Source organism: Nocardia sp. IFM 10818 (assembly GCF_054655275.1).
Map to the genome: position 1 here is coordinate 6,933,867 of NZ_BAAHJH010000001.1, position 109,564 is coordinate 7,043,430.

The 109,564-nt window shown below is 66.8% G+C and carries 127 protein-coding genes and 5 tRNA genes (2 of these 132 only partly in view); 46 read left to right on the forward strand and 86 right to left on the reverse strand.

All coding sequences use genetic code 11. The features are described 5' to 3' along the window. On the forward strand, window positions 1-1,204 hold the 3' portion of the coding sequence (gene glgC / locus ACYQ5L_RS32085) for a glucose-1-phosphate adenylyltransferase (protein ID WP_379197781.1). It extends 11 nt beyond the left edge of the window; 1,204 of the gene's 1,215 nt are visible here — the last part of the coding sequence; its start codon lies off the left edge, out of view; its stop codon occupies window positions 1,202-1,204. 76 nt (window positions 1,205-1,280) lie between these two features. Continuing rightward, entirely contained in the window at window positions 1,281-2,468 is a 1,188-nt protein-coding gene (locus tag ACYQ5L_RS32090) for a DUF7373 family lipoprotein (RefSeq protein WP_459961932.1), read from the forward strand. Window positions 2,469-2,488: 20 nt separating this feature from the next. Here the strand turns inward: ACYQ5L_RS32090 and ACYQ5L_RS32095 are convergent, their stop codons facing one another. From ACYQ5L_RS32095 to ACYQ5L_RS32120, 6 genes are all read right to left on the reverse strand, one after another. Beyond that, window positions 2,489-2,944: a hypothetical protein gene (locus tag ACYQ5L_RS32095; RefSeq protein ID WP_459961933.1), complete on the reverse strand. Its 456-nt coding sequence runs from the start codon at window positions 2,942-2,944 to the stop codon at window positions 2,489-2,491. 77 nt (window positions 2,945-3,021) lie between these two features. Then, a complete protein-coding gene (locus ACYQ5L_RS32100) occupies window positions 3,022-3,240 on the reverse strand; it encodes a hypothetical protein (RefSeq protein ID WP_459961934.1) in 219 nt (72 codons plus the stop codon). Window positions 3,241-3,470: 230 nt separating this feature from the next. Then, the gene (locus ACYQ5L_RS32105; protein WP_459961935.1) at window positions 3,471-5,117 is read right to left on the reverse strand and encodes an ABC transporter permease; all 1,647 of its coding nucleotides are present in this window, start codon (window positions 5,115-5,117) and stop codon (window positions 3,471-3,473) included. Beyond that, window positions 5,114-6,097 (reverse strand): ABC transporter ATP-binding protein, encoded by a 984-nt coding sequence (locus ACYQ5L_RS32110; protein WP_459961936.1) that lies wholly within the window; start codon window positions 6,095-6,097, stop codon window positions 5,114-5,116. The genes ACYQ5L_RS32105 and ACYQ5L_RS32110 overlap by 4 nt, the downstream gene beginning before the upstream one ends. Window positions 6,098-6,137: 40 nt before the next feature. After that, window positions 6,138-6,770, reverse strand: a complete 633-nt coding sequence (locus ACYQ5L_RS32115) for a TetR/AcrR family transcriptional regulator (RefSeq protein WP_459961937.1) — start codon at window positions 6,768-6,770, stop codon at window positions 6,138-6,140. Window positions 6,771-6,880: 110 nt separating this feature from the next. Next, complete coding sequence (locus ACYQ5L_RS32120; protein ID WP_379197767.1) at window positions 6,881-7,528, reverse strand: O-methyltransferase; 648 nt, start codon at window positions 7,526-7,528, stop codon at window positions 6,881-6,883. A gap of 236 nt (window positions 7,529-7,764) precedes the next feature. Here ACYQ5L_RS32120 and sigE point away from each other — a divergent pair, with 236 nt between their 5' ends. From sigE to ACYQ5L_RS32145, 5 genes are all read left to right on the forward strand, one after another. Next, window positions 7,765-8,436 (forward strand): RNA polymerase sigma factor SigE, encoded by a 672-nt coding sequence (sigE, locus tag ACYQ5L_RS32125; protein ID WP_459961938.1) that lies wholly within the window; start codon window positions 7,765-7,767, stop codon window positions 8,434-8,436. A gap of 71 nt (window positions 8,437-8,507) precedes the next feature. Beyond that, entirely contained in the window at window positions 8,508-8,900 is a 393-nt protein-coding gene (locus ACYQ5L_RS32130; protein WP_379197763.1) for a hypothetical protein, read from the forward strand. A gap of 10 nt (window positions 8,901-8,910) precedes the next feature. Further along, entirely contained in the window at window positions 8,911-10,497 is a 1,587-nt protein-coding gene (locus ACYQ5L_RS32135) for a S1C family serine protease (protein ID WP_459961939.1), read from the forward strand. Between the two features lie 71 nt (window positions 10,498-10,568). Next, window positions 10,569-10,970, forward strand: coding sequence for a Sec-independent protein translocase protein TatB (tatB, locus tag ACYQ5L_RS32140; protein ID WP_379197759.1), 402 nt, complete (start codon window positions 10,569-10,571; stop codon window positions 10,968-10,970). 59 nt (window positions 10,971-11,029) lie between these two features. Beyond that, window positions 11,030-11,866 (forward strand): hypothetical protein, encoded by an 837-nt coding sequence (locus ACYQ5L_RS32145; protein WP_459961940.1) that lies wholly within the window; start codon window positions 11,030-11,032, stop codon window positions 11,864-11,866. Window positions 11,867-11,869: 3 nt separating this feature from the next. Here the strand turns inward: ACYQ5L_RS32145 and ACYQ5L_RS32150 are convergent, their stop codons facing one another. From ACYQ5L_RS32150 to dapE, 7 genes are all read right to left on the reverse strand, one after another. Next, entirely contained in the window at window positions 11,870-12,790 is a 921-nt protein-coding gene (locus ACYQ5L_RS32150; RefSeq protein ID WP_379197755.1) for a glucosyl-3-phosphoglycerate synthase, read from the reverse strand. Beyond that, window positions 12,787-13,659, reverse strand: a complete 873-nt coding sequence (gene folP / locus ACYQ5L_RS32155) for a dihydropteroate synthase (protein ID WP_459961941.1) — start codon at window positions 13,657-13,659, stop codon at window positions 12,787-12,789. The genes ACYQ5L_RS32150 and folP overlap by 4 nt, the downstream gene beginning before the upstream one ends. Window positions 13,660-13,734: 75 nt before the next feature. Continuing rightward, window positions 13,735-14,130, reverse strand: coding sequence for an SRPBCC family protein (locus tag ACYQ5L_RS32160; RefSeq protein WP_459961942.1), 396 nt, complete (start codon window positions 14,128-14,130; stop codon window positions 13,735-13,737). 50 nt (window positions 14,131-14,180) lie between these two features. Beyond that, the gene (locus ACYQ5L_RS32165) at window positions 14,181-15,950 is read right to left on the reverse strand and encodes a long-chain-acyl-CoA synthetase (protein ID WP_459961943.1); all 1,770 of its coding nucleotides are present in this window, start codon (window positions 15,948-15,950) and stop codon (window positions 14,181-14,183) included. A 138-nt stretch (window positions 15,951-16,088) separates the two neighbouring features. After that, window positions 16,089-16,640: an LOG family protein gene (locus tag ACYQ5L_RS32170; RefSeq protein WP_459961944.1), complete on the reverse strand. Its 552-nt coding sequence runs from the start codon at window positions 16,638-16,640 to the stop codon at window positions 16,089-16,091. Then, on the reverse strand, window positions 16,634-17,440 hold the full coding sequence (locus ACYQ5L_RS32175) for an LOG family protein (protein ID WP_459961945.1): 807 nt from the start codon (window positions 17,438-17,440) through the stop codon (window positions 16,634-16,636). The genes ACYQ5L_RS32170 and ACYQ5L_RS32175 overlap by 7 nt, the downstream gene beginning before the upstream one ends. 51 nt (window positions 17,441-17,491) lie before the next feature. Next, complete coding sequence (gene dapE / locus ACYQ5L_RS32180) at window positions 17,492-18,595, reverse strand: succinyl-diaminopimelate desuccinylase (protein WP_459961946.1); 1,104 nt, start codon at window positions 18,593-18,595, stop codon at window positions 17,492-17,494. Window positions 18,596-18,760: 165 nt separating this feature from the next. On the opposite strand from dapE, the gene dapD reads away from it, so the two are divergent. Next, the gene (gene dapD / locus ACYQ5L_RS32185) at window positions 18,761-19,714 is read left to right on the forward strand and encodes a 2,3,4,5-tetrahydropyridine-2,6-dicarboxylate N-succinyltransferase (RefSeq protein WP_459961947.1); all 954 of its coding nucleotides are present in this window, start codon (window positions 18,761-18,763) and stop codon (window positions 19,712-19,714) included. Window positions 19,715-19,883: 169 nt separating this feature from the next. Here dapD and ACYQ5L_RS32190 read toward each other — a convergent pair whose 3' ends face one another. Both ACYQ5L_RS32190 and ACYQ5L_RS32195 read right to left on the reverse strand, forming a co-directional pair. Then, window positions 19,884-20,252 (reverse strand): PPOX class F420-dependent oxidoreductase, encoded by a 369-nt coding sequence (locus tag ACYQ5L_RS32190; RefSeq protein WP_459961948.1) that lies wholly within the window; start codon window positions 20,250-20,252, stop codon window positions 19,884-19,886. Window positions 20,253-20,300: 48 nt separating this feature from the next. After that, window positions 20,301-21,710: an acyl-CoA synthetase gene (locus ACYQ5L_RS32195; protein WP_459963612.1), complete on the reverse strand. Its 1,410-nt coding sequence runs from the start codon at window positions 21,708-21,710 to the stop codon at window positions 20,301-20,303. A gap of 91 nt (window positions 21,711-21,801) precedes the next feature. Between ACYQ5L_RS32195 and ACYQ5L_RS32200 the strand changes: the two genes are divergently transcribed. The 3 genes from ACYQ5L_RS32200 (at window position 21,802) to ACYQ5L_RS32210 (ending at window position 24,614) form a co-directional block, all read left to right on the forward strand. Further along, window positions 21,802-22,374 (forward strand): TetR/AcrR family transcriptional regulator, encoded by a 573-nt coding sequence (locus tag ACYQ5L_RS32200; RefSeq protein ID WP_459961949.1) that lies wholly within the window; start codon window positions 21,802-21,804, stop codon window positions 22,372-22,374. Between the two features lie 77 nt (window positions 22,375-22,451). Then, on the forward strand, window positions 22,452-23,639 hold the full coding sequence (locus ACYQ5L_RS32205) for a Cmx/CmrA family chloramphenicol efflux MFS transporter (protein ID WP_459961950.1): 1,188 nt from the start codon (window positions 22,452-22,454) through the stop codon (window positions 23,637-23,639). A 117-nt stretch (window positions 23,640-23,756) separates the two neighbouring features. After that, complete coding sequence (locus tag ACYQ5L_RS32210; RefSeq protein ID WP_459961951.1) at window positions 23,757-24,614, forward strand: oxygenase MpaB family protein; 858 nt, start codon at window positions 23,757-23,759, stop codon at window positions 24,612-24,614. Between the two features lie 18 nt (window positions 24,615-24,632). On the opposite strand, the gene ACYQ5L_RS32215 is transcribed toward ACYQ5L_RS32210, so the two are convergent. Next, window positions 24,633-25,265 (reverse strand): TetR/AcrR family transcriptional regulator, encoded by a 633-nt coding sequence (locus tag ACYQ5L_RS32215; protein ID WP_459961952.1) that lies wholly within the window; start codon window positions 25,263-25,265, stop codon window positions 24,633-24,635. A gap of 146 nt (window positions 25,266-25,411) precedes the next feature. Between ACYQ5L_RS32215 and ACYQ5L_RS32220 the strand changes: the two genes are divergently transcribed. Continuing rightward, window positions 25,412-26,281, forward strand: coding sequence for an oxygenase MpaB family protein (locus tag ACYQ5L_RS32220; RefSeq protein WP_459961953.1), 870 nt, complete (start codon window positions 25,412-25,414; stop codon window positions 26,279-26,281). Window position 26,282: 1 nt separating this feature from the next. On the opposite strand, the gene ACYQ5L_RS32225 is transcribed toward ACYQ5L_RS32220, so the two are convergent. From ACYQ5L_RS32225 to ACYQ5L_RS32255, 7 genes are all read right to left on the reverse strand, one after another. Continuing rightward, window positions 26,283-27,230: a proline dehydrogenase family protein gene (locus ACYQ5L_RS32225; protein ID WP_459961954.1), complete on the reverse strand. Its 948-nt coding sequence runs from the start codon at window positions 27,228-27,230 to the stop codon at window positions 26,283-26,285. Then, window positions 27,227-28,864: an L-glutamate gamma-semialdehyde dehydrogenase gene (pruA, locus tag ACYQ5L_RS32230; protein ID WP_459961955.1), complete on the reverse strand. Its 1,638-nt coding sequence runs from the start codon at window positions 28,862-28,864 to the stop codon at window positions 27,227-27,229. The genes ACYQ5L_RS32225 and pruA overlap by 4 nt, the downstream gene beginning before the upstream one ends. A 72-nt stretch (window positions 28,865-28,936) precedes the next feature. Beyond that, window positions 28,937-30,484, reverse strand: coding sequence for a GMC oxidoreductase (locus ACYQ5L_RS32235; RefSeq protein WP_459961956.1), 1,548 nt, complete (start codon window positions 30,482-30,484; stop codon window positions 28,937-28,939). 233 nt (window positions 30,485-30,717) lie between these two features. Next, window positions 30,718-30,791, reverse strand: a tRNA-Asp gene (locus ACYQ5L_RS32240). 69 nt (window positions 30,792-30,860) lie between these two features. Next, window positions 30,861-31,967 carry a succinyldiaminopimelate transaminase gene (gene dapC / locus ACYQ5L_RS32245; protein WP_459961957.1) on the reverse strand — a complete coding sequence of 369 codons (1,107 nt, stop codon included), beginning with the start codon at window positions 31,965-31,967 and terminating at the stop codon, window positions 30,861-30,863. Window positions 31,968-31,973: 6 nt separating this feature from the next. Beyond that, complete coding sequence (fdxA, locus tag ACYQ5L_RS32250; RefSeq protein ID WP_029931437.1) at window positions 31,974-32,297, reverse strand: ferredoxin; 324 nt, start codon at window positions 32,295-32,297, stop codon at window positions 31,974-31,976. 154 nt (window positions 32,298-32,451) lie between these two features. After that, window positions 32,452-35,085 carry a bifunctional FO biosynthesis protein CofGH gene (locus tag ACYQ5L_RS32255; RefSeq protein WP_459961958.1) on the reverse strand — a complete coding sequence of 878 codons (2,634 nt, stop codon included), beginning with the start codon at window positions 35,083-35,085 and terminating at the stop codon, window positions 32,452-32,454. Between the two features lie 260 nt (window positions 35,086-35,345). On the opposite strand from ACYQ5L_RS32255, the gene ACYQ5L_RS32260 reads away from it, so the two are divergent. Both ACYQ5L_RS32260 and ACYQ5L_RS32265 read left to right on the forward strand, forming a co-directional pair. Beyond that, window positions 35,346-35,852 (forward strand): PH domain-containing protein, encoded by a 507-nt coding sequence (locus ACYQ5L_RS32260; RefSeq protein WP_459961959.1) that lies wholly within the window; start codon window positions 35,346-35,348, stop codon window positions 35,850-35,852. A gap of 101 nt (window positions 35,853-35,953) precedes the next feature. Beyond that, window positions 35,954-37,528, forward strand: a complete 1,575-nt coding sequence (locus tag ACYQ5L_RS32265; RefSeq protein ID WP_459963613.1) for a PH domain-containing protein — start codon at window positions 35,954-35,956, stop codon at window positions 37,526-37,528. Here the strand turns inward: ACYQ5L_RS32265 and ACYQ5L_RS32270 are convergent. Further along, the gene (locus tag ACYQ5L_RS32270) at window positions 37,523-37,972 is read right to left on the reverse strand and encodes an SRPBCC family protein (protein ID WP_459961960.1); all 450 of its coding nucleotides are present in this window, start codon (window positions 37,970-37,972) and stop codon (window positions 37,523-37,525) included. The genes ACYQ5L_RS32265 and ACYQ5L_RS32270 overlap by 6 nt on opposite strands. A 186-nt stretch (window positions 37,973-38,158) precedes the next feature. Here ACYQ5L_RS32270 and ACYQ5L_RS32275 point away from each other — a divergent pair, with 186 nt between their 5' ends. Beyond that, the gene (locus ACYQ5L_RS32275; protein ID WP_459961961.1) at window positions 38,159-39,715 is read left to right on the forward strand and encodes a serine/threonine-protein kinase; all 1,557 of its coding nucleotides are present in this window, start codon (window positions 38,159-38,161) and stop codon (window positions 39,713-39,715) included. A 13-nt stretch (window positions 39,716-39,728) separates the two neighbouring features. On the opposite strand, the gene ACYQ5L_RS32280 is transcribed toward ACYQ5L_RS32275, so the two are convergent. The 3 genes from ACYQ5L_RS32280 to ACYQ5L_RS32290 form a co-directional block, all read right to left on the reverse strand. Continuing rightward, window positions 39,729-40,163: a DUF4189 domain-containing protein gene (locus tag ACYQ5L_RS32280; protein ID WP_459961962.1), complete on the reverse strand. Its 435-nt coding sequence runs from the start codon at window positions 40,161-40,163 to the stop codon at window positions 39,729-39,731. Window positions 40,164-40,174: 11 nt separating this feature from the next. Then, complete coding sequence (locus tag ACYQ5L_RS32285; RefSeq protein WP_459961963.1) at window positions 40,175-40,633, reverse strand: DUF4189 domain-containing protein; 459 nt, start codon at window positions 40,631-40,633, stop codon at window positions 40,175-40,177. A gap of 97 nt (window positions 40,634-40,730) precedes the next feature. Further along, window positions 40,731-41,525, reverse strand: coding sequence for a helix-turn-helix transcriptional regulator (locus tag ACYQ5L_RS32290; RefSeq protein ID WP_459961964.1), 795 nt, complete (start codon window positions 41,523-41,525; stop codon window positions 40,731-40,733). Window positions 41,526-41,609: 84 nt separating this feature from the next. Here ACYQ5L_RS32290 and ilvD point away from each other — a divergent pair, with 84 nt between their 5' ends. Together ilvD and ACYQ5L_RS32300 are read left to right on the forward strand one after the other, a co-directional pair. After that, window positions 41,610-43,460 carry a dihydroxy-acid dehydratase gene (gene ilvD / locus ACYQ5L_RS32295; RefSeq protein WP_459961965.1) on the forward strand — a complete coding sequence of 617 codons (1,851 nt, stop codon included), beginning with the start codon at window positions 41,610-41,612 and terminating at the stop codon, window positions 43,458-43,460. Between the two features lie 115 nt (window positions 43,461-43,575). Then, a complete protein-coding gene (locus ACYQ5L_RS32300) occupies window positions 43,576-45,531 on the forward strand; it encodes a GMC family oxidoreductase N-terminal domain-containing protein (protein ID WP_459961966.1) in 1,956 nt (651 codons plus the stop codon). A 29-nt stretch (window positions 45,532-45,560) separates the two neighbouring features. Here the strand turns inward: ACYQ5L_RS32300 and ACYQ5L_RS32305 are convergent, their stop codons facing one another. The 9 genes from ACYQ5L_RS32305 to typA form a co-directional block, all read right to left on the reverse strand. Next, entirely contained in the window at window positions 45,561-45,935 is a 375-nt protein-coding gene (locus ACYQ5L_RS32305) for a DUF742 domain-containing protein (RefSeq protein WP_459961967.1), read from the reverse strand. 11 nt (window positions 45,936-45,946) lie between these two features. Further along, a complete protein-coding gene (locus ACYQ5L_RS32310) occupies window positions 45,947-46,366 on the reverse strand; it encodes a roadblock/LC7 domain-containing protein (RefSeq protein ID WP_459961968.1) in 420 nt (139 codons plus the stop codon). 40 nt (window positions 46,367-46,406) lie between these two features. Further along, window positions 46,407-48,821, reverse strand: a complete 2,415-nt coding sequence (locus ACYQ5L_RS32315) for a sensor histidine kinase (protein ID WP_459961969.1) — start codon at window positions 48,819-48,821, stop codon at window positions 46,407-46,409. Between the two features lie 231 nt (window positions 48,822-49,052). Then, entirely contained in the window at window positions 49,053-50,363 is a 1,311-nt protein-coding gene (locus ACYQ5L_RS32320; protein WP_459961970.1) for an FAD-binding oxidoreductase, read from the reverse strand. Window positions 50,364-50,441: 78 nt separating this feature from the next. Beyond that, complete coding sequence (locus ACYQ5L_RS32325) at window positions 50,442-50,945, reverse strand: hypothetical protein (RefSeq protein ID WP_459961971.1); 504 nt, start codon at window positions 50,943-50,945, stop codon at window positions 50,442-50,444. Next, window positions 50,942-51,100, reverse strand: a complete 159-nt coding sequence (locus ACYQ5L_RS32330; RefSeq protein WP_169814747.1) for a hypothetical protein — start codon at window positions 51,098-51,100, stop codon at window positions 50,942-50,944. The genes ACYQ5L_RS32325 and ACYQ5L_RS32330 overlap by 4 nt, the downstream gene beginning before the upstream one ends. A 5-nt stretch (window positions 51,101-51,105) precedes the next feature. Further along, window positions 51,106-52,032, reverse strand: coding sequence for an N-acetyl-1-D-myo-inositol-2-amino-2-deoxy-alpha-D-glucopyranoside deacetylase (gene mshB / locus ACYQ5L_RS32335; protein ID WP_459961972.1), 927 nt, complete (start codon window positions 52,030-52,032; stop codon window positions 51,106-51,108). After that, window positions 52,029-53,753 (reverse strand): ABC transporter family substrate-binding protein, encoded by a 1,725-nt coding sequence (locus ACYQ5L_RS32340; protein ID WP_459963614.1) that lies wholly within the window; start codon window positions 53,751-53,753, stop codon window positions 52,029-52,031. The genes mshB and ACYQ5L_RS32340 overlap by 4 nt, the downstream gene beginning before the upstream one ends. A 357-nt stretch (window positions 53,754-54,110) precedes the next feature. After that, window positions 54,111-56,006 carry a translational GTPase TypA gene (gene typA, locus ACYQ5L_RS32345; protein ID WP_459961973.1) on the reverse strand — a complete coding sequence of 632 codons (1,896 nt, stop codon included), beginning with the start codon at window positions 56,004-56,006 and terminating at the stop codon, window positions 54,111-54,113. 149 nt (window positions 56,007-56,155) lie between these two features. Between typA and ACYQ5L_RS32350 the strand changes: the two genes are divergently transcribed. Next, entirely contained in the window at window positions 56,156-56,335 is a 180-nt protein-coding gene (locus ACYQ5L_RS32350) for a hypothetical protein (protein ID WP_067534471.1), read from the forward strand. Window positions 56,336-56,355: 20 nt separating this feature from the next. After that, a complete protein-coding gene (locus ACYQ5L_RS32355) occupies window positions 56,356-56,649 on the forward strand; it encodes a 4a-hydroxytetrahydrobiopterin dehydratase (protein ID WP_459961974.1) in 294 nt (97 codons plus the stop codon). Here ACYQ5L_RS32355 and ACYQ5L_RS32360 read toward each other — a convergent pair. Beyond that, window positions 56,578-57,816 (reverse strand): mannosyltransferase, encoded by a 1,239-nt coding sequence (locus ACYQ5L_RS32360; RefSeq protein ID WP_459961975.1) that lies wholly within the window; start codon window positions 57,814-57,816, stop codon window positions 56,578-56,580. The genes ACYQ5L_RS32355 and ACYQ5L_RS32360 overlap by 72 nt on opposite strands. Before the next feature lie 346 nt (window positions 57,817-58,162). Here ACYQ5L_RS32360 and ACYQ5L_RS32365 point away from each other — a divergent pair, with 346 nt between their 5' ends. Both ACYQ5L_RS32365 and ACYQ5L_RS32370 read left to right on the forward strand, forming a co-directional pair. Next, a complete protein-coding gene (locus ACYQ5L_RS32365) occupies window positions 58,163-58,948 on the forward strand; it encodes an Rv1157c family protein (protein ID WP_459961976.1) in 786 nt (261 codons plus the stop codon). 124 nt (window positions 58,949-59,072) lie between these two features. Continuing rightward, the gene (locus tag ACYQ5L_RS32370; RefSeq protein WP_459961977.1) at window positions 59,073-59,432 is read left to right on the forward strand and encodes a hypothetical protein; all 360 of its coding nucleotides are present in this window, start codon (window positions 59,073-59,075) and stop codon (window positions 59,430-59,432) included. 144 nt (window positions 59,433-59,576) lie between these two features. Here the strand turns inward: ACYQ5L_RS32370 and ACYQ5L_RS32375 are convergent, their stop codons facing one another. From ACYQ5L_RS32375 to ACYQ5L_RS32390, 4 genes are all read right to left on the reverse strand, one after another. Then, on the reverse strand, window positions 59,577-60,302 hold the full coding sequence (locus tag ACYQ5L_RS32375) for a DUF1906 domain-containing protein (protein ID WP_459961978.1): 726 nt from the start codon (window positions 60,300-60,302) through the stop codon (window positions 59,577-59,579). Between the two features lie 259 nt (window positions 60,303-60,561). Continuing rightward, the gene (locus tag ACYQ5L_RS32380) at window positions 60,562-61,911 is read right to left on the reverse strand and encodes a hypothetical protein (RefSeq protein ID WP_459961979.1); all 1,350 of its coding nucleotides are present in this window, start codon (window positions 61,909-61,911) and stop codon (window positions 60,562-60,564) included. A gap of 121 nt (window positions 61,912-62,032) precedes the next feature. Continuing rightward, on the reverse strand, window positions 62,033-62,470 hold the full coding sequence (locus ACYQ5L_RS32385) for a CHAP domain-containing protein (protein ID WP_459961980.1): 438 nt from the start codon (window positions 62,468-62,470) through the stop codon (window positions 62,033-62,035). Between the two features lie 356 nt (window positions 62,471-62,826). Then, entirely contained in the window at window positions 62,827-67,071 is a 4,245-nt protein-coding gene (locus ACYQ5L_RS32390; protein ID WP_459961981.1) for an ATP-binding protein, read from the reverse strand. A 224-nt stretch (window positions 67,072-67,295) separates the two neighbouring features. Here ACYQ5L_RS32390 and ACYQ5L_RS32395 point away from each other — a divergent pair, with 224 nt between their 5' ends. Then, a complete protein-coding gene (locus tag ACYQ5L_RS32395) occupies window positions 67,296-67,775 on the forward strand; it encodes an MmyB family transcriptional regulator (protein WP_459961982.1) in 480 nt (159 codons plus the stop codon). Window positions 67,776-67,809: 34 nt separating this feature from the next. Here ACYQ5L_RS32395 and ACYQ5L_RS32400 read toward each other — a convergent pair whose 3' ends face one another. Both ACYQ5L_RS32400 and ACYQ5L_RS32405 read right to left on the reverse strand, forming a co-directional pair. Continuing rightward, a complete protein-coding gene (locus ACYQ5L_RS32400) occupies window positions 67,810-68,334 on the reverse strand; it encodes a hypothetical protein (protein ID WP_459961983.1) in 525 nt (174 codons plus the stop codon). Between the two features lie 251 nt (window positions 68,335-68,585). Further along, window positions 68,586-69,287 (reverse strand): GNAT family N-acetyltransferase, encoded by a 702-nt coding sequence (locus ACYQ5L_RS32405; RefSeq protein ID WP_459961984.1) that lies wholly within the window; start codon window positions 69,285-69,287, stop codon window positions 68,586-68,588. A gap of 399 nt (window positions 69,288-69,686) precedes the next feature. Here ACYQ5L_RS32405 and ACYQ5L_RS32410 point away from each other — a divergent pair, with 399 nt between their 5' ends. The 3 genes from ACYQ5L_RS32410 (at window position 69,687) to ACYQ5L_RS32420 (ending at window position 71,672) form a co-directional block, all read left to right on the forward strand. Further along, window positions 69,687-70,226, forward strand: a complete 540-nt coding sequence (locus ACYQ5L_RS32410) for an RNA polymerase sigma factor (protein ID WP_459961985.1) — start codon at window positions 69,687-69,689, stop codon at window positions 70,224-70,226. A gap of 41 nt (window positions 70,227-70,267) precedes the next feature. Further along, window positions 70,268-70,741 carry a peroxiredoxin family protein gene (locus ACYQ5L_RS32415; RefSeq protein ID WP_459961987.1) on the forward strand — a complete coding sequence of 158 codons (474 nt, stop codon included), beginning with the start codon at window positions 70,268-70,270 and terminating at the stop codon, window positions 70,739-70,741. Window positions 70,742-70,865: 124 nt separating this feature from the next. After that, the gene (locus ACYQ5L_RS32420) at window positions 70,866-71,672 is read left to right on the forward strand and encodes an LLM class flavin-dependent oxidoreductase (RefSeq protein ID WP_459961988.1); all 807 of its coding nucleotides are present in this window, start codon (window positions 70,866-70,868) and stop codon (window positions 71,670-71,672) included. Between the two features lie 170 nt (window positions 71,673-71,842). On the opposite strand, the gene ACYQ5L_RS32425 is transcribed toward ACYQ5L_RS32420, so the two are convergent. From ACYQ5L_RS32425 to ACYQ5L_RS32435, 3 genes are read right to left on the reverse strand one after another with little or no spacing between them, the layout of a single operon-like run. Then, on the reverse strand, window positions 71,843-73,063 hold the full coding sequence (locus tag ACYQ5L_RS32425) for a class I SAM-dependent methyltransferase (protein WP_459961989.1): 1,221 nt from the start codon (window positions 73,061-73,063) through the stop codon (window positions 71,843-71,845). A 2-nt stretch (window positions 73,064-73,065) separates the two neighbouring features. Further along, the gene (locus tag ACYQ5L_RS32430) at window positions 73,066-74,280 is read right to left on the reverse strand and encodes a tyrosine-type recombinase/integrase (RefSeq protein WP_459961990.1); all 1,215 of its coding nucleotides are present in this window, start codon (window positions 74,278-74,280) and stop codon (window positions 73,066-73,068) included. 5 nt (window positions 74,281-74,285) lie between these two features. After that, the gene (locus ACYQ5L_RS32435; RefSeq protein ID WP_459961991.1) at window positions 74,286-74,477 is read right to left on the reverse strand and encodes a helix-turn-helix domain-containing protein; all 192 of its coding nucleotides are present in this window, start codon (window positions 74,475-74,477) and stop codon (window positions 74,286-74,288) included. Window positions 74,478-74,621: 144 nt separating this feature from the next. On the opposite strand from ACYQ5L_RS32435, the gene ACYQ5L_RS32440 reads away from it, so the two are divergent. Next, window positions 74,622-75,113 carry a DUF2637 domain-containing protein gene (locus ACYQ5L_RS32440; protein ID WP_459961992.1) on the forward strand — a complete coding sequence of 164 codons (492 nt, stop codon included), beginning with the start codon at window positions 74,622-74,624 and terminating at the stop codon, window positions 75,111-75,113. 157 nt (window positions 75,114-75,270) lie between these two features. On the opposite strand, the gene ACYQ5L_RS32445 is transcribed toward ACYQ5L_RS32440, so the two are convergent. The 28 genes from ACYQ5L_RS32445 to ACYQ5L_RS32580 all read right to left on the reverse strand — a co-directional run bounded on the left by ACYQ5L_RS32445 (window position 75,271) and on the right by ACYQ5L_RS32580 (window position 92,052). Beyond that, complete coding sequence (locus tag ACYQ5L_RS32445; RefSeq protein WP_459961993.1) at window positions 75,271-76,521, reverse strand: RNA ligase family protein; 1,251 nt, start codon at window positions 76,519-76,521, stop codon at window positions 75,271-75,273. Further along, window positions 76,518-77,420 (reverse strand): phosphatase domain-containing protein, encoded by a 903-nt coding sequence (locus tag ACYQ5L_RS32450; RefSeq protein WP_459963615.1) that lies wholly within the window; start codon window positions 77,418-77,420, stop codon window positions 76,518-76,520. Before ACYQ5L_RS32450 ends, ACYQ5L_RS32445 begins: the two co-directional genes overlap by 4 nt. A gap of 1 nt (window position 77,421) precedes the next feature. Continuing rightward, complete coding sequence (locus tag ACYQ5L_RS32455; protein WP_459961994.1) at window positions 77,422-78,138, reverse strand: PE-PPE domain-containing protein; 717 nt, start codon at window positions 78,136-78,138, stop codon at window positions 77,422-77,424. An 82-nt stretch (window positions 78,139-78,220) separates the two neighbouring features. After that, window positions 78,221-78,451 (reverse strand): hypothetical protein, encoded by a 231-nt coding sequence (locus ACYQ5L_RS32460; protein WP_459961995.1) that lies wholly within the window; start codon window positions 78,449-78,451, stop codon window positions 78,221-78,223. Then, window positions 78,444-78,842 (reverse strand): deoxycytidylate deaminase, encoded by a 399-nt coding sequence (locus ACYQ5L_RS32465; RefSeq protein WP_459961996.1) that lies wholly within the window; start codon window positions 78,840-78,842, stop codon window positions 78,444-78,446. Before ACYQ5L_RS32465 ends, ACYQ5L_RS32460 begins: the two co-directional genes overlap by 8 nt. After that, window positions 78,835-79,209 (reverse strand): hypothetical protein, encoded by a 375-nt coding sequence (locus ACYQ5L_RS32470; protein WP_459961998.1) that lies wholly within the window; start codon window positions 79,207-79,209, stop codon window positions 78,835-78,837. The genes ACYQ5L_RS32465 and ACYQ5L_RS32470 overlap by 8 nt, the downstream gene beginning before the upstream one ends. Continuing rightward, window positions 79,199-79,402, reverse strand: a complete 204-nt coding sequence (locus ACYQ5L_RS32475) for a hypothetical protein (RefSeq protein WP_459961999.1) — start codon at window positions 79,400-79,402, stop codon at window positions 79,199-79,201. The genes ACYQ5L_RS32470 and ACYQ5L_RS32475 overlap by 11 nt, the downstream gene beginning before the upstream one ends. Next, entirely contained in the window at window positions 79,402-80,583 is a 1,182-nt protein-coding gene (locus ACYQ5L_RS32480; protein ID WP_459962000.1) for a DNA polymerase, read from the reverse strand. Before ACYQ5L_RS32480 ends, ACYQ5L_RS32475 begins: the two co-directional genes overlap by 1 nt. Further along, window positions 80,468-81,214, reverse strand: coding sequence for a 3'-5' exonuclease family protein (locus tag ACYQ5L_RS32485; RefSeq protein ID WP_459962001.1), 747 nt, complete (start codon window positions 81,212-81,214; stop codon window positions 80,468-80,470). The genes ACYQ5L_RS32480 and ACYQ5L_RS32485 overlap by 116 nt, the downstream gene beginning before the upstream one ends. After that, on the reverse strand, window positions 81,211-81,441 hold the full coding sequence (locus tag ACYQ5L_RS32490) for a hypothetical protein (protein WP_459962002.1): 231 nt from the start codon (window positions 81,439-81,441) through the stop codon (window positions 81,211-81,213). The genes ACYQ5L_RS32485 and ACYQ5L_RS32490 overlap by 4 nt, the downstream gene beginning before the upstream one ends. Continuing rightward, the gene (gene thyX / locus ACYQ5L_RS32495; protein WP_459962003.1) at window positions 81,438-82,127 is read right to left on the reverse strand and encodes an FAD-dependent thymidylate synthase; all 690 of its coding nucleotides are present in this window, start codon (window positions 82,125-82,127) and stop codon (window positions 81,438-81,440) included. The genes ACYQ5L_RS32490 and thyX overlap by 4 nt, the downstream gene beginning before the upstream one ends. A 61-nt stretch (window positions 82,128-82,188) precedes the next feature. After that, complete coding sequence (locus ACYQ5L_RS32500; RefSeq protein WP_459962004.1) at window positions 82,189-82,638, reverse strand: hypothetical protein; 450 nt, start codon at window positions 82,636-82,638, stop codon at window positions 82,189-82,191. A 10-nt stretch (window positions 82,639-82,648) separates the two neighbouring features. Beyond that, window positions 82,649-84,709, reverse strand: coding sequence for a ribonucleoside-triphosphate reductase, adenosylcobalamin-dependent (gene nrdJ / locus ACYQ5L_RS32505; protein ID WP_459962005.1), 2,061 nt, complete (start codon window positions 84,707-84,709; stop codon window positions 82,649-82,651). Continuing rightward, entirely contained in the window at window positions 84,709-84,885 is a 177-nt protein-coding gene (locus ACYQ5L_RS32510) for a hypothetical protein (protein ID WP_459962006.1), read from the reverse strand. Before ACYQ5L_RS32510 ends, nrdJ begins: the two co-directional genes overlap by 1 nt. Further along, window positions 84,879-85,436 carry a hypothetical protein gene (locus ACYQ5L_RS32515; RefSeq protein ID WP_459962007.1) on the reverse strand — a complete coding sequence of 186 codons (558 nt, stop codon included), beginning with the start codon at window positions 85,434-85,436 and terminating at the stop codon, window positions 84,879-84,881. Before ACYQ5L_RS32515 ends, ACYQ5L_RS32510 begins: the two co-directional genes overlap by 7 nt. After that, window positions 85,433-85,699: a hypothetical protein gene (locus ACYQ5L_RS32520; protein WP_459962009.1), complete on the reverse strand. Its 267-nt coding sequence runs from the start codon at window positions 85,697-85,699 to the stop codon at window positions 85,433-85,435. The genes ACYQ5L_RS32515 and ACYQ5L_RS32520 overlap by 4 nt, the downstream gene beginning before the upstream one ends. Before the next feature lie 214 nt (window positions 85,700-85,913). Continuing rightward, window positions 85,914-86,528 (reverse strand): DNA cytosine methyltransferase, encoded by a 615-nt coding sequence (locus ACYQ5L_RS32525; protein ID WP_459963616.1) that lies wholly within the window; start codon window positions 86,526-86,528, stop codon window positions 85,914-85,916. Then, window positions 86,417-87,181: a metallophosphoesterase family protein gene (locus tag ACYQ5L_RS32530; RefSeq protein WP_459962011.1), complete on the reverse strand. Its 765-nt coding sequence runs from the start codon at window positions 87,179-87,181 to the stop codon at window positions 86,417-86,419. Before ACYQ5L_RS32530 ends, ACYQ5L_RS32525 begins: the two co-directional genes overlap by 112 nt. Continuing rightward, a complete protein-coding gene (locus tag ACYQ5L_RS32535; RefSeq protein WP_459962012.1) occupies window positions 87,178-87,369 on the reverse strand; it encodes a hypothetical protein in 192 nt (63 codons plus the stop codon). The genes ACYQ5L_RS32530 and ACYQ5L_RS32535 overlap by 4 nt, the downstream gene beginning before the upstream one ends. Window positions 87,370-87,591: 222 nt before the next feature. Beyond that, on the reverse strand, window positions 87,592-87,840 hold the full coding sequence (locus ACYQ5L_RS32540) for a glutaredoxin family protein (RefSeq protein WP_459962013.1): 249 nt from the start codon (window positions 87,838-87,840) through the stop codon (window positions 87,592-87,594). Then, complete coding sequence (locus ACYQ5L_RS32545; protein WP_459962014.1) at window positions 87,837-88,391, reverse strand: toprim domain-containing protein; 555 nt, start codon at window positions 88,389-88,391, stop codon at window positions 87,837-87,839. The genes ACYQ5L_RS32540 and ACYQ5L_RS32545 overlap by 4 nt, the downstream gene beginning before the upstream one ends. Then, window positions 88,315-88,731 (reverse strand): CHC2 zinc finger domain-containing protein, encoded by a 417-nt coding sequence (locus ACYQ5L_RS32550; RefSeq protein WP_459962015.1) that lies wholly within the window; start codon window positions 88,729-88,731, stop codon window positions 88,315-88,317. Before ACYQ5L_RS32550 ends, ACYQ5L_RS32545 begins: the two co-directional genes overlap by 77 nt. Continuing rightward, window positions 88,686-88,931: a hypothetical protein gene (locus ACYQ5L_RS32555; RefSeq protein ID WP_459962017.1), complete on the reverse strand. Its 246-nt coding sequence runs from the start codon at window positions 88,929-88,931 to the stop codon at window positions 88,686-88,688. The genes ACYQ5L_RS32550 and ACYQ5L_RS32555 overlap by 46 nt, the downstream gene beginning before the upstream one ends. After that, entirely contained in the window at window positions 88,932-89,369 is a 438-nt protein-coding gene (locus ACYQ5L_RS32560; protein ID WP_459962018.1) for an endonuclease VII domain-containing protein, read from the reverse strand. It abuts the gene before it with no gap. Then, the gene (locus tag ACYQ5L_RS32565; RefSeq protein WP_459962020.1) at window positions 89,356-89,526 is read right to left on the reverse strand and encodes a hypothetical protein; all 171 of its coding nucleotides are present in this window, start codon (window positions 89,524-89,526) and stop codon (window positions 89,356-89,358) included. The genes ACYQ5L_RS32560 and ACYQ5L_RS32565 overlap by 14 nt, the downstream gene beginning before the upstream one ends. Before the next feature lie 10 nt (window positions 89,527-89,536). Next, window positions 89,537-90,367 (reverse strand): AAA family ATPase, encoded by an 831-nt coding sequence (locus tag ACYQ5L_RS32570; protein ID WP_459962021.1) that lies wholly within the window; start codon window positions 90,365-90,367, stop codon window positions 89,537-89,539. Window positions 90,368-90,397: 30 nt separating this feature from the next. Beyond that, the gene (locus ACYQ5L_RS32575) at window positions 90,398-91,222 is read right to left on the reverse strand and encodes a RecB family exonuclease (protein ID WP_459962022.1); all 825 of its coding nucleotides are present in this window, start codon (window positions 91,220-91,222) and stop codon (window positions 90,398-90,400) included. A gap of 317 nt (window positions 91,223-91,539) precedes the next feature. After that, on the reverse strand, window positions 91,540-92,052 hold the full coding sequence (locus ACYQ5L_RS32580; RefSeq protein WP_459962023.1) for a helix-turn-helix domain-containing protein: 513 nt from the start codon (window positions 92,050-92,052) through the stop codon (window positions 91,540-91,542). 409 nt (window positions 92,053-92,461) lie between these two features. Between ACYQ5L_RS32580 and ACYQ5L_RS32585 the strand changes: the two genes are divergently transcribed. Next, window positions 92,462-93,229 (forward strand): helix-turn-helix domain-containing protein, encoded by a 768-nt coding sequence (locus tag ACYQ5L_RS32585; protein WP_459962024.1) that lies wholly within the window; start codon window positions 92,462-92,464, stop codon window positions 93,227-93,229. 219 nt (window positions 93,230-93,448) lie between these two features. Here ACYQ5L_RS32585 and ACYQ5L_RS32590 read toward each other — a convergent pair whose 3' ends face one another. The 11 genes from ACYQ5L_RS32590 to ACYQ5L_RS32640 form a co-directional block, all read right to left on the reverse strand. Beyond that, a complete protein-coding gene (locus tag ACYQ5L_RS32590; RefSeq protein ID WP_459962025.1) occupies window positions 93,449-93,946 on the reverse strand; it encodes a hypothetical protein in 498 nt (165 codons plus the stop codon). A 2-nt stretch (window positions 93,947-93,948) separates the two neighbouring features. Continuing rightward, window positions 93,949-94,125, reverse strand: coding sequence for a hypothetical protein (locus tag ACYQ5L_RS32595; protein ID WP_459962026.1), 177 nt, complete (start codon window positions 94,123-94,125; stop codon window positions 93,949-93,951). Window positions 94,126-94,211: 86 nt separating this feature from the next. Further along, complete coding sequence (locus tag ACYQ5L_RS32600) at window positions 94,212-94,382, reverse strand: hypothetical protein (RefSeq protein ID WP_459962027.1); 171 nt, start codon at window positions 94,380-94,382, stop codon at window positions 94,212-94,214. 340 nt (window positions 94,383-94,722) lie between these two features. After that, a complete protein-coding gene (locus ACYQ5L_RS32605; protein WP_459962029.1) occupies window positions 94,723-94,968 on the reverse strand; it encodes a hypothetical protein in 246 nt (81 codons plus the stop codon). Window positions 94,969-95,067: 99 nt separating this feature from the next. Continuing rightward, the gene (locus ACYQ5L_RS32610; protein ID WP_459962030.1) at window positions 95,068-95,385 is read right to left on the reverse strand and encodes a hypothetical protein; all 318 of its coding nucleotides are present in this window, start codon (window positions 95,383-95,385) and stop codon (window positions 95,068-95,070) included. Between the two features lie 956 nt (window positions 95,386-96,341). Beyond that, a complete protein-coding gene (locus ACYQ5L_RS32615) occupies window positions 96,342-96,536 on the reverse strand; it encodes a hypothetical protein (RefSeq protein ID WP_459962031.1) in 195 nt (64 codons plus the stop codon). Then, entirely contained in the window at window positions 96,533-96,790 is a 258-nt protein-coding gene (locus ACYQ5L_RS32620; protein ID WP_459962032.1) for a hypothetical protein, read from the reverse strand. The genes ACYQ5L_RS32615 and ACYQ5L_RS32620 overlap by 4 nt, the downstream gene beginning before the upstream one ends. Next, window positions 96,790-97,194: a hypothetical protein gene (locus ACYQ5L_RS32625; protein WP_459962033.1), complete on the reverse strand. Its 405-nt coding sequence runs from the start codon at window positions 97,192-97,194 to the stop codon at window positions 96,790-96,792. The genes ACYQ5L_RS32620 and ACYQ5L_RS32625 overlap by 1 nt, the downstream gene beginning before the upstream one ends. A gap of 103 nt (window positions 97,195-97,297) precedes the next feature. Then, window positions 97,298-97,498, reverse strand: coding sequence for a hypothetical protein (locus ACYQ5L_RS32630; RefSeq protein WP_459962034.1), 201 nt, complete (start codon window positions 97,496-97,498; stop codon window positions 97,298-97,300). Then, entirely contained in the window at window positions 97,495-97,725 is a 231-nt protein-coding gene (locus ACYQ5L_RS32635) for a hypothetical protein (RefSeq protein WP_459962036.1), read from the reverse strand. The genes ACYQ5L_RS32630 and ACYQ5L_RS32635 overlap by 4 nt, the downstream gene beginning before the upstream one ends. Before the next feature lie 67 nt (window positions 97,726-97,792). Further along, window positions 97,793-97,993, reverse strand: coding sequence for a hypothetical protein (locus ACYQ5L_RS32640; RefSeq protein WP_459962037.1), 201 nt, complete (start codon window positions 97,991-97,993; stop codon window positions 97,793-97,795). A gap of 750 nt (window positions 97,994-98,743) precedes the next feature. Here ACYQ5L_RS32640 and ACYQ5L_RS32645 point away from each other — a divergent pair. The 8 genes from ACYQ5L_RS32645 to ACYQ5L_RS32680 all read left to right on the forward strand — a co-directional run bounded on the left by ACYQ5L_RS32645 (window position 98,744) and on the right by ACYQ5L_RS32680 (window position 100,570). Further along, entirely contained in the window at window positions 98,744-99,007 is a 264-nt protein-coding gene (locus ACYQ5L_RS32645) for an HNH endonuclease (RefSeq protein WP_459963617.1), read from the forward strand. Window positions 99,008-99,044: 37 nt separating this feature from the next. Next, a complete protein-coding gene (locus tag ACYQ5L_RS32650) occupies window positions 99,045-99,470 on the forward strand; it encodes a phage terminase small subunit (RefSeq protein ID WP_459962038.1) in 426 nt (141 codons plus the stop codon). Window positions 99,471-99,549: 79 nt separating this feature from the next. Further along, window positions 99,550-99,622 (forward strand) — tRNA-Asn (locus ACYQ5L_RS32655). An 8-nt stretch (window positions 99,623-99,630) separates the two neighbouring features. After that, window positions 99,631-99,701: transfer RNA gene (locus ACYQ5L_RS32660), tRNA-Gln, on the forward strand. 162 nt (window positions 99,702-99,863) lie between these two features. Beyond that, a tRNA-Pro gene (locus tag ACYQ5L_RS32665) sits at window positions 99,864-99,933 on the forward strand. Window positions 99,934-99,999: 66 nt separating this feature from the next. Next, a complete protein-coding gene (locus tag ACYQ5L_RS32670) occupies window positions 100,000-100,206 on the forward strand; it encodes a hypothetical protein (RefSeq protein ID WP_459962039.1) in 207 nt (68 codons plus the stop codon). A gap of 55 nt (window positions 100,207-100,261) precedes the next feature. Further along, the gene (locus ACYQ5L_RS32675) at window positions 100,262-100,465 is read left to right on the forward strand and encodes a hypothetical protein (RefSeq protein WP_459962040.1); all 204 of its coding nucleotides are present in this window, start codon (window positions 100,262-100,264) and stop codon (window positions 100,463-100,465) included. 32 nt (window positions 100,466-100,497) lie between these two features. Continuing rightward, window positions 100,498-100,570: transfer RNA gene (locus tag ACYQ5L_RS32680), tRNA-Trp, on the forward strand. A 1-nt stretch (window position 100,571) separates the two neighbouring features. Here the strand turns inward: ACYQ5L_RS32680 and ACYQ5L_RS32685 are convergent. Further along, window positions 100,572-100,868, reverse strand: coding sequence for a hypothetical protein (locus ACYQ5L_RS32685; protein ID WP_459962041.1), 297 nt, complete (start codon window positions 100,866-100,868; stop codon window positions 100,572-100,574). 41 nt (window positions 100,869-100,909) lie between these two features. On the opposite strand from ACYQ5L_RS32685, the gene ACYQ5L_RS32690 reads away from it, so the two are divergent. The 11 genes from ACYQ5L_RS32690 to ACYQ5L_RS32740 form a co-directional block, all read left to right on the forward strand. After that, window positions 100,910-101,650, forward strand: a complete 741-nt coding sequence (locus ACYQ5L_RS32690; RefSeq protein ID WP_459962042.1) for a M15 family metallopeptidase — start codon at window positions 100,910-100,912, stop codon at window positions 101,648-101,650. Then, on the forward strand, window positions 101,628-101,957 hold the full coding sequence (locus ACYQ5L_RS32695) for an LtfC-like domain-containing protein (protein WP_459962043.1): 330 nt from the start codon (window positions 101,628-101,630) through the stop codon (window positions 101,955-101,957). The genes ACYQ5L_RS32690 and ACYQ5L_RS32695 overlap by 23 nt, the downstream gene beginning before the upstream one ends. 16 nt (window positions 101,958-101,973) lie before the next feature. Continuing rightward, complete coding sequence (locus ACYQ5L_RS32700) at window positions 101,974-102,339, forward strand: phage tail fiber protein (RefSeq protein ID WP_459962044.1); 366 nt, start codon at window positions 101,974-101,976, stop codon at window positions 102,337-102,339. Next, entirely contained in the window at window positions 102,339-103,469 is a 1,131-nt protein-coding gene (locus ACYQ5L_RS32705; RefSeq protein ID WP_459962045.1) for a hypothetical protein, read from the forward strand. Before ACYQ5L_RS32700 ends, ACYQ5L_RS32705 begins: the two co-directional genes overlap by 1 nt. A gap of 14 nt (window positions 103,470-103,483) precedes the next feature. Beyond that, window positions 103,484-105,166: a hypothetical protein gene (locus ACYQ5L_RS32710; protein WP_459962047.1), complete on the forward strand. Its 1,683-nt coding sequence runs from the start codon at window positions 103,484-103,486 to the stop codon at window positions 105,164-105,166. Between the two features lie 38 nt (window positions 105,167-105,204). Next, complete coding sequence (locus tag ACYQ5L_RS32715; RefSeq protein ID WP_459962048.1) at window positions 105,205-106,614, forward strand: phage portal protein; 1,410 nt, start codon at window positions 105,205-105,207, stop codon at window positions 106,612-106,614. A 2-nt stretch (window positions 106,615-106,616) separates the two neighbouring features. Next, window positions 106,617-107,681: a VG15 protein gene (locus ACYQ5L_RS32720; protein WP_459963618.1), complete on the forward strand. Its 1,065-nt coding sequence runs from the start codon at window positions 106,617-106,619 to the stop codon at window positions 107,679-107,681. A 70-nt stretch (window positions 107,682-107,751) separates the two neighbouring features. After that, window positions 107,752-108,234 (forward strand): hypothetical protein, encoded by a 483-nt coding sequence (locus tag ACYQ5L_RS32725; protein WP_459962049.1) that lies wholly within the window; start codon window positions 107,752-107,754, stop codon window positions 108,232-108,234. A gap of 14 nt (window positions 108,235-108,248) precedes the next feature. Next, window positions 108,249-109,265, forward strand: a complete 1,017-nt coding sequence (locus tag ACYQ5L_RS32730) for a phage major capsid protein (RefSeq protein WP_459962050.1) — start codon at window positions 108,249-108,251, stop codon at window positions 109,263-109,265. 55 nt (window positions 109,266-109,320) lie between these two features. Next, window positions 109,321-109,506, forward strand: coding sequence for a DUF7302 family protein (locus tag ACYQ5L_RS32735; protein ID WP_459962051.1), 186 nt, complete (start codon window positions 109,321-109,323; stop codon window positions 109,504-109,506). Continuing rightward, on the forward strand, window positions 109,421-109,564 hold the 5' end (the start) of the coding sequence (locus tag ACYQ5L_RS32740) for a Gp19/Gp15/Gp42 family protein (protein WP_459963619.1). Its footprint extends 258 nt past the window's final position; only the first 144 of its 402 coding nucleotides appear in the window; the start codon lies at window positions 109,421-109,423; its stop codon lies beyond the right edge, outside the window. Before ACYQ5L_RS32735 ends, ACYQ5L_RS32740 begins: the two co-directional genes overlap by 86 nt.

A 109,564-nucleotide genomic window follows, 5' to 3' on the forward strand; every position in this document is an offset into this window, starting at 1 on the left:
GCCGCACGTACTCGGGATCGTGCTCGCCGGCGGCGAGGGCAAGCGACTCTTTCCGCTCACGAAGGATCGCGCCAAGCCGGCGGTTCCGTTCGGCGGTGCGTACCGGCTCATCGATTTCGTGCTCTCGAATCTCGTGAACGCCGGCTATCTCAAGATCTGCGTGCTGACCCAGTACAAGTCGCATTCCCTGGACCGGCACATCTCGCAGACCTGGCGGCTGTCCGGGTTCGGCGGCGAGTACATCACCCCGGTGCCGGCGCAGCAGCGGCTGGGCCCGCGCTGGTACACCGGCAGCGCGGACGCCATCATGCAGTCGCTGAACCTGATCTACGACGAGGATCCGGAGTACATCGTGGTCTTCGGCGCGGACCACGTGTACCGGATGGATCCGGAGCAGATGGTGACCGCGCACATCGATTCCGGTGCGGGCGTGACGGTGGCGGGCATCCGGGTGCCGCGCAGCGAGGCCAGCGCCTTCGGCTGTATCGATTCCGATGAATCCGGCCGCATCGTCAGCTTTCTGGAGAAGCCGGTGCATCCGCCCGGCACCCCGGACGATCCGAATGTCACCTTCGCCTCCATGGGCAATTACGTGTTCACCACCAAGGTGCTGGTGGACGCCATTCGCGCCGATGCCGAGGACAACGACTCCGACCACGATATGGGCGGGGACATCATTCCGAGCCTGGTGCGCGAGGGCAAGGCCGCCGTCTACGACTTCGGCGCCAACGAGGTGCCCGGCACCACCGACCGCAGCCGCGGCTACTGGCGCGATGTCGGCACCCTGGACGCCTTCTACGAGGCGCACATGGATCTGGTGTCGGTGGACCCGGTCTTCGACCTCTACAACAAGCACTGGCCCATTCGCGGTGCGGCGGAGAATCTCCCGCCCGCCAAGTTCGGCCGCGGCGGCCTGGCGCAGGAATCGATTGTGGGCGCGGGCAGCATTCTGTCGGCGGCGACCGTGCGCAATTCGGTGTTGTTCTCGAATGTGCTGGTCGACGATGGCGCCACGGTCGAGGGCAGTGTGCTCATGCCCGGGGTGCGCATCGGCCGCGGCGCGGTGGTGCGGCACGCGATCCTGGACAAGAACGTGGTGATCACCGAGGGCGAGATCATCGGCGTCGATCTGGACCGCGACCGGGATCGTTTCGCGGTCAGCAATGGCGGCGTGGTGACCGTCGGCAAGGGCATCTGGGTCTGAACGGTGGACAGTCCCTCGTCCCGATGGCGAAAATCGGGATGGAGCGCCGCTGCTGAGCAGTGCGGGAGGGAACACCATGAACCGCGCGATACGCCTGATCACCACCGCGACCTGCCTCGCCCTGACCGCCGTGCTGGCCGGTTGCGGGACCCAGGGCACTCCGGTCGCCGGTGAAATCGATGTCCGCACACTGGATGCGGGCAGTTATCCGGTCGACCGCTACCGCTACGACCAGCCCGCGGGCGACAAGGGTTCGCTGCTGGAGGGCATGCGCATGGCCGAGGCCGTGGTGCCGACGGCCCGGATCGATCAGAGCCTGAGCCACGGCCGCGGCGGCCTGGTGCTGAAGGACGTGCAGGATGTGATCGGCGTCAGCAATCTATCCTCCTCGGCCCGGCCCATTCTGGAGAACCGCGGCTTCCTCACCGGTTTCGCCGCCAGCGGCTCGGACAAGCCGGACAAGGCCGATGACACCGTGGATCCCACCGGCACGGCGGTCACCATCCGGCTGCTGCGCTTCCCGTCCACGGACAATGCCAAGCTGGCCGCACGCGAGATCGCCGACGCCGACTTCAATGTGGCGCTCGAGCAGAACCGCAAGCTGACGCTGCCGGAGTATCCGGACGCCTTCATCCACTGGCGGCCGGGCGTGGCCAATATCGGAGTGTCCATGGCGCGCAAGGAGTTCGTGATCTCGGTGTTCCTCATGCGGCCGCAGGCGCAGGAGGCCGATCTGCTGTCCTGGGTGAAGAAGACCCTGGATGCCGAGGTGGCCGCCGTGGACGCCTTCCAGGCCACGCCCGCGGACGCCATCGACGCGCTGCCGGTGGATCCGGGCGGCATGCTGGCCCGGGTGCTGACCTCCGATCGCGACAAGCACACGCCCGATCCGGATGTGTTCGCGGTGTTCGGCGCGAACATGCTCATCCATCCCGCCGGTGATCAGAATCTGCGCACCCGGCTGGTGCAGGACACCGGCATGGACGCCATGGCGAGCGTGGAGGACAACTTCCTGTTCCGCGCCCGGGATGCCGCGGCGAGCGCGGAGCTGGTGTCGGGGCTCATCGCGAGCCTGGGCGAGACCACCGACAATGGCGCCGCTCCCGACAATGTGCCGGATACCAAGTGCGTGAAACGCAAGTCCGGGGACTATCGCTGCTACGTCGTCTACAAGCGCTATGTGGGCGTGGTGAACGCCGAGACCGAATCGGAGGTCCGCACCATGGCGGCGGCGCAGTATGCCCTGCTCGCCAATAGCCTGTAGGTCAGAAAATAGCCTGTAGGTCAGAAGCGGACGGTGTCGCCGTCCAGATACCGCCAGGCGGCGGGCCGGGCGTCGTCGCCGTCGCGGTGCGTCCCGTCGTGGTCGCAGGGATCACGATGCGCATGGTCGTGGCCGTTGTGCGCCAGCGTATTTCCCGCATGCCAGGCGCTGCCGTGCGCGAATCGCCGTCCGGCGCCGCCGGGCGTGCTGTCGTCCCGGAAGCGATAGTCGCGGAAGCCGAACGGCTGCAACAGCGCCCGCAGGAATTCCGCGCCGTCGGCGGGCAGCACCGTGCGCTCCTCGCCGAGTATGCCGACGCCCTGGTGATACCAGACCCGCGCGACCAAGCCCTCCACCGGATCCACCGCGCGGAAGGTGACGTGACCGTCTGCGGCCAGCCGGAATTCGGCGATCCGCCGCCACTGCCCGGATTCGTGGAAGTACAGACCTACCACGGCGGGAACACGCTGACTCATGAAAACCTCGATCGCCGAACTGTTCCCTTGGAGTATCCGTCCCGCCGGAGCGGAAACCTCCCGCGCCGGACGGTGGTTCAGCGATAGCCGGGCGCGGGCGTGCTGTCGGTGTAGCAGAACGGCGCGCACGGACCGGGCGTGGCCGGTACGACGTGTGACATATCGTCGAACCGCGCACCGCTGACCAGCAGCAGGACCGCGAGCGCCCCGAAGAGTATGAGACCCATCAAGATCAACGCCGGCCACAGCCATCCCGCCGGCAGATGCGCGCCCAGTACCAGACCCTCGTAATGCATCCCCCACCTCCTCCGAATCGAAGCTCTCTCATTCGTCTACCACCCCTCCCCCACCCGAATCCAGCCCCCGGCCCTGCCTTTGCGCTGCCTTGGCCTCCGGACCGAAACCAATTGCGCCCCTTGGTCATCAGCCGCCCCACGACCGTTCCCCCGCCACAGTCGCCACCCGAAGAGTGAAGGGGCCGTGACTCGGTTTCCCGGATCACGGCCCAGCCTGCGTGCCGAATGAATCAACGCAGGTCGCGGCGGCGGAAGCCGATGAGGCCCACCATGATCAGCGCCGCGTCGACGAGCAGCAGGATCACCAGCGGCGTGGCGGTGAACTCCGCGCCCGGCAGCTTCGGCGCGTGCTCGAACGGATCCAGATCGCGGAACCATTGCGGCGCTCCGGAGATGGCCCCGAGCAGGAAGATCGCAATGGCCGTCACGTACACGCCCCAGGCGACCGGCGTCCAGCGCGGTACGAGACCGAACAGCAGCACCGCCACGCCCACGAAGAACCAGATGGCCGGCACCTGCACCAGGGCCGCGCCCAGCACATCGCCGAGCTTGCCGCCCACATCCCCGGCGGCGCGGCCGTACACCAGCCCGCCGATGGTCGCGGCGACGGTCAGCGCCACCACCGGGCCCACCAGCGCGAACACCAGATGCGATGCGGCCCACCGGATTCTGGACACCGCGACGGTGAGCACCGATTCGGCGTGCTGGGTGCTCTCCTCGCCGAACAGGCGCAGCGCCGCCGAGATGGCGTAGGCGGTGGCGGCCACGCCCAGCATGGTGAAGCCGTAGGTGATCATCGAGTTCTCCAGCGACTGCGAGCCGCCCATGCGCGTGATGAGATCGCGCATGGTGTCGCTGTTGCCGAGTTCGTCGCTGATGCCGTGCACGACACTGCCGAAGACCAGCCCGTAGAGCCCGAGTCCGACGGTCCATGCCGCCAACGTGCCGCGCTGCAACCGCCACGCCAGTCCGAACGGGCCCGACAGCGCGGGTCCGGCGGTGGGCGCGCCGGGGCGCTCGGCGATCAGTCCGCCGCCCAGATCGCGATTGGCCAGCAGCGCGTAGGCGATGGCGATGAGCACCAGCACGGCGATCAGATGCAGCAGCAGCACCGCGAAATGATCACCGGCATAGGGCCTCACCTGCAGCGACCAGCCCTGCGGCGACAGCCAGGTGAGCGCGCTGGTCGGTCCGGCGCCGGATTTGGCGTCGCCGATGGCCCGCAGCGTGTAGGTGGCGGCCAGCACCGCGAAGGCAATGCCGCGCGCCGTGCGGGCGCTGGTCGACACCTGCGCGGCCACGGCCGCCACGGCGGCGAAGACCGCGCCGGATCCGGCCAGCGCCAGCCCGAAGGCCAGCGATCCGGACCTCGGCACATCGGTGCCGAGCAGGCTCAGGGTGCCGAGCAGCCCGGTGGCCAGCGCCCCGCCCAGGCCCATGACGAGCGCCGCGGTGAGCCCGGCGAAGCGCCCGATCCGGGTGGCCGCCACCAGTTCCCCGCGCCCGGTCTCCTCTTCGGCCCGGGTGTGCCGGATGACGGTCAGGATGGTGGCGACGGCGATGAGCGTGTAGAACATGCCCGCCTTCCAGATACCGGTCGCGCCGATACCGGTGTTGTAGATCGGGCCGTACATGGCCAGCTGGGCCGGGCTGGCGAGAATGGATTCCGCGAAGCTCGCCCGGTCGGCCTCGTTCGGGTAGACCGATTCGATGCTGCCGACGTACACGCTGCCCAGCGGCAGCGACAGCAGCAGCACCCACAGCGGCATGACGATCCGGTCCCGCCGCAGGTACAGCCGCAGCAGTTGCCCGGTGCCGGTGAAATCGGATGAGCGTAACGGTGTTTCGAGTGGACGGGGTGCGGCGATGGTGGTCATTTCGCGACCTTCCGCGAGTCGGCGGCCGCCCGCTCCGGCGCGGCCTCGGACCGCGATTCGTCGTCGCCATTGGGTTCGTCGTCGCCATTGAGCGAGTAATGCCGCAGGAACAGCTCTTCCAGCGTCGGCGGCTGGCTGATCAGGCTGCGCACGCCGGCGTCGCCGAGCACCCGGATGAGCTCCCCGAGGTGCTCGCTGTCGACCTGGCAGCGCAGCGTGTGGTCTTCGATGCTGAGGTCCGCCACACCGGGAATGCGGGTGAGATCGCCCGGGTCCCCGGTCAATTCGGCGGTGATGGAGGTGCGGCTCAGATGCCGCAGCTGCTTCAGCGTGCCCGACTCCACGGTCTTGCCGGCGCGGATGATCGTCACCCGCTGGCACAGCTTCTCGACCTCGGAGAGGATGTGGCTGGACAGCAGCACGGTGCAGCCGCGCGCCGCCGCCTCGGCCACGCATTCGTTGAACACCTGCTCCATGAGCGGATCCAGCCCGGAGGTGGGCTCGTCCAGCATGAGCAGCCGGGCATTGGACGAGAATGCCGATACCAGCGCGACTTTCTGCCGGTTGCCCTTGGAGTAGGTGCGCGCCTTCTTCTTCGGATCGAGTTCGAAGCGCTCGATCAGCTCGGCCCGGCGCTCGGAGTCGATGCCGCCGCGCATGCGCCCGAGCAGGTCGATGGTCTCACCGCCGGACAGCGAGGGCCACAGCGTGACATCGCCCGGGACATAGGCGATGTCGTGATGCAGCGCGACCGCGTCGGTCCACGGGTCCCGCCCGAACACCTCGGCTTCCCCGGAGGTGCGGGCGAGAATGCCGAGCAGGATGCGGATGGTGGTGGACTTCCCGGCCCCGTTGGGGCCCAGGAACCCGTGCACCTCACCCTCGGCGACCTGCAGATCCAGGCCGTCCAGAGCTCGCACCTGCCCGAAATGCTTGTGCAAATCACGGACGGTGATCGCGGGGTTGGCAGGAACGTTCATCGAATCTCCTTGTGGGAAACGATATTTGTGAAACAGCGCGTTATTGCTGCTGTTGTTCGAGAGCGTCCAGCATCGACGAATCGGTGAGCAGGCCGTGGGTGTAGAGCTCGAGCGCCGGCATCATCAGCTGATCGGCGTATTCGCGCAGCGCCTTCCGGAAATCCACGGGGCCTTCGTTTCTGGCCGCGTACAGCTGCAGGAACATCATCATTCCGCCGCCGTTGATGGTGGCCAGATATTTGGCGGTGGCCTCCAGATCCTTTGGCTTGCGCAGTGTTCCGGAGGCGATTCCGACGGTCAGATAGCTCTTGATGTCCTCGATGAGGTGATCGAAGAGGCTGACCATCAGGCCGCCGCCGTGCTGGAAACTGCGGACCAGATAGGCGATGTACGGCGCGAATTCCTCGATCTCGGCCAATTGCTGGATCGTCCTGCTGGGCGAAGGATTCTCCACCGCCGACATTTTCGCGGTCCGCACCACCTCCCGGACGCGGTCGTCACAGGCCTCGCGCAGCCCATCCTTGGATCCGAAGTGATGAATGACGAGCCCGGGCGAGACTCCCGCCGCGGCGGCGATGGCGCGGACGCCCACCCCGAAGCCCTGCTCCCCGAAGACGGCGATGGCCGCTTCGCGGATGCGCGCCCGGGTCGTCAGATCGTCGGCTGAACGCATGTTCAATACATTAAACACTCGTTCAATCGGCGGACAAGACCCCGGGGCGTAAATGTTCCGTAAATGCGCAGAACCGGGTGTTAGCCCAGGTCAGACGAACAGGACAGGGTTCATCCGCGCGACGCGCAGAGCAGCCCGTCGCCCACCGGAATCAGGACGCTGGTCAATTGCGGATCCTCGGCGATGGCCCGGGTCGCCGCCCGCACCGCCTGGGTCTGCGGATCGCGCTGCGCCGGATCGGGCACCCGCCCGCCGAGCAGGGCATTGTGCAGCAGGATCGCCCCGCCCTCGCGCAGCAGCCGCACCGCCTGTGCGACATATTGCGGATGCTCCAACGGCGCGGCATCGATGAAGACGAGGTCGTAGGCCCCATCGGCCAAGCGCGGCAACACATCCAGGGCCCGCCCGTTGATGAGCCGGGTCCGCGCCGGCGCGATCTCCGCGGACCGGAACGCCTCCCGCGCCGCCCGCTGATGCTCGGGCTCGGAGTCGATGGTGGTGAGGGTGCCGTCCTCGCGCATGCCGTCCAGCAGCCACAGCCCGCTCACGCCGGCCCCGGTGCCCACCTCCACCACCGCCCGCGCGCCCAGCAGCTGCGCGTACATGCTGAGCAGGGCTCCGACCGCGGGCGGGACGGGCGCGGCGCCGAGCTCGAGAGCGCGCTCACGCGCGGCGACGAGGATCTCGTCCTCGGCGACGGATTCCTCCACATAGGCGAGGTTGCGCTGCAGGTTCGATGCCGCAGGGGTTTGACTCACGGATTAGAGGCTAATGGCGATAAGGCGGTAAGGGGCGGCGGCGACCGGCCGGTGTGGCGATTTTTCTCAGGTGTCGCTCAGCCTCCACATACGGCGGCCACATCAGGACCGGGAAGAGTAAGCGCTACGCCAGGCCAGCGACCGGCGGTCCGGTTACCGGGAACAACGAGACCCACCAGGTCGGTTGTACCGGGCAACTGGGACCACGGTCCCGAGTAGGAGGTAACCCCATCCACATGGTCGACGCGGCGCGTGAACCCGCCATCCTGCCCACGCAGGACCTTTCGCTCGACAGCGACACCACGCTGGACGGCGATCTCGACGCTGGTCCCCTGACCGGGACCGCGGCTTTCGATGCCACCGGTGACCGTGCGGTCATGCCCACCTGGGACGAACTGGTCCGGGAGCATGCCGACCGGGTGTACCGGCTGGCCTACCGTCTGACCGGCGATCCGCAGGACGCCGAGGATCTGACACAGGAGACCTTCATCCGGGTGTTCCGGTCGCTGTCGAACTATCAGCCCGGCACCTTCGAGGGCTGGCTGCACCGCATCACCACGAACCTGTTCCTGGACATGGTGCGCCGCCGCAACCGCATTCGCATGGAGGCGCTGCCGGAGGACTACGACCGGGTGCCCTCCGAGGGCCCGAATCCGGAGCAGGCCTATCACGACGCCAATCTGGACCCCGACCTGCAGGCCGCCCTGGATTCGCTGGCGCCGGAATTCCGCGCCGCGGTGGTGCTCTGTGACATCGAGGGTCTGTCGTACGAGGAGATCGGCGCCACCCTCGGCGTGAAGCTGGGCACCGTCCGCAGCCGCATCCACCGTGGACGTCAGGCACTGCGCGAGCACCTCGAGCATAATGGGGTGGAGCGGCGCTCTGCCGCCGCCGAAAAGGTCGGGTGACGGCGCGGGCGTGAGCCCGCGCATCGGTCCCACCCGATGCAGCTCGAATCGTCCGGAAGGGTGTGCACCGTATGAGTGGCGAGGACAGAACGCCGCGTCGTCCACCTCGTTTCGCCCCGACCGAGCATTTGGCCAGCGAGGCCATCGCCGCCTATGTGGACGGCGAATTGCGGATGAACGCGTATCTGCGCGCCGCCGATCATCTCTCCGTCTGCCTGGAATGCGCGGCGGAGGTCGAAGCCCAGCAGCAGGCCCGCATCGCGCTGCGGCAGTCCAATGATCAGATCACCGCGCCGCTGCGGCTGCACGACACCCTGAGCCGGATCCCGCTGTCCGAGCTGCCGGGCGCCGGGCATTCGCTGCCCGCCGAGCGCGAGGGCATGCCCGCGCGCGGCGCGAGTTCCTTCGGGCTGCGCCAAGATTCGTTCGACAGCAGGCGGTGGACCTCGTGGTGGCGCAAGTAGAGTTCAACGCGTGACCACCGAATCGCAGAACACGGGCCCGGTTCCGGGTGAGGGGCCCGCGGACAATAACCTGCCGCGCACCGCGCAGGCCTCCGATTCGGCGGCCGATCGGGGGAACCTGCGGCCGTCGGACGCACCGGTATTGGGACCGCGGCCGGTCTATCGGCCGCATGTCGACACGCATACCGCGCGCGCCTTCCGCCGCCCGAATGGTCAGCACGGCTCATTCGCGCCGCGCGCCGCCGGCGCCGCCGCCCCGAGCAAGCCCGAGGATGCTCCCGAGGTCCAGAATCGGCCTCCCGACGCGGTTTTGGCCGAGGCGTTCGGGCGGCCGGCGGGTTCCACCGAGATTCTGCAGCGCGATCCGGATGCCAAGACCGACGACGCCGCGCCCGCCGCGCCCGCCGATCCGTGGCGCGATCCCCATTCCGCCGCCCGGCTGGGTTCCCCCGCCGTCGCGGTGCCGCGGCCGGAGCCGCTGGCCCCGGGCCGGCAGCTGACTGCGCGCGAGGTGCTCTTCGGCGGCAAGGTGTCGCCGAAGGCGCTCGCCGTGCTGGCCGCCATCGCCTTGGTCATCGGCCTGGTGGGCGGTCTGGTGGGCACGTTCACCGGGGAGAACGCCTCCGCGCTCACCTCCCGCAAGGTGGAGTTGCAGACCGCCGGCGGGTCGGATGAGCCGCACGGCCAGATCACCAAGGTGGTCGACGCGGTCATGCCGGCCATGGTCACGGTGCGGGCCTGGGTCGGCGATACCGGCTCCTCGGGCTCGGGCGTGGTGATCGACGGGGCGGGCTACATCGTCACCAATAATCACGTGATCTCGCTGGCCGCCAATGACAAGAGCGGCAAGGCGCAGCTGCAGGTGGTGTTCTCCGACGGCACCCGGGTGCCGACCCGGATCGTCGGCCGTGACACCAAATCCGATCTGGCCGTGCTCAAGGTGGATGTGAAGAACCTGTCGGTCATCCAGCTGGGCAGCTCGCAGGATGTGCAGGTCGGCGATGACGTGCTGGCCATCGGCTCGCCGCTGGGCCTGGAGAAGACCGTCACCTCCGGCATCGTGTCGGCGCTGCACCGGCCGGTGAAGGTGGGCGGCGAGGGCACCGACACCAATGCGGTGCTCGACGCCGTGCAGACCGATGCCGCCATCAATCACGGCAACTCCGGTGGCGCGCTGGTGGATATGGAAGGCCGGCTGGTCGGCATCAATACCGCCATCAAGACCGAGAGCGGCGGTTCGGTGGGCCTGGGCTTCGCCATTCCGGTCGATCACGTGAAGAAGATTTCGCAGGCGCTCATTCGCGACGGCAAGGTGGCGCATCCCAAGCTGGGCGTGAGCGCCAAGACCAAGATCGTCGCCAATGATGTGATGAGCGGTGCGGCCGTCGCCGATGTGCAGCCCGAGTCCGCGGCCGCCCGGGCCGGCATCGTGGAGGGCGATGTGATCGTGAAGGTCGGCGATCGCGATGTCTCCGGCCCGGAGGAGCTGACGGTGGCCGTGCAGGCGCACGAGATCGGCCAGACGGTGAACGTCCGGTTGATTCGCGACGGCCGTGAGGTCGACGTGCCGGTAACGCTGCAGTCGGACGAAGAGTAGGTCTCCGAGAAGTGGTTCAGCGCACGTACGGTGGGCAAAACTCCGGAACCGGGCACAGGTAGCCTGGTTCCGTGTTCAGCAATATCAGCTGGGGCGAGCTGTTGATCCTCTTGGTCGCCGCCCTCGTCATTCTCGGCCCGGAGCGATTGCCCGGCGCCGTGCGCTGGACCACGCAATCGCTCAAGCAGGTCCGCGATTACGCGACGGGGGCCACCTCGCAGCTGAAGCAGGAGCTGGGTCCGGAATTCGACGAGATCCGCAAGCCGCTCGAGCAGCTGAACGAACTGCGCAGTATGAATCCAAAATCCATGCTGACCAAACATCTTCTGGACGGCGACGATTCACTTCTGACTGGTAATTTCGACAAACCGATTACCGCCGGGAGCAGCGCTTTCGAGGACTATGGCAGGCCCAAACAGCAGAAACCGCTGGAACGCAACGAACGTCCGCCGGTCGATCCGGACGCCACCTGAGCCGTATTTCGTCAAGCGGACTAGACACTCCGGGCTGTTCAGGTATCTAGACTGCGGACATGTCGGCCGATGAGGTGGCCCGGGTATTCGCGATCGAGGACAAGGTCGAACGCCTGAAAGCCGCCACCGAAGGCGTGGCGGCAGCGCAGCAGACCATCAACGAGCTCACGCGCATCCGCCGCGCCGTCATTCGCGAACTGCACGCCGAGGGCTGGACATTTGCCAGAATCGGTGCGGCGGCTGGACTTTCGCGGGCCCGGATCCATCAGGTGAGCACCCAGGGGCCGGTGCCGGAGGGCTTGTTCTTCGGGCACGGCCCGCTGACCATCCTCACCCCGGACGTGCGCAGCACCACGCGCTCCATCGCGCTGGTGGGCGCGCCGGACGCCGCGGCGCCGCACCGGCTGGTCGAACTGCTACGGGAACTGGGCTTTACCGCCACCGTGCAGCGCTTCCTGCCGGGGCGGCCGCTGGATCTGGACCGCGACGGTCTCATCGTGCTCGGCGGCCCGGAGCTCTCCCCCAGCCTGCGCTATCTGGTGGCCGCCGATCCCCGGCTGCGCCGCACGGTGGCCCGCGCCGGGCGGGTGCGCCGCGGTATCGAGGACCGGGCCGCGCGCCGGGTCTACCGGCCCGGCGGCACCGAGCCCTATGACATCGCCTATCTGGCGCGCCTGCCCCGGCCGGACGGCAAGGGCACGGTGCTCGTCATCGACGGGCTGCACCCGCCGGCCTCGCTGGGCGCCATCCGGCTGCTGGCCACCCGCCTGGCGACCCTGCACGAGCGGGCGGGCACGCATCCGTTCTCGGCGGTGGTGGGCGTGCGCTACGACCGGTCCACCGGTGAGCCCATCGAGGCCGATCTGCTCACCCCCATCTACCGGCACGACCGGTAGGGGTCAGGCGGCCGCCTCTTCGGGGCGCAGGGTGTTCATGGGCGGGCGGTCGGCCAGCGAGACCTCGGTGGCCTGGGCGGTGAATTCGCCGCCGACGAGCGGGAACTGGGTCAGGGCGGCGCCGGAGTCAGCGACGCCCGCGCGGCCCAGCACGGTGCCCAGGATCTGGCGGCTCATGACGCCCAGTTCGGACAGCGGGCGGTTGCGGTGCTGGCGCACACCGAGATTCACCTGGCCGATGGCGGACAGGCCCAGCATGTCGTGGGTGTCCAGGAGCAGGCCGATCTCGACGCCGTAGCCCGGCGCGAAGGGCACCGAGGTGAGCAGTTCGCGGGTGCCCGCGTACTCGCCGCCCAAGGGCTGCAGCACCTTCGACAGTTCCGGGCGCAGCGCCGCGAGCAGCGGGCGGGCCACCAGTTCGGTGACGCGACCGCCGCCATTGTCGTCGATGGTCGCGCCCTGGCGCAGCGGGCGGCGGTAGTACGCCTTCACCAGGTGCATGCCGTCCACCGTGAGCAGCGGGCCGAGCAGTTTGGGGACGAACATCGGATCGGGATCGATGAGATCGGAATCGACGAAGGCCACCAGATCGCCGCTGGTGACGGCCAGCGACCGCCACAGCACCTCGCCCTTGCCCGGGACGGGCTCGAGTTCGGGCACGGCCTGTTCGCGGGTCACCACGCGGGCTCCGGCGGCGTGCGCGCGCTCGGCGGTGGCGTCGGTGGAGCCGGAGTCCAGCACCACGAGCTCGTCGACCAGGGTGCCGAGCAGCGGGCGGATGCTCGCCACCACGGCGGCCACGGTGGCCTCTTCGTTCAGGGCGGGCAGGACGACGGAGACCGTGCGGTCGCCCTTGGCGGAAACGAGTTCTTCGACCGTCCAGTCCGGACGGTCCCAGCTATTGGAATTCACCCAATCGGTCATGCCAGACCTCGCAATGTTCGTGCGGGAGGGCGCAAGCCCTGGATGGCGGCGATCATGTCGACCACCCGACGCGTGGCGGCCACCTCGTGCACTCGGAAAACGCGGGCGCCCGCAGCGGCAGACCAAGCGGTCGCTGCCAATGTGCCCTCCAATCGCTCGGACAGCTCGACACCAAGAGTCTCTCCGATGAAATCCTTATTGCTCAGCGCCATCAAGACGGGCCATCCGGTTTTCACAAGAACGTCTATCGCACGCAACAATTCGAGCCCGTGGTAGGTGTTCTTGCCAAAATCGTGCGTCGGATCGATCAGGATCGAATCTTTTGCCACTCCGGCCGCCGCCGCGCTCTCCGCCGCCGCCACGACGGTATCGGTCACCTCGGCCACGACATCGGCGTAGCGCACGCGATGCGGGCGGGTGCGCGGAACCGCGCCGCCGGTGTGGCTGCACACGATGCCGACGCCCAATTCGGCCGCCACCCCGACCAGATCCGGGTCCGCCCCCGCCCAGGTGTCATTGATCAGATCCGCGCCCTCGGCCACCGCCGCCCGCGCCACCCCGGCCCGCCAGGTGTCGATGCTGATGAGCAGCTCGGGAAACCGCTCCCGGATGGCCGCCACGAACGGCACCACCCGCCGCGCCTCCTCGGCGGCATCCACCTCGCTGCCCGGCCCCGCCTTCACCCCGCCGATATCGACCAGATCCGCGCCCTCGGCCACCGCCCGGGCGACGGCGGCCATGGCGGCCTCATCGGTGAAGGTCGCACCTTTGTCATAGAACGAGTCCGGCGTCCGGTTCACGATCGCCATCACCAGCGCCCGATCCGTCGCCACCGGCTTCCCGCACAATGTCGGCAACGGCGCACACATGATCCCGACTGTACCGAGCGCTGTCGCCCACCCGCTGGGCGGGCGACCGGAACCCGGCCCTGACCGGCGGATCTCCTACCGCAGCGTGCGACGCATGGTCTGCGCGCCCAATTCCATCAGCTCGGCCACCCGCGGCCCCAGCTCATCAGGGAGAACATCGGTGATCCACACGAACCGGGTGCCACCCGCACCATCGGTCAGCACCTCCATGGACGCATTGTGGTGAATGGCCCCCGGCAGTCCGTCGAACACCGAGTAGGCGAACCGCCGCGTCTGCTCGTCCATACCGACCACCCGTTCACGGGCGACCATCCCATTGGCGAACGTCACCACCCGGCCATCGCCCTCCAGATAGGCATCGGTCAGCACACCCGGAACAAGGCGGCGATGCACCTCCCCGATATCCCGCACCACCTCCCAGACCTTGTCCGGATCGGCATCGAGGGTGAATTCCTTGCGGATCGTCGTCATGGGGAAACCCTCGGCTCTCCCCCGAGAGGAGAGTCAAGGGTCGTGCGCGCTCAGAGGCGGGGCGCCCGGCCCGCGGCTACCTCGGCGGGGTAGTCGTCGTGGAACGGGACGTAGCCTTCGGCGCGGCCGGACAGGGCGTAGAGGGTGCCTTCGGTGTCGGGGGCGAAGCCTTGTTTGCGGAGTTCCACCTTGCGGCTCTTGAAGGTCGAGGTCTGCTCGAGTTCGGCGACGACGCGGACGAAGAGGGGGACGGCGTAGGCGGGGAGGCGGTCGAAGAGGGCCTTGGCCGTGGCCTGGCCGTCGAAAGTCGTGTCCTCGCGCAGGGTTACGGCGGCCATGCCCGCCTTGCCGTCGGCGCCGGGGATGTCCACGCCGTAGACGACGGCCTGGGTGATGGCGTCGATGCCGTCGAAGGCGCCTTCCACTTCGGTGGTGGCGACGTTCTCGCCCTTCCAGCGGAAGGTGTCGCCGAGGCGGTCCACGAAGGCGATGTGGCCCCAGCCCTGGTTGCGCACCAGATCGCCGGTGTCGAACCAGCAGTCGCCCTTCTTGAAACCGTCGCGGACGAGTTTGGCCTCGGTGGCGGCCTGGTCGGTGTAGCCGTCGAAGGGTGAGCGCGTGGTGACCTTGGACAGCAGCAGCCCCACGCCGCCGGTGCGGACGCCGCGCAGTTTGCCGTCGGGACCGCGCTTGGCCTTGCCGGTGGCGTCGTCGTATTCGACGACCGCGTAGGGCAGCGGGGTGAACCCGGCGGTCTTGTCGATGCTGAAGGCATTGATGAAGGCGACGTTTCCCTCACTGGCGCCGTAGAACTCGACGATCCGGGTGATGCCGAATCGATCCCGGAACTCATCCCACAGTTCCGGGCGCAGGCCGTTGCCGACCGCCAGGCGCACGGTGTGCAGCCGGTCGGTGCGCTTGGGCGGCTGATTGATCAGATAGCGGCACAGTTCACCGATGTAGACGAAGGCGGTGGCCCGGTTGGCGATGGCCTCGTCCCAGAAGCGGGAGGCCGAGAACTTGGCTCCCAGTGCGAAAGTCGAGCCGCCGGCGATCACCGAGGCCAGCGCCACGGTGAGGGCGTTGTTGTGATAGAGCGGCAGGCAGCAGTACAGCGTGTCGTCGCCGCGCAGCCGCACGCCGAGGCCGCCGATGCCGGCCATGGCCTTGACCCAGCGCAGGTGGGTCATGACGCTGGCCTTGGGCAGGCCGGTGGTGCCGGAGGTGAAGATGAGATAGGCGCGCTCGCGGGCCGTGATCTCTTCCGTGACAGCGGGATCGCGATCGTCGGCGGTGTGCGCCGCCGCCTCCAGCTCCCGCGACCACAGCAGGTTGGGGCGCGCCTCGGTGAGCGTCTCCAAGGCGTCGGCGCATTCCTCGCCGATCACGTCGACCACCGAGTCCAGCAGCCCGAAACTGTGCTGCAGCACGGTATCCCGCTGATTGTGGTTGAGCAGCCCGGCGGTGGCGCCGAGCTTCACCGCGGCCAGCACGGTCAGCAGTGCCTCGGGCCGGTTGACCATGAGGATGCCGACCACGTCCCCGCGCTGCACCCCGCGCGCGGCCAGCACGTGCGCGTACCGGTTGACCATGGAATTGGCTTCGCCCCAGGAGTATTCGCGGCCTTCGAAGCGCAGGAAGGGCCGGTCCGGATGCTTGGCGGCGGCGCGCTGGAAGTACAGCCCGATGGAGGCCTTGTCGCCGGATTTCACCAGCATGTGCACGGCATTGCGGAGCATGCCCGGCAGCTGCGTGGCCATCCCGGGCAGACTGCGGGCCAGGTCCGCCGGACTCACTGTCGTATGGGCGTCGGTATTCACTGCGTCGTGCTCCTCACCGGGTCGTGCTTATTCGTCACACTTGTCGATGATGTCCGGATTGTCGAGTGAAACTAGTTAGTTTCGCTTGAAATCGGCACACGCGGTCACGGGATGGCGCGATCGGTCAAGCGGCGCGGTTCAGAGCTCCGGATAGAGCGCGGCGAACGCCTCGTCGAACTCGGCGGTCACGATGACCTTGGCCCGCGCCTCACGCCCCAGATAGCCGGTGCCGCGCAGGCCCTCGATCCACTCGAACAGGCCGCGGTAGTGTCCCTCGGGATCGAGCACCACCACCGGCTTGTCGTGCACGCCCAGATAGGCCCCGGTCCAGGTTTCGAAGAGCTCCTCGAGGGTGCCGACGCCGCCGGGCAGGGTGAGGAAGGCGTCGGCGCGATCGTCCATGATCTGCTTGCGCTCGCGCATGGTGTCGGTGACGATCAGCTCGTCGGCGTCGGTGTCGGCGACCTCCAGATGCACCAGCTTCTTCGGGATGACGCCGACGGTGGTCGCGCCCGCCGCCCGCGCCGCCGTGGCCACCGCGCCCATCATGGATACGCAGCCGCCGCCGGAGACCAATTGCCAACCGCGGCGGCCGATTTCGGTACCGACCTGCTCTGCCAGCGCCAGCGCCGCCGGATCGGCGGTGCTGGCCGAGCAGTACACGCACACCGAATAGGGATCGCTCACCACTCGTCCTTCACAATGGGGGCATCCTGCATCTCGGCGCGCGCCTGCGCGGCCTGCAGCACGATCTGCACGACTTCGTCCACGCTGTCGGTGACATGCAGCAGGCTCATGTCACCCGGTGCGATCTTGGCGGAGCCGAGCAGCGAATCGCGCAGCCAATCCACCAGGCCCGCCCAGTATTTGCTGCCGAACAGGATGATCGGGAAGCGGGTGATCTTGCGGGTCTGCACCAGCGTCAGCGCCTCGAACAGCTCGTCGAGGGTGCCGAATCCGCCCGGGAGGCAGATGAATGCCTCGGAGTACTTGACGAACATGGTCTTGCGGGCGAAGAAGTACCGGAAGTTGATGCCGAGGTCGACCCACTCGTTGAGGTGCTGTTCGAACGGCAGCTCGATGCCCAGGCCGATCGAATAGCCGCCCGCCTCCGAGGCGCCGCGGTTGGCGGCCTCCATGGCGCCCGGGCCGCCGCCGGTGATGACAGCGAATCCGGCGCGCGCCAGTGCGCCGCCGATGGCCAGGCCCGCCTGATACTCCGGATGCTCCGGGGTGGTGCGCGCCGAGCCGAAGACCGCCACCGCGCGCGGCACCTCCGCCAAAGCGCCGAAGCCCTCGACGAATTCGGCCTGAATGCGCAGCACCCGCCACGGATCGGTGTGCACCCAGTCGGCGGCGTCCCGCGAATCGAGCAGATGCTGATCGGTGGTCCCGATGTTCTTCTTCCGATCCCGCCGCAGCATTATCGGGCCGCGGAAGCGTGGTGATTTCGAGGTACCCGCGCTGGGAAATTCAGCCTCAGCAGACATGTAGCCAACCTACCCGTGCCGGGTTGCGTCCAGGAGAATGTGCCGAATCGATCAGTTCTTGTCGCCCGTCAGATAGCTGCGCAGCATGGATGTGACCTGGGTGATCTGCCGGACCGGCAGGTGCTCGTCGCGCTTGTGGGCGAGATTGGGGTCGCCCGGGCCGAAGTTGATGGCCGGAATGCCGCGCGCGGCGAACCGGGAGACATCGGTCCAGCCGTACTTGGCGCGCACGCCGCCGCTGCCGTGCGCGTGCACGATCTCGATCAGATCCTTGGCGGCCGGGGCCGACAGGCCCGGCAGCGCGCCCGGTGCGCCGTCGGTGCGCTCGAAGCCCAGCTCCAGCCCGGCGAAGACCTCGCGCACATGCTCGGTGGCCTGCTCGAGGGTGCGGTCGGGGGCGAAGCGGAAGTTCACGTCCACCTCGGCGGCGTCCGGGACCACATTGCCCGCCACGCCGCCGGAGACGCGAACCGCGGACAGGCCCTCGCGGTACACGCAGCCGTCGATGTCCACCTCGCGCGCCCGATAGTTCGCGAGCCGCTCCAGAATGGGCGCGAGCCGGTGAATGGCATTGTCGCCCAGCCAGGCTCGCGCACTGTGCGCGCGCACGCCGGTGGTGGTGAGGCGCACCCGCAGAGTGCCCTGGCAGCCGGCCTCGACCCAGCCGCCGGAGGGCTCGCCGAGTACGGCCAGATCGCCGTCCAGCCATTCGGGGAGTTCGCGTTCGATGCGCCCGAGGCCGTTGAACTCCGAGGCGATCTCCTCGCAGTCGTAGAAGATGAGCGTCAGATCGTGCACCGGATCGGCGACCGTGGCGGCCAGGTGCAGGAAGACCGCGTCACCGGATTTCATGTCCACGGTGCCGCAGCCCCACAGCTCGCGCTCGCCGTCGGCCCCGACCTCGAAGCGGCTGGGGACGTTGTCGGCAATGGGCACGGTGTCCAGATGCCCGGCGAGGATGACCCGGGTCGGCAGCCCGCGGTTGGTACGGGCCAGCACCGTATTGCCGTGCCGCGCGATCTCGAACCCGCTGGTCTGCTCGCGCAGCGTCAGCTCCACGACATCGGCGATGAGCGCCTCGTCCTTGGACACGCTGGGAATGTCCACCAGAGCGGCGGCAAGGTCGATGGGATCGGCGCTCAGATCGATGGTCACCTATTCCACCCTAATTGAGGAACCATCTCCGTTCTCAGCGTCCCACCTGCGATGGCACAAAACGGTGGCTGTTCGCGCAGGGTGTCAGTCCCCTGCCGGGCGCGTCGGGTGTGCGGTCGAGGGAGGAACCCACTTCGATTCCGCGGCCCGGTAACCTCTGAGGACGTGAGCACTCAGGGAGCAGTAGCAGTCGGTCTCGCCACCATTACCGAGAACGGGACGGTGCTCGACACCTGGTACCCGTATCCGGAGCTGGGCGACTTCGCCGAGACCGGCACGCAGCGGCTGGATGCCTCGGATGTCGAGTACGCCAAGTTCGCCGAGCTGGCCGGCGCCGACAAGGAACGCCGCGTCGAGCTGGTCGTCGTGCGCACCACCATCGCGGATCTGTCGGCCGCGCCGGTCGACACCCATGACGCCTATCTGCGCCTGCAGCTGCTCTCGCACCGCCTGGTCCGCCCGCACGGCGCGAATCTGGACGGCGTGTTCGGCCTGCTCGCCAATGTGGCGTGGACCAACTTCGGCCCGTGCTCGCTGGAGGAGTTCGAGCTGACCCGCCTGCGGCTGCGCGCCCGCGGCCCGGTCACCGTGTACGGCGTGGACAAGTTCCCGCGCATGGTCGACTACGTGGTCCCCTCCGGCGTGCGCATCGCCGACGCCGATCGCGTGCGCCTGGGCGCGCACCTGGCCTCGGGCACCACGGTCATGCACGAGGGCTTCGTGAACTTCAATGCCGGCACGCTCGGCAGCTCCATGGTCGAGGGCCGCATCTCGGCCGGTGTGGTGGTCGGCGACGGCTCCGATATCGGCGGCGGCGCGTCCATCATGGGCACCCTGTCCGGCGGCGGCAAGCAGGTCATCGCGCTGGGCGAGCGCTGCCTGCTGGGCGCCAACGCCGGCATCGGCATCTCGCTCGGCGACGACTGCGTGGTCGAGGCGGGCCTGTACGTCACCGCGGGCACCAAGGTCACCCTGCCGGACGGCGCGGTCGTCAAGGCCGCCGAACTGAGCGGCAAGTCCAACCTGCTGTTCCGCCGCAACTCGGTCTCGGGTGCGGTGGAAGTGGTGGCGCACAAGGGCACCGGCATCGAGCTCAACGCCGACCTGCACGCCAACTGACATCGGGCGCGGTGTCGCCCCTCGGATCCCACCAAAGGCGACAACTGATTTCGTGCGGCCCGGGTAACTCCTGGGGTACCCCCAGAATGGTCGGGCATCCGAACCGCCGGCACGCGTGCACGACAGTTCACGGCACCCGAGCCGTGCGCTGAAGTTCCGGGGAGGCGGATCAGATGCCGAAGGCGAGGACGCGTTCGGGGGTCAGGCGGATGAGTTCGCGCGACATGCCCTCGGCGTAGGGGCCCACATCCTTCAAGGCCTGTGCGGTGCCGCGGATTTCGAGGCAGCGCACGGTCCACGGGCTGGTCGAGACCACATCGTCGACGACGAGGGAGACCCGCTCCTCCTTGGCCAGGTTGCGGAACTTCTGGGTGGCGCCCATGCGGTAGCCGCCGATGTCGATGGTGCCGAGCGGGGCGTTGTACCGGAAGCCGACCGGGTTGTTCTGCGGCGAGCCGTCTGGGCGGACGGTGGCCAGGCGGCCGAGCAGCTGGCTCTCGAGATAGTCGATCTGGGCGGGCGTCAGTCGTGCGATCATGCCTGCGACGGTAGGACCTCGAGTGCACTCGAGGTCAAGTCGCGCCGGTCAGAGCAGCAGTTTCTTCTGCACCTTGCCCATGGCATTGCGCGGCAGGGCATCCACCACGCGCACCTCGCGCGGGCGCTTGTGCACCGAGAGTTCGCCCGCCACATGGTCGATCAGGCGCTGTTCGATGGAATCGCCCGCGCCGTCCCGCAATACGACGAAGGCGACGATGCGCTGCCCCAGATCCGCGTCGGGCACACCGATGACCGCGGTCTCGGCCACCTCGGGGTGACCCAGCAGCGAGGTCTCGATCTCGCCCGCGCCGATGCGGTACCCGCCGGACTTGATGAGGTCCACCGATTCCCGGCCCACGATGCGGTGGAAGCCCTCGGGGTCGATGACCGCCACGTCGCCGGTCTTGAACCAGCCGTCGTCGGTGAAGTTCTCGGCGGTGACCTCGGGCTTGTTCAGGTAGCCGTCGAACAGCATGGGACCGCGCACCTGGAGTCCGCCGACGCTTTCCCCGTCGTGCGCAACGGGATTGCCCGCCTCGTCGCGCAGCCGGGTCTCGACACCGGCGACCGGGGTGCCGACCCAGCCGGGGCGGCGTTCGCCATCGGGCCGGGTGGAGATGGTGATCATGGTTTCGCTCATGCCGTAGCGCTCGAGCGGGGCCTGGCCGGTGAGTTCGCGCAGCCGCTCGAAGACCGGCACCGGCAGCGGTGCGCTCCCGGAGATGAGGAGGCGCGCCTTGGCCAATTCCCGTGCCGCATCCGGTTCTTCGGCCACGCGGGACCAGACGGTGGGCACACCGAAGTACATGGTGCCGTGCGCCTCGGCATACGCCTGCGGAGTGGGCTTGCCGGTGTGGACGAGCGGGCTGCCGACGCGCAGCGGGCCCAGTACGCCGAGGATGAGGCCGTGTACGTGGAACAGCGGAAGCCCGTGCACCAGCGTGTCTTTCGCCGTCCATTGCCAGGCCCCGGCGAGGGCGTCCAGCCCCGCGGCGATGGCGCGGCGGCTGAGCGCCACGCCCTTGGGCGCTCCGGTGGTGCCGGAGGTGTAGAGGATGAAAGCCGTTGCGCCCGGATCTGGTTCGGCATAGACGTGCCAGGACCGCGCGTGCTTGCGCACCGGCACCACCGGCAGCGTCGAGCCCTCCGGGGCCTTGCCCAGCCAAGCCTGCGCGCCCGAATCGTTCAGGATGTGCGCGAGTTCCGCGCTCCCGGCGTCCGGCGGCACCGGCACCACGGTGACGCCCGCGATGAGGCAGCCGACCACCGCCAGCACGGTGATGACGGTCGGCTCGGCCAGCACCGCCACCCGCTGCGCCCGCGCCACGCGCTCGGCGACCGAGGTGGCGGCGCCCAGCAGATCGCTGCGTGACAGCGTGACGCCCTCGATGGTGACGGCGTCCGGAATATCGAGCCCGGCGGCGACAGCGGCCGGATTCAGCGAACTCAACAACAGCGGCGACCCGTACGACACGCGTTCACGCTACCGGCTCGCCCGCCGAGGCCAGTTTTGCACTGATCTGTCCAAAATGTGTTAGCGTGAGCCCATGGCACGACCGAGGCGATTCGACGAGGACCGGGCGGTGGACGCCGCCATGCGCGCGTTCTGGGCCACCGGTTACGAGGGCACCTCGACCCAGGCGCTGTGCGAGGCCACCGGTCTGGGCCGCAGCAGCATCTACAACACCTTCGCCGGCAAGCACGAGCTGTTCGAGCGGGCGCTGCGGCACTACATGACGACCAAGAACGACAGCATCTTCGCACTGCTGGACAGTGACGCACCGGCCCGCGAGCGGATCCGCGCCCTGCTCCGACAGCCGGTGGACGCACCCGAGGACGATCCGCTGGGCTGCCTGGTGATCAATTCCCTCGTCGAGCTCGCGCCGCGCGATCCGGAGGTCGCCGCGATACTGAGCGCGGACGAGGATCGCCGCCTGGACGCCATCGCCGATGTCATTCGCAGCGGCCAGCGCGACGGCGATTTCGACAAGACCAGGGACGCACGGGAACTCGCGCAGTTCGTCACCGCCATTATCGGCGGCATGCGGGTGTCGGCGCGCGGTGGAGCCACCCGCGACACCTTGGCCGCTATCGCGAAGACGGCACTGAACGCCCTGTAAACCAACGACTTTCCGACCGGGGGCCGCTTTCGCCGCCCTCATTTTGAACAGATCAGTCCAAAACCTGAGAGGTACCGATGCCGTTCGCCGTCTACATCCTGGGCTTGTCGATCTTCGCCCAGGGCACGTCGGAAATCATGCTTTCCGGCCTGCTTCCCGAGGTGTCCGCCGACCTCGGCGTCTCCATTCCGCAAGCGGGACTGCTGATTTCGGCCTTCGCGGTCGGCATGCTGGTCGGCGCGCCGGTACTGGCGGTGATCACGCTGCGCTGGCCGCGCCGCACCGCACTGCTGGCCTTTCTGGCGGTGTTCATCGCCGCGCAGGTGGTGGCCGCGCTGACACCCGGCTACTGGGTGCTGTTCGGCACCAGGGTGATCGGCGCCTTCGTCTACGCCGGATTCTGGGCGGTCGCCGCGACCACGGCGCTGAGCCTGGTGGCGGAGAACGCGCGCGGCAAGGCCATGAGCATTGTCGCGGGCGGGCTCACCATCGCCAATATCGTCGGGCTGCCCGCGGGCACCGCGATCGGCCAGCACCTGGGCTGGCGGGCCGCGTTCTGGGCGGTGGCCATCCTCTCGGCGCTGTCCATGGTGGGTGTGGCGGCCAAGATTCCGGGCGGGCGGCCCGCGACGGTGCCCGACCTGCGCAGCGAGGTGCGCACCATGCGCAACCCGCGACTGTGGTTGTCCTACGGCACGACCGCGCTCAGCACGGGCGCGCAACTGGTCATCTTCGCCTACCTGGGCACCCTGCTCATCGAGACGACGGGACTGGCCGCGGGCTGGATTCCGATCGTGCTGGCCATCTACGGCATCGGCGCGCTGATCGGCATCACGATCGGCGGGCGCACCTCGGACGCGCATCCCTATCGGACGTTGATCGTCGGCGTGCTCGGCATCGCGCTCATCGCCGCGGCGCTGGCGCTCACCGCGACCTCCGCCGTCTCGGTCGTGGTGCTGGCATTCCTGCTGGGGGCCTTCGGATTCGCCACCAATCCGGCCCTCAACACACGGGTGTTCGCGCTGGCGGGCGCGGCGCCGACCCTGGCCACGGCGGTGAACTTCTCCTCGTTCAATGTCGGCATCACCGTCGGCCCGTGGCTGGGCGGGATCGCGATCGGCGCCGGGTTCGGCTATCCGTCGGTGGCGTGGATCGGGGCGGGGCTGGGCGTGCTCGCCCTGGGCACCATCGCCTGGTCCATGGCCTGGCAGCGCAGGACCGCCGCCACCCCGGCCGAGCAGCCCGCCTTGCAGCCCGCACACTAGCCGGTACCGGCCGGTAGGACACGAAGCGAGCACGAAGCGGCCAAGTCGATTGACAGGCGAATCGAGTGGGTAAGAAAGTTTGTATATAACCTTCTCACTCCGAGGATGTGGTCAACGATGACCAGGCCGCTTCGTGCAACACCCGAATACGCAGCAGGCGATACGCCGCCCATCGATATCCGGCAGTTCCTCGATGGCGCGGTCGGCCTGCTCGGCGGCGCCGCGAATGTCATCATGCAGCTCTCCAATCGGCCGGTGGGCTACGGCGTGGTGGAATCGCCGGTGGAGAGCGGCAATGTGATGATCCATCCGATCAAGCGGCTGCGCACCACCGTCACCTATCTGGCGGTCGCCATGCTCGGCAGCGACGAGGAGCGCGAGGCCTACCGCGAGGCCGTCGACACCTCGCACAAGCAGGTGCGCTCCCGCGCCGGAAGTACGGTGAAGTACAACGCTTTCGACCCGAACCTCCAGTTGTGGGTGGCGGCCTGCCTGTACTGGGGCGCGCGCGATCTGTACGAGCGCATGCACGGCCCCATGACCGACACCGATGCCGACGCCTTCTACCACTACGCCGCCCGGCTGGGCACCACCCTGCAGATGCGCCCGGAGATGTGGCCCGCGAATCGTGTTGCCTTCGACCGGTATTGGGAGGAGAACCTCGCCAAGACCGTCATCGATCCCAAGATCCGCGCCTACTTCGACGATCTCATCGACCTGAAGATGCTGCCCCGCCCGTTCCAGCTGGCCTTCGGCGGCGTGCACCGCTTCTTCGTGATCGGCCTGCTGCCACCGCATCTGCGCGATGAGATGGGCGCGACCTGGTCGCCGCGGCAGGACCGGCTGCTCGCAACGACTTTGAAGGCCATCGGCGCGGCCGAATCGGTCCTGCCGACGCCCGTGCGCAGCTTCCCGCTCAACTTCTATCTCATGGACATGCGCGTGCGCCGCCGTCTCGGCCTGCGCCTGGTCTGAAGCGAAACCGGTTCCGGCTCAGCCGATCCGGAACCCGGGCACCACGTGGTCGCGGGCGAACCGGCGCAATGCCGCCGGATCGTCGAGCGGGATCACGGTCTGCGGTGTGAGCGCCAGCGACAGCGCCGCCCGGGCGATCATCTCGGCCAGCGGCAGCGGATCGTATTCGGGCAGTTTGCCTTCCGCCTGCAGGCGGGCGATGAACTCGGCGAGATAGTCGCGCCCCAGCTCGATGACGGGCGCGCCCTGCACCGTGAGGTAGGGCAGCACGATCTCCGGTTCGGTCTTCAGCAGGCGATCCAGCAGCGCATTGCCGCGCAAGCCCTCGGTGAAGGCGATGAACAGGGCGACGATCTGGTCCTGGGCGCTGGCATCGCGCTCGACCTCGGCCTGGATGGCGGCATCGGCCTCGGCGATGAACTGCCGCGCCTGGCGCAGCCCGACCGCCTGGATCAGATCGTTCTTGCCGGCGTAGCGCCGATACAGCGTCGCCAGCGAGAGACCGCCGCGCCGGGCCACCTCGACCATGCTGGTGCGCTTGATGCCGAAGTCGAGAAAGGCCATGAGCGCGGCATCGAGCACCTTCGCCTGATTGCGGTCCTCCGGACCGGATCCGCGCACGAGCGGGAGCAGTTTGGCCAGTTTGGCCATGGTCCGAGCCCTTTCCGGTCGCGAAGATACGATGAGGCACCAATCATCGCACATTGACACGCACCCACCTCGATGAGAGGGTGAGAGGCGAATATTCTCACACTCTCCTCACAGGCGAGGAGTGACGACGAGGAGTCGAGTCAACGATGACCGCCGCCCTGCGTAACTCTGATGAATACCGTCCGGTTGGCACTTATGAGCCCATTACCCCGGAGAGCGCCCGCGAATACCTCGACGGCATCGCCGCCTTCCTGGGCGGCGCCGCCAATGTGATCATGCAGCTCTCGCACAAGCCGGTCGGCTACGGCGTCATGGAGAGCGACGTGGACAGCGGCAAGGTCACGCTGCATCCGATCAAGCGGCTGCGCACCACCCTCACCTACCTCGCCGTCGCCTGGCTGGGCGACGAGGACGATCGCCGCGACTACCGCGAGGCCGTCAACCGCTCGCATCGGACCATTCGCACCAAGCCCGGCAGCCCGGTCAAGTACAACGCCTTCGACCCGAACCTGCAGCTGTGGGTGGCGGCCTGCCTGTACTGGGGCGTGGACGATCTGCTGCTGCGCATGCGCGGACCCATGGATCCGGAGGCGGCGGAAGCCTTCTACCAGTACAGCTCCCGGCTCGGCACCACCTTGCAGATGCGCGAGGAGATGTGGCCGGTCAGCCGCGACGCGTTCTACGCGTACTGGGAGGAGAACCTCGTCACCCGCGAGATCGACGCCGCGACCCGCCAGTACTTCAACGATCTGGCGGATCTGAAGATGCTGCCGCTGCCGCTGCAACTCCTGCTCGGCGGCCTGCACCGTTTCATCGTCACCGCGCTGTTGCCCCAGCATCTCCGGGATCAGATGAACATGTCCTGGTCCGCCCGCGACGAGCGCGCCTTCACCGTCCTGCTGCGCCTGATCTCCGCGGTCTGGACCCGCATGCCCACGACCATCCGCCTGTTCCCGTTCAACTTCTACCTGGCCGATATGCGCCTGCGCCGCCGCCTGGGCCGCCCGCTGGTCTGAGTCAGCTCCGGTCGGCCAGGGCGCGCAGGAAGAAGCCGAGGTTGGCCGGGCGTTCGGCGAGCCGGCGCATGAGGTAGCCGTACCATTGACCGCCGTAGGGGACGTAGACGCGCAGGCCGTGGCCCTCGCTCACCAGGCGCCGCTGTTCGGCGTCGCGAATGCCGAACAGCATCTGGAACTCGAAATCGGCCGGGGTGCGGTGCTGTTCGGCGGCGAGGGTGAGGGCGGCGTCGATCATGGCCGGATCGTGCGAGGCGATCATGGGATAGCCCTTGCCGCGCATGAGGACGTCCAGGCAGCGCAGATAGGAGGCGTCGACCTCGGCGGCGCGCTGGAAGGCGACGGTCTCCGGTTCCTGATACGCGCCCTTGCACAAGCGGATTCGGGTGCCCGCCGCCGCGAGCTCGCGCAGGCGATCCTCGCAGGCGCGCAGATAGGTCTGCACGGCCACGGCCAGCCAGGGGAATTCGGTGCGCAGCTGGCGGACCGCTTCGAGGGTCTCCTCGGTGGTGGTGTGGTCCTCGGCGTCGACGGTCACCCAGACGCGGGACTCGTCGGCTTTGGAGCACAGTTTGTGCAGGTTCTCCACGGCAATGGCCGGGCCGTCCTGGCCGAGGGATTGACCCAGGGCGGAGAGCTTCACCGAGACCTCGACGCATGGCACCGCGGTATCGGGGGCCTCCAGGGCGGCCAGCTCGTCGATGAGCGAAACGTATTCCGCGACAGCGGCATCGGCCATGGACCGCTCGGTGGTGTACTCGCCGAGGAAGTCCACGCTGATCATCCGGCCGCTCGCCAGTAGTTCCCGCGCCACCGGCGCCAGCTCGGCGCGCGTCTCCCCCGCCACGAAGCGGCGCACCACCGCGGCGGTGAGCGGGGTGCGAGTGACCGCCCGCTTCAGCCGCGGCGAGTTCGCCGCGGCCAGAATGACCGGCCGCAGCGGATTCATCGCGTCTCCATGTGCGGGTAGCGGTAATCGGTCGGCGGGACGAAGGTTTCCTTGAGGGTGCGCGGGGCGACCCAGCGCAGCAGGTTGAGCGGGGAGCCCGCCTTGTCGTCGGTGCCGGAGGCGCGGGCCCCGCCGAAGGGCTGCTGCCCGACGACCGCGCCCGTGGGCTTGTCGTTGATGTAGAAGTTGCCGGCCGCGAAACGCAATGCGGTGGCGGCGTGTTCGACGGCGTGCCGGTCGCGGGCGAAGATCGCGCCGGTGAGCCCGTACGGGGAGGTGGCCTCCACGGTGGCGAGCATGGTGGCGAAGCTGTCGGGGCTGCTGTCGTCGTAGACGTGCACCGACAGCACCGGCCCGAAATACTCGGTGGCGAAGGACTCGTCGCCGGGATCATCGCTGAGCAGCACGGTGGGCCGGATGAACCAGCCTTCCGCGTCGTCGTAGACGCCGCCCGCCGGAATGGTCAGGCCGCGGCTGCGGGCATTGGCGATGGCCGCCACATTCTTGTCGTAGGCCCGCTTGTCGATCACCGCCCCGCCGAAGTTCGACAGATCGGCGACATCGCCGTAGGTGAGCTCCTCGACCTGCGCTAGGAACTCCTCCCCCATACTGCGCCACACGGATTCGGCGATATAGGCGCGGGAGGCGGCCGAGCACTTCTGGCCCTGATACTCGTAGGCTCCGCGAATCAGGGCCGTGCGCAGCGCATCCGGGTCGGCCGAGGGGTGGGCGACAATGAAATCCTTGCCGCCGGTCTCGCCGACCAGTCGCGGATAGCCGTGGTAGCGGCCGATATTCGCGCCGACCGTCTGCCAGAGGAACTGGAAGGTGCGGGTGGATCCGGTGAAGTGGATGCCCGCCAGCCGCGGATCGGCCAGCGCGATCTCCGACAACTGGGCCCCGTCACCGGTCACCATATTGATCACGCCGGGCGGCAGGCCCGCCGCCTCCAGCAGCCGCATGGTGTAGTACGCCGAAAGCGTCTGTGTCGGCGAGGGTTTCCACACCACCGTATTGCCCATCAGGGCCGGCGCGGTGGGCAGGTTCCCGGCGATGGCGGTGAAATTGAACGGCGTGATGGCGTACACGAACCCTTCCAGGGGCCGGTAGTCCATCCGATTCCACACTCCCGCCGAGGATTCCGGCTGCTGCGCCAGGATCTCCCGGGCGAAGGCCACATTGAAGCGCCAGAAGTCCACCAGTTCGCAGGGTGCGTCGATCTCGGCCTGCTGCGCGGTCTTGGACTGGCCGAGCATGGTTGCGGCGGCGATGGTTTCCCGCCACGGCCCGGCCAGCAGATCCGCCGCCCGGAGCAGGACGGCGGCGCGCTCCTCGAAGGGCAGCGCGCGCCAGCCGGGCGCGGCGGCCGTGGCGGCCTCGATGGCCGCCCGGCCCTCGTCGTGTGTGGTGTTCGTATACGTCCCCAGCACCTGCCGATGCCGATGCGGCATGGTGATGTCGAACCGCTCGCCGGTGCCGGGCTGATGTTTGCCGCCGATCACCAGCGGCACGTCCACCGAGGCGGCGGAGAGTTCAGCGAGCTTGGCCGACAGCAGCTCTCGTTCCCGGCTGCCCGGTGCGTAGGTGTGCACCGGTTCATTGGTCGGGGCGGGGACAACCGTGACAGCGTCCATAACCCAGGCTATCGCGAACTTTGCCGCCCAGGAGGGACGAACGCGCCAGCTCCTTCCGGCGCTTCCGGGGGCCTACCGTAAATCCGTAGCGACGATGTGCTCGACATTGCGTTCGGCCAGCGCGGTGATGGTGACGAACGGGTTCACCGTGGTGCTGCCCGGTATGAGGGACCCGTCGATGACGTACAGACCCGGGTAGGAGGTCAGCCGCCCGTAGTTGTCGGTGGATTGGTTGAGCACGCAACCGCCGAGCGGGTGATAGGTGAAGTCGTCGCCCCAGGTCTTGTAGAGACCGAAGAGATCGGTCCGGTAGATGGTCCCCTCCTTTTTGTTGATCTTGTCGAAGACGCGTTTGGCGGCATCGATACTGGGCTGCGCCCAGCCTGTCTGCCAGTTCAGGTCCACGCCGCCGGTCCCGGAGTTGAAGGTGAACTTGCCGCGGTTCGGATTCTTGGTAATGGCCAGGTACAGGCTGATGAAGGTCTCCAGCCCGGCCGGAATGGGCGAGACCTCCGCGAAGACCGGACCGGCGGTATCGGCCCAGTTGTCGATGCCCAGGCAGGGGATGCAGGATTGCAGGCTGCCGGTGTCGTCCCACATGTGATTGGCGCGCCCGACCATCACATTGCCGTTGTTACCCCAATTGGAGCCGACCGTGTCCGGCAGATCGGGCAGCTTGCCCTGCGCCTTCATCGACACCAGCAGCTTGCTGGTGCCCACGCTGCCCGCGGCGAAGAAGACGCGCTGCGCCACAACCGCTTTGGTGGCCACGGTCGCGCCGCTGGTGTCGAGCTGCTTCATCTCGACCTTGTACCCACCCTCGGTCGGCGAGACGGCCGTGACCTGGTGCATGGGCGTGATGCCCACCTTGCCGGTCGCCACCGCGTCGGCGAGGTAGGTCTTGTCGACAGAGTTCTTGCCGTAGTTGTTGCCGTAGATGACCTCCGACGCCAGCGCCGACCGGGTGGCTTGATTCGCCTGCTCCTGCTTCATGTAGCCGAAGTCGTACACATTCGGCACGAAGGTCCAGGCGAAGCCGGAGCGCTCGGCATGCTTGCGGCCGACGCGCGCGTAGTTGTAGCACTCGGCGGTCTCGAACCAGCTCTGGTCGAGGTTGTTGACCCCGAGGGCGGCATTGGCGCGCGGGTAGTAGGTGGAGTACATCTCGCCGGCGTCGACCGAGGGCAGGATGCCCGCGAAGTACTCCTGCTTCGGCGTGACGGCCATGCCGCCGTTCACCAGCGATCCGCCGCCCACGCCGCGGCCCTGGTAGACGCGGATGCCGCTGAACTTCTCGGAATCCAGTACGCCCGTGTACTTCTGGATGTCCTTGTTGTAGTCGCCGCCCGCGAAGTTGGAGATGGGCTGGTCGGTCCGGTTGCGCAGCCAGAAGGAGCGGCCATCCGGTTTGAGCATGCCGCAGAAGATCTTTCCGTCGGAGCCGGGCGCGGTCCAGGACATGCCCATTTCGACGACGGCGACGTCGACTCCGGCCTGGGCCAGCCGCAGCGCGGCCACCGCGCCGCCGTAGCCGCTGCCGATGACCAGGGCGGGCACCCGGTCGCCGTCGGCGAGCTGCTTGGTCGGCAGCGCCCGCGCCGCCGTCCCGCGACCTAGCACGGCAGCCCCCAGAATGACACTCGTTGCAGCTAGGAACCCCCGGCGGCTGACACTATGGCCATAACGGCTCTTACCAGAGTTTTCGTAAACGAATCCACGCACTGAAAGGCTCCTCATCGAGTGTGCAATGAGAACCTGTTATAGATGTTGTGAAGCGCGCGTGCGTCAGTTTTGCCGAACAATGAAAAAAGTCCGGCCGCAGCAGCGACCGGACTTCGTTATCTTCTGGTGTGCGACCCTGACGGGACTCGAACCCGCGACCTCCGCCGTGACAGGGCGGCGCGCTAACCAACTGCGCCACAGGGCCTTGAAGTATTCAGGCCACCGGGCCTTGCAACGTCGAAGACAGTAGCACGGACCCGGTGGCTACCGAAAATCAGCTGGTCAGACGCTCAGCAGCAGTCGCGATGCGCTCATCGGTGGCCGTCAGCGCAATGCGCACGTGCTCCGCGCCCCGGGGCCCGTAGAACTCGCCGGGGGCCGCGAGAATGCCGCGCTCGGCCAGCCAGTCCAGCGTGGTGCGGCAGGGCTCGCCGCGGGTGGACCACAGGTACAAGCCCGCCTCGGAGTCGTCGATGCGGAAACCGGCCGCCAGCAAGGCCTTCCACAGCACCTCGCGGCGGGCGCGGTAGCGCTCGCGCTGCTGGGCCTCGTGGGTGTCGTCGCCGAGGGCCGCGGTCATGGCGGCCTGGATCGGGAAGGGCAGCATCATGCCGGAGTGTTTGCGCACCTCGAGCAGTTCGGCGATGAGCGCCGGGTCGCCGGTGACGAAGCCGGCGCGGTAGCTGGCCAGATTCGAGGTCTTGGACAGCGAGTGAATGGCCAGCAGGCCGGTGTGATCGCCGTCGCAGACCTCGGGATCGAGGATGGAGACCGCGCGGCCCTCCCAGGGCAGGCCCAGGTAGCACTCGTCGGAGGCCAGGACCGCGCCGCGCTCGCGGGCGAATTCCACCACCTTGCGCAGATGTTCGACGCCCAGCACCTTGCCGGTGGGATTGGACGGCGAGTTCAGGAAGATGAGCGCCGGCTTCTCCGGGCCGAGCTGGGTCACGCCGTCGGCGCGCACATAGCGGGAGCCGGACAGCAGCGCGCCCACCTCGTAGGTGGGGTACGCCACTTCCGGGATCACGACCAGATCGTCCGGGCCCAGCCCGAGCAGTCGCGGCAGTCCGGCGATGAGTTCCTTGGTGCCGATGGCCGGCAGCACGGCAGCCGGGTCGATGCCGGTGATGCCGAAGCGCCGCTTCAGCGATTCCACCACGGCGGCACGCAATTCGGGCGTACCGTGCGTGGTCGGGTAGCCGGGCACCTCCGCCACCGAGGCCAGGGCGGCGCGGATCAGCGGGTCCACCGGATCGACCGGGGTGCCGACGGACAGATCCACCAGACCGCCGGGATGCGAGGCGGCCTTCGCCTTCACGGAAGCGATGGTGTCCCAGGGGAAATCGGGCAGCAGCGAACTGACCCGGCCACGCGCGCTCAAATCCGCTTACTCCGACGCCATCGGCGGTAGCGCGGCGATGAACGGCGGGTCGTAGTCGACCTTGCCGACCTTGGTGGCGCCGCCGGGCGAGCCGAGATCGTCGAAGAACTCGACATTGGCGTTGACGTAACCGCTCCACTGATCCGGGGTGTCGTCCTCGTAGAAGATCGCCTCCACCGGGCAGACCGGTTCACATGCACCACAGTCCACGCACTCGTCCGGTTGGATGTACAGCATGCGGCCGCCCTCGTAGATGCAGTCCACGGGGCATTCCTCGATGCACGCCTTGTCCTTCACGTCAACGCACGGTTCAGCGATGATGTACGGCACTGCCGCTCTCCTAGTCTGTCCTCACATGTGGGGTCGCTCCGCGTGGCGGAACAAGTATCCCGGCCCGGCGAAACAGTATCCCGACACCCCAACATTACTACTGGTCAGCCTGCCCTAACTTGGGTGGATTCCGTCTATCCAACCACCAGCGAAACTATCCAACCACCAGCGAAACCGGTGGCCGGTGCGGCGGCACACCATAGGTGGTGGTGCGTTGCCGGACCGGACGGCCGATTCCGGTGGCGATCTCGGTCAGTTCCTCGACGGTCTTCGCTGATCCGTGTTCGGAGCCGGCCATGCGGGAGATGGTTTCCTCCATCAAGGTGCCGCCCAGATCGTTGGCGCCGCCATTGAGCATCAACTGGGTGCCCTTGATTCCGAGTTTCACCCAGCTGGTCTGAATGTTCTCGATGCGCCCGTGCAGCATGATCCGCGCGAGCGCGTGTGCCGCTCGATTATCACGGATGGTGGGGCCCGGGCGCGAGGCTCCCGCCAGATACAGCGGTGCGCTCTGGTGCACGAAGGGGAGCAGCACGAACTCGGTGAAACCACCTGTCTCGTCCTGGATTCCGCGCAGCACCCGCAGGTGCCCGACCCAGTGCTTGGGATTGTCCACGTGACCGTACATCATGGTCGAGCTGGAGCGAATGCCCAGCTTGTGCGCGGTGGTGATGACATCGATCCAGGCCGAGGTGGGCAGTTTGCCCTTGGTCAGCACCCAGCGGACCTCATCGTCGAGGATCTCGGCGGCGGTGCCCGGAATGGTGTCGAGCCCGGCCTCTTTCAGCGCCGAGAGCCAGTCGTGCACGGATTGGCCGCCGCGGGAAGCGCCATTGACGACCTCCATCGGGCTGAAGGCGTGCACGTGCATGTCCGGGACGCGCGCCTTGATGGCGCGCACCAGGTCGGCGTAGCCGGTGACCGGCAGTTCCGGGTCGATGCCGCCCTGCATGCAGATCTCGGTCGCGCCCTCGACATGCGCCTCCCAGGCGCGGTCGGCGACCTCCTGGGCGCTCAGGCTGAAGGCGTCGGCATCGCCCTTGCGCTGGGCGAAGGCGCAGAAGCGGCAGCCGGTGTAGCAGATATTGGTGAAGTTGATATTCCGGTTGACGATGTAGGTGACGTCATCGCCCACGGTGTCGCGGCGCAGCTGATCGGCCAGGGCGGCCACGGCCTCCAGGGCCGGGCCGTCGGCGGTGGCCAGGGCCAGGTACTGGTCGTCGGTGAGCCCGGCCGGATCGCGCTCGGCGGCGCGCAGCGCGGACATGACATCGGCGTCGAAGCGTTCGGGGGCGGCGGCGGCCAGTTCGTGCACCTGCTCGCGAATGCTCTCCCAGTCGCCGAAGGCGCCCAGGCCATCGGTCTCGAGCGCGGAATCGCTGCGGGACTCGGTGTTCCGGCCCTCGCTGTCGATGGCGGTATTGAGATCGATGCGGCCGACCGACTCCCAGTCGTGGTCGGGCTCCTGCCAGGGCAGGCCGGCAGGCTTCACCTCGCGAGCCAGGCCGGTCGTCGGGTCGGCCAGGGCGGCCACATGCTTGGACACCCGCGGGTCGATCCAAGGATGGCCCGCCAGAACGTATTTCGGATGCGCGGTGAGGCGCTCGGTGAGCACGTAGCCGGCGTCGGCGGTGACCTGCGCCAGCACCTCCAGATTCGGCCAGGGCCGTTCCGGGTTCACATGATCGGGGGTGAGCGGCGAAACCCCGCCCCAGTCGTCGATTCCGGCGGCGATGAGCGCGCGGCATTCGTCCAGGGAAACCAGATTGGGCGGCGCCTGGATGCGCATCTTCGGGCCGAGCAGCAGCCGGGCCACAGCAATGGTGGCACGGAATTCCTCGAGATCGGCATCGGGGGTATTGCGCATGGCGGTGTCGTGCTTGGCCAGGAAGTTCTGCACGATCACCTCCTGCACGTGACCGAAGGCCTTGTGCGCCTTGCGGATCGCCATGATGGACTCGGCGCGCTCGGTGAGGTTCTCGCCGATGCCGACCAGAATGCCGGTGGTGAACGGCACCGAGAGCCGACCCGCGTCGGTGAGCGCGCGCAGCCGGACCGCCGGATCCTTGTCCGGGCTGCCGTAGTGCGCCTGGCCGGGTTCGGTGAACAGGCGGGTGGAGGTGGTCTCCAGCATCATGCCCATGGACGGGGCCACCGGCTTGAGGCGGGACAGCTCCTCCCAGGTCATCACGCCCGGATTCAGGTGCGGCAGCAGGCCCGTCTCCTCGAGCACCCGGATGGACATGGCGCGCACGTAGTCGAGGGTGGAGTCGTAGCCGCGCTCGTCCAGCCACTGCCTGGCCTCGGGCCAGCGTTCCTCGGGGCGGTCGCCAAGGGTGAAAAGCGCTTCCTTGCAACCTAGTTCGGCGCCCTTGCGGGCGATGTCGAGCACCTCGTCGGGTTCCAGGTACATGCCCTTGCCCTGGGCGCGTAGTTTGCCCGGCACCGTGACGAACGTGCAGTAGTGACACTTGTCCCGGCACAGATGCGTGAGCGGGATGAACACCTTGCGCGAGTAGGTGATCGGCAGCGTCTCCCCGGCGTAGCCGGCCTCCCGCAGTCCGGCGTCGCGCACCCGCGCCGCCGACGCGCTCAGATCCTCCAGATCGGCGCCGCGCGCCTGCAGCAGCACCACCGCCTCGTCGAGGTTGAGCGTGGCCCCGTCGCGCGCCCGGCGCAGCGCCCGGCGCATACCGGCGGGGCTGGGTGCGTGCTCTGTTCCCGCAGACGCACCGCGCGCGGCCGGGGGCAGCTTCGGGTTCGGTAGATCCGTCACGTCCTCGATCATGCGCCATCCATCCGACTGATCCGACTCGGGTGCCATAAGAGCAGGCAACCGGGCACACCGGAGGAGTATTCCGCCGCGGGCGCCCGAATAATGGTCCCGCACACGGGGCGGGGATGCGCGGCTACGCGCCGCCCGGCCGCGGGCGCCGCCGCCGGGTCATGCGCACGGGACGCGAGATGTGGCCGGTCCCACCGGCCGGTCCGTACGCTGCGCTCCGTATGTGCCGCGCACCGGCCCGGAATCGTGCAAGCATGGCAGGCATGTCCCAGCCAACCGCACCCGGCGGCATCATGGTGGATCCGGCCCTGCGGCCCAGCCCGCGTGCGAAGCTGCTGTGGGCGATCAGCGCCGCACTGTCCTGGGCGTTTCCCCTGGCAGGGCTGGCGGTGTGGGCGGTGCTGGACTCGAATCGGCGCGCGGTGCAGGCGTGGGTGTTCGGAATCGCGCTGGTGCTGGCCGTTTTCAGCATTGCGGTGGTGCCGCTGTGGCGGTACGCGGTGCATCGGTGGGAGATCACCGATGAGGCGGTGTATACCCGTACCGGGTGGTTGACGCAGGAGTCCCGGGTGGCTCCCATTACCCGGGTGCAGACCGTCGACACCTATCGCGGTCCGCTGGAGCGGCTGCTCGGGCTGGCGACGGTCACCGTGACCACGGCGTCCTCGGCCGGGGCCGTGCACATCAGCGCACTCGAGCTCGCGGATGCGCGCAGCACGGTCACCCGGCTCACCGCGATCGCCGCCCGGCATCGGGGTGATGCGACGTGACCGAACCGCTACGCCCGAATCCCACCGATCCGGCACCGCTGCGACCGGCCGCGGGCCCGCCGGCCGAGCAGTCGAGCGCCTGGCAGCGCCTGGATCACCGAATGCTGTTGGTGCACCCCGTCAACGAGCTGATCCGCTTCATTCCGGTCCTGCTCGCCTCGGTGATCGCCGGCACCCAGAGCGGCAATCACCTGTGGAGCCTCGCGGCGGTGGCCGTCATCGTCGCGCTGGCGCTGACCCGCTGGTTCACCACCACGTACCGCATCACCGGCGACAATGTCGAGCTCCGGACCGGCCTGATCCAGCGCAAGAAGCTGTCCATCCCCCGCAACCGGGTGCGCTCGGTGGATGTCGAGGCGGATCTGCTGCACCGGGCGCTGGGGCTGGCGGTGCTGTCCATCGGCACCGGGCAGCAGGCCGACCGCGGCGATCAGTTCAAACTCGATTCGCTGGACGCCGGACTTGTCCCGGAGCTGCGCAGGGCCCTGCTGGCGCACACTCGCGAGACGGAATCGCTTGCCGTACAAGGACTTACGGAGCAAGCAACCGAGGAGAGAGCGCCGGGCGACGGTGGTCCGAGTCTGGTGAAGCCCGCCGGCCCGCCCGAGCCCGCTCCCCGTCCGCCGGTGGAAATCGCGCACTGGCAACCGAATTGGGTTCGCTACGCCCCGCTCTCGTTGACCGGCTTCGCCATTATCGCGCCCATTGTGGGCCTGGCCTTCCAGTACGGCATCGCCCAGGTCGTGTTCGACTCGAATGCCGTTCAGGCCGTGGGTCATCGCGGTGCGGTCGCCATTGCCGCGTTCGTGGCCGTGCTCGTCGTGGCCCTGGTGGTGTTCGTCAGCCTGGCGGCCTGCGCCCGCTATCTGGCCACCTACCACCGGCTGCAGGTGGTGGACGACGGCAAGACGCTGCACATCCGCCACGGCCTGTTCACCACCCGCCAGGTCACCCTCGACCTGGCTCGCCTGCGCGGTGCGACCGTGAACGAGCCACTGCTGCTGCGGTTGGCCGGTGCGGCCGAATTGGAAGCCATCATGACCGGCACCGATCCGCGGCAGAAGATCCTGCCCCAGGCGCCGCGCTCCGCCGTGGATCACACGCTCGCGCATCTGCTCGACGAGCGATCCGGCATCGACGACGCCGGTCTGTCGGCTCCCCCGCCGGCCACCGCCGAGCTGATCGCCCACGGTCCGGCCGCCAAGCGCCGCCGCTACACCCGCGCCGTCGGCCCGGTCGCCGTCGCGGCCGCGATCCTGCTCGTGCTATCCCTTGCCGGAGTTCATATTCCGGCGTGGATCTGGACTCTGGCGGGCATCGCGATTCCCGTCGCCGTCGCGCTCGCCTGGGATCGCTACCGCGGCCTGGGCCACGCGGTGATCCCCGCCGTCGACGGCAACCCCGCCTGGCTGGTCACCCGCAGCGGATCCTTGGACCGCGACCGCGACTGCCTGGAGGCGCCCGGCATTATCGGCTGGACCGTGCGCCAGACCTTCTGGCAGCGCCGCGCCGGGGTGGCCACGCTCGTGGCCGCCTCCGCGGCGGGCAAGAAGCGCTACCACCTCATCGATCTGCCCCTGGATCAGGCGTGGCCGCTGATCGAGTCCGTGACCCCCGGTCTGCTCGGCCGCCGCTCCGCGCCCGCCATCACCGGATCCGGCCCCGCGCCCTCATGACGTGCGCTCCGCGAGCACATCGCGGAGCCGGGACAGGGCGGTCTTCCAGCCGCGTTCCATGGCATTGCGGGCCATCTTCTGGCGGCGGTTCTCGATATCGAAACCGGTCTGGGTCAACAACAGCCGGGTGCCGCGGCCCTGGGGCTGCAGCACCCAGTCGACGATCCAGCGGGCGGGATAGCGGGGCCGCAGGTCGACCCAGGCGAGGGTCAGCTGTTCGGCGGGGCGGGCGGTGAGGACCTCGCAGGCGATCTCGCCGGCCGGCTGGGTGGGCACGGCGAAGATGAAGTGCGTGCCGACCTCGGGGCTCAAACCGGTTGAGCGCATGAGCCATTGCTCGACCAGAGCCGGATCGGTCAGGGCCGTCCAGACGATGTCCGGGGAGTGTGGGAAGAAGCTGCCGATCTCGACTGCGGCGGGGTCCAACTCTGCGTCAGAGGTCACCGGCGCACCACCCTCAACGAACGAACCATGCCACCACCATTCCATGACAGATCGCGAATCCAGGGTCGTCACCGCGGATGCGGCGAAAAACAGCGGAGTCGCCGGTTTCCGGTTGCGTTACATTCTCTCAGGGCCGCAGCGCGATTCGGGTGTACGGCCCGCGGTGCACGCCGGGGAGGAAATCGAGTGAGTCTGCAGCCGGGGACGGAGTTCGCCGGATTCGTCATCGAGCGGCTACTCGGCGCGGGCGGAATGGGCACGGTCTACCTGGCCGCGCACCCGCGACTACCGCGCCGGGTGGCGCTGAAGGTGCTCGCCGATACCTTCACCGTGGATGGGAAGGCGCGCGCCGCCTTCGAACGGGAGGCGACGCTCGCCGCCGGGCTGGATCACCCGAATATCGTTCCGGTATACGACCGCAGCGCGGTCGACGATCCGGCATTGTGGCTGGCCATGCGCTATATCGACGGCGGTGACGCGGCCGGTTTGCTGCATGCGAATCCGGGCGGTCTGGAACCGGCGCGGGCCATGCGACTACTCGCCGACGCCGCCCACGCCCTCGACTACGCGCACGACCGGGGCGTGCTGCACCGGGACGTGAAACCCGCGAATCTCCTCATCTCCACCGACCATCGCGACGGCGAACGCGCGGTGCTCACCGATTTCGGCATCGCCCGCACCCTCGACGACACCGTCACCCTCTCCGGCATCGCCGCCACCTTCGCCTACGCCGCCCCCGAACGCTTCGCCGACGCCCCCGCCGACCACCGCGCCGACATCTACTCCCTGGGCTGCACCCTGTTTCAACTGCTGACCGGCCAGCAGCCGTTCGCCCGCAAGGATCAGGCCGCTGTCATCGCCGCCCACTTGACCGCACCCCCGCCCTCCCCCCGCACCCTGCGACCGGACCTGCCCGCCGAACTGGACGCCGTGATCGCCACCGCGCTCGCCAAATCGCCGCAGGACCGGTTCCCAACCTGCACCGCCCTCGCCGAGGCGGCCGCACGCACCTTGCACGCCGCCGCGGTGACGGTGCGCTCGGAACCGGCACGGCCGGTACCGGTTTCAAGCGGACCGCTACCGGATTCGAGCGCGCCGGTGCCGAGCGCGCCAGTGCCGAATTCGAACGAGCCGGCGGCGAATTCGAGAGAGCTGGCGTCGAGCACTCCGGCGCGGGACGAGGCCGCGATACCGACCGTCGTTCGCCATCCGGAGCCGCCCCGCGAGTCGCCGCTGCTGGTGAAGCGCGACCCGATACTGGTGAAGCGTGACCCACCGCCCCTACCGGTCGACGTCGAGGAACGGATCGACGCGCGTCTCCCCCACCCGCCCGCACCCGCGGAATCGAAGGCGGCCGCCGGTGTTCCGGCCCGCCGTCGGCGGGTCGCAGTGGTGTCGGGTCTGCTCCTGACCGGAATCGGCGTGGTGGTCGCCGCGACGTTCGCGGTGCGCGGCAACTCCGAATCACCCGCCACGACCTCGCCGACGACGGTGTCATCGCCAACCACGGCATCGTCCGCGGTTGTGTCACAACCGGTTACGTCGACCACCGCCCCGGCCCCGAGCATCGCCCCGGTGACTTCGGCGCCGCCGATAGACATTCCACCCGACACCGCGCCGACCGAGGAGTACACCGCACCCGTCGAACAACCGCAACAGCCGGTCTACACCCAGCCCTACACCCCGCCGGCCCAGGCGCCGGCGGTGGTGCCGCAGACACGGGTCCACCAGTTCCCCGGGTGAACCCGCTGAGATATCAGCCGGCGTTGGCGGTGCAGATGGTGTCCAGGACGAAGGCCGGTTTGGTGATTTCGACGAACAGCATGCCGGTGGGCTCCGGACCGGCGATGCGCATGGCGTTGGCCTCTGCTTCGGCGGCCGTCGCGCCGGTTCCGGTGAAGTAGAACGGCATTGGGCTGCCCAGGCTGCGGGCGTCGCGCTCGACCACCGAGCCGCATTCGTTGTGAATGCGCACCGGGATGTAGCAGGTGCTCTCCCCGCACGCGGCGAGGGCGGCCTGGTCGGCTTCGTGCTGGGTGGGATAGTCCGCCGCCGCGCCGACGCGGAAGAGCGAGACGGCGATCGAACCGTAGAGATCGCCCGCCGCGTGCGCGGTGCCGGATCCGGCGGTCAGGAGGGCCGCAGCCGCCGGAATCACCATGGCCGGCGCGAATCTGCTGAACAGTGACATGTTTTCGATCCTCATCCGGCGTTCGAGGTGCAGACCGTGGTCCGGATGAACGGCTCCATCCGCATGGAGCTGCCATAGGACAGGCTCAGCGCCTGGGCCCACGGCGTAATGGCGGGAACCTGCCGAAACGCCATCTCCTCGGCTTCGGCGGCCGTCGCACCGGTTCCGTATTTGAAGGTCGGGAAGGAGAACCACAATCCGCGCGTATCGGACTGGACCGCGGCCCCGCAGCTGTTCCTGATCTGCAGTTCCACCTTGCACACATTACTTCCGCAGGCCGCGAGGGCCGCCGCGTCCGCGGCCGCCTGCGTCGAATGGTCGGCGGCCGTACCGACCTGGAACGTTCCCGGCGCAACAGCGATGGCGCCGTACAGATTTCCGGCCGCCTGTGCGGTCCCGGCCCCGGCGGCCAATAGCGCCCCGGCCGCCGGAATCACCATGGCCAGCGCACACTTTCCCAATAACGACATGTGAATCCACCCCGAGCTCGAACAGCGATACCGGGCGATCATTGCGGCAATCGCGCCGACTGTCCACCCGCATTTCCGGTGCCGCGCCTGATTCCGGCTACTCCGCGATCGGGGTGTAGATGACGAGGTGGAGATCGGGGTGGTCGGCGGGGGCCAGGCGGTGGTGTTCGTAGTGGAGTTCGCCGCGCACCGGGTGGTGGAACACGCGCTCGCGGGAGGCGAAGCCCTCGATATCGTGGCTGCGCCAGCCCGCGCGGAAGGGTTCGCTGGTTTCCAGGAGGCGCTGGATGGCGGGGGTGTGGGCCAGGTCGCCCAGGCGGGGCCCGGCTTCGGCGCGGAATTCGGCCAGGAAGCGGCGGCTGGTGACCTCCCAGTCCGGGAGGAGGTCGCGGACGTAGGGGTCGGTGAAGACCAGCCACAGCAGGTTGCGGTCGGCGGGGGCGACGGTGGCGACATTGGGGTACAGGTCGGCGTAGGCGCGGTTCCAGCCGGTGATCTGCCAGTCGGGGGCGATGGCGTAGGCGGGGAAGTCGAGGGCGTCGAGCAGGCGCTGGACGTGCGCGGGCGCGGAATCGGTTGTGCCGTCGGCGGATTCCGGCAGCGGCGTGTATCCGGCGAGGGACAGGATGTAGCCGTGCTCGGTGGGGGTGAGCCGCAGGGTGCGGGCCAGGGCATCGAGCACCTGGCGGGAGGGCTGGATATCGCGGCCCTGTTCGAGCCAGGTGTACCAGGTGGCGCTCACGCCGGAGAGGGTGGCGACCTCCTCGCGGCGCAGGCCGCCGCGGCGGCGCGGGCCGGCCGGCGGCAGCCCGACGGCGGTCGGGTCCAGCTGGGCGCGGCGGGCCCGCAGGAAGCCCGCGAGTTCCGCGCGGCGCTGGGCGGTGGTGTTCACGGGTTCGAGCGTAACTACTGGTAGTTCTACTACCAGCACAAAGGGCGTCTTCGCGGGCGCGCGGCGCGGGCGCAGGATTTCACCATGCCTCACCTGAGATCGCGGACGGTCACCCACGGACGGAATATGGCGGGAGCCCGCGCGCTCATGCGCGCCTCCGGTGTTCCCAGCGCCGATATCGGCGTGAAACCCGTTGTGGCGGTGGCCAACAGCTTCACCGAGTTCGTGCCCGGGCATACCCATCTGCAGCCGGTGGGGCGCATTGTGAGCGCGGCGATCCGGGAGGCGGGCGGCATTCCGCGGGAGTTCAATACGATCGCCATCGACGACGGCATCGCCATGGGCCACGGCGGCATGCTCTACTCGCTGCCCTCGCGGGATCTGATCGCCGATTCCATCGAGTACATGGTCCAGGCGCACTGCGCGGACGCGCTGGTGTGCATCTCCAACTGCGACAAGATCACTCCGGGCATGTTGATGGCGGCCATGCGACTGAACATCCCCACGGTGTTCGTCTCCGGCGGACCCATGGAGGGCGGCCGGACCGTGCTCACCGACGGCACGGTGCGGCGGCTGGATCTCATCACCACCATGAGCGAGGCGGTCAATGACGCCGTCTCGGACGAGGACATGACCCGCATCGAGGAGAACGCCTGCCCGACCTGCGGATCCTGTGCGGGCATGTTCACCGCCAACTCGATGAACTGCCTGGTGGAGGCGCTGGGGCTGGCGCTGCCGGGCAATGGCTCGACGCTGGCCACCCACACTGCCCGCCGCGACCTGTACGAGCGGGCCGGGCGCACGGTCATGGACATCACCCGCCGCTACTACGAGAAGGACGACGACGCGGTGCTGCCGCGGGCCATCGCCTCGCGGGCGGCGTTCGACAATGCGATGGCCCTGGATCTGGCCATGGGCGGGTCCACCAATACCGTCCTGCATCTGCTGGCCGCCGCGCGCGAGGCCGAACTCGACTACACGCTGCGCGAAATCGAGGCGCGCTCGCACACCGTGCCGTGCCTGTGCAAGGTCGCGCCGAACGGCAGCGCCCTGATGGAGGACGTGCACCGCGCGGGCGGGATACCGGCCATCCTCGGCGAACTGCACCGGGGCGGACTGCTGAATACGGAAGTCCGTTCGGTGCACACGGATTCGCTGCGGCAGTGGCTGGCCGACTGGGATGTGCGCGGACCGAATCCCGCGCCCGAGGCGATCGAGCTGTTCCACGCCGCCCCCGGCGGGAGGCGCTCCGCGACCGCGTTCTCGCAGTCGGAGCGCTGGGAGTCCCTCGACACCGATGCCGAGGGCGGTGTCATTCGCGATGTGGCGCACGCGTTCTCGGCCGATGGCGGGCTCGCGGTGCTGCGCGGCGATCTGGCGATCGACGGCGCCGTGGTGAAGTCCGCGGGCGTGGCCGCGGGCATGCACCGCTTCGCCGGGCCGGCGGTGGTGGCCGACTCGCAGGAGGCCGCGGTCGAGGCCATCCTGACCGGGCGCGTGCGGGCCGGGGATGTGCTGGTGATCCGCTACGAGGGTCCGCGCGGCGGGCCGGGCATGCAGGAAATGCTGTACCCCACCGCGTATTTGAAGGGCCGTGGATTGGCCGATTCCGTCGCGGTGGTGACCGACGGCCGCTTCTCCGGCGGCAGTTCCGGACTGTCCATCGGGCACGTGTCCCCGGAGGCGGCGGCGGGCGGGGTGATCGCCCTGGTCGAGGACGGCGATCGCATCAGCATCGACATCCCGGCGCGGACCCTCCGGCTGGAGGTGGCCGACGCCGAGCTCGCCGAGCGCCGCACTCGCCGGGCCGCCGCCGGGTTCCGCCCGAAGGACCGGAACCGGCCGGTGTCCAAGGCGCTGCGGGCCTACGCGCTGCTCGCGCAGTCCGCCGACCGCGGCGGGGTGCGGGAACTGCCCGAGGCCATCACCATGTAATTACGAATTCACTCCTGATTCAGTCACTTTCACCAGTTGAACTCGCTTTGAAGTGAGCACGGATTCATGGCTGTGTGGTAGAAATCACCCGAGCTTTACGAAGGGTGGATTCGTCATGGAACCTACGGCCGAACAGCGGGCCGCACTGGGCATGATCTGCGATACGTTCCTGCCGGGTGACGGGCTGACGCTGCCGGCGGCGAGCGACCTCGGGACCGTCGACACCATCTTCTCCATCCTGGGGCGCAATCCGCGGGAGGCCGAGAAGAAGCAGCTGGCCATGTTGCTGGGCCTGTGGGATTCGCGGCTCGTGGGGTTGCTCACCGGCAATGGGTTGCGGAAGTTCTCGATGCTGCCGCAGGAGCGGCGGGAGGCGGCGCTGCTGCGGCTGGGCGATTCGGGGCTGGCGCCGGTGCGGGCGATCTTCCAGGCGCTCAAGGGCGCGGCCCTGCTCGCCTACAACGTGACGCCCGGACCGTCCGGCACGAATCCGCTGTGGGAGCGGATCGGGTATCCGGCCCCGGCCGGGGCGCTGCCGACCGCGCCGCAACCGCCGCTGGAACCGCTGCGGTTCACCGAATCCACCACGCTCACTTGCGATGTCGTGGTCGTCGGCTCCGGTGCGGGCGGCGGCGCGGCCGCGGCGGTACTCGCCGGGGCCGGCCTGGACGTGGTGGTGCTGGAGCGCGGAAACTATTACGACGACCGGGATTTCGGCAAGGGCGAGCTCGCCGCCCTGACCACCCTGTACGCGGCGGGTCCGGCCGCGTCGGCGGAAGGACAGATCAACCTGGTCGCGGGCAGCTGTCTGGGCGGCGGCACCGTCGTGAACTGGAGCACCTCGCTCCCCACTCCCGATCGAGTCCGCCAGGAGTGGGCCGAGCTGGGCGTGCCGCAGTTCGCCGAGGCCGAATTCGGCGACGCCCTGGAGGCGGTGTCGAAGCGGATCGGCGTGAACGAGCAGCGCTCGCCGCTGTCGGCGCGCGACGCCGTCCTGGAACGAGGCGCCCGCGCACTCGGCTGGGACGTGGACACCCTGCCCCGCAATGTCTCCGACGCCTGCGACGCCGGTGTGGAATGCGGTCGCTGCGGTTACGGCTGCCGCCTGGGCGCCAAGCAGTCGGTCACCAAGACCTGGCTCTCCGATGCCGCCGCGCACGGCGCGCGGCTGGTCGTCGACGCCGATGTCCGGCGCATCGAGGTGAAGAACGGCCGAGCCGAAGCGGTTTCGGCGCGCACGTCCGGCGGGGCCGAGATCACCGTCACGGCGCGCGCGGTGGTCGTCGCCGCGGGCGCGATCCAGACGCCCGCGCTGCTGCGGCGTTCCGGATTGCGCAACAAGAACATCGGGCGGCACCTGCGCCTGCATCCCGCCGCCGCGGTCTTCGGCGTCTTCGACGAGGAGATCCGGCCCTGGGAGGGCGGCCTGCAGACCCGCATCAGCCGCCAGCACGCCGATCTGGACGGCAACGGCTACGGCGTCATCTACGAAACCGGTCCGACCCATCCCGGTCTCGGCACCGGTTTCATGAGCTGGCGCGGCGCGGCCGAATTCCGTTCCACCATGCTGGATTTCGCGCGCTCGAATGCCGTCGGCGTCATCACCCGCGATCGCGATTCGGGCACCGTCGAGGTGGACAAGACCGGCGAGGCGATCGTGAAGTACAAGCTGTCGGACTACGACGCGGCGCACCTGCACCGCGGAATCGTCGGCGCGGCGGCGATTCTCGAGGCCGCGGGGGCGCGGCGCATATTCTCCGGGCATCAGGCCGGGGTGTCCTTCGAACCGGGGACGCGCGGCTCGCTCGCCGAGTTCGACGCCGCCTGCAAGACGGCGGGATACGGTCCGGGCCAGTGCGCCATGGGCGCACTGCACATCATGGGCTCGGCCCGCATGGGCGGGTCCCCGGAGCTGTCGGCCACCAATCCCGACGGCGCCACCTGGGATGTCGCCAATATCGTCGTCGCCGACGGCTCCAGCTTCCCCACCGCCCCCGGCGTCAACCCCATGGTGTCCATCGAGGCCATCGCCTATATGAACGCCAAACGTCTTGCGGCCCAGCTGAGCTGACACACCCTGCGGAACCGGCGGGAAATGCCTCAGAGCGATCGGATGCCTTCCAGCACGGCGTGCAGCAGCCCCATATCGGCGCTGCTGCCCGTCGGGGTGGGCGGGGCCCGGAAGATGACCACGCCGTCGTCGATGAGATCGCCGATGAGCACCTTGGTCATGGCCAGCGGCAGATGCAGGTGCGCCGACACCTCCGCCACCGACAGCGGTGCGCGGCACAGCTTCTCGATGGCGGCGTACTCCGGTTCGGTCCGCCGCAGCCGGGGCCCGCGGTCGGCGACCACCACCAGCGTGGACATGGTCAGCTCCGGTCGCTCGGTGCGGCCTCGACCACGGGTCACGGCGTAGAGGCGGACCAGCGGGCCCGCCTCGTCCTCGTACCAGTGCTCGCGCTGATCGCTCATGGCCGCGCCGTTCAGGACCCGGCTGGCGAACCGCCCGCACTGCTGCGCGGGTCGACCGACAGATGGGTGCCCACGCGCTGCACCGTCTGATTCATCTCGAAGGCCACCAGCCCCATATCGGCGGTGTCCGCGGCCAGCAGCGCCAGGCAGGCGTTCTCCCCCGCCGCGGTGATGAACAGCACCGCCTGATCGAGTTCCACGACCGTCTGCACCACCCCGCCCGCCTTGAAGTGGTGACCGGCGCTGCGCGCCAGGCTGTGCAGAGCCGAGGCCATGGCGCCGAAGCGTTCGGCCTCCGAACGGTCCTGTCCCGCGGAGGCGCCGAGCAGCAGGCCGTCGGTGGAGAGCAGCACCGCCGACTGCGCGTCGGTCAGGCCGTTGACCAGTTCGTCGAGCAGCCAGCCGAGGTCGATGCGCTGGGAAGTGGTCATGATCGCCTTCTCGTCGATGGAGTTATTCGGTGAATCTGGTCTAGTCGGCGTCGGGCCGTACTTGTCTGCCCTGGCGGGTGCCCTTCGAGATCGCGCTCATGAGATTGCGCGCCTCCTCGGCGGTGCGCGGCCGCGGCGCGGTGGCAGACGCGGGCGGGGCGGCGGCCGGCGCGTCCGTACTCGGCTGTTCGGGCGTCTTCCGGCTGCGGCGCGGCAGTTCCGGCCGGGCGCCGTTCACCGGCGCCGGACGGGGAGCCGCAGCCTGCGGGGCCGCGGGCAGCGCGGGCGCGATCCGGGGCACGGGATCGACCCGCTCGATCACGGCCGGGGCATCGCTCACCAGGGTCGACACCGGCGCCGGATGCGATTGCCGCACCGGCTCATCCGCCACCGGCACCACCGGGAACCGATCCGATCGCAGCGCGCTCGGCCACGCGGGCGCGAGATTCTGCAGGGTATCCGGGCCGCCGCTGAGCGTTTCGGCGCCACGGCCGCCCCGCAACCGGGCATGCGCGCCGACATCCTCCAGCAGCGCCGACGGAATCAGCACCACCGCCCGCACACCGCTGTACACGGACTCGCCCAGGCGCACCGAGATACCGTGCCGCGCGGCCAGCTTCGCGACCACGAAGAGGCCGAGCCGGGTATTGCCGGACAGCGTCGCCACGCTGAAGTCCGGCGGATCGGCCAGCACCGCATTGCGTTCGGCGAACTCGGTCTCGGTCATGCCGAGTCCCTGATCGGTGATCTCCACCGCCACGCCCCGGCCGACCACCACGGCCGACACCGTCACCTCCGACTCCGGCGGCGAACAGGCGGTGGCATTGTCCAGCAGCTCGGCCAGCAGGTGGATGACGTCGGCGACGGCCCGGCTGGCGATCCACACCTCCGGCATCCGGCCGGCCTGAATCCTGGTGTAGTCCAGGCTTTCCGCCACCGCACCGCGCACCAGGTCCAGCAGCGCCACCGGATTCCGCCAGCGCCGGCCCGGCTGCTCGCCGCCCAGGATGATGAGGTTCTCAGCATTGCGCCGGGCCCGGGTCGCGAGATGGTCCAGCTGGAACAGCAATTCGAGCTGGTCGGCGTTCTTCTCCTCGCGCTCGGCCCGGTCCAGCAGTGACAGCTGCCGATGCACCACCACCTGGCTGCGATGGGCGATATTGAGGAATACGGCATTGATGCCGGCGCGGGTGCGGGCCTCGGCGGCCGCCGCCGACACCGCCACCACATGGGCGCGGTTGAAGGCATCGGCCACATGCCCCAGCTCGTCGGTGCCGAAGTCCAGCCGCGACACCTCCGCCGAGGCGTCGACCTCCTCGCCCGCGCCCAGCTTCCGGATCAGCTCGGGCATCCGCTCATCGGCCAATTGCAGTGTGTCCCGCCGCAATCGGCGCATGCGCCCGATGAACCGGTTGGCGAGCACCAGCGCCAGCACGAAGGCCACGGTGGCCACCAGCAGCACGGCGGCACCGCCGAGCAGCGAATTGCGGGTGGCCGCCGCACCCTGCTCGCGGGCGATGAGGTGCGCGTCGCGGCTCTGGTCCTCCCACAGCGTCTGCAGGGCGACATTGACCTGCCGGGAGGCGTGCTGCCAGGCCTCCAGGCTGGTCGGCAGCTCCGCGGCGGCGTCCTCGGATTCCACGGATACCGTTGTGCCGCTGGTCGTCTCGCTGTCCGCGGGCGTCACCGGCCCGCGCAGCAGCAGCGCATCCTGCATGGCGGTGACCTGCTGCCAGGCCGTGCTGCCGGTAATGGCGTTCAGCTGGTCGAGCCGCACGCCCTTCAGCACCGCGGCCGAATAGGCGACCTCACCGCGGAATTCGCCCACCCGGCGGCCGAATTCGAGCAGGGTCGCGGCGGACATCTCCCCCGTGGTCAGCGCCACCGCGCCCATGGTGTCGGCCTGCGACAGCGCCTCGGCCGCCCGCAGCGGCTCGACGCCGTAGCCCAGTTCGATGCCGATCGCGGCATCGGGCGCGACCCGCGCCGCCAGCATGGAGGCGGAGATGATGGTCCCGATCACCGCGGTGAAGAACCCGAACACCTGATCCGCGGGCATCTGCCCCGAATCCACCCCGGCGCGCAGCGTCGGCACCATGGCGAAAAGCTTGTTGTAGCCCTCGATATCGGCGGCCGACCCATCCGGATTCAGCTCCCGGGCCGCATCGCCCTTGGCCATGACCGCGGCCAGCGCCGCGTCCGAGCGCTGCCGCGCGCCGGTCAGCTCGCTCACCGCGGTGAGGTCACCGGCCAGCCGCAGCACCGACAGCCGGCGTTCCTCCTCGAAGGCCGACACCATGAGGATCGCGGGTGTGGTTGTGCTGCTGGCCAATTCGGCCCACTGCTTGGCCTCGCGCGCGTCCTGCACCAGGTACACCGCCGCGCCACCGCCGATGGCCAGCAGGGTCACACTGGAAATGAGCACGATGGCCAGCAGGCGCACCCGGACGCTCACCCAGCCGCGGACTCCGCGCCCACTCGAATCGGATATCCTGCCAACCGATTTGCGCAGGTTCTGCCAGCTGCCCACTGAAATCTTCCGCTCCCGAACGCGTTCTGCGTCCCACCTGCGTGTCGAACCGCTCGAATTGAGCGATTCGTCACGCTTCCTCGCGGTGAGAGTAACGGAAAGATCCCGAAGTGACTACGGATTCACATCTTCCAGCCGAGACGGTTCCCGGGCAACTCAGTCGAGGACCGGGTAGTTCGCGCGAATCACGTTCTGCGGGTCGCGAGCACGCTTGATGGCACGCAGCCGCGCGATAGTCTCCGCATCGAAGGCCGCCGCGGCGGACTCGCCCGGAATCAGGAAGGTGTAGGGCTTCGCACCGGAGATGTGCGCGCCCAGCGCGTCCGCGATCTCGCGCCGCTTGGTCGCCACGCCCTCCCGCAACTGGGGCAGGCCGAGGCCGAGCAGGTACAGCAGGTACGGCTCGGTCACCGGCCCGCGCGCGCCCGCACCCGGATCGGTCCGCGACAGCGCACCGCCGAGATGCCGCACCTGCATATTGATCAGCGGCGCGATCGGCTCGCCCAGCAGGACTTTCACCGTCTCGTCGTCCAGATCGGTGAGCAGCTCGGCGCGCGACATGGACGGGCTCGGCGCGGTCGGCTCGGCGCAGATGTCGCCGAGATCGGCCACCGACAGCGCGCCGCGCCTATCGGCCATGGCCCCGCCGATCCGATCGATGGCGGCGGTCAGCACCCGCCCCTGCTCCGGATCGCCCAGATAGGCCACGTCCAGGGCCACCATTTCCGGCGCCTGCGGCGGCTGCAGCCGGTGGAACCACACCGAGAGCTCATCGGGCGCGGACGCGGTCAGCTCCCGGAACGCCTCCCACACCCGCTGCGACTGCACCGCCGGCCACAGCACCCGGCCGCCGTACAGCCCGGGCGCGGGGAACAGCTCGAATTCGATCGCGGTCACCACGGCGAAATCACCGCCGCCGCCGCACAGCGCCCAGAACAGCTCGGCATCGCTGTCGGCGGTCACCCGGCCCGCACGGCCCTCGGCATCCACGATCTCGAAGGCGCGCACCGCATCCGAGGCCCAGCCGTGCTTGCGCCCGAACCAGCCCTGACCGCCGCCGAGGGTATAGCCGGTCACGCCGACCACCGGATTGCTGCCCGCGAGCCCGGTCAGCCCGTGCACGGCGGCCGCCGCCTGCACCCGACCCCAGTTCGCGCCGGAGCCCACCCGCGCCAGCCGCGCCGGACCGTCCACCTCGACGGTGTTCAGCGCGCCCGTGCGCAGCAGGATGGCGGATTCGATCTCGCCGGTCGCACCGTGCCCGGTCGGCTGGGTCACCACCGGCCGCCCGCTCGCCCGCGCGAACCGCACCACCGCGGCCACGTCCTCGGCGTGCGCCGCCTCCACCACCGCGGCCGGGCGCTGCGTGACGGCGGTGTTCCAAGCCGCGGCCGCCGCCTCGTAGCCGGCGTCGCCGGACACCAGCACGCGACCCTGGACAGCCTTGCGGAGCTCTTCGAAAGCCATTGTCTTTCCCTCGTTCGTCGATAGCGTGATCAGTTCGTCGCTACGTTGACGAAGCAGGGATCGAAAGTGTGACCGCGGTCAGCGAACAGGTGCGCGGAAGCTCGAATTAAGCTTCCAATAGAGGTAGAACCCGGCGGGGAACAGGCCGCACAGGAGCAGCAGCAGGCTGGGCCAATCCTGGATGAGCACCACGTCATTGCCGGGCCCGGCGAACATGGCCAGGTAGAGATAGCCCAGCGTCCACACCGTCAGCGGCGTGACGATGAGGCCGAGATTATTGCTGACACTGGCCATCCCGGCCACCAGCAGCACATTCACCACCGCCGCGGCCAGGGCCGTGAGCGGTACCGGGATCGCCCCGGCGGTGAGGTTCGCGGCCAGCGGCGCCGCCTCCGCCAGGAGCGGTTGCGCCTGCGGCACATTCGCGTGTCCGGCGTAGATGGGCAGGAACAGCACCTCGAGCACCAGCGTGACGAGGGCGTCGAGCACCAGCAGTCCGGCGATCACGCCATTGAGCCAATTGCGCCGCGGCGCGGCGGCTGCCCCGGAATCGCCCGGCCGGGCGCCCACGGCGGCGGTCACGGCACCGGCGGGAAGCCGAGGAGGGTCAGCAGGTGGCTCTGCATATCGACGAACCCGTACAGCACGTGCAGGTACAGGTCGTGCTGCGCCTGGAAGTGCGGGCGCTGGCTCTCGACGAACGCCGCGATGGCATTCTGCAGATCCCAGTTGTACATGCCGGTCAGTGTGTCACGTCGGCCGCGCGGGACCCGAGCGTGTCGGGCAATCCGGCGAAGAGATCGTGCTCACGGCCGTCCGGGCCCACCGGGCCGCGCTCGCCGCGCACCAGGATGTAGTGCTCCTCCGGCAGCACCGGCTGGGCGATGTCATTGGACAGCGCGAACTCGCGGCCGGACGGCGCCACCGTCACCTGGGTGGCGTGCGCGCGCAGGGCGGCGCGCTTGGCCGAGAGCGCATCCGAGACGTCCACCGTCGTGGTGACGGATTCGGTGGGCACACAGGCCAATTCGCCGTCGTGCGGCAACCGCCAGCCGCGCGGCAGCGCGCCCGGCAGCTGATCGACGGTGCGGCGCTTGAGCGCATCGGTGTGCATGGCCAGCACGGCGCCGTCGGTGACGGTCCAGTAGACCTTCGGCACCGCCCAGCCCCACTCGGCCGCCGCGTCCACCGCCGCCATGGTGATCTCGTGGGCGCGAATATGATCCGGGTGCCCGTAGCCGCCGCGCGGGTCGTAGCCGACCACCACGCGCGGGCGCAGTTCCAGGATCACCTGGACCAGCGCGTCCACCGCCGCCTCCCCGGAATTGACGAAGGCGCGCGGATTCCGGGCCGACGGCGTGCCCGCCATCCCGGAGTCGCGCCAGCGGCCCGCTCCGCCCAGGAAGCGCGGCGGCGCCGCGTCCAATGCGGCCAGGGCCCCGGTCAATTCGTGAATCCGGTACCCGCCGAGCTGATCGGCCCGATCGGCGACGAGGTGCGCGAACTCCTCGCCGATGACCTCGCCCTCCTCACCGAGGGTGCAGGTCACCACGGTCACCGGGATGCCGAGCCGGCGATAGTGCGCGATGGTGCCGCCGGTGGTGATGGATTCGTCGTCGGGATGCGCGTGCACCAGCAGCAGCCCGCCCGTCGCGGTCGCGGCGCTCACGGCAGCCGCCGCCAGTTCGCGGCATCGGCGTAGATGCCGGCCTGGATGGCGCCCTGCAGCGACGCCCCGTCCACATTCGGCCCGGCGGCGGCGACCTGGGTGTCCTGCACAATGGGCAGCACGGTGGCCAGCTCCCACAGTTTCGGCTCGGCCTCCGCGATCACCTTGGGCACGTCGATACCGCGCAGCGCGGCGTCGATGGCCGGTTGCAGCGTCGGATCGCATACGCCGGACAGGTTCGAGGGCGCCTTCTTGGCATCGTCGACGGCGGTCGAATCACCGTTGCCCCCGGGGGGTTCCACCGGAGGGCAGCCGTACCGGGAGGCCAGCACGGTGGCCGGATCGTCCCCGGCGCGCTCCCAGCCCACAATGGCGTCGATCCCGGCGTCGGTCAGATCCTTGCCGTAGAGCTGTTCGGCGCCGACGCTGCTGACGATGACATCGATTCCGGCGCTGCGCAATTGGTCGGCGGCGGAATTGGCCACCGCCAGCGTCGAGTCGTCGCCGTCGACCGCGCCGATCCGCACGGTCAGCGATTTGCCGTTCTTGGCGATCGGACGCGGTTGCGGCGCGGGCGATGTCGGGGAATCGCTGACCGGCTGTTCGGGCGCGCGCCCGAATCCGGCCTCGGCCAGCAGCGCGAAGGACTCCTCCAGGCTCAGCCGCGGCGGCGCGGTCGGCACATAGCCCGGATCCGAGGGCGCGAGCACCTGCGCGCGCACCGGCTCCATCCAGCTGCCGGTCTGCGCGCCCACGGTGGCCAGCAACACCGGATCCAGCAACCCGAGCACCGCCCGGCGCACCCGCACATCGGCCAGATCGCCGCTGCGGCCATTGAGCACCAGCTGCATTTCCCGCGACTGCGCCTGCACCGCGGTCCGCACCGACGGGATGGCGGCCAGCTGCGCCTGCAGGGCGACCCCGCCGCGCACCAGCGCCATCTGCGCATCGCCGACCCGCAGCGATTCGGCCACCTGCGCGGCCGTGCCGCCGCGCCGCATCAGAATCTGGTCCGGCACAGCGGGTTTGCCCCAGTACCGGTCATTGCGCTCGAGCAGGATCTCCTCGCGGCCGCGATCGGTCTGCTTGATGCGGAACTGCCCGCCCGAGATGCGGATGGTGTCCACCAGGCCCTGCTCGAATCCGGAGTCCTTCACCAGATGCGAGGGCAGCAGATCGGCGAACAGCTGCCGCCACGCCGGATACTCCGCGGCCATGGTGACGGTCACCGTCTTACCGCCGGCCGAGGAGCTCACATCCGAAATGAGCCGGTACCCAGCGGGATCCACCGCACCCGGCTGCGAGATCATCTGCTGCCACAGGTAGCGGAAGTCCTCGGCCGCGATGGGTGCGCCATCGGACCAGGACGCCTCGTTCTTGAGCTGATAGGTAATGGTGAACGGCTCCTGCGCGGTCACATCCGCGGACACCATGAGCGCCGGGTCCAGCACCCAGTCGGTGCCGCCCGGCACCGCCGGACTCGGCGCCGCCCGGAACGGGCTGGGCAGCACCATGGAGGCCACTGCGGCGGTCGCGGGCGAGAGCTGCGAGCGCAGATGCGGATTGAACCCGATGCCGATGTCGTCCACCGCCACCACCACCGAACTCTTGGTCGGCTTGGCCGGGGTCGTCTTGGGGCTGTCGGTGCTCTCGATCGGCGGCGGCGGATTCGCGGTGCATCCGGTGGCGGCGACCGCTACCACCGTCGCCGCCATCACCATCACCGCACGCCACGATGCGCGCACCCGAACCCCCGTTCCGTGTCCAATTTGCCTCCGCTTCGCTCCGGCGGGTTCGCGGCCCTGCAAGCTCGGTCTTCCCTCCTCCGCTCCTCCGCTTCGCTCCCCCGCTCCGTCGGTCCGGACCGAGCCGGGCCGCGAACCAGCAGGTTGACCTCGGTAACAGCAATCTCCGGAGCGGACTCTCGAACCTGGTCGGCGGCACGTGGAGCGAACCGAAATCCGATCCTACTGGGCAGTCCGCCCGCGCACGTCGTGGCGCGAGGGTGGACGGCGGCATTCAGCCGTCCGCCCACCGCAGCGCGGACGCTGGGTGGGCGGAAACGGAGGGCGAGTTCCTTACTGCGCGGCCTTGTCGCGCGCCTTGCGGCGGGAGATCTCACGCTGGCGTTCGTTGGCGTTCAGGATGACCTTGCGCACGCGCACGATCTCCGGGGTGACCTCGACGCACTCGTCGGCGGCGCAGAACTCCATGGCGCCTTCGAGATCCAGCTGCAGCGGCTTGGCCAGGGTCTCGAGCACATCACCGGTGGCGGACCGCATATTGGTCAGCTTCTTCTCGCGGGTGACGTTGATGTCGAGATCCTCGGCGCGCGGGTTGATGCCCACCACATGACCCTCGTAGGTGTCGGCGCCCGGCTCCACGAAGAACTGGCCGCGGTCGGCCAGCTGGATCATGGCGAACGGGGTGACCGAACCGGCGCGGTCGGAGACCAGCGAACCGGTGTGGCGGGCGCGGATCTCACCGGCCCACGGGGCGTAGCCGTTGAACACCGCATTGGCGATACCGGTGCCGCGGGTCTCGGTGAGGAAGTCGGTGCGGAAGCCGATCAGGCCGCGCGAGGGGACGATGAACTCCATGCGCACCCACCCGGCGGAGTGGTTGCTCATCTGCACCATCTTGCCCTTGCGGGCGGCCAGCAGCTGGGTGACCGCGCCCAGGTACTCGTCGGGGCAGTCGATGGTCAGCTCTTCGAAGGGCTCGTGCACCTTGCCGTCGACGGTCCGGGTGACCACCTGCGGCTTGCCGACGGTCAGCTCGAAGCCCTCGCGGCGCATCTGCTCGACCAGGATGGCGAGGGCGAGCTCACCGCGGCCCTGGACCTCCCAGGCGTCCGGGCGGCCGATGTCGAGCACGCGCAGCGACACATTGCCGACCAGTTCCTGATCCAGCCGCGACTTCACCATGCGGGCGGTGAGTTTGTGGCCCTGCACCCGGCCGACCAGCGGCGAGGTATTGGTGCCGATGGTCACCGAGATGGCCGGCTCGTCGACCGTGATGCGCGGCAGGGCGACCGGATTCTCGACGTCGGCGAGAGTGTCGCCGATCATGATCTCCGGGATGCCCGCGACGGCGACGATGTCACCGGCCACGGCCTCCTCACCGGGCGAGCGCTCGACGCCGACGGTCTTGAGCAGCTCGGTGATCTTGACGGTCTTGGTGCCCTCGGCGCTCATCCAGGCCACGTTCTGGCCCTTGCGCAGCGTGCCGTTGTGAATGCGCACCAGGCCGATGCGGCCGAGGAACGGCGAGGCGTCGAGGTTGGTGACATGGGCCTGCAACGGCTTGGCGGCATCGCCCTTGGGGCCGGGCACGTACTTCATGAGCACCTCGAAGAGCTCGTCGAGGTTCTCCGCGTCGGGCGCGCTGCCGTTCTCGGGGCGGGTGGTGGAGGCCTTGCCCTCACGGCCGGAGGCGTACAGCACCGGCAGGTCCAGGGCCAGCTCCGCGGCCTCGGAGGCCTCGTCGTCCAGATCGGAGGCGAGGTCCAGCAGCAGGTCGTGGCTCTCCTCGACGACCTCTTCGATGCGCGCGTCCGGACGGTCGGTCTTGTTGACCACCAGGATCACCGGCAGCGAGGCGGCGAGCGCCTTGCGCAGCACGAAGCGGGTCTGCGGCAGCGGGCCCTCGGAGGCGTCGACCAGCAGCACGACGCCGTCGACCATGGACAGGCCGCGCTCGACCTCACCGCCGAAGTCGGCGTGGCCGGGAGTGTCGATGACATTGATGACCGTCACCGAACCGTCGGCATTGTGCCGGTGCACTGCCGTATTCTTCGCGAGAATGGTGATGCCCTTCTCGCGCTCCAGGTCACCGGAGTCCATCACTCGGTCGACGAGCTCGGCACGTTCGGCGAACGCCCCGGACTGACGCAGCATGGCGTCGACCAGTGTTGTCTTGCCGTGGTCGACGTGCGCCACGATGGCGACGTTACGGAACTCGACAGACGACACGATTGATTCCTCCTGGTGCAAAGTTTTGGTGCCGACCCGGGTCATGCTCGAGCAAAATGCGAAACTCCACGGGCATGCGGCGAGCTACACACTACCGTTCGAGGTAACTCACACGTTTAGCGCGTGCGAGTTAGGTTAAGCTAACCAACATGGGCAAGGTGAAGGCGAAGGACGTTTCCAGTCTGAAGCCGAAGAAGAAGTGCTGCCGCAAGAAGACGCGGTGCTACAAGTGCCCTGTCGTGATCATGCGCATGAAGAAGCTGGAAGCTTCGGGCTGCTGTAGCAAGAAGGAACTGAAGAAGGGCCTCAAAGCCGCCCGCGCCGCCTGATCCCGGAGTACACCGGAGACATGACACCCGCGCTGCTCTCCGCCGACGACATCGGCAAGGCCCTGCTCGACCTGCCCGAGTGGATCCACACCGGCGACAGCATCGCCCGCACCGTCGAGGCGCCCTCATTCCTGGCCGGCATCGAGCTGGTACGCCGCACGGCCGTCGCGGCCGAGGCCGCCAATCATCATCCGGATATCGACATCCGCTGGCGGCGAGTAACTTTCACGCTATCGACGCACTCAGCGGGCGGACTGACCGCCCTGGACTTCGCCCTGGCGCACGAGATCGACCGGCTGGTCACCCAGAGCTGAGGCGCCGCGGCCGGCCCGGGCCACCCACACATAGAAGATGAGCACGCCGAGCACGTCGACCGTGCCCAGCCAGGACAGGATGCCCGGCCGGGAGATGGTCCAGATGTCGGGCTGCGCGTACAACAGCACCCACGGCACCCCGACGGCCGTGGTCACCAGCCAGTACCCGGCCAGCAGGCGCGCGCCCGCGGCCGCGCGCAGCGGGCCGTAGAGCAGCCACAGCATGACCGGGATGAGCCAGATCCAATGGTGCGACCAGGAGATCGGCGAAGCCAGCAGGCCGAACAGCTGCACGATGAGCAGCGTGCCGAGCCGGTCGTCGGCCGCCAGCGCCCGCCAGGCCAGCACCGCGAGCACGGCCGTCACCAGCACCGCCGCGATCCACAGCGCGCCGGTTCCGACGTCGTGGCCCAGTAGTCGGCTCAGCGCGCCGCGCAGCGACTGATTGGTCGCCGAACCCACCGGCCCGATCCGGGTGGCGTCACCCAGGAGTTCGCCGAAGTACCTGCGGGTCTCGTCCGGCGTGATCAGATAGGTCAGCCCGATGGTCGCCGCGAAGACCACCGCCGACCACATCGCGGTGACCCAGCGCCGCCGCGCCACGAAGTACAGGCCGGTAATGGCGGGCGTCAGCTTCACCCCGGCGGCCGCGCCGACCAGCGTCCCGGAGACCCACCACTTGGCGCTGCGCACCGCGAGCATGGCGATGAGCACCAGGAACACATTGACCTGGCCGTAGTCCAGGGTGGTCCGCATCGGCTCCAGCCAGGTGCCGACGGCGGTCCACCAGACCGCCACCGTGCGCCATTTCGGCTCGCGCAGCGCCTCTTTGCCGAGCATCAGCTCCAGGGCCAGCCACACCACGCCGAACAGCGCGGCCACCGTCAGCAACAGCCAGGCGATCGCCACCAGCGAGAACGGCAGGAAGTGCAGCGGATAGAAGACCAGCGCCGCGAAGGGCGGATAGGTGAACGGCAGCGGGAAGTCCGGCGTCTTGCTCGCATCGGTGTAGTCGTAGAGGTGGCCGGTGCCCAGATTCGCCGCGCCGTCCACATAGACGTGCAGGTCGACGAAGTTCATGCCATTGGGTAGCAGCAGCACCCAGGCGAGGCGGGCCAGCACCGCCAGACCGAGCGCCGCGACGGCCAGTCGGAAGTGTCGATTCACGGCGCGGCACTTTCAGCTCGGGCGACATGGGGCTGCGGGCAATCCGGCCCGGGTTCGGACCACGAACAAGAGTAGTCATAGGCCAAATGCCGGCTCATCCTCCACCAGTCTTGGTCGCGGACTCTCGACTGCGGAAATGCATTCGGACTCGCCTGATGGGCAGTAACATTTGCATCAACGACCACACTGGTAACAGCACAATTTGGTCGGTTGTTCGATAGCCTGAGTCGATCGAGGACAGCAAGATCACACCGCGGCTGTACAAGACGGCGGCCCGGTCCCTAGAGTGGCGCGGAGCGATGTCTCCATCGCCGCAGATGTACCCGAGGTAAGGACGGCTACACCAGTGCTTCGCACCCGAGGATCGCGGTTCGCATTGACCGCAGTGGCCCTGGCGGCCTGCGCCACCGTTGTCGTGCCGACCGCCGCGCATGCGGCGCCCGAACCCACGCAGGCCATCGTCAGCATTCCGGCAATTCCGGAGGGTGTCCCGGTGGACGCGCTCGCCTCGCTGGTACCCGCCATCATCGGCGCGGCCGCGGGTCCCGCGGATATCGCCTCCCCCGGCCCGCAGCAGGCCATCCTCGACCAGGCGAAGCGGATCCTGGAGTCCGCTCCGCTGCCGCAGTCGATCAAGGACACGCTGAACCGCATCATCAAGTTCCTCGACGGCAGCGGTGGCGGCGGTCCGGACATCCCGCAGGACGGCCCGGTCATCTCGCAGTTCCTGTGGCCGACCATCGGCAAGGGCTGCATCAGCGCCAGCGCCGACTCGGTGGGCACCGCGCTCGCCGTGGCCGGCCCGGCCACCCTGCCCCCGCCCGGACCGGGCGCCGGCCAGACCGGTTTCGTCTTCACCGCGCTGGGCACCAAGCGGCCCACCGCGGTGCAGAACCCGCCGATGACCGTGCAGTGGCTGAACCTGGACACCCGCGCCACCGGCGTCATGAACCTGACCGATGAGGCCAAGATCAACCCGGACGGCCCGGCCACCCTGTCGGCCATTGCCGACACCGGCTCCGGCCGGGTGGTCGCGCTGGTCTCGGGCTCGCTGACCACCCAGGCCGATGAGTCCGCGCAGCCGATCACCTGCTCGTTCCTGCCGACCGTCGGATTCTTCACCGTCGCCTAGGCGCACAGCCGAATATCGCACGAAGGCCGGGCCCGGAACGGGCCCGGCCTTCGGCGTTCTCCGAAACGCAACGCCGCGCCCGGGAATCGCGCGCACGGCCGGTTCCTGTGGTAGACCGCTAGATATGGCCGCTGTGAAGAACTCCGCCCGGGGACTGCATTCGCGCCGATCGATCCTGTCGATCCGTTCGGAAGGCTCGATCCTGTCGATCGGCTCGGCCTATTCGGTCCTGTCCATCGGCAGCGTCGGCTCGGTGCTGTCCATCGGCTCGGTCGGCTCCTTCGGGTCGATCATCTCCTCGGCCTCGTTCGGCAGCCTCGGCTCCGCCTTCTCCGGACTGTCGCGCTGGTCCATGTTCTCGTGGCAGGGCGACCGGCAGGCCTTCAGCGAGGGCGGCGACGAGCACGAACCCCGGCCGCTGCTGCGCGTGGTCGCCGACGAACCGGACCTACGCGCCGACCCAACCTGCCACTGCCAGACCTAGGCTCCCCCGCCTCCCCGAATATTCAGCGCCCGGCATAGAGCCGTCGGCCGCTGAGCACGCGTGCCGCCGGTTCAGCCCGCACACCGATTTTGGACGTACCCGGTGAGTTACCCGGCCCTTACGAAATCAGTTGTCACCTTGGAATTACCACCACTGGCCGTACTGCGGGGCCAGGATCGAGTTGACGTCCACGCCGATGCCATCGACCGCGCGCTTGTCGATCTCGAACTGGTGCAGGTGGGCTTCGGGGTGCACATAGCCCTTGGGGGTGCCCCAATTGTGTTGCCAGAAGAAGGAACACAGGCCCGCGTCGCGAATGAAGTCGATGGTGGGGGTGTTGGCGTAGACGCCGACTCGAGCGCGGCCGAGCACGGTCTCCCAGCCGCGCAGGTACGGCGCGATCTGCGATTCCCATTCCGCCGCACCGGGATTGTCGTCGATGGAGGCGTAGATGGGCGCGTGGTCCGGGCCGCCCGCCTGCTTGTGCAGGATCAGGCCCCGGGCCGCGTGCTTCAGCCCGGCCTCGTAGCCGCCGCGCCAGTCGGCGGTGGGGCCCTTGCCGAACTGGTAGCAGGACACGACGGTGAGCCCGGCGGCGGCGAGGGCTTCGACTTCGCGCGCCAGCAAGGGCTTTCCCTCCATCCACTCGGCCCCGGGCCGGCGATCGGAGACGTAGCGGATGACGCCCATATGCCCTTCGGCGCTGATCACCTCGGCCGCGGGCACGCCGCCCGCGTAGTCGAGGAGGGTGCCCAGCTGTTGCCGTGCGTTCGCGGCGGGGGCGGGGAGGATCGATCCCGCCGCCAGGCCGGTGGTGAGGGCGGCGGCGCCGGTGAGAAAGGACCGGCGGCTGACATGGCTGAGACGCATTGCGGAACTCCTTCGCACACTCGCTGGTCGAACGTGCCGACCGCGGCGAAGAAGAGGGAGATCCGCCGACGATCGGTGGAACAAGAAGCGGCGTGCCCGGCGCACCTTCCCCGATGACGACTAGCAGGTCATCTGTGCGCCGGGAGCCCTGAACGTGGCTTCATTCCACCACATTCACATGGGAATCGCCAGGCTCACGGGACCCATACGCATCACATGTCCCACAGGTGCGCAAACGGACACATCTGGGAAACCGGGCTCAGACCCGCGTGCCCGCGAGGCGGGCCGCCACATCGATGGTGCGGCGCGAGACATCCGACACCTCGGCGCGGACGACCCGCGCCACCTGGGCCGCGATCTGTTTGCGGATGCCCGCCACCTTGCCCAGCGCGGCGGCGCGCCAGCCCTCGGCGGTGAGTTCCAGATCGATGTCCTCCGCCCGGGGCGCGGCGGCCTCGATGACGATGAGCAGCGGGTCCGCGGCGCGCGCGGTGAGCGCCACCGGCACCTGGACCTCGGCGCGATACCGGTTGGACTGCAGGACGTCCACGGTGATGTCGAGGCTCACCGGAATGGTCAGGTCGAAGGTCACCAGCTTGGTACGGGCATCGGTGTGCCAGCCGCCATTGGCCGCGGCCGAACCGACGGCGGGGCCGGTCGCAGCGGCCGGTGCGATATCGCCGGCGGGCGCGGTGGTAGCCGCCGCGCTGTCCGCTGCCGGGGCGGCGGCAGCCGCGGAGGTGGCGGGGTCGGCGGGCCGGATCTCGGCGATGCGCGGGGGCGTGGCGGGCTGCGCCGCCGTCGGCCCGGTCCCCGATGTCGCCGCGGCCCTACCGGGTTCGGCGACCCGGGGTAGTCGCACGGTGCCCTGCACCGCGACCTGCGCCTTGTTGCCGGGGCCGACGCGCATGGGGCCGACCTCGATGGGCTTGCCGGCCATCGATTCGACGACCTCCTGCACCCGTTCGGCGGTCACGATGCGCTCGAAGAAACGGTGGCCGAATTCGTCGTAGCCGATCCAGTCATGGGTCAGCGATCCGCGATACGGCGATTTGCCGCCGTTCAGGATGGCTTCCACATCGAAGATGCGGCCGCGCCGGGCATCGGGATCGGCGAGAATCGCATTGATGCGGTTGGCGACCTCGTTCTGCACCAGCTTGGCAATGGGATCCAGCAGCAGTTCGAATGCCGTGCCGACTGCCGCCGCCCGCATGACGAAACTGACATCGCGCCCGGTGACCGGTGGAATATCAATGACGACCAGCAGTGGATCGGCGGTGCGCGCGTGCATCTGCAGGTCGATTTCCACGACCGCTTCCAGGCGTAGTCGCTGTCCGCCCAAAGTCACGTCGACGCGGAGTTTGACCGGTAGCCCGACATCGAAGTGCACATGCGGGCCGCGCCGAATGACAGTGGGTTTGCCGACACTGCCCTTGGCGACGAATCGCGCCAATCCGGCCGGTCCGATGGAGAAGGGGCCGATGGTCATTCCGCGTCCGGCCATACCGGACACCGCCGCCTCGATCCGGGATTCCGTTACCGCCGCCGCCACGAAACGTTCGCCGAATTCGGCGTAATCGATCCAAGCAGGTTCCGGGGACGGCGTCATCCAGCTACTTTCGTCGGGCGGAGACCCCTGTCCTGCCGATGAGGGGGCAGCAGGACAGGGATCGATCGGCGATGCTGCCGGGCACCGCCGCCACCATCGTAGGCGGAAGTCGCGCCGAGTCCTACCCTCCGGTTCCGGTGTTTCCAGAATGTGGAACCTGCGAAGCATCTGCATTCGAGAGTCCGGGTCCGATACCGGTGGAGATCGAGCCGGCATAGCGGCCGTAGCCGACCAGGCCGGAAACCGTGTCCGGACGGTACTCGTGGATGGTGATTTTCCCGAATTCATTGCCGCCCACGGTAATGATCGTTCCCGCATCCGAGCCGATCACGATATTCGTGTGCTGATTGAACGGGCTGGCATCGGTGTACATCACCACATCGCCGACCTTGGGCCGATATCCGGAGTCCCACGCCTCGAATCGGCCTTCGCCGCGGTAGTACTCCTCGAGCGTGTACACGCCCGGAATCCGCCAGGCGCCGGAATGCGGATTGGCCAGCGGCCGTCCGGCCTCCCGCATCACCCAGCTCACGAAGTCCGCGCACCACGGCTCGTCCACGCCTTCGGAATACTTCGTGCCCGAGTTCTGCGCCCCGGAATTCCTGCCGCAGCACATCCACGATCCGCGCCTGGGTTTCATCCAGCCCGGTCCGATCCACCTCCGGGAACTCCCGCAGCCGCTCCCCCGCGAGCACCGGCCAATCGCGATCGGACCACCAGCGCACGCCGACGATTCCGGCGGTCGCGAGCAGCGCGATTCCCAGCGCCACCGCGATCCAGCCGAGCACTCCGCCCCGCCGCCGCGTCTCCCGCTCGATGGTCATGCGTCCCTCCCGAATGCGGCCGCCCGCCGGCCGCGTCTTGATCTTCATCTCCGCGCCGCGGCGAAACGCAACCGGTCGGCGTCCGTCGAACCTACCGGGCGGGGCGATGGGCCGGATTCGCCAGCACCCGCCGCTGTGCGGCCTTCTCGGTCAGAACGGCCAGGTCGGCGTGCAACCGCTGCTGCAGCCGGTCTCCGTCGGCGCGGTGGGCGGCGGCGCGCTCCGGATGGCCGAGCGCGGCGGCGAGATCGGCGAGGACATGATCCATGGGGCCCAGCACCGTGGCGCCGGTCTCCAGGCCGCCCACCGAGCCGGCATAGGGTAGCAGTTGGTCGTAGATCTCACGGGCCGCGGACAGATCGCCCAGGGCGAGGCAGACGCGGGCGCGGGTCGCGGTGAAGCTGGACCAGAATTGCCGGGCCATGGGCGGGTCGGCGGCGAGCACCCGCCGGGCGGCCTCCTCGCGACCGGCGTGCACCAGGGCGAGGGCGTGGCCGTAGGCGAACAGTTCGGGTTTGATGGCCATGCGCCGGCCGAGGTCCTCCGCCAGACCGGACAGGTCGTTGGTCAGCCACCCGATGGAGATGGCGATGCCGATGTGCAGGGCATTGGGATCGCGGGTGTATTCGCCCGCCCCCTCCTCGGAATGCGCGACGATCTCCTCCGCCGCCGATGTCCCGTCCTGGAGCATGCGCAGGGCCTCGTCGACATTGCCGCGCAATAGTTCCAGCACCATGTCGAAGGGCGTGATGGCGTCGAGCAGATGGCGCAGCTGCCCGTCGGTGGAGTAGGCGGCCGCGCTGCGCGCGTGCGCGTCGGCCGCCACCAGATCGGCGTCGGCGAGATCGGCTCGGAAGAGCAGATAGTGCGCCAGCGCCCGGAATTCGGTGAGCCGCGCCTCCGTGGCGATCCGAAGCAGCTGTGCGGCATGGTTTTTCACCTCGTGGGCACGGAGAAACCCGCCCCGGGCGAAGGCCGCGAACGCCTGCGCGTTCACCACGGTGCACACCAGCTCCGGATCACCGAGCTCCTCGGCAAGCGTGAGCGCCGCCGCGGCCGTCTCGCGGGCGGCATCCGGATCATCCAGCGCCCGGTCGAATACGGTGGTGACCAGCGCCCGAATCCGCCTCCGCACCGGCAGTTCCGGATCCCCCAGCGCGATCCGCAAGGGCTCCCTGATCCGTGGATCCGGTGTATGCCAGTCGTGCACCGACCAGATGAGCGGCGTCGGCCAGCACGTCGCCGCCCGCGCGAGCAGGGCCGTCTCCCCGAGCGCTTCGGCCAGTTCGATGGCCTGTTCCCGCACCGCCCGGGCGGCCATGTGCTGCCCGTCGTAGGCCAGCGCCGTCACCAGCTCGCACCGCGCCTCCAGTAGCGCCTGTCGATCCTCCCGCGCCGCACCGGCTTCCGCATGCCCCGCCAGCTCGTGCAATGCCAGCACCGACCGCCACCGCCGCACCGCATCCGCCCGCATGCGCCGCTCGACGCACCGCCGCGCCGCTGCTCGCACGAATTCCAGTGCCTGGACCGCGGTTTCCGGACTGGCCCCGAGCGCGGCGTGGTGCGCCAGCGCATCGATATCCCGCCCCCGCCCGGCAATCGACGCCTCGCGCGCACCGGCTGTGGCCGCATCCCGTGCCGCGGCCTCGGGGGACAGCACCCGCAGCTCCAGCTCGCCACCCCACCTGGCCACCCGGATCTCGTGCGGCTCGATCCCGGTGTCGCGCCGGGTCGATACCCCTTCACGGTTCCTTCCGGCATCGTCCGGCGAAATCGCTTCGCGGACAACGCCCCCGGCGCCATGCCGCGCCGAGGTGTCATCGTCAGGGCCGAGTACCGGCACATCGGCGGCGCGACCGCCCGCAACCGCGGCACCTGACTCCGGCAGGTCGGCCTCGAGACCCTGCCGGTCGGGCGCGGACGGCGCACCGTCGGTCGCGGACAGTACGGCGTCGATCGCGGACAACGCCCCGTCGGTGGCGGGCAGCGCAGCGCCGGTGGAAGACAACGCAGCGTCGGTCGCGGACGGCGCACCGTCAGTCGCGGACAGTGCGGCGTCGATCGCGGACAACGCCCCGTCGGTCGCGGGCAGCGCAGCGCCGGTGGAAGACAGCGCAGCGTCGGTCGCGGGCAACGCAGCGTCGGTCGCGGGCAACGCAGCGTCGGTCGCAGAGAGCGCGGCGTCGGTCGCAGAGAGCGCGGCGTCGGTCGCAGAGAGCGCGGCGTCGGTCACGGAGAGCGCTGGCGCTCGACCGCTGACGGAACGCGGTGACGCGTCGTCATCGGGAGCATCGGCAGAGGCCCCCTGCGCCGGCCCGGCATGTTCTCGGCCAGGATCTCCGGCGGTGCTGCCTGCGACAGCCGAAGCTCCCTCGATCGCCGAGAAGGCAAGAGCCGCAGCGCTTGCCGAGGCCGCGGGGGTATCACGACCGTGCGGCAGTCCCAGGGCGGCGCTGCTCGCGGAGAGGGCAAGGGCGGCGCCGCTTGCGGACTGTCCCCGTGTCGTACCGGCGGCGGGCGGAGTCGTCCTACCGGTGTCCGGACGGTGGTCGCCTGTGCCCAGACGTTGGTCGCGTAGCAATTCGAAAGCGGCCCAGTGCATTCGGGAGCGGCGCAGCAGGGGGATGCCGTAGTAGACGGTTTCGCGGATCAGGGCGTGGTCGAAGGCGAGGCGGCCGGTGCGGTCGGTGCGCAGCAGGCGGGCGGATTCGGCCGTGGCGAGGAGGTCGATCACGGCGTCGCTGGACCGGGCGGTCGCGGCGGAGAGGGTGGCGATATCGCAGTCCTCGCCCCAGATGGACATGTGCTGGAGGAGTTCGGTGACATCGGCGGGCAGTTGGGCGACGCGGCGGCCGAGCAGGGCGCGCACGGTGTCGGGGAGTCCGATGGTGGTGCCCTGGGTGGCAACCAGTTTGGCCAGTTCACGAATGAACAGCGGATTGCCGCCCGTGCGACGGCGCAGCAATGCCACCGTGCGGTCGTCGAGGGCGGTGAGACCGGCTGCGACCGCGGCCCGGCGGGTGCCCGCCAGGTCGAGGCCGTCCAGCTCGACGCGGTCGCCGGCGAACAGCGCCAGCGCGGCGGCGGTGTCGCGGACGCCGGGACCGGCTTCGGTGCCGCGCAGGGTGGCGACAATGAGGATGGGGCGGTCGCGCAGCCAGTTCACGACCTGGCGCAGCACTTGCAGGGTGGCGGTATCCGCACCGTGCACGTCCTCGAGGACGATGGCGACGGGCGTGCGGGCCGCGCGTTCCCGGCAGGAGCGGACCACGCGGCGGGCCAGGGTGAAAGCGTCGGCGGCCGTATAGGTTTCCGGGTCGGCGTCATCGAGGCCGGTGAGGACCTCGGCCCAGGCCCAGGCCGGTGGCGCGCCCTCGACCTCCGGGCACCGGCCGAACACCGTGGTCCAGGACCGGTCGGCCAGCTGGGCCGTAATGGCCTTGGCCAGTGTGGTTTTCCCGGCTCCGGCTTCACCGAACAACCACACCAGGCGCACGTGCCCGGCGGCCGCGATCTCCGCGGCCGCCAGGATGGCCGCCCGCTGTTCGGCATATCCGCTGTCCGGCACGGGGTCCGGTGCGGGCGCGGACTCCGGTTCGGGCGCGCGCACCACGAGCGGCGCCGGTGGCGGGTCGGTGTTCACCGAATGCGTCAGGATGGCGGTCTCCAGGTCCCGCAGTCCCGGGCCGGGATCGACCCCGAACTCCAGGGTGAGGAACTCGCGGCTGCGCCGGACGGTGGCCAGCGCGTCCAGGGATTGCCCCAGCCGGTATTGGGCGAGGGCGAGCAGTCGCGCGCATTCCTCCCGGCCCGGATGTTCCTCGAGGATGGGCCGCAGGGCGAGCACGACCTCCGCGGGACGGTTCATCTCCAGGGCGGCCTGGGCGCGCAGTTCGGCCGCGGTCAGCCGGAGCGCCGCCAGGCGTGCGGTTTCCTGTGCGGCCCAGGGCATTCCGGCGAAGGATTCGAAGGCCGTGCCGTGCCAGCAGGCCAGCGCCTCGTCCAGCACCCGGCACTGCTCCAGGGGATCGGGCCGTCCTGCGGGGTCGCGCATGGCGGATTCGTGCCCGTGCAGCAGCTGCTCGAAATGCCACGAATCCACCTGGGCGGGTTCCAGATTGAGGGCGTAGCCGTGCGATTCGGAGACGATGACGCGTGAGCGCGCCCGCCGCGGCCGGTCGGGTTCGAAGACCCGGCGCAGATTGTGGATGTAGACCTGCAGGGCGGCAACGGCCTTGGTCGGCGGATCTCCGTTCCACAGGTCGTCGATGAGCCGGTCGGTGGGCACCACGCGCCCGCCCGCCGCGACCAATCGGCCCAGTACGGCGCACTGCATGGGCGCTCCCGGCGGCACCCGTTGTCCGTCGATGCTGATGTGCAGTGGGCCGAGGACCCCGATTCGCGTTACCGCTGTCGCACCGAACAACCCCGTACCCATCCCGGACCAGACCAAACTTTGAGTTTCAATATGGCAGAAATTCTGCGGCAATACCCAGTCTTGTGATCTGGCTTAACCCGATACGAAGTGGATACGAAGAGTTGTGCCGCACACTGCCAAGAATGTCCGCCCCCTCCGGAACGCCGGCCGCCGATCTCGCCGTGCTGCACAGCTTTCCGCATCCGGCCTGCCTGCACGACGGCGCGTTCGACGTGCTCGAGGCCAATACCGCGTTCCGCGAGCTGTTTCCCGGCACCGCGCCGGGGGTGAATCTGCTGACCTCGCACATGCTCGAGCCGATGGCCCGCTATGTGCTGCGGGACTGGGAGGCGGAGGCGCAGCTGATGGCGACCGCCTTCCGGCGGTTCGCCCCGGAGTCGGTGCCCGCGAGCCGGATCGAGGAGGTGCTGAACCTGTGCCGGCGCGCGCCGGAGTGGGATCAGTTGTGGCGCAAGGCCGATACCGCCGAGATTCCGCAGCAGCGCACGGCGGTGGTGCTGTCGCCGCAGACGCACACCGAACGGAAGCTGTACGTGCAGACTTTCCGGTTCGCCTATCCGGACCGGCCGTGGTGGCTGATGACCCTGGTGCCGTTCGACTGATCGCGCTCGTCACGCCTGGGCGGCGGGTCGCTTGCTATGCCTCCGCGGCGGGCACCTCGAACCAGCCGTCCTCCGGTTCGGCGTAGCCGTGGTACATGAGCGGAATGCGCCGGTCCACGCCGAAGTGCCGGTAGACGGCGAGCATGGCCTCGCGCACGGCCCGATCGTGGAAGTCGTCGATGCGCCGCGCGCCGAGCCGGTGTTCGGGTAGCAGCTCGAGCCGCGTGATCTCCTCCGGATCGCCGACGTCCAGGCCCATCGGGGCCGGATCGGGGATGAAGTGATCGTGCAGGACGGCGCGCACCCGGGGCGGATCGGGCAGGCCGGGGCGGAAGGCCCGGAAGCGGGTGCGGACGGCGGGTGAGGTGTGCACCTGCAGCCAATCGACCAGGATGGGATTGGGGCGAGGCGCCGACCGGCCGGTGAGGGGCGTCTGTTCCAGCAGGTGCAGCATGCAGCCACCGGGGACGCGGGGTTCGGGGACGAGGAACAGGCTGAGAGCGGGGGATCCGGACACTCTGTCCGAGAGGTAGACCTTCGTGCTCATGGGATCGGGCATACGCCGTCTCCTTCGAGAATGCGGGGCCGCTGGTGCGGCCCCGCGCCCGGTTGCTGGCTTCTGATCCGAGGAATGCCGGCCGCCGAGTCACCCGACTCGGACAATCTCCTCGACGCCCGACCTGTTCGACAACGGGAATTATAGTCCCCGAACATGAATCGGACCGAGGAGATTCCGTGCGCCCGACGCGCCCGGCAACCACCCGGCACATGCTCGGGCAACCACCCGGCACTCCCCCGCCGGATGCCGTCCTAGGCGTCCACCAGCCCGCCGGCGCCCATGGCGTCGACGAACGGCGCCGGTGTGGCGCGCGGGGCCAGCTGCCCCGCGATGGTGGCCCGCACCGAGGGCCATTCCTCGTCCAGGATGGAGTAGAAGGCCGTACTGCGCACCTCGCCGTCCAGCCCGCGCGAATGCGCCCGCCGCACCCCGTCGCTGGTGGCGCCCAGTCGCTCGATTGCCATGCGGGAGCGCAGATTTCGCACATCGGCCCGCATGGCGATGCGCCGCACCCGCCAGTTGTCGAAGGCGTGCTGCAACAGCAGCAGCTTGGACTCCAGATTGATCCCCGCACCGCGCGCCTGCGGCGATAGCCAGGTATTCCCGATCTCCGCCGCATCCGGCACCGCGAGCAGCGGATCCCCCGGGGGGAGCCCGTGCACCAGCGGCCACACCAGCGGCCCCTGCCAGTAGTCGAACCGCGTGAATCGCGTCGATCCGAGCACCCGCCCGCCGGCTACCGCCACGATCGCGAAGGCCAGCGAGGTCCCCGCCGCATGCCCCGCCAGCGCCTGCGCCACATACTCCAGCGCCTCGTCCACCCCGTGCGGGACGGGTGTGTACGCGTAATCGTCCCGATTCCCCTCGGCAGCCTCCGCCAGCCCCGAAGCATGCTGTGGCGCAAGGGGTTCCAGCCGCACCAGGCGGCCGGTCAGAGTAATGGGTACGGGCACGTTCCCTCGAACTTTCACGAAACGGTCGTGGCCCGCATCAGGCAGATCCGCCCCGGTCACCCACTCCGGAATCGACGAACCAGCCCTGGCGCGCCAGTAGGAGCATCCGATAGTGGGATGAACGATAGCGGAACACCAGCGCACAGCAATGCAGGCTGCGCGCAAATTTCCCGCGCTACGACAGCGTGTCGCCCCGCCCGCCCGCCGCGTCGCCGAACCGGGCCCTGCAGCCGTGCGGCGCACCGCCTCCGGCCACGGTGAACCGCCGAGATCTCCCGGCTGGTCCGCGAAAAGTTTTCCGAAGTTCGAATCCTTTCCCGGATGCGCGGCCTCTTATGGTGGTGACAGTCCGAACGAGAGAATCGACCACGGCATCCGACCGCCGAGGAGGTGGGCGGAATGGCAGGCGGGTGGGCCGGTGAGCGGCTCGTCGAGGCCGCTCAGCGGGGTGATCGGGAAGCGATCGCGGCGGTTGTGCACAATGCGCACCCGCATGTGCGGCGGTTCGCGCACCATTTGTGTGCGTCTGCCGACGATGCCGAGGATGCCGCGCAGGAAGCGCTGATCATTCTGTATCGGAAGATCGGGACCTTGCGCGCCACCTCCGCCATCGCCTCGTGGATGTTCCGCATCGTCCGCAATGAATGCCTGCGGCGCGCGCGGGCCATGCTCGACAGCGCGGCCCGGCTCGAACCGGCCGACTTCGATATCGCCGTCTCCGCCGAGGACGAGGTGCTGCGGCGCCTGGACACGGACCAGCTCACCCGAGCGATCGCGGAGTTGCCCGTCGTACAACGGCGAGTCCTGATCATGCGCGATGTGCTCGGCTACTCCGGCCGCGCCACCGCCGACGCACTCGGATTGAGCACCGCGGCAATGAAATCCCAGCTGCACCGGGCCCGCGCCGCGATCCGCCAGAGTCTCGTCCCCACCAACTGATTCAGTCCCCTCCCACTCCCGCACCGAAGGGAAGCCTCGTCATGCTCACATCCGGATCTCCCGCGCCGACAATGGAACTCGAGGACACCACCGGCCGCCCGTGGCGTCTGTCCGACCACCGCGGCGCCCACAGCGTCCTGCTGTACTTCATGCGCTCGACGTCGTGCCCCATGTGCAATCGCCATGTCCGAGATCTCGCCGCGCACCGAAACGAATTCGAGGACAAGAACATCCGGGTATTCGTCGCGATCCCCGAGGACCGCGCCACCGGATCGGCCTGGAAGTCCCGCCACGACATCCCGTTCCCCGTCCTGGTCGGCGCCTCCGGGACCCCGCACGACTCGGTCGGCCTGACCCGCAAGGTCTTCGGCGCCATGCAGCAGTCCGGCACCGTTCTCGTCGACCCGAACGGCGTCATCCGCCACACCCACGGCGCCACCCTGCCCACCGGCAGCTACGACCGCAAGGGCATCCTGGCGGCCATCGACGCCCTGCCCGGCCGCACCAGCGCGTAACGGTCCCAGCGGCCAGATTCACCCGCGCCGCCCTCGCCCCCAGGGCGGTGGCTCCCGCACCGATGAATTTCGGGAGGATCTGTCGTCGAATCCTCTGGATGGTTCGAAAGACAGGAGTCCAGGTATGACGAGGCCGTTCCGATTCGGGGTAGTCGCTCCCCTCAGGTCCGATCTGCCGACGTGGCGGGATCGGGCGCGCCGCATTGCCGACAGCGGGTATTCGACACTATTGATGCCCGACTTCCCGCAGATGCAGCCGGCGCCCGGCCCCATGCTGGCCACCGTGGCGGCGCTGACCGACCTCCGGGTGGGCACCTGGGTCTACGCCTCGCCACTCCGTCCGCCCTGGCTGACAGCCTGGGAAGCGCACTCGTTGTCGCTGGTGACCGTGGGACGCTTCGAGATGGGCATCGGCGTCGGCAGACCGGGAATCGAAGACGAGCTGCGCGACAAGGGAATCCCCGGCGTACCGCCACCGAACGAACGGCTCACGCAGATCCGCGAAACCGTCGAAACCCTGCGCGAACTCGACGGCCCCGACCGCCACACACCGGTGGCCATGGCCGTCTACGGCCCGAAGGCCCGTGCACTGGCAGCCGAGCTCGCCGACACGGTCACCTTCGCCCTCGGAGATCAGCCCCGAAGCGAAGTCGAGCGCCTGACCCGCGACTTCCGCACCAACGAAAACATCGAACTCGCCCTCGCCGTCCCGGTCATCGGCGACACCGTCGCACCCCACATGGCCCACCCGAGCACCAACCCCGCCGCCCTCCGCGCGGCCGACGCAGTGACCGTCCTCCCCGACGACCCCGCGGCCGCCACCGAGGAAATCCAGCGCCGCCGCGAGGAACTCGGCTTCTCCTACTTCGTCTTCGGCGCCGCCCACGCCGAGCGGTTCGCCCCGCTCGTCGCGAAGCTCGCGGGTCAGTAGGCGACCACTCGCATGCCGCATACCGCGCTGACTTGGCCTGCCACAGTTGGAACCTTCCGCACCTCTGGTTCGGACTGCGCCGCAGGGCGGTTGCTGCTCGGCTTGGCAGCCGATGATGGTGGCCTGGGAGGTTGGTTCGTGGTGCCGCGGGTGTTCGCGGACGCCACAACTCAGGTGACCCGCGCGGCCATCAGGGTCTCGAAGGTGTAGGGCCGCAGGCCATCGGTGCGGCCGGCGAAGTACCGCTGCTGGAGGTCTGCACGTGCGGGGTGGTCCACGACCTTCAGCCCGCACCTGCCGACCAGCCTCTCGATCTCGGACACCGGCCAGCCAGGCTGAAGAGGCTCGCCGACAGCAGCCGCGATCGGTGTGTAAATGCGGGCGTATTCCGTCCCTGCGTCGTCGAGCGCAGCGTCCTCGGCCAGGTAGGACAACACCACCTCGGACCCGGGAGCAGCCGCTGCGATCGTGTGCAACGTCGACTCGATCGCCTGTGCCGTCAGATAGGGGGCGACGCCCGTCCAGCAGAACATCGCCGGCCGCGCCCAGTCGAATCCGGCCGCGCCCAGCGCATCCTGAACCGGTCCGGCCTCGAAATCGACCGGCACCAATACCTGCGAGGCGTTGAGCGGCAGGCCGAGATCTCTGATCCGCTCGAGCTTCCAGGCCTGGGAGGCAGGGTGATCAACCTCGAATACCGTCAGCGAGCCGAGCAGATCGGGCCGCCGCCACGCGAACGAGTCGAGCCCCGCGCCGAGAATCACATACTGCGTGAAGGCACCGGCAGCCAGCCGGTCCTCGGCGTACCGGCTGCGAGTGCAGACAGCCGCGCGGGCCTCGCGACGAACCGGGTCGGGGAACAGCGGATCGAACTGGTCTCGCAACTGCTGCCATACCGGGCCGACAAGGACCAGGGCCAGCACATCGTCCAGCACCCAAGGCGACGCCGTCTCCAAGCGAAACAATCCTCGCGACACCGCCGCAAACATCGCCGTCCTGCTCGGCGCGCCTTCCATGCCTTCCTCCTGCCGGCCAGAACCCGGCATGCCGGCCACACCCACCCACTCCGCGCACCTCACAGGATGCCCCTGAATCGCCTCGACGGCCATAGCCAGATCGCCCGGCAGCCACACCGAACGCACCGAAATGCCGAGTTGAGTGCAATGGCCGGGTGATGCCGCGCTGGCTATGCCGCATAGCGCGCTGACCGAAGCGGCCAGCGGGCGGCGCCGGCGGAACGACTGAGCCCCATCCGGAATCCGGATGGGGCTCAATAGAATTCGACGAATCAGACGTTGAAGCGGAACTCTTACCACATAGCTCTCACCTGCGGGTATCCGCCCGAGCGGCTGAAAATCCAGCACCAAACCAGCACGGTGTTCCAGATCCATCACTAGGCCGCCTGGGAAAGCTCCGCAGGCGGCTTCATCGCCTCCTGCATCACCGAGCGGCAGCGGTCCCACGCACCGGGCACGAGGTGTCCGTAGATGTCGGCTGTCGTCTTGATCGACTTGTGCCCGAGCCACGCTGAGACCTCGTGAATCGGTATCCCGTTGGCGAGGGCAGTGGAGGCGAAGAAATGCCGTAGTGAGTGCGGGTGATACTTCCAATGCCCGTCCGGCAGGACTAGGCCGGACTTTCGTTGCGCCTTCTGGAAATGATACCCGTACGTATTCGCAGAAGGCATGGTTCCCTTCGCCCTCTCTCGAGGTGCGAAGAAGGCGCGGATATTCTTCCCGTCCTCCCCGAGAGGAATGGTTCCCCATTCGTTTAGATGCAACTCGATCGCATCTCCCAAGAATGGTGCGATCGGGATATCCCGGTACTCGCCTTCCACACGGTGTTTCAAAGCCTTGATCCGCGTCTTGCAGCTTCCAACATGGGCCTTCGAACTAACTTGCCAGCGAATACGAATAAAGTCCCCGCGATAGCAGTCCGGATCGAATGCTAGGGCTTCGCTGATACGTAGCCCAGCGCCTGCCATGAGGTCGATCGTCAGCCGGTACTGCGGCGAGATCGTCTCGCGCATCATGTCGACTTCGCCGAGGCTGGGGATCTCGTCCTCGTCCACCTTGGCCGAGGCCACGCGGGGAGCTTTGACCCCCTTCGCGGGGTTGTCGGGGATGTACTTCTTGGCTACAGCGTCCTGGATCATGCCGGTGACGAACCGCATCCGATCGTTGATCGTGGACGCCATCATGCCGCCCTTGATCAGGTGGGCGATGAACTGCTCGAAGTGGATTCGTTCCAGCTGAGCAAGGGTTTTCGGGTCCATGAACGGGTACAGGTGGTTCTCTAGGAACCCGTTGTAGTTGCGCCAGGTGCTCTCGTCGATGATCTGTCGCGCAAGCCACTCCTTGCCCCACACCCGCAGGGGCGTCTGTCCAAGCTTGGGATCGACGTAGAGCCCGGTCCGCTTGTCGTTCTCCATCTTGACGCCGAAGTCCTCGGCGTCCTTTTTGAGCGGAAACGACTTCTCGCGCTGGCCGCCTGCCCGGCCGCCCGGCTCGCGGTAGCGGACGGTCCACGGATGTCCGCACCGCGCCTTGCTGCACGGGTAGTACTGGTTCTTTTCATCGGTCTTACACCGCTGGAAAACAGACGCCATTTGCCTTATCCGTAGTTCTGGTCCAGGTACGTGACTACATCGCGCACACGGAATCGGAGGAGACGCCCGACCTTTTGGGGTTTGATCCCCCACTGTCGATAGCTATTGCGAACCGTATCGGGTTCGACCTTCAGCCAAGCCGCTACTTCTTCGGGCGTGAGTAGCTCATTAGAGCCCCCAGCTGCCAAAATACACACCTCCAATGACTTGGAAAACTGGAAAATTTGACGGGCGAGGTCAACTCACTTAGCCTCGAGCCCACAATAGAAAAACGCGAACCCCCTTCGGCCTGGTCCGCCTCCGGGGGTTCGACTACACCAAATGAAGGTTGGTGCGCCTCGATGCTATCTCGAGTCCGTGAGATCTCCGCTGTCCAAGCTGCGACGGCCGGCACGGTCGCTGTAGGCGGCTTCTCGTTCCTCGTCTCCTACTCGGCGCTGTCTCAGCTCGCCGAGCACTACAACACCCCCCACGCCTGGTCTTTCCCGCTGATCGTTGACGGCCTGGTGATCGTGTCCACGATCGCGGCTACCGCGATGCGCCGCCACGGGTGGTACGCGTGGCTGTTGCTGACTTTCGGTGCGGCCCTGTCGATCGCGGGCAACGGGTTGCACGCGTGGCTGAACACCGGCTCGTGGGTCGCGGTCGGCATCTCTGCCGTGCCGCCGCTGGTGCTGTTGCTGATCACCCACCTGACGATGATGCTGCGGGATCAGGCCGAGGCCGAAGCCCCGGCCGTGGAGGAAATCCCCGCCATCGTGGAAACCGCTGTCGCCGATCCGTTCTCGATCGCGCTGGAGAAGCTCGCCACCGGCTCCCCCGCTACCGCTTAGATTCGCCCGGCCGGTAACCCCCAGGACACACCAGCCCCCCGAGCTGCTGCTCAGGGGGTTACCGGTCGTTCTGGCGTGGTAGTTTCCGGCCGCAGTGCAAAACGGACAGCGACCCGTTCGAACGCCGGGGGACGCACGCCCCCGGCGGCTCGGGCGCCTAGGCGGCGCTCTCCAGATCCACAGTCCCGGAGTCGAGTTGCTTCGTCTCGTGCTCCAAGAAATCCGGTGCCTTTGCCTTCAGCAGGCGAGGCGTTAGGGCGTCTGCCCGCACGATCACACCCTCGTCCACGGTCTTGCCTGGATCGAGCGGAACCGCGTGGCGGTAGCCCTCCTCGTTGTATCGCCGGTTCATCCACACATCTACGTCGAAGTCCTCGTGGAAGCCCGCCCACAACAGCGGTACCGGCTTCAAGCCGGTGTTCCGGCAGAACTCTTCGAGTTGCGTCCAACCCAGGTCCACGGTCACCCCCTCGGGGTTCACCTGCGTGACCCGGTAGACGTACAGCTCGGCCGTGCCCTTCGGCAGGCCGTACGTGTATCCCTTCTGAATCGGCTCGTTGTGAGCCCACCCGATCAGTTCGCCATAGACCACATACCCCGCTGGAATCAGGCCATCGAGGCGCTTGCCCTCAATGGTCCAAATGTCCGTGTCGTAAAAGTTCTGCTGGTCAGGGTCGCGGGCGTCCTTGATGGATCGACGCGAGCCGTAGACCGGCGAGTACTGGGTTTCCTGCACCTTCGCGCCCAGCTTCCGCGCGAGGCGTTCCACCCAGCTCAGCTTGCGCTGAACGATGGTGTGCCCGACACGGATCGACGTCCCGTGAAGCTTCTGCGTCACCCAGACATACGTGTCTGGGCTGATGACGTGCTGGAACCGCCAGTAGTTCGACGTGTCGATGTGCTCGGGGAAATGCTTCTTATCGACCCGGCGCGGCTTCGGCGCCTGGTTGCCGGCCGTACTGGCTGCCCGCGGCTTACGAACCTCGTACTTCCGGAGGATCTCGTACCCGCCGATGTGGTCGAACGTGTCGCCCTCACGGAACTGCGAGACGTCCACGCCGGTATAGGCGAGCGACGACAGCGGCAGGAACATGGCATTCGAGCGATGTCCGCCGAGGCGGATCGCCTTCACTCTGGCGTTGTCTTCGAGATAGCCCTTCACGCCTGGGTCGCTGTTCAGCTCCGAGTGCCTGAACATGTTGTTCGCGCTGGCGAATTCGCTGCTGAGCTGGCACTCGGCGGGGATGAACACGCCGAGGTCGCCCGGCTGCCAGCCTTTCGACACAATCGCCTGGTGCCCGTAGAGCGGCAGGCCGACGATGCGGTCTCGGCCTTCGAGGGGCACTACGGCCGGAACCTTCGTGATGACGGCCGCGTAGTTCGGATTGATGGGTGTGTCGAGCTTCAAAAGTCTCCCTCTGCTACCTGAAATGTCTTGAGGCCCAGGCGTCGCCACATGGCGACGACGCTGTTCCGATCGTCAAAAACACCGCGCACGTTGAACCGGTCACGGATGTGATCGTTGAAAAGTTCGAGCTTGACCAGCGAGTCTTTCCGGTTGTCGCCGGGCGCCCGCATGAGCAACAGATCCGGTGTCGCGTGGTGGCGCTGTAGCCACCGGATCGTGTCCGCGAGGCTGGAGCCGTCGCGGCCGGACACGGCGATGATCTTCACGCCGGGGTTGGAATGCCGAAGCGACCAGAGCACCCGCAGCACCGACAGGTCCGGCGCGTCTTCACTTACCCGCTTCCAGTCGTACGGGGAGCGGTCCCGCATGTGGGCGAGCGTGCCGTCGATATCGAAAATCCAAGCCGGGGTGAGCGTCTCGCGCGGCTGGTAGGGCTGAATGTTGAGCTTCGCTCGGGGCTCTACCGGCTTCCATCCTTGGATGGGGTACTTCTGCGCCATCCGGTGAATGACGCTGGCGCCGACTGTCCGGCCGCCGAGGCGGCCTCGCTCGTAGTCGTTCGCGATGCATTCCGCGAGCGAGGTCCGGAAGTCCAGGCAGGAGAAGCTGACGCCGAGTTCCTCGGCGAGATCGGCCCAGTCCCTCGCAACTTTCAACAGCAGGTTGGTGTCATCCACGATCACCGAGACGCCCAGGGACAGTAGCGCCCGGACGGCCGCGCGCTGGGCGGCCGTCACCATTCCTTCTTGGTCCGCTGGAAGGATGCCTTCCCCGCCAACGAGCATCTTGCGGTAGTCGTCGCGGGAGACTCGCGCTCGGCTGGCACCGGTCGCCCACCGCTTCGCGTGGGTTGTCTTGCCGGAGCCTGGATAGCCTCGGGTGATTACAAGCTCGGTCAGGTCAGAACTCCTCGTTCAGGGTTTGGGCGAGCTGCCAGCAATGGCCCTCGCGCACATAGGCTTCGGTGTGGCGACCGTCGAACAGGTAGCCGCGCGCCTCGCGGGCGGCGATAGTCCAATCCCATAGGTGCGCCGGATTCCACCAGCGCTGAAGGCGTCCGGCCACAACGGCGTTGAAGGTCTCTTGCCCCCAGCGGAGGAAGCCCTCCGGGTTGGAGATGTTCCAGTACGCGGACAGGTCCGCGACGGTACGGAGCGGGGAACCAGGAGACAGTGAGGTGATGGGGTCGTTCCACGCGGCGACGTGGAACGCGGGAATTCCGGGGATGTGGCGCTGTCCGGAGATGCCGAACCCGCCGGGGTCCGGCGTGATCGAAACACCTTCCGGCCGAGCTGGGTCCGCGATTAGAGCAGCGGCGCGGACGTCGAGCTGGGGGTGCTGTCCTCGGCCGATTTCGGCGGCGAAATCGCCAGCGATGCCAGCGCCTTGGGAGTATCCGGCCACGATGACCGGGTACGGGCTGTCGTCAATCGCGCGCAGCAGCGCGGCTTTGCCCGCGGCAACCGAATCGGCGTAGGTGGTGCGCTGACCGTAGTCAGCCGGGTAGGGGACGTACGAGGCCCGGAACTTGCCGGGGTCGAGTGCTCGGGCGAACGCCTCGGTTACCCCGTCTCCATTGGGGTTCCAGGTGCCGCCCATGATCAGGACGTCGATCAACGTCGCGGTCCTCCAATCACGAAGGGGGACAAAAGAAGAAAGCCGGTGAGGGCACCGGCCGAGAACCAGAATTGAGACGACATCAGAAGCCGCCGGAGTCGCAGCCTCCGCTGTACGAGCTGCCCGAGTCGTACGAGCTGCTGGAGCTGTACGAGCTGGAGGACGAGTCACACGAGCTGGGAGTCACTTCGGTGTAGGTGATGCCGCTCGGGGCGTCGTAGTAGGTCGTCAGGTTCGGATAGGTGGCATAGGCCGGGGCGGTCACGTTGTAGCCGCTGCGGGTTTCGCGCTTCTTCTTGTCGCGGTTAGTCATTGATGGTTCCTTCCGAGCCCGGATACACGATCCGGGCCACGCCAGAGGCTTGGATGAGCTTGAGGCAGCCGTCGCACGGCGGCCGGGTGATATAGAGGGTTGCGCCGATCAGGTCGTCACGATTGGCATCGAGCAGGGCGTTCGCTTCGGCGTGGCAGGCCACGCACGCGCCCGCTCCGGTGTCGTACGAGCTGCCCGGCTCGACGCCGGACAGGCGCCGAGGGCACGCTTCACAGCCAGGCATACCGGGCGGGGCATCGTTGTACCCCGACCCCCGTAGCCGGTTGTTCTTCGCGATAACAGCTCCGACTTTCGAACGGACACAAGATGAACGGGTCTTCGCGTGCTCGGCGAAGCCCATGAAGTACTCATCGAACGAGGGCTTAGCCACGCAGTACCTCAAGGTCTCGCCGAAGGCGCTGGATCTCTAGGCCCGCTTCGAACAGCTCCGAGGCGATCTGGTCTCGTTCTTGGTCCAGGCGCTCGTTCTCGTCCAGCGTCTCGTGAATCTCGCGGACGAGATCCGGGATCGCGGCATGGATGGAGGCAATGAATCGGGCGTCAGCCTCGGTGACGAAATCCGCGATCGGGATCTTGCCGTCCGGCGCGGTCTTTCGGGCGCTGCCCTCGGCAGGAACGCACCGAACTTCCCATCCGCCGATCTCGTTGTTCGGCTCGTAGGCCCAGAGTCCGGCCTCGGCCTCACTGGTCTGTGCCCAGACCTTGTACAGCTCGTCTACGAATTCCCTAGCGTCCACGTCCCTCCCAGTCGCAGGAGACGGCTACGCCATCCTCGTTCTGGAGGTCGACCACGACACAGGTCACCGGCTTCTGGCCGGGGACCGGGACGTTCTTCACCTGAACGTTGGTGATGTCCTTCGCCGCCGGGGAACAGGCGGACAGAGTGAACACACCGAGGGCCAGAATGCCAACGGCCACAGTCTTTTTCACTAGGCAGCTTCTTTCATGTATCCATGGCCCCAGCTCTCGCCGTAGACCTCGGCGTCGGTGTCGATCACCACGCCGTTGAGTTCCATCCGCAGGTGACGGGCGATCTCTCGGGCGCCCCACTCCGCGTGTTCGGCCGGCACTTCGGCAATCACCTCGTCATGCACGGGCAGGAGCAAGTACGGGGTGAACCCCGCCTCGTCCAGCGCGAGCAACCCGCGGCAAGTCACATCGCGACTGGTGCTCTGCACCATGTAGTTGAGGGCGCTGTACCCACGGTCGCGGTCGACGGGAAGCCGTCGGCCGGTTCGGGTGGTGATGTAGCCCTGGTCCTTGGCGATCTTCTGGAGCCGCTTCGAGAAGGTTGCGACCTGGGGGTAGGTCCGGGCGAAGCCTGCGAAGACCCGCTTCGCGGTGCCTACGTCGATGTCCGCCTTTCCCGCCAGGGTCGGCGGGCCGCCGCCGTAGACCTGCAAGAAGTTCGTCATCTTGCCTACCGCTCGGCCAACGCCCGCCGCGTCGGCGGTGATCTGGTGCAGATCCTTGCCCTCGGCGAACGCCGCCATCATCGTTCGGTCACCGGACAATGCCGCCAGAACCCGAAGCTCTTGTGCCGCATAGTCAATCGAGACGATCGAGTGACCGGGCTTGGCGATGAACGCTCGGCGAATCGTCCAGTCGCCAGACGGAAGCGTCTGTGCCGGAATGCCGCTGATCGACATTCGCGCCGTTCGGGCGCGGAGGGGGTTGATCGACGGGTGCACCCGGTCGGCCGCGTCGCGGCCGTCGAGGAACGCCTCCAACCAGGTCTTTCGCCACTTCCGAGCCTTCTTTGCCTCGGTGACAGCAGCCACCAGATGCCCGACACTTCCCAGTGCCGGGGAGTCCTCGGCGAGCTTCTCCAAGAGAACCTTGTCGACCTTGCGTTTCCCGGTCGGGGTCCGTTCCCCGATCCGAACGCCGAGTTCTTCGAGCACCTCGGCAACTTCCTCGGTGCTGTTGACCGATTCGACTCCGAAGAACGCGAGCGCATGGAGCGTCGCCTCCTCCTCTTGAGCCAGCAGCTCATCAGAGAGGGTCTCGGTGTATGGCACGTCCAGGAGGAATCCGGTGCGTTCCATCGCGGCGCACACGCGGGCTACGTCGTGCTCGTAGGCGATGAGATGCCGTGATTCCTTCGGCACCAGGGGGTCCTAGCCGGTGGTACAGGCGACACGCCAGAAGAGTGTCCACTCCGGCGTACAGCTCGTATTCCGGGTGATCCAGGTCTATCCGCGCCCAGATCTGGTCTTTACTGACCTTGTGAGCTTTGGCGAGCTTGGACATGAGCCCTTTGACCTCTTCGGCGGCAACGGGGTCGATGTAGGCGCGGGTGAGGGCTTCGAGGCCGTGGCCGATACCGCCTTCCTCTTGTCCCCGTGGGTCAATCAGGTGTGCCAATATCCGGGTGTCGATCACTCTCGGCCACAGGGATTCCGCCCGTATACCGAGATGCCGCTCGAAGACCTGGATGTCGAAGCTGGCGTTGTGGATAATCGGCCGTTCGATGATTTTCAGCGCATCCCGCGCCGCGTCGCGGAGGCCGGCACGGGCTTCGACGGGGAGAACCCAGGCTTCGCGGGTGTCTCCGAATTGGACTGTGCGGAGGGCGAATCCGTCTGAGTAGATGTCGAGTCCAGTGGTTTCGGAGTCGACGCCGAGCGGGCGGCTGACGTTGGCCTTGAGCCATTGCCAGAACCGATCCACGTCGGCATGAGTCTCCACTACCCGCACCGTGACCCGTTCACCTTCCAGCCGGTACGGGTGGATCTTCACGCGTGGTAGACCCCCCGGACAGTCCGGCTGATGGTGGGGCCGCTGACCTTGTACATGTCGGCTAGCTCGGCCTGAGTCGCGCGGGCGCTCTTGTACAGCCGTCGAATCCAGCGCACGTCATCGGGGCTGAGCTTCTTGCGGTTGTCGAACTTGGCCTTCAGCGCGGCGTTCTCGGCCTCTAGTTCTTCGATGCGGTGGTACAGGTAGGAGGTTTCGGCGGTGGTCAAGGTGCAATGCTCCCGTGCTTGATGAAGGACTCGAAGGTGATAGGTGCGGCGCTCGCAGGGTGAACCGCGAGCTGTTCGGCAACGCGGGCAATCTCGAATTGCGGGTGCGAGCCCGCGGCTTCGGTTCGAAGCTGAAGGAAGTGCATTAGTGATCGGGCGTTGAAGGTCAGGATGCCGGTGCTCATCGTGTTGAGCGGCAGCACCATTCGGGCGACCTCCCGAGCGATGCCCATCTTGAGCTGGTTCTCGTAGAGGTACCAGCAGAACGAGCCCGCGCTCGCCTGAGCGGCGCACGCGGTCATGAACTGGTTGTCGTCGCCCTGCTCGAACTGGTAGGCCATGGGCTTTCCGGTCTGGGAGACTGGCCGACTGGGCGGCAGAACGTAGAACTCGGGTTCAAGCTCTCGGTAGCGGCCTGATTCCTCCGAGAGGCTCACGCCCGCACGATGTTTCACTATCTGGCGCCAAACGAAGATCGGTGTAGTCACCCGGTAGCTGATGTGCATGTGCTCGAACGGCACTCCATGCCGCTCACGGATCAGGCAGTCGATCAGGCCCTCTCGTTCCTCGGGCGTCGACTTCGCTCCGAGCGTGGATGTCCGGGCGGCCAGTACCGGCCATTCGTCGGCGAAATCGGTCTTGATGAGTTCGACCGTGGAACGGTCGGTGAACTGGATCGCGGTCAAGGGTTCCTAGAGATGCGGCGAGGGCCGCCCATATGGACGGCCCTCGAAGGTGGTCAGTGGATCAGAAGAACATCGGCTTTTCGTCCGAGCCGCGCGGAGGGAAGTACCCCTTCCAAGCCTTGCCGCTGGTCTTGTTCACGCCGGACTTGAATTCCCAGCCCGGAGGGCATTCCGGCGCGTTGGCCGGTGCCTGCTGATAGGCAGGCTTGGCGGCCGGTGCCGGCCGAGCCGCCGGGCCGGCCTTAGCCGGTGCCAGCGACTTGAAATGCTCTGCGGCCTTGGCGGTGTCCTCCATGAGCTTGTACAGCTCCTTGCCGATCTGAGCGGCTGCGTCCGCGATCGAATCGGCGTGGATCACGATCCACGGGGCATCGAAGCCCGCACCGGCCTTGAAGGTCACCACGATCTTGCCGTCACTGTCCACGACCGGACGGGCAGCAGGCTTGGTCTCGGTCACGGGGGCGTCCTCCTGGGTATCGGCGGCCGGGGCGTTGTCGAACGGGTTGTTCAAACGGGTTCCTTTACTTGATTGGGCAAGCGCCAGAGGCGCATTCCTCGTCCACGCCATCAGCGATCTGTGTCGCCGTGGCCTGTTCGAACTGCTCTTTGGTGATCCGCTCGTAAGGGCTGAGCGGCATGGAAGCCTCGGGGAAGATGGTGCTTCCCTTGAGCTTTCCGCCATACCGGCGGATCGTGGCTGCGATGTCCTGGGCGGTGTACTTCTCGGGGGAGAAATTCGCCGTGAAGCTGACTGCGTTGTCGGCCCAGAGTTCCTGGTAGAGACGCTGGAACGCCAAGAGCTGATCGAGGGTCAGCTCATCGGCGGATTCCACCAGCACATCAGCGGCTTCGCCATACGGCCGGAGCGGATCGGCGTGGATACGCTCCACCTGTTCAACCAGGGTGTCTTGAGTCGGGATCTCCACGACGACCGTGTTCGCCGCGTAGATATCGTCCACGACGTTGTACCCCTGCTCGCGGTACTGCTGGACCTTCTCCATCTGGTCGGGATCGACTGTGCTGAAACGGATTCGACGGATGAAGTACCTCGAAAAGATGGGGTGAATCCCCTCCGACACACCACACAACTTCGACACTGTTCCGGTCGGTGCAACGGTCCTCTTCTTAACGGGTACAGGGATTCTCAGCTCGTGGGCGTACGCGATGGCGGCTTCGTCCACCAACTCGGCCCAATCCTGGAGGAACGCCCGGAAACGCCGATCGGTCGGCGCTGCGGAGTACGGGACTCCGATCATCGCGAGGTAGCTCGCGACGCCGAGGTGTCCAACGCCGATCCTGCGATTCCTGTCGAGCACCTCGCGGGACTTCGGGTCCGAAACCTGGGTGAACGTCGCCCTGATCAGAAACCGCGTCATCAGCACGTGCGCGAGGAACAAATCCTCATGGTCGACCGAGCCGTCTTCACGCACGAACGCGGCTAGGTTCACATGGCCGAGATTGCAAGGCTCACTGGCCTGGAGCGTGATTTCCCCGCACGGGTTCGTTGCCAGGATCGGAGTCGGTTCGCCCTCGTTGGACAGCGAACTATCCCAGATTCCTGGCTCACCGTTGAGGAGAGCCCCCTCGGCGAGCAATTCGAGCACCTCTAGGGCATGGTCGCGCCGCTTCGCGCTGACCGTTAGGCCGCCTTCGAGGTGGCGCCAGAACTCCGCGTCCACCTCTACAGAGATGTTGGTCGTCCAATGCGGCATCTCGCCTTCGGGCGTACTACCTGTCTTGCTCCGGATGAACTCCAAAATCTGCGGGTCATCCCAATGCATGATCGACATGCGCGCCGAGCGCCGAACACCGCCAGCGACAACGCATTTCGCGATGGCGTGGTCAATCTCCATGGCGCTTATTCCGTCGAGCTGCTGGCGATCCTGCTGAGACATGACCCCGGCCACCGCGTGCAGCATTTTCGCCAACGGCAGCGGCCCGGAGGCTCGGCCGCCGAAGGTCAGCAGCCGCGCACCGGCCGGACGAACCCTGCTGACGTCGTAGACGCGGTTCTGGTTCTTCACGCCTTCGCGGTAATGGGTGTCGATCAGGTCGACCAGGGCATCGGCCCAGCCTTCTCGGCTGTCCTCGATCTGGAACGCGCCCGGCCAGTCCGAGGTGTATTCCTCGGATAGGACTTCCGCCGCCTTCATCTCGTCGTAGTCCTGGTGGCCTGGGTCGCAGACGATATGCACCCGGAGTTCGTTCTCAACTTCGGGGTAGTGCTCAAGGTGTCGGTTACTGTAGTTCGCACCGACTCCGCCGCCTTCCATCAGCCTCATGAAGGTGAAATGGAAGTGGTCAGACGGCTTTTCGTACCAGCCGCTCACCCAGCAGTTCATAAGGTGCTGAGCGTTTTTCACGCCCGAAGCCCACAGGTGCCGACCTGCTGGCAACAGCTTGAACTCGCTGATCATGCGAATCAGGTGTTCGCGTTCGCCCGGCTGGTGGTACCGCTCATCGACCAACGCGAGGTTGCCGGCCACTACCCGCTCAGCGGTTTGGCCCCACACTTCTTTGGTCCCGTCCGGCAGGGTCCGCGCGTACGTGCGCTCGTAGACCGTCTTGCCGGTTTCGGTCATCAGCAATGAGTGTTCAACTCCCTTGTTCCGCAATACATTTCGATGTCCTGATTCGGCCAGTTCTCAAGGCGGGCCGGTTTCTCGTTCGGGTGAAGGTCCGGGAACACCCACGAGCGGTACTGTTCGATTCCGCCGGTTCCGTTGAACTCGGCCTCGAAGATGTCTCGGATCACCACTCACCGCCGGTAACGGCCTGAGCGGTGGCATTGGAGAGCACCGGCCGGGTTCCCGGCCCTTCCTCGTGCTCGGCGCGACGGGCGCGAGCAACTCGGTTCATTTCCTCGGTCAGCGCGAGCACGGCTCGGTAGACGTCGTGCTTGTCTACGCCCTTCTCCCGCTCGCCGAACCGGCGGCGCAACGCATCGGCGTATCGCGGGTTTGTTGCCTTGAGCGTCTCCATCGCGGGCTCGAGGTCGTCTATCAGGTCGTGAGACAACGCGTTGCCCTTGAGCGCCTGGCGGACTTCCTCGGACCCGTAGAACACGGTGCCCGCGAACCGGTGACGGTTCGATGCGGCCTCGGAGGCGATAGCGTTGCCGTGCCGGGTCAGAAGCCGGTAGATCAGGTAGTCGTTCGACTCGGCGAACTTCTTTTGCACCGAGGGGCGTTCGAGAATCCAAACCCAGAGTTCCTGGGCGAGGTCTTCGGCGTCGATGACGCCGGGCCATTCACGTTCGACTGCGCCCGCGGCGCGGTCGATCAGCTTCTTTAGGTGTTCGACGGTCAAATATCCTTGTCTTCCAACAGAATTCGGAGCGCGTACTCGGCCTGTAGCGGCATCACCGCGTTGCCGAGCAGCTTGATTTGTGGCTTGTACGCCAGCCTGAGACCGGTCACATATCCCGCCGGGAAGCCCATCATCCACTCAACGAAAAGTGTTGTAACCCTGGGTCTTCCGTTTTTGTTGGGCTCCGCTGGCGAGGGCGCCGGTCGCGTGATCCGCTCCCAGCGGGCAATCACCTCGGCGTACTTGCCCCAATCGGGGTCCATGACATCGCGGCACAGCGACTTCAGGTTGTACGTGGCGCTCGGTAAGCCCTTACCGTCCCGCGACTGCGGCGTTGCCAGGTATGCGGCCTCGGATCTGAGATCTGTGCCGCCGCCGCGTGAGGTGGACCCTCCGGTGCTTTCGCTCGCGGTAGGTGTCGGCAGGTATGCCTGAATGCAGGTGATCGGAGGGGACTTCCGCTTTTCCTGGGACGGGTTACTCCCGGTCCGGCCGTCCCGAGCGAGAGGCGTCGGTAGCAAGGATGAAGAGCCGCTCTCGTCTGTGCGGCGCTCCGACGTCGGCAGCGGGTACACACGCCCACCGCGCATCAAACCCGATTTCGGCAAGGTCTCCGAGGACTTCGGAGAAGCCTCGGCGCACGTGCCCCGGAACATTTTCCAGGACCGCATACCTCGGTCGTAGATGAGCGATGGCCGTCCGGACGTAGGGCCACAGGTGGCGTGGGTCATTCTCTCCTTTGTGCAAGCCAGCGACGCTGAACGGCTGGCACGGGTAGCCCGCGGTCAAAATGTCGACGGGCGCAACCTGAGACCAATCAATCTGGGTGATATCGCCAAGGTTCGGGATCTCCGGGTGATACCGATACAGCAGCTTGGAGGCGTGGGGATCGTTGTCGGCTACCCACGTGAGCCGACCAGCGAACACCCGCTCAACTGCCGCGTCCAGCCCGAGAATCCCGGAGCAAAGGCTTCCGATTCTCAGAGCTTCCAGGTAACACCGTCCACGGTGAACCGCTTGTTCGTGATCGGAACAAGCTGGGGGTGGACGTGATTGCCGTCCACGGTCAGGAGGGCGAAGCCGAGTTGCCAGTTTGCCGTAGCCCCCTTGAGATACTGCGCCTTGGACATGTCCATCAGATGCCCGACCTCCACGCCGTAGCGGGTGGTGGTCTTTGCACCGAACCCGGTCGTCTGCGGCACCAAGCCCTGTCGGTGGGTGTGCCCCATGATCACGCTCGTGTTGAAGCGGGCTACCGCGTTCGCGGCGGTGCTGCCAGCCTTTTGGGTGAGGCGAATTCCGCCACGGTGGCCGTGAGTCGAAATCCAGCCCGGCGCAACGGGATAGAAGTCGGGCAGCAGCTCGACACCGTAGTTCTCGAAGTCGAGCAGCGTCGGCAGGTCGAACGCTCCGCTCTCGGCGAGCGCTGGCGCGTACTTCGAGAGGTACTCGCGCGGGCGGGAATCGTGATTGCCCTCGTGGCATCCGATCGGGCCGTCGTAGACTTCGCGCAGCGGTTCGAGCAGGCGCTTCTTGGTGACCTCGGCGTCCTCGAAAACGCTGCCCTCGAACTCGGCCGCAGTGCCTTTCGACCACCGCGACGGCTGCGGGAAGTCGACCACATCACCGATATGGATCACTTCGTCCGGCTGAGTGTCGCCGATGTACTGGATCACGGCCCGTACGGCTTTCCAGTCTGTGTAAGGGATCTGGGTATCGGAGATGATGACGATTCGACGGGTCAACGAGTCACCGCCGGATCTCGCTTCGATAGTTCGGTGATCCGGCCCAGTTCGCGGCGGATGAACCACAGCGCTTTGTTCAGGTCTTCGAGGGTGTCACCTTTGTTGTTGCCGTCGAGACGGCACGAACGGCCGATGTACTGCACGGCCTGAGCAGCGTTCGGCGTCAGGTTCTCGCTGATGTCGATCATCTGCGCGCCGTTCGAAAAGCCTTGGTAGTGAGAGGGATTGATTGCGTCGCTCAGGTGAGCACTCCTATCAGGATGTTGAGCAGTAGCAGGAACCACAAGAACGGAGGCATCGCTAGATCTCCTCGTCAGGGTCGTAGTCGTAGACGCCTTCGTAGAGCATGTCTTCGAGGTGGCAGTCGCATCCGGAGTCCGAGCAGAACAAGAACTCGTCATCGAATTCGATTAGCGCCATGCGGCTTTCAGCTCCTTGAGCTTCTCGGGCCGGAATCCGATCCAGTGGTCTTCGCGGTCGAGCACTTCGACAACCGGGGCGCTCTGGGCGCCGAGGCGGAACTTCAGGTAGTCGGCCGCCGCTGGGTGGTCGGCGGCGATCTCGGTGTACTCGATGCCCTCGCGGTCGAGCCAGGCTTTCGTGAGCTTGCAGGGCTGGCAGTCGGGCAGGGTGTACACGCGAACGTGCTTGCGGTTCAAGAGATCCTTTCCAGCAAGGCGTCTGCGCCGTGCTCTTGGACGAACGAATTCGTGTCGTGGCCCTTCGGGTATTGCACGATCCGAGCGTTCGGCAGTTGCTTGGCGATCGAGCCCGCGAACTTCCGGCCGGGGTCGTCGCCGTCGGCGAGGATGTAGACCACCTCGTAGCCGAGGAACGGCTCCCGGAACCACGATTGCCACGATGTAGAGCCAGGGACGCCCACGGCCGGCACTCCGGCCTCATGGGCTGCGATGGCGTCGAATTCGCCTTCTGTGATGGCGATCCGCTTCGCGGGAACGAGCAGATCCGGGGTGTTGTAAAGCCTCGGCCTGTCGCCTGGCTCGGTCATGTATTTGCCGTGGCCTTTGTGCTCGCATTCCGCGGCAGCACACCTGAATCGGATTGAGACCACGGTGAGCCTGCCGCCGGGAAGGCGGCGCAGATACGGGATGGAGATCATCCCGGCGAAGTGGTCATGCCCAGGGAGAGGCGCCTCCACGTAGCCGAGCAGCTGGGGATTGTCGGGGTCGAGTAGTCCCCTGCTGTCCAAATACTCGGCGGCCGGGGTTCCCGGCAGGCTTTTGGCGTACTGGAGGGTCGCCTCCTCCAGTGATTTCCGCTGTACGGCGCTTAGCCTCTGCGAAGCTGACTCCCTCCTCATGTCGAACGATGTCGATCGCGTCGCCTTTCACGCCGCACGCGAAACAGTGGAATCGACCGTCATCGAAGTTGACGGTTGCCGAGGGGCGACTCTCGCCGTGGAACGGGCAGCACGTCTTGTTGAAGGTGCTGCGGTCCTCGGGCGGCTCCCACTCGGGGTAGTAGTGCTGAATGACTTTGCTGATCACGACCAGTGGATTGCGTGGCGCCGGGCGATGGTCTCCTCGCACTTCCGTTCGGCCTCAGCCTGCGTCGGCTCCCAGCTCTTGCCGAGGATCACCGTGTTTGCGCCGTCCTTGACGGTCACGGTCCAATCGAAGCCATTCCGGACTTCGTAGTTGTATTTCGTTTCCGCCGTGTAGATTTCGGCGAGGTAGAGCTTCGATTGATCGCCCTGACGAAGCCAGTCGCGGGTGTAGGTCAGCTGCATTTAGGTTCCTTCGTGGATGGGTGCGACCCGGCGGCCGATGACTCGGTACGCCGGTGGATGGGTTAGGTAGTCGATCGCCCGCCGGAACGCGGCGGGGTCATCTCGCAAGTGCCCCAGCACATTTCGGTTACAGGGCTTGCAGAGCGCCCCGCGTACGGTTCCGTCAGCGTGCGAGTGGTCGACCGCGAGACGTCGCCGAGCGCCGGTTGCTCGCTGGCAGATGGCGCACTTACCACCCTGGTGGGCAAGGATCGCCTGATACTCGGCCTTGGTGATTCCGTACGTGGTTTCCAAGTGCCGACCATGGGCCGTCTCGCGGGTTGCGGCGCGGCGCTGGCGATGGTGTGAAGCACAGCGCGGGCCGGGGTAGTTGGCCGGGCGTCGGGTGGTGACACCCTCGGCCTCACAGTCTTTGCAGCGCTTCTTACTCGGCGGCAACCAGCTTGCCTACCTGGGCTTCGAGCTTGCCGACACGGGCGGCAAGGTCATCGTGCGCCCGCATCTGGATCTTCGCAGCCAGCGCCATGAGCTTCAGGCGGGTGAGCATGTCTTCGTACAGCTCGGCAACCGTCGAAGGCACGGTGACGTTGAACATGTGGGGTCTCCTATCGGTGGATGTCGCGGATAGTCGCGGTGTCGCCGAGCCATTCCAGCTCAGCGAAATCGAGGCCCGAGGCATCGGCTTTGCCGCCTCGGTTCTTCACGGTGGATACACACAATCTGTCCGGGTCGCCGAACTCGTTGGTCGGCTTGAACATGGTGAGGATCATCTCGGGCGTGCGTCCGATCTGGCCTTTCACACCGGACAGGGGGATGGGTTTGTTCGCGTCGTTGTACGGGCCGGTGACGTGATGCAACGCGGAGACATGTGCGCCCGACTCGCGGGCCATGGTGTGCAGATAGCTGGCGAGCGCCTCAAGACCGGTGTGCGCGTCGTCCGCGCTGCCCTCTACAGAGCAGTCGGAAATGTTGTCGACAATCACAAGATCCGGGAAATCCCCGTAGGTCTCCTCGTACGCGAGCATGTTGCGGTCGATGACCTCAAGCGTGGGAGAACCGTCGTAGACGAACCGGATCGGTGACTGGGCGAGCTGTTCAGTCACGCCGTCAAGCCCGTCCGAGAGGACCAGTCGCGCTGAATCCTCAAGCGGCCAACCGGTGTTGATCGACACCGCACGGGAAAGCTGGGTGAATGCGTCGCTGTCCGCGCTGATATACAGCGTCGGCACCTTGGATCGGATCGCCAGCGTGAGCGCGAACAGGCTCTTGCCCGTACCAGGCCCCGCGCAGATCAGCGAGAGCTGCCCACGCAGGAACTCGGTTCCTTTGTCCGACAGGGCTCGAAATGGGTTGGGCAACGGCTTGCCGGCCGCGCCGCGGATTGTCTGGGATTGGAGCAGGGTGTATACCTTCGGTTCCTCCTGTTCAGGGCACAAAAAAGCCCCGGTCCCTCATCGACCGGGGCTCTAGGCGGCGAACTCACACGACGCTGACACCGCGCAGAACATGCACTTGGCTTGCTCGGGGTCTGGGTCGAATCGTTCGTTCACGATGTTGTCGGCGAGTCGGTGGAACTCCTCGGTGACCCGCTCTCTGGTCCAATGGGTCAAGTCGTAGGGCTTGGTTGCCTTGCCCGAGACGCCCATCCAGTAGTCGCCGGTCGCGGGCGGTTCGACTCCGTACGTTTCGGCGACGGCTACGGCGTAGACGCCGAGCTGGAGATCGTCCCCAGGGCTCTTGCCGCTCTTGGTGTCTCGCACTCGCAGGCGGCCGGTGGATTGGAACTGGATCACCGCGTCGATATAGCCGCGAACCTCGATGCCGTCCAGGTCGATCTTGAAGAACAGCTCAATCGCGGGCGTGCCGTCAGGCGCTATCCAGATCTGCTCATCGGGGTACTTCTCGTACCAGGCCGGGTAGCGGGCAACCTGCTCGAGTCCGAGCAGGAAACGCCGCTCAATATCGACCTCGCCCTTGTATGGCCCACTGCGGAACCAGAATTCGAAGTTCGGCGTAGTGGCCGCGTACTTCTCCACTTCCTCGGCGTAGACCTTCCGGTAAACCTCCTGCATCTGTTCGACGGTCATCGTTCGACCGGATCGTTCGTACGCTTCGGCCGCCGCGTGGACGGCCGTACCCTGCGGCAGCCAGGCCGCTGGGCGTTCCCAGACCCGTTCGAGGCGGCCGAGGCGGTAGCCGTAGGCGCAGCGCTCGTACTGTTTGAGCTGGGAAACAGAAAGGGACCGCCCTAGTCTGGGCGGCCCCTTCGTGTTCAGTTCTATATCAATCATCCATCGAACACTCTCTTGTGGAGGAGATACTCGTCGCCTTTCGTGACGTCGCGGAGGGTCCATCGTGTGACCGTGGCGCGAAGACCGAAGAACTCAGGGTCTTCTACAGTCTCTTCGGAGACCCGCTCACATCCGGGTTCGTCCGTCAAAACGGTTACCGGAGCAAGCATTTCGTGCCCGGAAGGGACTCGGGTGCTTCGCCACGTGGTAAGTTCCTCGCCCTGCTCGGACTCGGTGATCACTGCCCGCACCCACGGCAATCTGTCTACAACGACCGAGATTGCCCTCTCAACAAACACCAACGATGCACCCTTACATCAGGGGGTGTCTTCCTCCTTCGGAAGAACCCAGATCAATTCACCTTCGGGTGTCAGCTTTGTGTGCTCGTTCACACGGATCAGGCGGTTCTTGTCCTCGGGCTTACGAGGTACGAAGGCGAAGCCCCCGGCGGGAGCCACCCCCGGCATCTTCGGCAACGAAGGATCGAACTCAAGCACCAAGTTGAAGTCTCGGAGCTTCTTCCAGAAGCTACGGAGCCGCTCCAACTTGCCCTCGCTCATCCCCTTGCCGTTGGTAGCCATGAACTCGCCGTGCTCACGCATACGGTAGTACGGTGCGGACCTTCGCATAGACGTGGGAACCTCCCAGGGGAATTGCTCTAGCGCTTCCTGGTACGGGGTTCGCTTCTCCGATTTGGGTGGAAGGTAGTTGTACACCGTCGTGCGTGACACGTTGAACATGCGGGCGATATCCACAACGGGAATGCCCTCATCTTCGTGCAGTTTCCGAGCCAGCTCGGCTGACAGACTTGTTTCTACAACGGTATTCATTTTTGCGCCCTTATTCCCCGACTCATGAGTAGCCACAACTCGACAGCTTGGCACTCAACGTCGGCGCATGTCAACGTCGCCTCATGCCGAGAGGCTTGCCCCCCGGCGGTTTTCTCACCCCATCCCATCTATCGCCGCGCAACAGACCTACCGGTTGCGACTATAGTCCGACTCGAACACAGTTTCGAACATCCGGCCTTGACCGGCGTGTCGCGGGTCGGCCCCAAGCCTCTGGAGGTGTACACAGGCTTCGCGTGATCGGCGTTGGCCCCAGTTCGTTGCTGTCGTGTTGCTCACAAACAGGTTTGAACCGGGAACTCAGCTGGACCAGCGTCCGATAGGTGGGTGTATATGTCAACAATCTCCGCACAAAAAGTGCGGAGCCGACTACCAAGGAAGGTGTTCCACTGTGCAAGATGCACAGCAATCGGTCGTACGTCTCGGCCAGCTGATCAGGCAGAGACGCGAGTCGCTCGGGCTCAAGCCTCGGGAACTCGCAGATCGAACGTCAAAGACGCTATCGGCGCTTGAGAAGGTAGAGAACGGTACACGCTCCCCCGGACTGGAGTACCTCACAGAGATCTTTGACGCTCTCGGCGTCGCGCTCAACTACCGGAACTTCCTCATCGACGGCCTGTTCCCAGGGTTGCTGGGACGTCTCTACGGGCCGTCGCAGAAGCCGGTGACGCCTCAAGAACAAGCGTATTTGGACTGCATCAAGGTGCCCTCGGCGTACGTTTACCTGCCGTCGGGCGATGTCGTGGCGACGAACGCGGATTGGAGACGGACGTTCCCCCGGCTCGAACCAGGCTCAAACCTTATTGAATGGGCATTCACCGATCCGGTTGCGAAGCTCGTATTCCCGGATTGGAAGACGGTTGTTCACGGCTTCGTGTTCGGCCTCAAGTGGTTGGCGCCCAGTGCGATCTCGCCGACCCGTATCGAGGAGATCCGCGCCAAGTGCTCGGAAGCGGACCCGCTGTTCGACACGATGTGGTCAACGAACATCGTGGACCCAATGAGCCCGGTCGCGCAGGCCCGTATCCGAAACGTCGTCCGAGGGAGCATCGAGACCTACGCGATCACCGCTTGCAACCAGGCGTTCCCCGATAGGCGTCACTGGATGGTGTATTCGCTGGTGCCCGCGGTCGACGGACCAGCCGCTTCGGCGGCCTAAGTTCGCTGCATCCCTCGTCAATAGCAGCGAACAGCCGGACCCCGGCGCAGGGAAGGCGCCGGGGTTATCGAGCCTCAAACCTTTACATGATCCGGCGAACGTATCGACGAATCGCCCTGTCGCTGAGCACGATCGTTCGGTTACCGACGCCGTGAGCGACGTACGCGCCGACCGGTGCCGGCCGGGCCGTGATGACCCGGCGGAACCTCAACCAGCCTTTCACGCGTAGTGCTCAATCTCGTTCGGATCGCGGTCGATCATCTCGCAGACCTTGAAGAACGTGTCCATGTCCAAGACCCGGTAGTCGTCCAGCTTCTCGAAGATCTCGACGGCATCGCCGGGCGCCAGCGCATCTGTGGTGAACGAGACGCAGCCGTTGAACGAAACGCCGTCGGCGTCGGACCAGTGGTCCGCGAGGTATCGCAGATTCGCCAGGCCGACCGGATCGAACTCCCCGCTCGGCTCGAACGCGAACGTGTTTTTGACCTCGTAGAACGTGGGCTTGCGCCCGTCCTGGGTGGAGATCTCCACGGGGATGAGCCGGGACCAGATATCCCAGCCTTGATCCGTGAACATCTCACGGATACGAACGGCCCTCATCGAGGCGAGCGAATCGAGGTTGCCGCCTTCGATGCTCTCCAGGGCCTCACGCATGTTCTCAGCCTCAAGGGTTCCGTTCGAACCGTTGTAGAAGCTGTACATCCACAGGTTCCGCATGGTCAGCGCTCCTGTTCTGCGAGCCACGCACGCATGATCTCTACAGCCCGCTCTACATCATCGGGCAAGAGATCGACCACGATCGGATTGTTCGGGTTCACCCAGGCGGCCACGCGAAGGTACTTCTCCCGCTTGATAATTTCCAGATCGGCCGCGCCGTCTTTGTCTTCGAACTTCATTTCTTTTCCACTTTCCCTGTTTCCTGAAATGAAGAAGGCCCCGGAACTCCGCTACCGTTCCGGGGCCAATTTCGAGTCAGGAAGACTCAAGACTTCTGCCGCGCGATCCACTCGTTGAGGAACTCCGCGATGATCTCGGCGTCTGCGAGATTCAGATCCGCGCTGATGTAGTCGCTACCGATAGTGCATTTAGCCTGCACCCAATCGCCTTTGTCTTTCATTTCGAGGCTGTAGCCGTCCGCATCGGTGATCTTCATTCTCTCCTGCTCTCCTTCTTGGGGTTGAAAAATGCCCCGGCCGTTGCCGCGACCGGGACAAATTTCAGCCTCAAGCCTTAGCGCGGCTCGAGTATTTTGGCCGTACCGCTCTCACGGAACAACGCGGGGCACGCCCCGCCTTTTCCGCAGTTGAACCGATACATGGTTTCAGGCCATATGGTCTCGGTCAACTTGTCGACCGATTGGACCGCGAAGGCGTAGCCGGTGACGTCATCAAAGACGATTAGGTCTCCGACTTCGACCTCATGGACCGGGATTTCCTTCCGGACGTAGTTGTGTACGTCCTCGGGCTGCACGTCGGGCTGAATTAGCAGACCTTTTACGCCCATCGCTTGAAGTCCCATCCGTAATCGCCAGCAGTGAGCCGCCCAGCGTGCGGCAGGCTCAAAGCAATGTCGATAGAGACTTCGAGTTTCCCGACAACAGCCACAGTCGTACGCGCCTTGTCGTACAGGTAATGGCCCGGACCGTCGTTGATCTTGTCCGCGATCCGCACCATTTCCACCGCACGCCGATACTCATCGGCTATGTGCGTCCTAACCAGCTGTTCCAGCTCGTTTTCCATTTTCCACTTTCCCTTTTCCTGATAGGAAGAATGCCCCGGTCAAGTCTTCTACCGGGGCAAACTTCCGCCTCAAGACTTAGGCGCCGTCGAAAATCGGGCTCAAGCCTTAGAGCCTGGTTGCTCGGGCGCCTGGTTCCTTCGCTGCTCCCATAGAGCGGCACGGGATCTCAGGCACGCTGTCACCAGGTTGTCAAACCGCTCTGTTGCTAGCCGATGTATTGCAACCGCCGTGAAGTTCAGGTAGGCGGCTTCGAAGTTCTCTTCGAAGTCCGGACTACCTGCAACGGCATAGATGCTCTTGACTCGTCTGAAATCCTCGTCGGCGCGCTTGAGGATCTTTTCTGCCTCGTCGCGGCGCCGCTCGTTGTCTTTGTGGATTTCAGCGAGATCGGTTAATAACGGTGTTGCGCGTCCCATATCACTACCTTTGTTCGATGGATGGCGCTCCCTAAATCGGCCTCGAATCCGACTCCCGGTACGTAGACCGGTGGCCCGCGTATATGTACGCATTCGCCTAGGGATGTCCGGCGCGATATTTGTACGTGGGTACGGGTGTACCTGGTACGTCTATCGACCGGACCTAGTTATTTGGCCCACACACTATGAATTTGACTCTCGCGTGCTGCTCACACCAGCCGGAGAAAGAACATGTGTCACCCGAACACGCGTCGCGCTATGGGGGTGAGCGTTGAATCTCGGGCGGCCCTGGGGGCTGCCCGTCTGGCCTCTCGGCCTGACACGAATATTTGAACATGCATCCTCGTTGCATGTCAACCTTGGATTGCAAAGTTTCTCATCGTGCCTGGTCGGGCACGGTTTTCGGTCGAGCGCCAGCGCGCCCGTGCCGGCCCGGAGAGGCCCCCGCCGGCCACTTTTGCCCGGCCGCCGGCGGTCCCTCGTTGCCGGCCCAGGGAACGGAACGCGCGGAACAGCAATCCGCGGCAAAGCCTTGAGAATGCCGCCCAGATCGCACACTGAGCGATCGGCCTACCGTTCCGGTATATCGGTGTACCCCAACGTGTTTCGTGGCCCCACAGGGCAATCTAGGGCCAGTTCCGAGATCGCCATCCGTGAGCCCGCCTGGCGCACAACGCAAAACACCCCGTGCCATGGGCACGGGGTGCGGGTGCAGCGTATTCGGTTGTGGGGGAACTACTCCCAGGCTCTCAGCGATTCCGGGTGTGTGCAGTCGTACGACCAGCACGGGGCGTATTCGCCACCCTCGCACATGCACGGGCCTTCGGCGCACGCGTTGCACGAGTCGAGATACCCAGGGTGGTGGGGGTAGTTGACGTGTTCGGGCATGAGGTGAGTCCTATCCTGGTGGGTGGCCCGACCGGGCCGCGTAGCGTGCGGCCCGGTCGGTGCCTCGGTCAGTCGAGGACGCGCAACGCGTCCAGGGTGGACGGGTGGCACAGCCGGATGATTCGACCGGACATGTCCAGCCGGATACGGACGGCCCGCGCGGTTGCGCTGGCAATCGTGCCGTACCGGTCCCCTTGCATCCACGCGTCCAGCCACGGGGGCAGTTCGACCCGCGCGCCAGCGTGCAGCGCGTAGCCGCTCACCTGGCTAGCTCTTTCATCGCGACCGCCGGGTGACGGTCCCCGCCCTGGGGAAGATCGCACGCGTCACAGGACGAGTGAGAGAACCAGGGCGAGCAATCCTCGGGGCACGCGTAGCAGATCTGCCACCCGTCGCGCCCCCAGTGATGCCACATGAGTTCGGCCGCCTGGTCGTGCTCGTCCAGTTCGCAGCCGTTCGCGATCACGTACAGGCACGTCTCGCATATAGCGATCTCGACCGTCTGATACTCGGGCATCACTCGCACCAATCCAGGGCAGGCAACCCGAGCGCGTCACGCGCGCCGGGGTTGTACGGCTCGCCGTAGCAGTGCTGGCCGTAGTAGCCCGGTGCGACCGGTACCGGCTCCCCGTACCCGTCGAGCACGTACGCGTCCGGCCCGCAGATCTGGTTACCGTCCACGCGGCAATCCCACGCCGGGTGATCTTCCTCCGGAGACTCGAGCGCCTCCGGCAACTCGAGGCCCAGATCAGGGACCGTGGTCCCATCGGGCAGCGAGAGGCTCTGGACGGCAACGGGTTCCGCTTCGTCTCCTGGTCGGGTGACCGTGGGAGCAATGACCAGCATTGCCAGCGCTAGGGCGGCAATCCAGCCGAGAGCCAGCGCGCCGAGCCGCGCGCTGTGGTTGATGAGAGAACGCATTGTGACCCCTTCAGGGCATGAGTCATCGCGCCGCGAGCCCGCGGCGTCGGTGGTGAGTTCTGGCCGGTCGGACGGCCCGCTGGCGCGGGCCGCCCTGGTTCGGCTAGTCGAGTAGTCCGGCGTCCCGCTCGCCCGCCTGGTAGCCCTCCACGTACGCGGAGAACTCCGAGGCTGTGACGTCTACGCGCCAGTCACGCTGGCGGCCCTGGGCGTGTTCGTAACCCAGCCAGCGCGCCAGGATGAGTGCTTGCTCGCGCTTGTCCTCGACAACCCGCAGCGGGTTGCGTTCCGGGGTCTCTTTCACCACTGCACCGCCGGGCGGACGGCCCAGGAAGCGGCCATTTCGGACCCCTGCCACGCATACATGCGAACCGACTCGGTGCGCTCGTACCGGGTGATCACAAAGTCCGGCCGCGCCTGCTGAGCGTGCCGCTGAATGTCGTCCATCCGGGCCGTCAGCTCGGGGAGCGTGCCCCGTGCGTCGATCTCCGGCGCGGCCCAGCCGCGCGCCCAGAATTCCTGCTCGTACATCTGTTGCCCTCTCGGATCGGTCCCCGACCGGGCCGCGTAGCGTGCGGCCCGATCGGTTCACGGTGTGTCAGTCGTCCAGCAAGCCAAGCTCGGCGTCTCGCCGGTCATGGTGTGCTGCAACGTCTTCCGGGGCGGTCTTAGCCATGGCGATGTAGTACGCCCGGCCGTACCGGCCCGCCTGGTCGAAGTCGCCCCGTTCGGCCGACTCGAACTCAGCGCGCCGCAGCGCGTCTAAGTGCGTCCCCGGCCCCTTGGTCAGATCAACCATGTCGGTTGCTCCCTTTCTGTCTGGCCGCTCTGTGTGAGCGGCACACGACTACATAAACATGCATTCCTGTTGCATGTCAACTCCAGGGCAAAAGAAATGTTTTTCGAGAATGGGAATTGGAATAGCGCGCACGAATAGCGCAATGGCTCGAATATGTCTATTCGAATGCGGCTCAAAGAATGTGAATGAACTCACAATAGACACTGGCCGGCCTGGGTGGTATCATGCCGGCCCGGCCAACGGCCTACCCCCAGGGGGTACATCCCTCCCCCGACCCCTCCCCGATCGGCCAGTACTGCGGCTCTCCTGTTCTGTACGGGTTAGGGGTCTCCGAGAGCATATACCCCCCACCCTTGGCTCTCCCGCAGGTCGGCGCAGCGATTTCGAACGCTGGCGCCGCCCAATCTGGGCCCAGAAATGGGTGACGTCCGTCACAGCTTTCAGCAAAAGCCCAGGACGCCGAAAAAGGTCGCAGGTACTTACTAGTGAGGGGGAGGAGAGAGGGGGCTGTAGCCCCCGAACGACGACCCCGACCAGCCGCTTTTGGGCGGCCGGTCCAGAGAACGACCCCTAAAGGTCGGGCTCTGGAGGGAGCCCTCCCTTCCTGGACAGCCCGTAAGAGGCTGGCCGGGGATTCACCCCGTCCAGGCAAGCGGAGCGGAAGCTCCGCGTAGTGCCAGCGGCCTGACGCCGCTGGCTATAGGGATAAGAGGTCATTTGAGTTGGGCAACGTCCCGGCGGCGGGACGATTTGCCAGCCGACTGGCCTTCGCGTCGCGCCGAGGTACTTCGCCGTGACGGCTACGCCTGCCAGCTCCGTTTACGCGGATGCCAGGGCGCGGCCTCCGACGTCGACCACATTGTTCGAGGCAATGATCATCGCCTCGAGAATTTGCAAGCCGCGTGCACAAAGTGCCACGCAAAGAAATCTTCCGCTGAAGGCATAGCGCGTCAGCGGCAATTACGAGCCCGGAGGTATCGACCCACAGAACGTCACCCTGGGTCACTGCGATAGGGCGGGCCGGGTGCCCGTCGGCCCAGGAGGTCATGAGGTGGGTACGAAAGGTCCGATCCCCAAGCGGAGCGACCAGAGAGTTCGGCGGAACAAGTCGGATGTCGGTCTGGCCGTGGTCCAGGCAATCGGGAGCTTCAAAATCCCGGAGCTGGGGTTGGGTGATCCGCACCCGCTTGTAGCGGATCTGTATGCGTCGCTTCGGCATTCGGCTCAGTCCGACTACTACGAGCCGAGCGACTGGCAGCAAGCCCGCTTGGTGTGTCTGTTGTTGGACGACTTGCTGAAGTCCGGCCGGATGAATGGTCAGGTGCTCTCGGTGGTCCATTCGATGATGGGCGAACTTCTGATGAGCGAGGGCGCCCGCCGACGGGTGCGCCTTGAGGTGGAACGTGCCGGCCAAGCCGCCGAGGTGGTGGACGTGGCCGAGATGTTCCGTCAGCGAATGATGGGCGCTGGCGGATAGGTGGCCCGGAGGGGTTGAGGTGGTTCTAGCCGAGGTTGAAGGGTGGTCCCTCGGCGCTCCCCCTCCGGGCAATGAGCATTGGCCTGTAGCTCAATTGGCAGAGCGCCGCCCTGTTAAGGCGGCGGTTCCTGGTTCGAGTCCAGGCAGGTCAGCAATGCATTCCCCTGTCGTCTAATGGCAGGACTCCGGACTTTGGTTCCGGATATCGAGGTTCGAATCCTCGCAGGGGAGCAATGGGGAAAACGGGTGAGCCCTCCGGGGAGCCCAAGTACCCGACCCCGCGATAGCCACGCGGCATACAAGTAGAGGCACTGGGAATTAGGTCAGCCCAGGCGCCCCGCTGCCGGGGGTGGGAAGTACCGGAGTGCCTCCTCGGGGCAGAAGCCGAGGTAGATGGATGTAGCTCAGGTGGTAGAGCACTCGCCTTGGGTGCGAGATGTCGCAGGTTCGAGCCCTGTCATCCAGACGAAGCCCGCCAGGGCGAAGGCCGCCGCCCGCGGCCGGTACAACAGAAGAAACAGGGGAATCCTTGACCGTCCAGCAGAAGATCAACCTCATTGCCGATCAAGTCGCGTACGCGCGTGACCTGGTGGTGAAGATTCGCGCCGAGATTCAATGGCTGAAGGCGAATCCGCAGGCTGAGTATCTGGACTTCAAGCGGCTTGACACGCTGCTGGAGAACCTGAAGGCGCACGCCGAGGCGACCGACGCCGAGATTCCGAATCTCCCTGCCTGACAACGTGTTTGAGCAGGCTATCGCGCAACTGAACGAGCTAAAGGGAGATCTGATCATGACTGACAACGAGAAGGCCGAAGCCGTCGCGGCGAAGGTCTGGGAGCACGTCACCAAGATCAACAAGGTGATCAAGGAAATCGAGTACCTGAAGACCCAGGTCACTGGCCCGGTCGACTGGACCAACCTCGATCACGCGGTGACCTCGCTCGGGATGAATCTCGCCCGTGCTGACGAGCTGCTGCCGGACGTCCCGGCGTAAACGACGAAACCTCGGCCGAGGCCGGGGTTCCTGGGGATGTGCCCTGATGGCCGGGCAGGCGGTCTCCAAAGCCGCCGTACGGGGGTTCGATTCCCTCCGTCCCTGCTCACTCCAGGATGAGCCACTCGCCGACGGCGCGGGGGTCGATGTTGTTGAGGATCATCCCGGCAACCGTGCCGGTGCACGCGCCGCACGCGTGGACCTCGATCGACTCAAAGTAGTCGTGCTCGTTGCGGATCGCGTCTAGCGACTGCCACTGAGCGGCGAGGGTGAGTGTCGCCTTCTTTTGGCACCGGATACACGGTGCTTCCTCCAGGCAAACGCTGGTTTCGACCTTCTTGACGAACGGGGTTCCGTACGGGAGTCCCCGCTCGAGCGCTGCGCCGTGGTCTTCGTTGTACACCCTCTCGAGTGTAGCTCGATTCTGATTCTGGGAGATTTCCTTTGAGTTTCCGTACTCCGTACGGCTACACCCATTCCGAAAACGGCTGGCGAATGGTCAACCGTGACGCGTGCGTAGTCGCACTGCCCGGTCTGGGAATTCCGTTCACCGACACCGCGCCTATTCGGTCCGGCGATGCCGCGACCGTGCTCGGGGCGTGGGCGATTTGGTATCACCGCAACGTCGAGCCGATCAGCTCGCCCGTCTGGGGCTGGAGCGCCACGAACGACGTCGAGAACTCAAATCACCTGTCCGGCACCGCGATTGACATCAACGCACCTAAGTACCCATGGGGTCTGCGGACCATGAGCCCCGCGCTCAAGGCGCGCGTGCGCGAAGGTCTGCGCCTGTTCGAGGGGACCGTCTATTGGGGCGCTGACTGGGGCCGCGCCGACGAAATGCATTACCAGCTCGGATTTCCCGAGGGAGATCCGCGAACCGCTCGATTCGCCGAGCGGCTGAATAACGGCTATCTGGGGATTTACGGCAAGGAGGATGCGCCTTTGAGCGCTGCCGAAGTTAAGCACATCACCGATTTCATCGTTGGCTATGTCGGCCCGATCGGTGCGGATGTCAAGGACGTGCGCGAGCAGCTGGCGGGCCAGGGCTCGCGGGACGCTGGCGAGTACGACGGCTGGCCCCAACTGGGCGGCCGGACCGTGGTCGATGCCCTCGCCGAGGTACTGAAGCGCCTCGAAAAGCTGGAGGGGGCCAACACCTGTGGCTATCGGCCGGGAAGTTGAGCGCGATGTTCTGATTCTCACCCTCGAAGCGGACTTCGATTACACGCTGAAGCTGCCCCCGGACCGGACGTTCCCGCCGGGCACGGCGGTGCGGCTGAAGCTCTACCCGCCGGGTGAGAAGAACACGAAATCCACTATCGCCGTTTGGGATGCCCAGGTCGCCCCGACTCACGCCCGCTGGGTTGTCGAGTCCGAGCAGGCCGACCTAATCCCCGATCGAGCGCACTTCCGCATCTACGTCTCTTACCCGGAGTCCCCGACCCGCGAACACCCGTGGTTCGTCGGGGACGTGCGCCGGGATCAGTAAGTAAGGATCTTCATTCTTGGCTCTGCCAAATTCCACTAAGCAAGCACTCGCCGACGAGTTCGCCCAGCTGGGCGGCACGGGCACCGCGTGGCTGTCGCTGCACTCTGCGGACCCGACCACGGTCGGTGACAAGGAACTGACCGGCGGTAATCCCGCCTATGAGCGAGTTCAGTTCACCTGGTCGGCCGGCACCAACGGCACCGTGTCCGGTCCACCTGTTCAGGTGAACTGCCCGGCAGGTTCGGTCACCCACGCGGGCATTTGGAAGGACAAGGCGTCCAAGGCCCCAACCGATTTCATCGCGGGCGCGCAGCTTAGTCCCACACAGACTCTTGGTGGCGACGGCCCGGTGACCATCACCCCTGTGTTCACGGTGTCCTGATGCCGCTGACCGGAGAACGTATCGCGGATCTCCCGCGCGGCGAACGAATCGCCGAACCTCCGGTTGCTGGTTTCCGTCTCATTCCCTCGGACTGGGTGCCGAAGTACCCGCCGTACGTCCAGGTCGCGTACTACGCGTACGCGGGCCTGCGGGCGGCGGCGACCTCGCTCGCAAGGGCAGCTGGATCTGTCAGAGGCGTGTTCAAAGCCTCCGCCGAGCCGTCCAGCACGGCGAAGTTCAGCGCCACGGTGGCGGGCCTTGCCTCGGGTCGCATGTCCGGCGTGGAGTTTTCCGCGGCAGGCGTATTCGAAGCGTTGGCACGGCCGTTCGTCTGGCTCGGAGGCACCGCCCGCTTGGCGGCGACGTCACAGCCCGTATCGACGGCAAGCGCGCCGATCGCTGCCAAGTTCTACGCGCTGCCACTGGTTCTCGGGCCGTTCAAGTCCGCTTCAGCGCTGTCGGCCAAAGCGTCGGCAGTCTCTGCGGCGAAGTTCGTTGCCGCAACCGCTCTTTCGGCTACGTCGGAGGTGAAGCGGACCTTCCACGACAACTTCAACCGACCGAACGGTGACCCAGGAGAAGCCTTCTGGCTGCCACAAGATCCCAAGTTTCCGTCGGTTTCGTGGAACAACAGGGCTAACGCCGTCAACCCGCCAGCTGCTGGTGTAACTCAGCCGTGCTGGATGTGGTGGCGGCAGCCGCTTGCAACAGACAACCAAGAGGTCAACTGCGCGGTGATGAACCCGGCCTCGAACGGCCAGGACTCGCTAGTCAGTGGTTTGGTGCTTCGAAAGACGCCTGATGACTGGCGATGTGTGTTCGTGTTCTTCACGAACGCCCGGATCGTCATGGCGACGATGGACGCGACGGGTAAGCCGACCGAGCGTGTGGGCAAGAACGTGGGAATCGGCGAAGGCAACCGAATCCGGTTTACCGCTGTCGGTAACACCTACGTGGTCACTATCAACGACGTCGAGCACCTCCGCTGGGTCGACTCTGGCAACGCACACCCGATCGGCACTCTATTCCGACGGGTCGGCTTTATCACGCAGTCGTATCAGAACGGATTCCCGTGGAACAGCATCGTCAATTCCTGGGCGCTTGACGACTGGAACGGACGCGACATCTAACAGCTAGGAACAGGTTGGAATACCCGGAAGACGAGCTTCTTCCGGCTCCGCCTCACGTATACGGCCCGACCTGGCGCAAATACAAGAACGGTCACTGGTTTCTGCCTGAGCGGACGCTCGGCTGGCAGATCCTCGCCTGGTTGTGGGAATACGTTCTCACACCAGGCGGACCGAACGCCGGGCAGCCCTTTATGCCCACCGACGAACAGATTCGATTCATCGTCTGGTGGTACGCGGTCGATGAAGACGGACGGTTTATCTACCGGTCCGGGATGCTCCGCAGGCTGAAAGGGTGGGGGAAAGATCCGATTGCCGCCGCGCTCGCGCTGGCGGAACTGTGCGGCCCAGTCGTATTCGACGGATGGGACGAGAAGGGCAACCCGACCGGGAAGCGCCGTCACGCGGCCTGGATTCAGGTTGCGGCCGTTTCCCTTGATCAGACGAGGAACACCTTCTCGCTTTTCCCTGCGATGGCGAGCAAGAAGCTCAGAGAAGAACACAAGCTAGATATAAACAAGACCGTCATCTACACAGAGGGCGGCGGAATTATCGAAGGCGTCACCTCGAGCCCATTGGCTCTGGAAGGTAAGCGCCCGACGTTCGTAATTCTCAATGAAACTCAATGGTGGATCGAGACCAACAACGGTCACACCATGGCGGAAGTCATTCAGGGCAACGTGGACAAGGCCGCCTACGGCGGCTGCCGTGCCCTGAGCATCTGCAACGCGCATATCCCCGGCGAGGACTCCGTAGCCGAGCGTGACCACGACGCTTACATGGACATCCTTGCAGGTAAGGCCATTGATACCGGCCTTCTGTATGACGCACTCGAAGCACCGGCAGGAACGCCGGTCAGCGAGATCCCCTCTCCGGCTGAAGATCCGGACGGCTACGCAGCGGGCATTGAGCAGCTGCGTGCCGGCCTGGAGGTCGCCCGCGGCGATGCGGTTTGGTTGGACCTGGACACGATCATTCTTTCGATGCTGGATCGTAGACGTCCGGTCACCGAATCCCGCCGCAAGTTCCTGAATCAAATCAATGCCGCCGAGGATGCGTGGATCGCGCCTCACGAGTGGGATCGGTTGCAATCGGACGTCAGCCTGGAACCGAAGGAAAAGATCACCCTTGGTTTCGACGGTTCGAAGAGCAACGACCACACGGCGCTGGTGGCGTGCCGCGTTTCCGACGGCGCTCTATTCCTGGTCAGGACTTGGAATCCGGAGAAGTTCCCGAACGGAGAGATTCCTCGCGAGGACGTGGACGCGGTTGTCCGTTCGATGTTCGAGCGCTACAACGTGGTCGGCTTCCGTGCCGACGTTCACGAGTTCGAAGCGTACGTGGATCAGTGGTCACGCGACTTCAAGCGCGTAGTGAAGGTTAAAGCCTCGCCAAACAATCCGGTCGCGTTCGATATGCGCGGGCAGCAAAAGAAGTTCGCGCTCGACTGTGAGCGTTTCCTAGATGCGGTCCTGGAGCACGAGGTTATCCACGACGGCAACCGTGAGCTTCGGGCTCACATTCTCAATGCCCATCGGCATCCAACCAATTACGACGCTATCGCCATTCGCAAGGCCAGTAAGGACAGCTCCCGCAAAATCGACGCCGCTGTCTGCGCGGTCCTCGCTTGGGGATCGAGACAGGACTACATGATGAGCAAGCGGCACCGTAATTCCATGGGGGCGGTGATTCTGCGCTGACGACTTACGACGGACATGTCAATGAACTCCAGGGCATCATGGCCGCCCAGGAGACGGACCTCGCCGAAGCAGAGGACTACGCCGAGAGCCGGTTTCGGCTGAAGGCGCTCGGGCTGGCGACACCGCCGGAGATGGAAGATCTCCGCGTCGACATCGGTTGGCCCGGCCTGTATCTGCGTGCGATGGAGCGCCGCCTCGATATCGAGGGCTTCCGCCTGGCGGGCAAATCCGAAGGCGTCGAAGACCTTTGGGACTGGTGGCAGGCCAACAACCTGGACGAGGAGTCCACGCTCGGCCACATGGACGCCCTGACTTATGGGCGTGCCTATATCACCGTGTCGGCGCCTCTGCCCGACGACGAGGACAAAGACACTCCGGTGATCCGGCTCGAGTCCCCGCGGTCGATGTTCGCCGAGCTGGACCCGCGAACCCGCAAGGTCCGCAGGGCAATTCGGTTCTACAAGGCCAGGGCGCTGCACAACGAGCCCGAGCGGGCCACGCTGATGCTGCCCAACGAAACGGTGCTTCTGGTCCGCTCGCAGGGCGCGGCCTCGGCCTGGTCGGTCGAAGGCCGGGTGAATCACAACCTCGGCGTGGTCCCGGTGGTACCCCTGACGCACGGCGCGAAGCTCGGAAACCGTTACGGTTCTTCGCTTCTGACTCCCGAGGTTCGCACGGTCACAGATGCTGCGGCCCGTCTGATGATGGATCTTCAGGCGGCGGCCGAGCTGCTGGCGGTGCCGCTGCGCGTGATCTTCGGCGCCGAGCGTGAGGAGATCGCTCCGAACGGCACGAAGGCCGAACTCGAAGACGCCTACTACGGCCGACTGCTGGCCTTCGGCAACGAGATGGGCAAGGCGTTCAGCTTCCCTGCGGCAGAGCTTCGGAACTTCACCGAGGCGTTCGAGAGCCTGGCGCGGCAATTCGCCTCGTACACCGGGCTTCCCCCGCAGTACCTCATGTTCTCCAGTGACAATCCGGCGAGTGCGGAGGCGATCCTCGCAGCCAACGAACGCATGGTTCGTGAGGCCGAACGGATCAGTCGACAGTTCGGCGGGGCGTGGGAAGACGCTATGCGTCTGGCGCTGAAGGTGATGAAAAAGCCTGTGCCGAAGGAATTTCGACGGCTCGAAGTGGTGTGGCGCGATCCGGCTACGCCGACGTTTGCGGCAGCGGCCGACGGCTGGACCAAGCTCGCCACGGCGAAGACGGCCGACGGCCGACCGATCGTGCCGGTTGAGATGGCGCGGATCAAGCTCGGGTTCACCGACGAGGAACGTACCCAGATGGAGGAGTGGGACGAGAAGTCCAGCTCTAGCCAGTTGGCGAAGCTTCTCGCCGCCCCGACGATTCCGGGCCAAGACCCAGCGGACCCGAACGCTAAGCCGGTGCCGGCCAAACCGCAGTCCGCGGCAAAGGCACCGCCGCCGAAGGTGGCACCGAAGTGACGATGACTGCTCAGCAGTACGCCGAGCAGCAACGCCAAATCAATCTCCAGGCCGCTGCCCTGACCTATATGGCGATGCGGCAGTTCCAGCAACGGGACATGAGCACGGTCGATTGGCTGGCGCTGCTCGAGCTGCTGTATCCGGTGATCGAGCGAGCACGTACCCAGTCCTCGGTGCTGGCCCGCCAGTTCTACGACGAGCAGCGGGCCATACACCTTCCCGACGCACCGGACTATGACATTGATCTGGTCGGCTACGACCGCACCGAGTTCCGGCTCCGGATGGAGCCTGAGCGCTTGGAGATGTCCCAGGAGGACGCCCCCGATGAGGCGCTCAACCGGGTCGTCCTGCGGGCTCTGAAAGAAGTTCAGGGCGCAGGCCGCAAGACGATCGTCCGGGCCGTCGAGAACGAGCCCGAACCCGAGCCGAAGGAACGCGAGGACGAGCGCCAGGAGCAGCAGCTCGACGCCACCCGCGACGAGCCGAAGCAAGAACCGAAGTGGGCTCGTGACGTCTGGCGCGAGCAGCTCCAGGCCCGCGAAGCACAGCGCGCCGAAGTGTCGGCCGCCGAACGCTTCGAGCGGCCCCGGCTCTCGGTCGTACCGCCGCTCCAGGAAGACCCGAAACCAGCTGCCCCGGAACCGAAGTCGAAGACCAAGGCGAAAGAACCGAAGCGGAGGGTACAGGGTTGGGCGCGGGTCGCGACCAACCCGAAGCCGTGCGCGTTCTGTCTCATGCTGGTCAGTCGTGGCCCGGTCTACGCCTCGGCGGAAACCGCTGGCTTCACCGGCAAGAACAAACAGGCCCGCAAGCTGCACGAGGCGGGTTCCGAGAAGGCTATGCGGCTGGCGATGAGGAAGTTTCATCCCGGCTGCGGCTGCATCGTGGTCCCTGTCTTCGATAAGCAGGACTGGCCCGGCCGCGACAGTTACCTTGCAGCCGAGGACATCTGGAAAGAGTCCACGAAAGATCTGCACGGCCAAGACGCCGTGATCGCATTCCGCAGAGCGGTTGAACACCGCTATCGCGAATCCCAGAAGGCCGCCCGGACTACCGGCGTCGCCTGATCTCTCCGCATTCGCGGATCAATTCACTCTCACACCCCAGGCGGGTGTTTCATGCCCAGGAGGCATTTGCATGTCCGAAAACGCTTCCCCGGAAACTACTCCGGACGCGGTTTCGAATTCTCAGGCTCAGGCGAACAGTCTTCCCGATTGGGCTCAGAAGAAGCTGACTGACGCCAACGCTGAGGCCGCAAACTACCGCGTTCAGAAGAACAACGCGGTGGCCGCGAACCAACAGCTGACCGAGCAGGTTACGGCCCTGACCACGGACAAGGCCGGTCTTCAGGAACAGCTTGCGACTGCGACCGCTAACAATCTGAAGCTTCTGACCGCGATTGATTCGGGTGTTCCAGGTGAGCACGTCCGCAATTTCGCGTCGCTTCTCCAGGGCTCTACGGCCGAGGAACTCAGTACTCACGCCGAGGCTCTCAAAACCATGTTCGGAATGACTCAGGCATCCGTTCCCGCGACCGATCCATCTCAGGGATTGAGCGGCGGTGCCGCCAATGATCCGGCGGCGGCTTTCGGTGCCCTTCTGAAGTCTCACTTGCGATAGGAATTTCTACCTAAATGGCTTTCACCGGCAAGATCAACGAACTTGCGCCAAGCGCCGTTGATAACCACCAGGGCCGCCTTGCTTACGTCCCTGACAATCTCCTGCCGAAGACGATCACCGGCCCGATTTTCGAACGGGCACAGGAGTCTTCGCTCGCGTTGAAGCTGGGCACCCCAATTCCGGTCACCTTCGGTGAGACCGTCATCCCGGTCACCACCAAGCGCCCCGAGGTCGGCCAGGTCGGTACCGGCACCACGAACGCCCAACGAGAGGGCGGCGTGAAGCCGATCAGCGGTACCGCCTGGGATTCGAAGAGCTTCCAGCCAATCAAGATCGCGACCATCGTCACGTTCTCGGAGGAGTTCGCGAAGACCAACCCGCAGGGCTTCTACTCGCAGATTCAAACCGATCTGGCGTTCGCCATCGGCCGAGGCATCGACCTTGCCGTGTTCTACGGCAAGCAGCCGATCAATGGCGCTGCTCTCCAGGGCATCGACGCGAACAACGTCATCACCAACACCGCGAACGTGGTGAACTTCCCGGACACCGCTGGCACCACCGTGTTTGACGACCTGCTCGCGGGTTACGACCTGGTGGCGAATAACCCGGACTACGAGTTCAACGGCTGGGCTGTCGATCCGCGATTCAAGTCGACCCTGATCCGCGAGGGCGCCGCGCGTGACATTACCGGAAAGACCTTGAACGTCTCGGACATCAATCTGAACGCGGGCGTCGGTGACATCCTCGGCTTCCAGGCGCACTACGGCCGCGCGGTCTCGGGCGAGCTGGGCGCCAACGCTGACTCCGGTATCCGGGTGATCGGTGGCGACTTCTCGCAACTGCGAATCGGTTTCGCGGATTCGATCCGCTACAAGTTCACCGATACCGCGACCCTCACCGACGGTTCGAACAACACCGTGTCGCTGTGGCAGACCAACCAAGCTGCCCTCCTGGTTGAGGTCACCTTCGGCTGGATTCTGGGCAACAAGAACGCCTTCGTGAAGTTCAGCAACAAGAAGACCACTCCGTAAGTCCGGAGTTCGGGGGCGGGCCTTCCCGCCCCCGGCTGAACCGAAAGGCAACCCGATGAAACTCATTCACCCGTTCGGGACCGTGGTCGAAGTTGACGACGAGTACGGCGCCCGGCTTCTACTGAACGGCTACCAGGAGGTGACCGAGAGTGCCTCTGGCCGCTCCGCCGGACGTAGCAAGCCGTCTCGGGCGCGAACTGACTCCCGAGGAGACGACGCAGGTAGCGACGCTTCTAGCTGACGCCGAGCTGCTGATCCGCGCGCGGATCAAGAACCTTGACGAGCTGATCACCTCGGGC

What these genes read in the sequence shown, in the direction of transcription:
- ACYQ5L_RS32460 (WP_459961995.1), bottom strand. Translation starts at nt 78,451, where the DNA reads ATGACTAACCGCGACAAGAAGAAGCGCGAAACCCGCAGCGGCTACAAC.
- ACYQ5L_RS32375 (WP_459961978.1), bottom strand. Translation starts at nt 60,302, where the DNA reads ATGCGTCTCAGCCATGTCAGCCGCCGGTCCTTTCTCACCGGCGCCGCC.
- ACYQ5L_RS32380 (WP_459961979.1), bottom strand. Translation starts at nt 61,911, where the DNA reads ATGACGCCGTCCCCGGAACCTGCTTGGATCGATTACGCCGAATTCGGC.
- ACYQ5L_RS32715 (WP_459962048.1), top strand. Translation starts at nt 105,205, where the DNA reads ATGGCCGCCCAGGAGACGGACCTCGCCGAAGCAGAGGACTACGCCGAG.
- ACYQ5L_RS32720 (WP_459963618.1), top strand. Translation starts at nt 106,617, where the DNA reads ATGACTGCTCAGCAGTACGCCGAGCAGCAACGCCAAATCAATCTCCAG.
- ACYQ5L_RS32600 (WP_459962027.1), bottom strand. Translation starts at nt 94,382, where the DNA reads ATGAAGATCACCGATGCGGACGGCTACAGCCTCGAAATGAAAGACAAA.
- ACYQ5L_RS32395 (WP_459961982.1), top strand. Translation starts at nt 67,296, where the DNA reads ATGTCCGCCCCCTCCGGAACGCCGGCCGCCGATCTCGCCGTGCTGCAC.
- ACYQ5L_RS32105 (WP_459961935.1), bottom strand. Translation starts at nt 5,117, where the DNA reads ATGACCACCATCGCCGCACCCCGTCCACTCGAAACACCGTTACGCTCA.
- ACYQ5L_RS32260 (WP_459961959.1), top strand. Translation starts at nt 35,346, where the DNA reads ATGTCCCAGCCAACCGCACCCGGCGGCATCATGGTGGATCCGGCCCTG.
- ACYQ5L_RS32280 (WP_459961962.1), bottom strand. Translation starts at nt 40,163, where the DNA reads ATGTCACTGTTCAGCAGATTCGCGCCGGCCATGGTGATTCCGGCGGCT.
- nrdJ (WP_459962005.1), bottom strand. Translation starts at nt 84,709, where the DNA reads ATGACCGAAACCGGCAAGACGGTCTACGAGCGCACGTACGCGCGGACC.
- ACYQ5L_RS32200 (WP_459961949.1), top strand. Translation starts at nt 21,802, where the DNA reads ATGGCACGACCGAGGCGATTCGACGAGGACCGGGCGGTGGACGCCGCC.
- ACYQ5L_RS32730 (WP_459962050.1), top strand. Translation starts at nt 108,249, where the DNA reads ATGGCTTTCACCGGCAAGATCAACGAACTTGCGCCAAGCGCCGTTGAT.
- ACYQ5L_RS32350 (WP_067534471.1), top strand. Translation starts at nt 56,156, where the DNA reads ATGGGCAAGGTGAAGGCGAAGGACGTTTCCAGTCTGAAGCCGAAGAAG.
- sigE (WP_459961938.1), top strand. Translation starts at nt 7,765, where the DNA reads ATGGTCGACGCGGCGCGTGAACCCGCCATCCTGCCCACGCAGGACCTT.
- ACYQ5L_RS32100 (WP_459961934.1), bottom strand. Translation starts at nt 3,240, where the DNA reads ATGCATTACGAGGGTCTGGTACTGGGCGCGCATCTGCCGGCGGGATGG.
- ACYQ5L_RS32390 (WP_459961981.1), bottom strand. Translation starts at nt 67,071, where the DNA reads ATGCAGTGCGCCGTACTGGGCCGATTGGTCGCGGCGGGCGGGCGCGTG.
- ACYQ5L_RS32095 (WP_459961933.1), bottom strand. Translation starts at nt 2,944, where the DNA reads ATGAGTCAGCGTGTTCCCGCCGTGGTAGGTCTGTACTTCCACGAATCC.
- ACYQ5L_RS32310 (WP_459961968.1), bottom strand. Translation starts at nt 46,366, where the DNA reads ATGACCACTTCCCAGCGCATCGACCTCGGCTGGCTGCTCGACGAACTG.
- ACYQ5L_RS32580 (WP_459962023.1), bottom strand. Translation starts at nt 92,052, where the DNA reads ATGAATACCGTTGTAGAAACAAGTCTGTCAGCCGAGCTGGCTCGGAAA.
- ACYQ5L_RS32220 (WP_459961953.1), top strand. Translation starts at nt 25,412, where the DNA reads ATGACCGCCGCCCTGCGTAACTCTGATGAATACCGTCCGGTTGGCACT.
- ACYQ5L_RS32575 (WP_459962022.1), bottom strand. Translation starts at nt 91,222, where the DNA reads ATGATTGATATAGAACTGAACACGAAGGGGCCGCCCAGACTAGGGCGG.
- ACYQ5L_RS32320 (WP_459961970.1), bottom strand. Translation starts at nt 50,363, where the DNA reads ATGGCTTTCGAAGAGCTCCGCAAGGCTGTCCAGGGTCGCGTGCTGGTG.
- ACYQ5L_RS32625 (WP_459962033.1), bottom strand. Translation starts at nt 97,194, where the DNA reads ATGCGTTCTCTCATCAACCACAGCGCGCGGCTCGGCGCGCTGGCTCTC.
- ACYQ5L_RS32605 (WP_459962029.1), bottom strand. Translation starts at nt 94,968, where the DNA reads ATGGAAAACGAGCTGGAACAGCTGGTTAGGACGCACATAGCCGATGAG.
- ACYQ5L_RS32340 (WP_459963614.1), bottom strand. Translation starts at nt 53,753, where the DNA reads ATGGTGATGGCGGCGACGGTGGTAGCGGTCGCCGCCACCGGATGCACC.
- ACYQ5L_RS32300 (WP_459961966.1), top strand. Translation starts at nt 43,576, where the DNA reads ATGGAACCTACGGCCGAACAGCGGGCCGCACTGGGCATGATCTGCGAT.
- ACYQ5L_RS32640 (WP_459962037.1), bottom strand. Translation starts at nt 97,993, where the DNA reads ATGGTTGATCTGACCAAGGGGCCGGGGACGCACTTAGACGCGCTGCGG.
- ACYQ5L_RS32370 (WP_459961977.1), top strand. Translation starts at nt 59,073, where the DNA reads ATGGCCGCTGTGAAGAACTCCGCCCGGGGACTGCATTCGCGCCGATCG.
- ACYQ5L_RS32265 (WP_459963613.1), top strand. Translation starts at nt 35,954, where the DNA reads ATGCTGTTGGTGCACCCCGTCAACGAGCTGATCCGCTTCATTCCGGTC.
- folP (WP_459961941.1), bottom strand. Translation starts at nt 13,659, where the DNA reads ATGTGTGCGCCGTTGCCGACATTGTGCGGGAAGCCGGTGGCGACGGAT.
- ACYQ5L_RS32225 (WP_459961954.1), bottom strand. Translation starts at nt 27,230, where the DNA reads ATGAATCCGCTGCGGCCGGTCATTCTGGCCGCGGCGAACTCGCCGCGG.
- ACYQ5L_RS32205 (WP_459961950.1), top strand. Translation starts at nt 22,452, where the DNA reads ATGCCGTTCGCCGTCTACATCCTGGGCTTGTCGATCTTCGCCCAGGGC.
- ACYQ5L_RS32520 (WP_459962009.1), bottom strand. Translation starts at nt 85,699, where the DNA reads ATGGACCCCGATTGGGGCAAGTACGCCGAGGTGATTGCCCGCTGGGAG.
- ACYQ5L_RS32400 (WP_459961983.1), bottom strand. Translation starts at nt 68,334, where the DNA reads ATGCCCGATCCCATGAGCACGAAGGTCTACCTCTCGGACAGAGTGTCC.
- ACYQ5L_RS32130 (WP_379197763.1), top strand. Translation starts at nt 8,508, where the DNA reads ATGAGTGGCGAGGACAGAACGCCGCGTCGTCCACCTCGTTTCGCCCCG.
- ACYQ5L_RS32175 (WP_459961945.1), bottom strand. Translation starts at nt 17,440, where the DNA reads ATGTCTGCTGAGGCTGAATTTCCCAGCGCGGGTACCTCGAAATCACCA.
- ACYQ5L_RS32430 (WP_459961990.1), bottom strand. Translation starts at nt 74,280, where the DNA reads ATGGCGTCTGTTTTCCAGCGGTGTAAGACCGATGAAAAGAACCAGTAC.
- ACYQ5L_RS32150 (WP_379197755.1), bottom strand. Translation starts at nt 12,790, where the DNA reads ATGACCGATTGGGTGAATTCCAATAGCTGGGACCGTCCGGACTGGACG.
- ACYQ5L_RS32285 (WP_459961963.1), bottom strand. Translation starts at nt 40,633, where the DNA reads ATGTCGTTATTGGGAAAGTGTGCGCTGGCCATGGTGATTCCGGCGGCC.
- ACYQ5L_RS32595 (WP_459962026.1), bottom strand. Translation starts at nt 94,125, where the DNA reads ATGAAGTTCGAAGACAAAGACGGCGCGGCCGATCTGGAAATTATCAAG.
- ACYQ5L_RS32420 (WP_459961988.1), top strand. Translation starts at nt 70,866, where the DNA reads ATGACGAGGCCGTTCCGATTCGGGGTAGTCGCTCCCCTCAGGTCCGAT.
- ACYQ5L_RS32355 (WP_459961974.1), top strand. Translation starts at nt 56,356, where the DNA reads ATGACACCCGCGCTGCTCTCCGCCGACGACATCGGCAAGGCCCTGCTC.
- ACYQ5L_RS32565 (WP_459962020.1), bottom strand. Translation starts at nt 89,526, where the DNA reads ATGTTCAACGTCACCGTGCCTTCGACGGTTGCCGAGCTGTACGAAGAC.
- ACYQ5L_RS32190 (WP_459961948.1), bottom strand. Translation starts at nt 20,252, where the DNA reads ATGATCGCACGACTGACGCCCGCCCAGATCGACTATCTCGAGAGCCAG.
- ACYQ5L_RS32590 (WP_459962025.1), bottom strand. Translation starts at nt 93,946, where the DNA reads ATGCGGAACCTGTGGATGTACAGCTTCTACAACGGTTCGAACGGAACC.
- ACYQ5L_RS32725 (WP_459962049.1), top strand. Translation starts at nt 107,752, where the DNA reads ATGTCCGAAAACGCTTCCCCGGAAACTACTCCGGACGCGGTTTCGAAT.
- ACYQ5L_RS32115 (WP_459961937.1), bottom strand. Translation starts at nt 6,770, where the DNA reads ATGCGTTCAGCCGACGATCTGACGACCCGGGCGCGCATCCGCGAAGCG.
- ACYQ5L_RS32675 (WP_459962040.1), top strand. Translation starts at nt 100,262, where the DNA reads ATGACTGACAACGAGAAGGCCGAAGCCGTCGCGGCGAAGGTCTGGGAG.
- ACYQ5L_RS32110 (WP_459961936.1), bottom strand. Translation starts at nt 6,097, where the DNA reads ATGAACGTTCCTGCCAACCCCGCGATCACCGTCCGTGATTTGCACAAG.
- ACYQ5L_RS32610 (WP_459962030.1), bottom strand. Translation starts at nt 95,385, where the DNA reads ATGGGACGCGCAACACCGTTATTAACCGATCTCGCTGAAATCCACAAA.
- ACYQ5L_RS32555 (WP_459962017.1), bottom strand. Translation starts at nt 88,931, where the DNA reads ATGCAGCTGACCTACACCCGCGACTGGCTTCGTCAGGGCGATCAATCG.
- ACYQ5L_RS32635 (WP_459962036.1), bottom strand. Translation starts at nt 97,725, where the DNA reads ATGTACGAGCAGGAATTCTGGGCGCGCGGCTGGGCCGCGCCGGAGATC.
- ACYQ5L_RS32440 (WP_459961992.1), top strand. Translation starts at nt 74,622, where the DNA reads ATGCTATCTCGAGTCCGTGAGATCTCCGCTGTCCAAGCTGCGACGGCC.
- ilvD (WP_459961965.1), top strand. Translation starts at nt 41,610, where the DNA reads ATGCCTCACCTGAGATCGCGGACGGTCACCCACGGACGGAATATGGCG.
- ACYQ5L_RS32330 (WP_169814747.1), bottom strand. Translation starts at nt 51,100, where the DNA reads ATGTACAACTGGGATCTGCAGAATGCCATCGCGGCGTTCGTCGAGAGC.
- ACYQ5L_RS32535 (WP_459962012.1), bottom strand. Translation starts at nt 87,369, where the DNA reads ATGATCGACATCAGCGAGAACCTGACGCCGAACGCTGCTCAGGCCGTG.
- ACYQ5L_RS32160 (WP_459961942.1), bottom strand. Translation starts at nt 14,130, where the DNA reads ATGACGACGATCCGCAAGGAATTCACCCTCGATGCCGATCCGGACAAG.
- ACYQ5L_RS32410 (WP_459961985.1), top strand. Translation starts at nt 69,687, where the DNA reads ATGGCAGGCGGGTGGGCCGGTGAGCGGCTCGTCGAGGCCGCTCAGCGG.
- ACYQ5L_RS32145 (WP_459961940.1), top strand. Translation starts at nt 11,030, where the DNA reads ATGTCGGCCGATGAGGTGGCCCGGGTATTCGCGATCGAGGACAAGGTC.
- ACYQ5L_RS32255 (WP_459961958.1), bottom strand. Translation starts at nt 35,085, where the DNA reads ATGATCGAGGACGTGACGGATCTACCGAACCCGAAGCTGCCCCCGGCC.
- ACYQ5L_RS32425 (WP_459961989.1), bottom strand. Translation starts at nt 73,063, where the DNA reads ATGGATCTGGAACACCGTGCTGGTTTGGTGCTGGATTTTCAGCCGCTC.
- pruA (WP_459961955.1), bottom strand. Translation starts at nt 28,864, where the DNA reads ATGGACGCTGTCACGGTTGTCCCCGCCCCGACCAATGAACCGGTGCAC.
- ACYQ5L_RS32415 (WP_459961987.1), top strand. Translation starts at nt 70,268, where the DNA reads ATGCTCACATCCGGATCTCCCGCGCCGACAATGGAACTCGAGGACACC.
- ACYQ5L_RS32210 (WP_459961951.1), top strand. Translation starts at nt 23,757, where the DNA reads ATGACCAGGCCGCTTCGTGCAACACCCGAATACGCAGCAGGCGATACG.
- ACYQ5L_RS32090 (WP_459961932.1), top strand. Translation starts at nt 1,281, where the DNA reads ATGAACCGCGCGATACGCCTGATCACCACCGCGACCTGCCTCGCCCTG.
- ACYQ5L_RS32620 (WP_459962032.1), bottom strand. Translation starts at nt 96,790, where the DNA reads ATGCCCGAGTATCAGACGGTCGAGATCGCTATATGCGAGACGTGCCTG.
- ACYQ5L_RS32215 (WP_459961952.1), bottom strand. Translation starts at nt 25,265, where the DNA reads ATGGCCAAACTGGCCAAACTGCTCCCGCTCGTGCGCGGATCCGGTCCG.
- ACYQ5L_RS32705 (WP_459962045.1), top strand. Translation starts at nt 102,339, where the DNA reads ATGCCGCTGACCGGAGAACGTATCGCGGATCTCCCGCGCGGCGAACGA.
- ACYQ5L_RS32305 (WP_459961967.1), bottom strand. Translation starts at nt 45,935, where the DNA reads ATGAGCGATCAGCGCGAGCACTGGTACGAGGACGAGGCGGGCCCGCTG.
- ACYQ5L_RS32735 (WP_459962051.1), top strand. Translation starts at nt 109,321, where the DNA reads ATGAAACTCATTCACCCGTTCGGGACCGTGGTCGAAGTTGACGACGAG.